A 115343-nucleotide genomic window follows, 5' to 3' on the forward strand; every position below is an offset into this window, starting at 1 on the left:
GCTCCGCTGGAGAAGTGAACGCCTAGCTTAGCCTGCAACACCGTGCGCGGGGGCAATGGGAACCTATCAGTCAAATCAATGAGCCACTGGCCGCCAGGCATTCCTTGGCGCTCTTCTTCAACTTTTTGATCAGCCGCTCCTGGCGCAGCGCGTCGCCCTTGCTCGCACATCGTTCGGTGTACACCAGCGCCACCGCCGGGCTGGAGAGGAAAAACCGCGCGCCCTTGCCGCTCTGGTGAGAGGCAAAACGGCGCACCGGGTCATTGCTGATCCCGCAATACAACGCGCCATTGGCGGCGCGTACCAGGTAGACGAACCAGGGTTTGGGTTCGGAAGGCTCAGTCACGTGTCGAGTTCTGCAGACCAGGGAAGCGCCAAGCTTATCAACGACCGCCCTGAAATGCCCTCAGGCCTTTGAGCGCCTGGGCGCGCACGGCGTTTTTCAGGGCCGGCGACCAGCCCAGCACCAGGCCTTTGAAGCCCAGGGCCTGGCGGGACCAGCGCCACAGGTCGAAGTGGTCGTGGTGCTCGCAGATCTTGCCCTCGCGAAACACGAACCGCGCGCCGATATCGTTGACCACGGTATTGCCGGTCGCGCTGAACAGGTAAGTCGCTACCCAATGCGCGCTGCCGGTGGTGTCGTCGCTGCGCACATGGTCGAAGGTCAGGGAGAAGTCCTTGGCGCGCGTGGTGAGCATGCGCCACATATCGCCAGCGTCGCGGCCGCGCAGTTCGCCGAAGGCCGGGTCGCTGAACAGCACATCCTCGGTGTAGCAGGCCGCCATGGCCTCGGCATCCAGCCGCTGGAAGGCGCTGTAGAACTCGGTGATCAGGGCATTGTGGGCGTCGCTCATGGGCAGGTTCCAAACCAGGGGTGTGAGCGGCCCAAGATAGTCCGGGCACCGGCAAAACTCTATCGGCATTTACACCGGCAATGCCGCGCCAAAAGCTAGGGCACCATGCCGCAACTGCGCGCGTAGGCGAACAGGTCGACGTCGGTGGAAATGCACAGCCGGCTCATGGCCGTGCTTTTCTGTTTGCTGATCGTGGAAATACTGCGGTTGACCCGTGCCGCGATCTGGCTGACGGTCATGCCGCTGGCCAGCATCCGCACCACTTCCCGCTCCTTGCTGGATAACTGGGGCTGTTGCAGCTGGTCGCCGGGGCCCGCGCTTACCAACTGGACCCGCAAGCACTCACTGGCAAAGGTCTCCCCCTTGATCACCGCGTTGATCGCGATGGGAAGTTCCCTGGCCGAAGCGCTTTTGGCGACGATCGCTCGCGCCCCGTGGGCAAACGAAGCGCGTAGCGTGGCCACGTTGGCGAACATAGTGACCAGGATCACCGGCAGTGCGGGGTACTGACGACGCAACAGCCCCAGCAACCCGTAACCATCCGCCTGCTGACCGCCAGGCATGGCGAAGTCGGTCACCAGCACATCACAGGCCACGGTGCTCAACAACCTGAGCAATTCATCGGGACCATCGGCCTCGCCAACGACTTTGCACTTACCGCCCGCCTCAATTACCACCCGCTGTCCGATACGCACAATGGGATGGTCGTCGGCAATAATTACACGAAGCATAAATACCCATGAATGATGGCAACTTGGATTCGCGCAAAAATACCTGTGTCCACGCGGCGCAACAACCACCCGACGCGCTCGCTTTCGAAGCGCGTCCAGTGTTTGATAGCCGGCTACTTAATGCCTACAAAACAAACAGAAATTACCTACATCCAAAACCTCTGTTGCAGAAGAACAGCTTTCTACAAGCCGCTGTATGCCGATGCTTCATAAGCGGCTCAAATAGGTGATATACACCTGCAAGTTGCGCTGAAACGCATGTAATTGCGGCGTACTTGCCACTAAGCCATAAACCTGGACTTGCGCGATCAGTTGCTCCCCATGCCGCTCCAGGTCAGCCCCACCGACGAAAGCCAGGCTGCCCACCAGACGATGCAACCGCTCCATCACCAGCGGGGCGTCGGCACTGGCCAGCGCCTGCTCCAGCAAGGCCCCGTCTTCCCGCGCTTCATTCATCAAACTGACCAACACCCGGTTCACCACCTCGTCACTGCCGAAAATCTCGAGCAGGCTGGTCCGTGTCGGCCAGGCAAACCTCGCAGGGCAAGGCGCCCGCCCCTCTATTTGCTGCAGTGAGGACGTCAGGACAGGTACTGGATTGAAAAACGCCCTTGTCACCATGGTCACCTCAATTGCGCTTACATTGATGTTTCAGTCCATGAGTTCATTAACGCCCACCTGGGTGGGTGAGAAAGACGCAACAGCCAATAAAGAACAGCGCGCACTCATATGACTGTTAATAAGTCGCAATAAATAGCCTCCAGGGCTGGATATGACGATACAACAACTACGAAAAAACCAACTTTCCTACAAATCGAATCATAAACTCCTACATCCTTATGTCTGAATAACCGCCATTCGCTATTGTCGTAATAGTTGTATTCCCCCCACCTCGTCCCCCGGCTAAATTGCCGCCACCCCACAAAGAGGGAATGGGCCCGCCATTGGCGGTGGTCCCAACCCAACATAACCAGCCGCCGTGCTCGCCGTCTTAGCCGAAAGATCGGGCGCTGCCGTGTGCGTGCTTTTATCCGCCAGCCTTGTAGTGGAAGTTCTGAAATGCGCAATTCCCTGACACTGTTGAGTACCGCCCTGTTACTCAACCTCTTTTCCACCGCCTATGCCGCCAGTGCCATCGACCTGAGCGTCAAGGGTTTGATCACCCCCAGCGCCTGTTCGCCCATCTTGTCCGGCGGAGGGGTGATCGACCATGGAAAGCTGTCGGCGGGCGACCTCAACCAGGGCAACCCCACTTACCTGCCCAAACACACCGTGCAGATGAACGTGAGCTGCGAGGCGCAAACCCTCTTCGGCCTCAAGGCCATCGATAACCGCACAGCCAGCGGCTCCAGCAGCAGTTTCGGACTGGGGTTCGTCAACGGCGACAAAAAACTGGGCTGGTTCTACCTGTACTTCAACAACCCAGTGATGGACGGCGCAACCGCGCGTTCGATCGTCTCCTACGACAACGGCAACACCTGGCGCCCTGAAGACATGTTCGAGCCCGGTCCGCTGTTCGCGATAAGCACCCCTGCGGACACCAGCCTCCCCATTGCCGGCCGCGAGCTGGCCGTGGAGCTGGAAATCGCGACTGGCATTTACGACGCCGCCGGGATGGATCTGAGCCAGGAAGTGCCGCTCGATGGCTCGGCCACGATTGAAGTGAAGTACCTGTAATCCCACGGACGCCCACCCGATTCCTGTGAACAAAGGCCCTCGCCCATGAACGCTTTCGCCTCTCGCCTCATGCTGACACTGCTGCTTGCCCCACCGGCGTTCGCCGCCAGCACCTCCGACCTCAGCGTCAAGGGCAGCATCACGCCCAGCGCCTGCGAACCGCTGATTTCCGGTGGCGGCGTGGTCGACTTCGGCAAAATTTCGGTCGGTTCGCTCAATGCCGACCAATTCACCGCACTGCCCAATCAAAGCCTGCACCTGAGCGTGCGCTGTGAAGGGTCGACTTTTTTCACCCTCAACACCGTCGATAACCGCGCCGGCACATCGGCCAACCACGATTACTGGCATGGCCTGGGTATGACGCCGAACAACGAAAAAATCGGCGGTTCCAGCTTCCACCTCTACACCCCGGTAGCGGACGGCGTTGCGGCACGCATCATCAATTCCAACGACGGTGGCGTGAGCTGGATACCGGCCAGCCAGTTGAACCATCTGTGGCTGACGGCGATTGCGCGCGGCAGCAATAACGTGCCCGCCGCAGTTCAGGAGTTTGACGCCGAGATTCGCCTGTACACCCATATCGCCCCGACCGAGCGCTTGACCTTGCTGGACGAGGTTCCCGTCGACGGGCACGCCACCGTCCAACTCACGTACTTGTAATCCCACCCTCTGGAAAGGAGTTCGTTCCCCATGAAAACCCTGCTCAACACCGTCGCCGCCAGCGTGATGCTACTGACCTGCGCCACCACCTATGCCGCCTCTACCGTGGACCTGGCGGTCAAGGGTCTGATCATTCCCAGCGCCTGCACCCCGAGCCTGTCCAGCGGCGGGATCATCGATCACGGGAAAATTTCCGCCAAGGACCTGCGCCCGGACAACCCCACCCTCATCGGCACCCACACCATGACGGTCGCGGTGCTGTGTGACGGGGCGATTCCGTTTGCCTTGAATTCGATCGATAACCGCGCCGACTCGTCGATGATGAGGGAGATCTATGGCCTGGGCTTCATCAACGGCACGCAGAAACTCGGCTGGTTTCAGTTGACGCTGCAAAACGCGGTCGCCGATGGCGTACAGATGAAAACCATTGCCTCGGCGGATGGCGGCAACACCTGGTACGACGAAAAGTCGTGGGAGCCGGGCGTGTACATGTCGGTCGCCGACACGGCTGGCGGCACGCAGCCGACGCCGGTCAAGGAACTGGTCGCGCAAATGACCGTGGATACCACGATCGCCCGCACCGACAGCCTGGACCTGAGCAACGAAGTCACCCTGGACGGCTCGGCCACGCTGGAAGTGAAGTACCTGTAATGCCGGGAAGGCCATGCTCGGTCATGGCCTTTCCTTTCAGACCGGCCCCCCTCCTTCAGCCAGTGATCCCCATGAACCTGCAGCCCATTGCATTAGCCGCTCTGCTGACGTCGTTCCTCGCGACTCCCGCCTGGTCGGCGTCCATCGTCGACGTCACGGTGACCGGCCGCCTGACCCCGGACGCCTGCCACGTCGAGCTGTCGGAAGAAGGCATTGTCGACCACGGCAAGATTCCCACACACGTCCTCAACGGCGATGAATTCACCGTGTTGCCCAGCCTGCTGCTGGAGCTGTCGGTGCAATGCACCAGGCCCATGCTGTTCGCGCTGGTGGGGATCGACAACCGCTCGGCGTCGGCGCTGGCGCCGGGGGTCTACGGGCTGGGCACCAACCTCCACGCCCCCGACGAGCGCCTGGGCAGCGTGGCGCTGTCGTATCGCAACCCCATAGGCGATGCCCAGCCCATGCAGGTACTGACGTCCCTCGACAATGGCGAAACCTGGACACCCCGGCCCAACGCCGAGCCCAAGGTCTTTGCCGGTTTCGCCCTGCCCGGCGACCGTCAGCCGGACTTCATCCGCCAACTGACCACCCAGCTTCAGGTCGAAACGACCCTCAACGTGGCGAACGACCTGACCCTGAACCAAGAGGTTCCCCTGGACGGGTCCATCGTCCTGGATCTGCGCTACCTCTGACCCTTCTTTCTGCCCACTGGAATGCCCATCATGACCACGCAACTTTTGAACATCGCGGCCCTGACGTTGCTGTTGAGCCTCAATGCCCAAGCCGACGGCATGGTCCCCGACACCTCCGTGGTGATCGTGTATGAACAGGAGGGCGAAGCCAGCGTGTCGGTGACCAACACCGACAATCAACTGGCCCTGCTGCACGTCACCCTGGAAGACATTCCCGAAGACACCGAACCGCTGCTGGTGGTCACCCCGCCCTTGTCGCGCGTGGAGCCGGGCAAATCGCAGTTGGTGCGCTTCATCTTCCAGGATCAGCAACCGCTCAAGAGCCAGCGCCTCAAGCGGGTGGTTTTCGAAGGCATGCCCAAGGGGCGCCCCGCCACCGAGGCCGGCCATGCGCGGGTCGGGGTCACCGTGCGCCAGAACCTGCCGGTGATCATTCATCCCAAGGGCCTGGCGACCAATCGCACCCCCTGGACCGGCTTGACCTGGCACCTGCAAAACAACGAACTGCAGGTGCACAACGACACCCCCTACGTGGTGCGCCTGGCCCAGGAACTGCGCCTGCTGCCCGGCGACGGCAGGGCGATGCTGCCGCGCACCTATGTGTTACCGGGCGAACGCTTGCGGGTACCGGCCAGCGGCGCGGGCGCCAGCACCGTGCGGCTGCAACCGGCCACCCTGTATGGCTTCGCGGTGGCGGCCTACGACGCACCGATCACCCTTCGCTGACGCAACGCACAGGCCCTCGCGCCGCCCAAACGAAGTGACGGCTTAACGACCGTCACCGGGACGCGCAGACGTCCGACATTCGATTGCCTTGGATAAAAACAGTCGTGAACTACCCTGACGGCAACGCCGTGCCCGCCGCTCCCTCCCTCCGTGCCTGGCCGGCCTGGCTATTGAGCTGCGCCCTGCTCCCCGACGTGGCCTGGGCCGATGACGCTGAAGGCTTTGACGCCAAGACCCTCAACCAGCGCGGTATCGACCCGCAACTGGCCAGCGTGCTGTTGGACGCGCCGCGTTTTGCCGCCGGAAAACACCCGGTGAGCCTGTGGGTCAACGGCCAGAAGCGTGGCCGCCTGGAGGTCGGTTTCGATCGACACGGCGCCTTGTGTTTCGACCGCGCCTTGCTCGACGCCGCCGAGCTGGTGATCCCGGCGGACAGCGCCCGTTGCCATGACTTTCTCGGCCAATTCCCGCAAAGCCTGGTGGAGCCCGACCCGGCCACCCTCAGCGTATCGCTGGTGGTGCCGACCGAGGCCTTGCGCCCCCGGCAGCAGGATATTTCGGGGTATCAGGCCGGCGGTGTCGCAGGCTTGCTCAACTATGACCTCACCGGGTTCTACAACCGCTTTGGCGATGACGCCAGCCGCTTCGGCTCGGCCAATACCGAAGTCGGTTTCAACGCCGGCGACTGGATCGTGCGCAGCCGCCAGGTGCAGACCTGGCAGGACGGCCTGTCGCGCAGCACCCATCTGGAAGCCTACGCCCAGCGCACCTTTGCCCAGCACCAGGCGGTGCTGCAGGCCGGACAGATCAGCCTCTATAACCCGATACTGTCCGGCGCGCAGATCAACGGCGTCCAGGTGTTCACCGAACAGGCCCTGCAAGACCAGGCGCAAGGCGCGACCATCGAGGGCATCGCCAACAGCCCGGCGCAGGTGGAAGTGCGCCAGAACGGCGCGTTGATTCACTCCACCGTGGTACCTGCCGGCCCCTTCGCCCTGACCGATGTACGGCGCTTGAACACACGTTCGGACGTCGAGGTGACGATCAAGGAAAGTGTCGGCGGCGAACGGCGCTTTACCGTGCCGGCGGCCATGCTCGGCCTGGGGCTGCCGGCGGCGGGTTACTCGCTGGCCGCCGGCCGCGTGCGCAACATCGGCAACGCCCACGGCGACGATCCGTGGGTGGTCAGTGCCGGCTGGAACGGCGCGGTGCATCCGCAACTGTCCCTCGGCGGCGCAATCATGACGGCCAGTGAATACCGCGCCGTCGGCGCCAGCCTGGCCTGGCTGCCGGGCCTGGACAGTCAGCTCCAGCTCGCCAGCCAACTCGCCGACGCACAGGCCCGGGACAACGCGCGCGGCATGCAAACCGACCTGTCATGGTCCCAGCGCTTGAGTGACCAGTGGTCGTTCAGTCTGGCCAACACCTGGCGCTCTCCAGGCTATCGCGAGCTGGAGGACGCCATCTACGACATCCAGCCCGAGCGACCGCGCAGCTCCCGTTATCGCGATCAGCAAAGCGCAACCCTGGGCTTTTCCCACCCATGGCTGGGGGCGTTCAGCGCCGGGGTGTCGCGCTCGAGCAGCTTTAACGGGGACAGCAGCAGTCGCGGGCTGGCCTCCTGGGGCACCAGTATCAACGGCGTGTCGCTGTCGGCCAGTGCCGAATGGCAGATGGGCGGGCGCCAGCAGCAAGACAACGCGGTGTACCTGAACCTGAGCCTGCCCCTTGGCGAAAGCCGCCGGGTCCGCGCCTGGGTGCGCAACTCCGGGGGTGAGCATCGCTCGGGGCTGGGCTTGAACGAACAGATCGACGATCAACTCAGTTATCGGGTCGCCGCCGAGTACGACACCCGCGACCGGCAAGTGGAGACCAGCGTGGGGGTCTCCGCCCTGCCCCGCTACAGCCAGCTCGACCTGAGCTATAGCCGCAGCGACGCCGAACGCTCGAGCTACCAGGGCGGCGCCCGAGGTGCGGTGGTGGTGCACGACAGTGGCGTCACCTTCTCCCCCTATCCGGTGCGCGACACCTTCGCCCTGGTGTCGGTAGGCGACATGAGCGGCATCAAGCTCAGCACTCCCAGCGGCCCGGTCTGGACCGACTGGCAAGGCCAGGCGGTGGTGCCCCAAGTCAACGCCTATGGCCGCAGCCCGGTGGAAGTGCAGACCCGCTCGCTGCCGCGCAATGCGGATGTGAACAATGGCCTGGCGATGATTTCGGCCGGACGCGGCGCGGTGGATCGCGTCGCGTTCGGCGTGGCCCTGACCCGCCGGCTGCTGCTGAACGCGCGTGATGATCAGGGTCAGCCGCTGCCCCGTGGCGCCATGGTGAGCACCGCCGATGGCGAGTTCGTCACCCTGGTCCAGGAGAGCGGCCAAGTGTTCCTGCCCAACGTGCTGGAGCACACGCCGTTGTGGGTCAGCGCCCCCGACAGGGACCGCTGCGAACTGCGCTACGAATTACCGGCCAAGCCCGATCCGACGGTGTATTTCGAAACCGCCACCGCCCGCTGCCACACCCCTGGAGGATGACCGATGACTGCCCTGATGCTTGCCCATCGCCTGCGCCGGCCGATCTTCATTGGCGTGATACTCGCTGCGTTCAACACGGCCCAGGCCGACGACGAATGCCAGTTGAACGTCAGCGAGTCGCGCCTGGATTTCGGCTTGATGAACCGCGCCGCCCAGCGCGACAGCGCCGCCCAGCGTCTGCTCGGCGAGCGCCACCTGCGCCTGACGTTCAACTGCCCGCGGCCCACCGATCCGAGCCTGTTTTATCGCGCCCTGGCAGCCAACGCAGAACGCTTGCAGTTCACCGCACAGGGCAGCTACGCGTTGCAAGTCAGCGAGGGTGTACTCGACGGCCAGGCGGTCAGCCTGGGGTTGCTGCCTGCCAGCGGACAGCCACCGATCGCGATCGGGACCACGCTGGACTGGCGACCGGGCCACGGCATCGCTCCGGTGCAGAACGGCACACGGCTCACCGGCAAGCACTTCGCGCTGCAACTGAGTGTCAGCGCCTGGGCCGATGCCGCCGCCACCCGTGTCAGGGAGGCCACGACCTGGGAAGCCTCCGGGAGCCTGCATAACCGCCACGCCAGCCGCGAACTGACATTGCAGGCCCACTTCGCCCCCGTGGCCTGCGTGCCGCAGTTATCCAACGGCGGGCTGGTGGATTACGGCACGCTGCTGGCCAAGGACCTCAGTGCCAGCAATGAAACGCCATTGCCCACCCGCACCTTGCAGCTCTCGGTGAGCTGCGACGCCGCCACACCTTTCGCCCTGAAGATGCACGACAACCGCAACGGTTCGGCCACCGGCGGCACCGATGAAACCGCCTACGGCCTGGACCTGGATAACAGCCACAACAAGATCGGTCGCTATTACGTCAACATCGACCCGGCAGAATTCAGCGCCGACGCCCTCGGCACGCTGTATCGCACCGACTCCACCAGTGGCGGGGCCGCCTGGAGCAGTTCCAGCTCGCGGCAGATCCCCATCGCAGCCAACAGCCTCATGGGCTTCACCAACCGCACCGCCAGCACCCTGGGCCCCGTGCCGCTGCAGAACCTCACCGGCACGCTGCGTATCAAAGCCTACCTGGCGCCGATGCAGACCCTGGACTTGCGCAGCGTGGTGCACATCAACGGCTCCGGCACGCTGGAAATCATTTACTTGTAATCCTTGGGATCAACGCATGAAAAAGCCCGGTATCGCCCTTTTCTCCCTGCTGCTCGGCGGCACATCCGCAGTGCAGGCCGCCTCGATCGTGGACCTGGCGGTCACAGGCCTCATCACGCCCACCGCCTGCACCCCGCAGTTGTCCGACGGTGCGGTGATCGACTACGGCAAGATTTCCCAACAGGACCTCAAGGTGGACCGCAGCACGCGCCTGCCGGTCAAGCCGCTGCACGTCAACATCGCCTGCAACGCGCCGAACCGCTTTGCCTTGCGCATGCACGACAATCGCGACGGTTCGGCCATGGTCAACAGCGAGATTTACTACGGCCTGGGCCTGGACCACAGCGGCAACCGCATCGGCCTGTACTCCATGACCTTCGACCCTCTGCAAACCGTGGTCGACAGCACCGCGCAGGCCTATGGCACGGAGTCCACCACCGGCGGCCTGGCCTGGCGCACGGCCAATCTCAATCCGATCAGCATCGGCGCCAACAGTTACCTGGGCTTCACCGACACCGCCGGCAGCACGGCCGGCCCCTCGGCGATCCAGACGCTGAGCAGCACGGTCAAGGTCGAAACCCTGATCAACGCCACGCAAAACCTGGACTTGAGCCGCGAGACCGCGCTTGACGGGCTCGCCACGCTGGAGGTGGTGTATCTCTAGACTTTTTCGCTGGTGACCTGCACATACAACGCCCGCCCTGCGCCCAGCCCGGCGACGATCGCGCCCAGGCCGATCACCGCGAAGATCCAGCCGATGGCCGACCAGCCGCCGGTCCAGTCGTGCACCAGGCCCACCGCGAACGGCCCGAAGGACGCCAGGGTATAACCGATGCCCTGGGCCATGCTCGACAGGTTGGCCGCCACGTGGGCATCCCGCGAGCGCAGCACGATCAGGGTCAGCGCCAGGCTGAAGGTACCGCCCTGCCCCAGGCCGAGCACGATGGCCCAACCCCACAGGCCATCGAGCGGCGCATACAGGCAACCGAACAGGCCGCCCAGGGTCAGCAGCATCACCACCACGATGGCCAGACGCTGGTCCTTGCCTCGCGTGGCCAGCCACGGCGCGGCCAGGGAACTGAACAGTTGCACGATGATCGAGCCGGACAGCGCCAACCCCGCCTCGGTAGCGCTCAGGCCCCGGCCGATGAGGATCGACGGCAGCCAGCCGAACACGATGTACGCCAGGGACGATTGCAGGCCCATGTACAAGGTCACTTGCCAGGCCAGCGGATCACGCAACAAGCCCTTCACCCGGTACGCCACCTGGTGGGCACCGTGTTTCTCGCCGACCTGGGGCCACCAGCACAACGCCGCCACCAGCGCCGGCAGCATCCAGAAGCCGAGGCCGATGGGCCAACTGTCACCGAAGGCATGACTCAGCGGCACCGTGGAACCCGCCGCCAGCGCCGCGCCCAGGCACAGGGCCATGGTGTAGACCCCGGTCATGGCCCCGGCCTGCCGGGCGAAATCACGCTTGACGATGCCCGGCAACAGCACGCCGATGATGCCGATGCTCGCGCCGGCGAGCAGGCTGCCGACGAACAACCCCACTTCGCCCAACGAACTGCGCAGGACGATGCCGGCGGCCAGGGTCAGCAAAATCCCCAGCACCACGCGCTCGGCGCCAAAGCGTCGGGCCAGGATCGGCGCCGTGGGGGCAAACAGGCCCAGGCACAACACCGGCAAGGTGGTCAGCAAACCGGCCTTGGCCGCCGACAGGCCCAGGCTGCTCGACACATCGGCCAGCAATGGCGACAGGCTCGACAGCGCCGGGCGCAGGTTCAGCGCCACCAGCACCAGCCCCAGCAACAACAGCCAGGGACGACGCACCTGCGGATGCGCCTGTTGCACAGTGTCATCGTCGGCTTCGGCGTCGATCAACAGCTCTTCGAGTTCGGTCATGCGTTGGGTTTCAGGGTTCATGGATCAACTGCCGGCAAAGGGATTTGGCGCGTTCCGGGTCTTGCTGCGCCACGGCGTCGAGCAGGTCGGTATGCAGGTCGAACACCGCCTGGCGACGCGGCGAAATGTTCAGTGTCTGGCGCAACTGCGCGCCGACGATGGCGGAGAAATACTGGTACAGCTCGCTCAACGCCGGGTTGTGCGCCGCGTCCACCAGGCGTTTGTGAAACACCAGGTCGGCGCTGATATAGGCCTCCAGCTCACCGTGGTACAGCGCGGCGCTGGCGTTGAGCGCCTGGTGCAATGCTTGAAGGTCTGCCTCGGTACGGCGCAACGCGGCCAGGCCGACCGCTTCCACTTCCAGAATCCGTCGGGTTTCCTGGGCCTGCTCCAGGGTGCAGTGGGACAGCGCATGCATCGCCCCCAGCGGGTCGGTCATTGAACGCAGGTAACTGCCATCGCCCTGGCGGATCTCGATCAAGCCGGAGAACGCCAACACACGCATGGCCTCGCGCACGGTATTGCGGCTGATCCCCAGCTCGGCGGACAACTCAGGCTCGGTGGGCAGGCGTTCGCCGATGGCCCATGCGCCCTGGGTGATGCGCTGGCGCAACTGCTCCAGCGCCTGGTCGACCAGGGAGCGTTTGATCAAGGGGGCGATGTCAGTCATGGAATATGTACTTTCGTCCAATCATAGGATGAATTTTCCTACACCCTATTCGGAGTTGCCTACAAAGGCAACGCACGAGGGTTTTCAGGCAACACGCTGACAACCTGAATAGCCGCCAAAAATAAACCCGGCACCAGGCCGGGTTTATTTTGTCAGCCATCGATCAATGCAGAATCTGGCTCAGGAACAACTTGGTCCGGTCATTCTGCGGGTTGTCGAAGAAGTCATTCGGCGCCGCCTGTTCGACGATTTCGCCCTTGTCCATGAAGATCACGCGGTTGGCCACGGTACGGGCGAAGCCCATTTCGTGGGTCACGCACAACATGGTCATGCCGTCTTCGGCCAGGCCGATCATGGTGTCCAGCACCTCTTTCACCATTTCCGGGTCGAGGGCCGAGGTCGGTTCGTCGAACAGCATGATTTTCGGCTTCATGCACAGCGCGCGGGCAATCGCCACACGCTGTTGCTGACCGCCGGACAGTTGCCCCGGAAACTTGTGGGCCTGCTCCGGAATGCGCACGCGCTCAAGATAGTGCATGGCGATTTCCTCGGCCTTGCGCTTGGGCATCTTGCGCACCCACATCGGCGCCAGCGTGCAGTTCTGCAGGATGGTCAGGTGCGGGAACAGGTTGAAGTGCTGGAACACCATGCCGACTTCGCGGCGGATCGCTTCGATCTGCTTGAGGTCGTTGGTCAGTTCCACGCCGTCGACCACGATGCGGCCCTGCTGGTGCTCTTCCAGGCGATTGAGGCAGCGGATGGTGGTGGACTTGCCCGAACCCGACGGACCGCACAGCACGATACGCTCGCCCTGCTTGACGTTGAGGTTGATGTCTTTCAATACGTGGAACTGGCCGTACCACTTGTTCACGCCCTGCATCTGGATAATGCCTTCAGGGCTCACAGGCTGTTTGATCGCTTCGCTCATAACAACAACTCCTAACGCTTGTGGCCTGTGTCGAGCTTATGTTCCAAATGAATGGAATAGCGCGACATACCAAAACAGAAAATCCAGAACACCAGGGCGGCGAACACGTAGCCTTCAGTGGCCATGCCCAACCATTTCGGGTCGGCGGCGGCTTGCTTGACACTGTTGAGCAGGTCGAACAGACCGATGATGATCACCAGGCTGGTGTCCTTGAACAGCGCAATAAACGTGTTGACGATACCGGGGATCACCAGCTTCAGGGCTTGCGGCAGAATCACCAGGCCCATGCTGCGCCAGTAACCCAGGCCCATCGCCGCGGCCGCTTCGTACTGGCCCTTGGGAATCGCCTGCAAGCCACCGCGCACCACTTCCGCCACATAGGCCGACTGGAACAGGATCACGCCGATCAAGGCCCGCAGCAGCTTGTCGATGCCCATGCCTTCAGGCAGGAACAACGGCAGCATCACCGACGACATGAACAGCACGGTGATCAACGGCACGCCGCGCCAGAATTCGATGAAGGTCACGCAGACCACCCGAATCGCCGGCATGTTCGAACGTCGCCCCAAGGCCAGCACGATCCCCAGCGGCAAGGCGCCGGCGATGCCCACGGTGGCGATCACCAGGGTCAGCATCAGGCCGCCCCATTGGCTGGTCGCCACGTTGGTCAGGCCGAAGATCCCGCCATGCAACAGGAAGTAGGCAATGATCGGGTACAGCACCAGAAAGCCCAGGCCGTAGACCGCCTTGCGGGGAAAACGCGAGATGAACAACGGCGCCACGCCGACGATGGCCAGCCACACGGTCAGGTCCACGCGCCAGCGCAGGTCGCCGGGGTAGTAGCCATACATGAACTGCCCGAAGCGCTGTTGGATGAACACCCAGCAGGCGCCTTCCTTGGTGCAATCGGCACGGGTGGTGCCCACCCAGTTCGCGTCGAGGATCGCCCAATGCAGGATCGGAGGCACCACCAGGTACACCAGGTAGAACGCCAGCAACGTCAGCAGGGTGTTGAGCCAACTGGAAAACAGGTTGGCGCGCATCCATGCCACCGGACCGAAGACTTTGCTCGGCGGCGGCATATCAGGTTTGAAAGTATGAGAACTCATGTGCGTTTCCTCACCGCTCGATCAGCGCAATGCGCTTGTTGTACCAGTTCATCAGCAGGGAAATGCTGATGCTGATCGCCAGGTACACGCTCATGGTGATGGCAATGACTTCGATGGCTTGGCCGGTCTGGTTGAGCACCGTGCCGGCAAACAGCGAAACCATTTCCGGGTAACCGATACCGGCGGCCAACGACGAGTTTTTCGCCAGGTTCAGGTACTGGCTGGTCAGCGGCGGAATGATCACCCGCAAGGCTTGCGGAATGATGACCTTACGCAGCGTCGGACCGGGGCGCAGGCCCAGGGAACGCGCGGCTTCGGTCTGGCCGTGACTGACGGACTTGATGCCCGAACGCACGATCTCGGCGATGAACGCAGCTGTGTACACCGTCAATGCCAGGGTCAGCGCCAGCAGTTCAGGGATCAACACCCAGCCGCCGACGAAGTTGAACCCTTGCAGCTTGGGCATTTCCCAGTGCAGCGGCGCGCCGAAGATCAACGCGCACAACGCCGGGATCACGAAGAACAACGCCAGGCCCGCCCAGAACTTGTGGAAAGGCACACCGGTCGCTTCAAAGCGCTTGTTGGCCCAACGCGCCATCAGCACGATCGCCACAATGGCCACCACCACACTGGCCACAAACGGCCAGAATCCATCGGCGGCCTGTGCGGCCGGCATGTTCAGGCCACGGCTGCTGACAAAGAAGGTGTCGCCGAAGTTATGGCTGTTGCGCGGCCCCGGCATGGTCAGGAACACCGCGAAGTACCAGAACAGGATTTGCAGCAGCGGCGGAATGTTGCGGAACACTTCCACATACACGGTCGCCAGTTTGTTGATCATCCAGTTCGGCGACAGACGTGCCACGCCGATGATGAAACCGAGCAGCGTCGCCAGGACCACGCCAATGACGGTCACCAGCAAGGTGTTGAGCAAGCCGATCACAAACACCCGGGCGTAACTGTCCGATTCGGTGTAGTCAATCAGGTGCTGCGCGATGCCGAAGCCGGCACTGCGCTCGAGAAAGTCGAAACCCGAGGTAATGCCCCGGTGTTGAAGGTTGGTCTGGGTATTGTTGAAGAGGTACCAGCCCAGCGAGACCACCGCCACAATCGTGATGATCTGGAAGAGCCACGCACGCACTTTGGGATCGCTGAAGCTGAGCTTCTGCTTTGGTGCGCCGATTTGATTTTGCATGAAGTGCCCCGGAAAGAATGGAACAGAACATCACCCGGCGGTTGGCCCACCGGGTGACAGAACCATCAGCGATCAGCGCACAGGCGGTGCGTATTGAATGCCGCCGTTGTTCCACAGCGCGTTCAGGCCGCGGTCGATTTCCAGTGGCGTGCTTTTGCCGAGGTTTTTCTCGAACACTTCACCGTAGTTGCCGACCTGCTTGACGATCTGTACGACCCAGTCTTTCTTCACTTTCAGGTCTTTGCCGTATTCACCGTCGGCACCGAGCAGGCGCGCGACGTCCGGGTTCTTGGTGGACTTGGCTTCAGCTTCGACGTTTTTGGAAGTGATACCGGCTTCTTCGGCGTTGAGCATGGCGTAGCCGACCCAGCGCACGATGGCCAACCACTCGTCGTCGCCATTACGCACGACCGGGCCCAGCGGCTCCTTGGAAATGGTTTCCGGCAGCACCACGTAGTCTTTCGGCGAGGCCAACTTGCTGCGCTGGGCGAACAGTTGGGACTTGTCGGAGGTCAGCACGTCGCAACGCCCGGATTCCAGCGACTTGGCGCTTTCGTCGGAGGTGTCGAAGGTGATCGGGGTGTATTTCAGACCGTTGCCACGGAAGTAGTCGGAAACGTTCAGCTCGGTGGTGGTACCGGCCTGGATGCAGATGGTTGCACCGTCCAGTTCCTTGGCGCTTTTGACCCCCAGCTTGTTGTTCACCAGGAAGCCGATGCCGTCGTAGTAAGTGATGAAGCCTGGGAATTTCAGGCCCATACCCGCATCGCGAGAGCTGGTCATGGTGGTATTGCGCGACAGGATGTCGACTTCACCGGACTGCAGCGCGGTGAAACGCTCCTTGGCATTCAACTGGCTGAATTTGACCTTGGTTGCGTCGCCGAACACGGCAGCGGCCACGGCGCGGCAAAAGTCGGCGTCGATCCCGAGGATCTTGCCGCTGGCGTCCGGCACCGAGAAACCCGGCAAGCCGTCACTTACGCCACATTGCACAAAACCCTTCTTCTGCACGGCGTCCAGGGTGGCGCCGGCTTGGGCAAAACCACTGACGCCCAGGACTGCGGCCGCGGAAACGATGGCCAGGGTGGATTTCAATACCTTCATTCAAACCTCCAGTTGCTCTTGTTGTGTCGGAGCTAGAACCTCAGCGCACCCTTATGAGGCGATATCGACCCGTTTTGGCTTTTATCAGGGTCAAGCGGCATGAGGCGGTCGCGGTAATTCCAGTGGCTATTCCACGAACGGCAGTCACTGATAGTGTTACCGTTGCGGGATAGTGCTGACATCGACCTACACTTAGCAAAGCGCGTACCAGAGTGGCTGCTGAGTCGATTCAGCCAAAGGTCAATGGGAAAAGATTCAACCTTGCGACATTCTCGTAACAGATCAAACTATTGCGCACCGTTCCGTCGCACTTAATCGGAGCGAGCGCACACTTATGGAGCAGACATGACCGAACCCTTGATTCTTCAGCCCGCCAAGCCCGCAGACGCCTGCGTTATCTGGTTGCATGGCCTGGGTGCCGATCGCTACGACTTCGAGCCGGTGGCCAAGGCGCTGCAAAAAAGCCTGCTGTCGACCCGCTTCGTTTTGCCTCAGGCACCGACGCGTGCAGTGACCATCAACGGCGGCTACGAGATGCCCAGTTGGTATGACATCAAGGCCATGAGCCCGGCCCGTTCGATCAGCATGGAAGAGCTGGAAGCCTCGTCGAAAATGGTCACGGATCTGATCAAGGAGCAAAAAAGCCACGGAATAGACGCTTCACGGATTTTCCTCGCGGGGTTTTCCCAAGGTGGAGCCGTGGTGTTCCATACCGCATTTATGAAATGGCAAGGTGCCTTGGGTGGCGTGATCGCCCTCTCCACTTATGCACCGACCTTCAGCAACGAACTGGAATTGTCGGCCAGCCAACAGCGCATTCCGGTCCTGTGCCTGCACGGCCAATACGATGACGTGGTGCAGAACGCCATGGGCCGTAGCGCCTACGAACACCTGAAAACCCGTGGTGTCACCGCGACATGGCGGGAATACCCAATGGGTCACGAAGTGTTACCTCAGGAGATACAGGACATCGGCGCCTGGTTGACCACTCGTCTGGGTTGAACATGGCGGTTTATATAGCCATATGACGGACGCACTACGCCGCGTCCGATTCTTGCATTACACTGGCCGGCGTATATTCCTTAACCAATTAATGAGATGACCGTGCTCAAAGCACTCAAGAAGATGTTCGGCAAAAGCGAGGCTGAGCCGCTCGCGCCTGTTCCCAGTGCTCCTGTCCCGACTGCCGGCAGCCGCGACGACGGTAAACAGCCCGGCCGGACCGCCCCTGTCGCCCAGCCCAAGGCGCCAAACGTGACACCGCCCGAACCGGCAAAACCGCCTGAGGTTCAAGCCGCTCCAGCTCCCGCGCCCAAGGCCCCACGTCGCGAGCGCGCTCCCAAGCCGGTGGTCATCCCCTGGAAACTCGAAGACTTCGTCGTCGAGCCCCAGGAAGGCAAGACCCGCTTCCATGATTTCAACCTGGCTCCAGAACTGATGCACGCCATCCAGGACCTGGGCTTCCCGTACTGCACACCGATCCAGGCCCAGGTGCTGGGTTTCACCCTGGCCGGCAAAGATGCCATCGGTCGCGCCCAGACCGGCACCGGCAAGACCGCCGCGTTCCTGATCTCGATCATCACCCAGCTGCTGCAGACGCCGCCGCCGAAAGAACGCTACATGGGCGAGCCCCGCGCGCTGATCATCGCCCCGACCCGCGAGCTGGTGGTGCAGATTGCCAAGGATGCCGCCGACCTGACCAAGTACACCGGCCTGAACGTCATGACGTTTGTCGGCGGCATGGATTTCGACAAGCAGCTCAAGCACCTCGAAGCCCGTCACTGCGACATCCTGGTCGCCACCCCTGGCCGCCTGCTGGACTTCAACCAGCGCGGCGACGTGCACCTAGACATGGTCGAAGTGATGGTGCTGGACGAAGCCGACCGCATGCTCGACATGGGTTTCATCCCACAAGTGCGCCAGATCATTCGCCAGACCCCGCCGAAAAGCGAACGTCAGACCCTGCTGTTCTCCGCGACCTTCACCGAAGACGTGATGAACCTCGCCAAGCAGTGGACCACCGACCCGTCCATCGTCGAGATCGAGGCGCTGAACGTCGCCAGCGAAAACGTCGAGCAACACATCTACGCCGTGGCCGGTGCCGACAAGTACAAGCTGCTCTACAACCTGATCAACGACAACGGTTGGGAACGCGTGATGGTCTTCGCCAACCGCAAGGACGAAGTGCGCCGCATCGAAGAGCGCCTGGTGCGCGATGGCGTCAACGCCGCGCAACTGTCGGGCGATGTGCCGCAGCACAAGCGCATCAAGACCCTGGAAGGCTTTCGTGAAGGCAAGATCCGCGTGCTGGTAGCCACCGACGTGGCCGGGCGCGGGATTCACATCGATGGCATCAGCCACGTGATCAACTTCACCCTGCCGGAAGTGCCAGACGACTACGTGCACCGTATCGGCCGTACCGGTCGCGCCGGCGCGGCGGGTGTGTCGATCAGCTTCGCGGGCGAAGACGACTCGTATCAGCTGCCATCGATCGAGACGCTGCTGGGTCGCAAGATCAGCTGCGAGACGCCGCCGACGCACCTGTTGCGGCCCGTGGAGCGCAAGCGTCCTTAAGCTGGATGCGGTCAAAATTGTGGGAGGGGGCTTGCTCCCGATAGCGGTGGGTCAGTCAACAGAGATGTTGAATGTGTCACTGCTATCGGGAGCAAGCCCCCTCCCACATTTACTTCCAGCGATCCGCCGCTGCGTGATCGCTGTCGCGCCCGTCCACCCAGCGTGAGCCTTCAGAGGTGCTTTCTTTTTTCCAGAACGGCGCACGGGTCTTCAGGTAGTCCATCACGAACGCACAGGCATCGAACGCCGCCTGACGGTGGGCGCTGGCCGCCGCGACGAATACGATGGGCTCGCCCGGCTCCAGGGCGCCGATGCGGTGCAGCACTTCCAGCTTGAGCAGCGGCCAGCGCTGTTCGGCTTCCACGGCGATCTTGGCCAGGGCCTTTTCGGTCATGCCGGGGTAATGCTCCAGGAACATCCCCGCCACATCGAGGCCGTCATTGAAGTCGCGCACGTAGCCGACAAAACTGACCACCGCCCCCACGCCCACATTGGCCGCGTGCATCGCATTGACTTCGGCGCCCGGATCGAACGGCCCGGCCTGTACACGGATGGCCATGCTCAGCCTCCGGTCACGGGTGGGAAAAACGCGACTTCATCGCCGGCTTGCAGCGGTTCGTCGAGGTTGCACAGTTCCTGGTTGCGGGCGCACATCAGGCTGGTTTCGTTGAGCACTGCGAACACCGGATCGCCGGCCAATGCCTGGCGCACGGCGTCGATGGTGGCGAAGTCGCCTTCCATCTCCAGGGAATCCAGGCCGATCGTTTCGCTGTAGCGCGCAAAAAACAGGACGCTAATGCTCATGCCTGGTCCGCCTTGAAATGCCCACTTTTACCGCCGAGCTTTTCCAGCAGGCGAATGTTTTCGATGGTCATGCCACGGTCCACGGCCTTGCACATGTCATAGATGGTCAACGCAGCGACACTGGCCGCGGTCAACGCTTCCATCTCCACGCCGGTCTGCCCGGACAGCTTGCAGCGCGCGACGATATGCACGGCATCGAGACCCTCGGCGCTGAGTTCGACCTTGACCCCGGTGAGCATCAGCGGATGGCACAGGGGGATCAGATCGCTGGTTTTTTTCGCTGCCTGGATCCCGGCGATGCGGGCCACGGCAAACACGTCGCCTTTGGGATGGGCGCCGTCGACAATCATTTTCAGGGTTTCGGGCAACATGCGCACCCGCGCTTCGGCCACCGCCTCACGGAAGGTCACGGACTTGTCGGTGACGTCGACCATATGGGCGCGACCTTGGGAATCGAGATGAGTCAGCACAGGGATACTCCTGATCAGGAGCGTCGATTGTAAACCCTGTGGGAGCGAGCTTGCTCGCGAAAAACCAAAGAACAACGCGGGGCTCCAGAGACCCCGCGTTATCGTAGACACTCTTCGCGAGCAAGCTCGCTCCTACATGGACCGCGTTTACAAGTGGGACTCGGCGTATTCGGCCAGGATCGACCGTGGGACACCCTGCAGCGCGATGTGCACGCCGTTGGGGAAATCCTTGAAGCGTTCCGTCAGGTAAGTCAGCCCGGAGCTGGTCGCGGACAGGTAAGGGGTGTCGATCTGTGCCAGGTTGCCCAGGCACACCACTTTGGAACCGGCACCGGCACGGGTGATGATGGTTTTCATCTGGTGCGGCGTAAGGTTCTGGCACTCATCGATCAAAATCAGGCTTTGCTGGAAGCTGCGACCCCGGATGTAGTTGAGGGATTTGAACTGCAACGGCACTTTGCTGAGGATGTAGTCGACGCTGCCATGGGTGTTTTCGTCATCCATGTGCAAGGCTTCGAGGTTGTCGGTGATCGCCCCCAGCCACGGCTCCATTTTTTCCGCTTCGGTGCCGGGCAGGAAACCGATCTCCTGGTCCAGGCCCTGCACGCTGCGGGTGGCGATGATGCGGCGATAGCGCTTGGTCACCATGGTCTGCTCGATGGCCGCCGCCAGGGCAAGGATGGTTTTCCCCGAGCCTGCGGCACCGGTCAGGTTGACCAGGTGGATGTCCGGATCGAGCAGCGCATACAGCGCCAGGCTCTGGTAGACGTCACGCGGTTTCAGGCCCCAGGCCTCCTGGTGCAACAGGGGTTCCTGATGCAAGTCGAGGATCAGCAGCTTGTCGACCTGAATCTCTTTGATCCAGCCCACGAAGCCCTGTTCGTCGATGATGAACTCGTTGATGTGCACGGCCGGCAGGTTGTCGATCAGTTGCACCTGATGCCAGGTGCGGCCATGGTCCTGACGGGTTTCAACCTTGCTGACGCGGTCCCAGAACGAACCGGTCATGGTGTGATACCCACGGGACAGCATCGACACGTCGTCGACCAGTTGGTCGGTGCTGTAGTCCTCGGCAGCGATCCCACACGCTCGTGCCTTGAGGCGCATATTGATGTCTTTGGTCACCAGCACCACGCGCAGGTCCTTGTCGCGAGCGTGCAAGTCGATCAATTGGTTGATGATTTTGTTGTCGTTCAGGTTTTCCGGCAGCAGGCTGTTGGGCTCGCTGCGCTTGCTCATCAGAATCGACAGCAAGCCCTTGGGCCCGCTCTTGCCACGCTGGATCGGCACGCCGACTTCGACGTCATCGGGCGACGCTTCACCCAGGGTCTTGTCGATCAGGCGGATGGCCTGGCGGCATTCGGCGGCCACGCTGTGGTGCCCGCTTTTGAGTTTGTCCAGCTCCTCCAGCACGATCATTGGGATGGCGACGTGGTGTTCTTCGAAGTTAAGCAGTGCGTTCGGATCGTGGATCAGTACGTTGGTATCAAGCACATAAAGGATTGGCTGGTCGGAAGAAGAGTTACGTCCATGATCATCCATACTCGGTCACCTTTGTGGGAGCCAGTCGACGCAATACCACAACAGTGCTGCGCCTCGATTCGACCACCGAATGCACCTGAGGGACGTCAAGTGCATTGCCCACATGAGGAGTCTTGGAAGACGCCACCTGTGTTGCAGGTTTCGGCGATCTGACTTCGTAATACCGCAAAACCCATGACAGGAAAAAGCACTTTGACGCTTTTTTGAAGTTTATTTTTCAGGATGACGAATAGCACTAGCCGCATGCCAGGTACGCCGTTAAAGTCGGAAGTCGGCCTGCAACGAAATGTCGCACAAAATCACCCCAGAAATGCCCAATCCCCAACAGGGCCGGGCACTTCGGTGTTTTCAGCGAAACGCCTCCCGACAGTCCTGCCAACCCAGCCCGCTTTGCGCCGTCGCCTGCAGCAGGATCGGCAATGCCACACGCGCCTTGTCCTGGGTGTCGTGAAACACAATCACCCCTTTGCGCCACAACAGCATCAGCGTCAGCACCCGTTGCGCCGACTCGTCGGCCTTGAGTTTGCCCGGATCGTCCTGGGAGTCGATGTCCCACAACGCCACTTGCAGGCCCTGGGCCTGGAAGAAGCCCTGGCTGTCGGCGCGGCGCTGGCCATAGGGCGGACGGAACAGCGGCACGTAGTTTTCCGGCATCAGGTTCTGCACCAACGCGGCGCTGCGGGTGACGGAGCTTTGCCAGTCGACCCAGTGGCTATGGGAGCGGTATTGCCAGCCCTGAGTGCCCACGCACTGGCCTTGGTAAAGCGCCTCGACGTCGCTGGCGGAACTGCGCTCAACGCGGTTTTGCAGGCTGCTGCCGAGGACGAAGAACGTGGCGTTCATCTTCTGCTTGCGCAGGTAATCGGTGAGCCAGTCCGTATTGCCGCTGACCGGCGCCGGGCCACCGTCGAAGGTCAGCAGGAACAGGCGGTCATTGAACTCATCGCCATTGCGCTCATGGTCGCCGAAACGCGCAACCTCGCTGCTGATCTGCGGGAACAGCGCGGCTTTGCGCAGCAGCTCGTCCAGGTAACGTTCGTGGAAATGGTGGCTTGGGCCTGCCCAACCTATATAGAAGGAGTTGTCGCTGACCTCGAACTGGGTGGCCTGCTCGCGCAGATCATCCATGTTTTCCACCAGGTAGCAGAACGACGCATCCTCCTCGCAGCTCTGCTGGGCGAAGGTGTAGTTCTCCAGCAGACGCTGCCAGAGCTGGCGGCGCAGATCGTCGATAGCGGCCAGGTTGATGATCTTCAAGCCCAGGCGCTGCTTGAGCGCGGCTTCGTCCAGGGCCTCGCTGGCGATGAGGCTGTGGGCGAACATCAGGATTTCGGCGCGCGAAGCCACGTCGAACAGCGCCGGGCTGCCGAGTTTCTCCGGCCAGGTGCCGCGGTCCAGGCTGGCCACATCCACGGGGGCGGCATGGGCACCCAGGCAGATAAGCCAGGCTGACAGTAAAAACGCAATTCGCACAACGGGTCTCCCTCTCCAGAGTCGTCGGGCACTATAGCCGATCAGGGTGGTGATGGATGAGCGGGGTTGGGCTCCCTGCCCGCCGCCTTGGTGCTGTCAGTGGGCCTGATCTCAAAGCGCCGACCATTCACCAGCTCCACCGCATAGACCTGCGTGCCAGGGATGTGATCAAACAGGATCACACCGTCGGCGTCCGTCAGGTCCTCCCGGATCACCACGCCATCGGCAAACAGCGTGTAGGGCTCATCTACATAGCCTGGCAGCCCGGGGAGCGGCCTTACGACCAGACTGATCGAGCGAACAGCATCCGACGCAGGCGCTCCGCCGAATGACAGGGATAGTGCAAGGGCACCAAGCAGGAGGATTCCAGCCAATACCGTTGATTGGTAAGTGCGAGTTTTCTTATTTGTCAGAGGGCTCATAGTTCTGGCCTACGGTCTGGATGTTCGGCGTCGAAGCCTTGTATAGGGTGAGGGGGAAGGGGGTGATCTTTCATCAAATTGGGGAAGCGTAGGCTGCGGTCGGCCTGAAGCTGTTTCCATAGATCTGTATAAAACCCATGGAGTTTTTCATCTGGCTGATACCCTAGTCTGTTTATAGGTCTAGGTTCAGATTCAAATACTCCGCTGAGAGCATTAAACCCCGTAGAACTACCTAATGATGCAGCCCGCTGATAATAAAAAAGTGCACGCGGCATGTTTTTCTTGGCGATCTTATAAAATGCGGCTGTTTCTATGATTGCCTCCGGCGAGTCCTGGGCTCCAGCACATCGGAAGTATGATTCCGCCATTCGGTCGTCCTGTTTTTCCCGAGGCAACTCAAACGAAAGGTGATTACCAATTCTGACTTGTGCCAAAGGACTACCCAACTGTGCCGCTTGAAACATATAAGAACTGGCCATACGATCCGATTTCAATACCCCTCGCCCATTTTCGAAAATTACAGCCCAATTGTAATAACCCAGCGGTACTTTGAGTTTTACCATGCGTTCATAGAGGTCGAGCATTTTGCTGGTGTCTTGTTCAACACCCGGTTGCCCTGGCCAGCCAGTACGATAGAGCCCCGCTAGATTGTGCATCGCTTTCCAGTGATCTTTGGCAATGGCCTTTTCGTAAAGCCAAACAATTTTCCGCCAATTTTTAACCCCGCGTACTTTCTCCAAAGCGCGGGCCTCTTGAAACCAGAGTTCGGCCTCAGCATCCAACGGAGGGTTGTGGTCTTTTTCATAGGCACAGATAAAGGTTGGATAGGCTATGGCGGGAGCGCCGCTCAATAACAGCGAAAGTGCAAGAGCACTAAGCAAGAAAATTTTCACCCATGATTTAAACCGGCAAATGCAATTATTATTAGCCAAAGTACTCATAGCTCTGGCCTACGGTCTGGATGTTCGGCGTCGAAGCCTTGTATAGGGTGAGGGGGAAGGGGGTGATTTTTCATTAGATTGGGGAAGCGTAAACTACGGTCAGCTCGCAACTGCTTCCATAATCCAGAATAAAATTCATGAAGTTTTTCATCTGGCTGATATCCAAAATTATCTATAGGTTCCGGCTGGGCTGAAAATGCTCCAGTGAGAGAACTTAACCCTATGGAACTACCCAGGGATGCAGCACGCTGGTAGTAAAATAACGAGCGGGGTTTATTTTCTTTAGCGGTATCATAAAAGCTTGCAGTTTTCTCTATGGCGTCAGGATTATCCTGAGCGCCTGCACATCGATAATAACGTTCCGCCATATCATCATCCTGCTTATGCCTTGGAAGCTCATAAGCAAAATATTGACCAATTCGAACCTGTGCTAATGGACTTCCTAACTGCGCTGCTTGAAACATATAAGAACTGGCCATTCGGTCGGATTTCAATACTCCTCGTCCATTTTCAGCAATCACAGCCCAGTTGTAATAGCCCAGCGGCACTTTGAGTTTCACCATGCGTTCATAGAGGTCGAGCATCTTGCTGGTGTCTTGTTCAACACCTGGCCGTCCAGGCCAGCCCGTGCGATACAGACCCGCTAGATTGTGCATCGCTTTCCAGTGATCTTTGGCAATGGCCTTTTCGTAAAGCCAAACAATTTTCCGCCAATTTTTAACCTCACGTACTTTCTCCAAAGCGCGGGCCTCTTGAAACCAGAGTTCGGCCTCGGCATCCAGCGGAGGGTTGTGGTCTTTTTCGTAGGCGCAGATGAAAGTTGGATAGGCCATGGCAGGCCCTCCGATCAACAACAGCGAAAGTGCAAGAGCACAAAGCGAGGAAATTCTCGCCCATGATTTAAACCGGCAAATGCGATTATTATTAGCCAAAGTACTCATAGCTCTGGTCTACGGTCTGGATGTTCGGCATCGAAGCCTTGTGTGGGGTGGGCTGGAAGTGGGTGGTCTTTCATTAAGTTGGGAAAGCGTAGATTATTGTCGGCTTGCAGCTGTTTCCATAGAGTTGTATATAGCTCATAAAGTTCAGGATTCGGTTTGTATCCAAAATCATGTATTGGGTGAGGCATAGTTTCGAAAGCTCCTCTTAAATTGCTGACACCAGTGAAATTGCCCAGTGATGCAGCGCGTTGATAATAGAATAGTGCTCGAGGTTTATTTTTTTTGGCTATCTCATAAAATGCGGCTGTTTCTATAATTGCCTCTGGTGAGTCTTGCCCCCCAGCACATCGAAAGTATGACTCGGCCATTCGATCATCTTGCCTATTTCGAGGCAATTCAAATGAAAAGTAATTTCCGATGCGAACCTGAGCCAGTGGGCTACCCAGTTGCGCCGCCTGGAACATATACGAACTGGCCATTCGATCTGACTTCAATACCCCTCGTCCGTGCTCGGCAATCACAGCCCAGTTGTAATAGCCCAGCGGCACTTTGAGTTTCACCATGCGTTCATAGAGGTCGAGCATTTTGCTGGTGTCTTGTTCAACACCTGGCTGCCCAGGCCAGCCCGTGCGATAGAGCCCCGCTAGATTGTGCATCGCTTTCCAGTGATCTTTGGCGATGGCTTTTTCATAAAGCCAAACAATTTTCCGCCAATTTTTAACGCCACGTACTTTCTCCAAAGCGCGAGCCTCTTGAAACCAGAGTTCGGCTTCAGCATCCAATGGAGGATTATGGTCTTTTTCGTAGGCGCAGATGAAAGTTGGATAGGCCATGGACGTGGCTCCGCTCAGAAAAAATGAAAGGACAAGGGCACTAATAGAGAAACTTTTAATCAATGGCTTTGGCATAAGGCGTCTCTATATCCCAGAAGCGTGTCAAATGGGCCATTAGCGGTTCATTCTTGTTCCTGCTCCTCCAATTTTTATCCATTACTTCATTCCAATGCTTAAAGTTAACCTCCGCATTACAATGCCCCTTGTCATCGTCAAACGACTTCCCCACATGCAACCCCCACAACTCCTCCCGCCACCGCTTCGCCAACTCATAATCCGGTGCGGCCAGTCCCAACTCCGAGTCCGTATGCATACTGCGGGTATTGATATTGGCGGAACTCAGCAAACTGAAAACATCGTCCACCACCAATAACTTGGAGTGCACATAGATATCGCGGAACTGGGCTGTTTCGCCTTCAAACAACGGACTTCCGGGTTCTGGTGTGCAGGCCGTCAGGGTGCCGATCACCACTTTCAGTCCCGGTATGTCCTTGAGGGTGTAGGGTTTTTCATCGTCGCTTTCACCGTCTTTCGGCTTGCCGAGTTCAGGGATGTCTTCGGGTTTGAGCCCGCCCAGGCGTTCCTCGACTTCGGGCGTGATGCCCTTTGCTTCCAGTTCTGCAATCTCGCGTTTGAGCACGTCGGCGCGGTTGAGTTGGGCCCTTTGTACGTAGGGATCACGGTGGGGATTGGCCTCCAGGTACGCCAGTTCGCTGCGCTTTCGCAGCATGTCCTCGGCCAGGGTGCGTTGGGCCTGGGGCATCAGTTGTTCCTGTCCCAGTTCCTGCAACATGGCATAGGTGGTACTGGAAAAACTCTTGTCGTTCGGGTGGTTGGTGACCACGAACAAGTACAGGTCTTGTTCTCTGCCCTTTGCGATATAGGCCGCCGCCAACTCGCGCAACTGCCGGGCAAACGCCGGATAGCGAAAATACTGATTTTCAAAATAGGCGTAGTTACGCACGTTGCCCAACGCCTTGTGGTACAGCTCCAGGATCGACGTTTCCGCGCCCTCCTGCGGTTGGGTGCGGCAGATCTGTGCCATGGTCGGGCCGGCGCTTTTGAAGTGCTCCGGGTTGATGGCGTCGCGTTGTTCGCTCAGGCCGTCGGTAAACCATTTTTTGATCCAGAAGGTTTCCCGGTCCCAGGCGCTGCTGAAGTTGTGGTTCAGGTCGTGCAGGACCGAGCCTTGCACTTTCATCGACAGGTCCTGCCAGGGGCCGAAGCCTGGGCTGCGCCCGGCGGCTTTGTCGTGGTACAGGTGCGCGCTGGTGTCCCAGTAGTTGCGGTGCATGTTGTGGCCCATGACGAAACCTACGGCGTTCGCGGTGTCTTCGTAGTCCACCAGCACCATTTTCTGGTGGTGGCTGGCGAACAGGGTCAACAGCAACATATGCGCAAAGTTCGTATCGGGGGCTTCGCCTCTGATCAATCTGTACAGGGTCGACAGACGGCCCTTTTCAGTGAGCATCTGCGGCCCGCGCAGGAGCGCGTTCAAGGGCAGTTCAGTGGAAAAATCCCGCGTGCGAAACTCCACATTCCGCATCTGCCCATCGTGGATACGGCGGAACCACTCCCGGGTGTATTCCTCATCCTGGGGCGAATATTGGGGTGCTCCCGAGCCTATGAGCAGGTTGTAGCCACCTCGCCCGTTCAGTTGGTTTTCCACCTCAACCAGAATGGCCTGCAGTTCCTTTTCGCGCTGCTGGTAGCGGTAACCACTGGTGCCGTAATAAGGCAGTTTGCCCGCGCGCAGTTTGATCAATTCCTCCTGATGAACGGTGCGCCGGAATTCCAAGACATGTCGGGCCTGGCGCTCGCGGTCTGACGCCGCGCGGCCCCTGGCGATGCCAGACCCCAGCGCCGTGCCGCCAGAACCCGCGAGGCCGTCGCCGATGAGGGTGTTTTCCACGAAGTTGGCCAGGGGGTTTTTCCAGATCAGCACGCGGGTATTGACCCGGTGACGACCGCGAACATCCAGCAGTTCGCCAATGCGGTCACTGCCGGGTTTGAAGCGCATCGCCGGGTCGAAGCCCCAACTGATGATGTCGACGCTGCGGGTCGCGGCCTCGATGGCATCGTAGACCGCACCGAAGGCCTGCTCGCCGTTGATCAACGGGGTGACCTTCACGCCGAATCGGGGTGGGTAGAAGGCTTTTTGGGCGAACCAGTCCATGGTCAGGCAAATGGATGTGTGGCGTTTGGGGTCCAGTAGGATCTCTTCCTTGGCGTAATCAGGCTTCATTCGGTGTCTCCCTTGCTGCGGTATTCATCCGCCGATCCCAATGGTTTGAGTTGTTCGGCCTGCGCCTGATAGTGGCGCCGCCCCTGGCGTGCCAACTGCTGGTTGGCGGACGCAATGGCGGCGCTGTCCGCATCGAGATTGATCTTGAAGCGATTCCCACTCACCAACCCCACCTCATAAACCTGCGCGCCAGGGACGTGTTCAAAGCGGATCACACCGTCGGCCTCCGTCACGCCCTGCTGGATGGCGACGCCATCGGCAAACAGCGTGTAAGGCTCATTGCTGTAGCCGGGTCGACCGGGTATCGGGCTTACGACCGCTGTGAGCGTGTGGATAACTTCGGGCGCCAACTGCGAAACCGCACGCTCCAGCAGTCCACCCGCCTTGGCCGTGTCCACGGGCAATGGAATAACGGGCAACAGCGCCGCGCTCCCGGTACCGGCGCCCGGCCAACCACCGCCGTTGACCTTGACCACAGGGCCGGACACGTTGATGCCATTGGCATCCAGGGTGATAAAACTGCCGCCGGCCCGCAGCGAAAGGCTGACGCCAGCCTCGATGACGATCTTCTGGCCAGCCTTGAAATGCAGCTCGCGCCCTACATTGATCAGTTGGGCATCGCCCAGCTTGACGTGCTGGTTCTGGCCAACCGCCAGGTGGTCATCGGCTCTGGCCTCGACTCTGCGGTCGGCATGCACGGTGCGATGTTCTTCGCCCTTGAGTTCGGTGTGGCTGTTCTTTTCCACGGTGTCGTGGCGTTCGTGACCGACGCGGATCGTCTGGTCGCGCTCGATGTGTTCGTCCCAATCGCGCTCGGCATGCACAAAGATCTGTTCCGCGCCTTGCTTGTCTTCGATGCGCAGTTCGTTGAAGCCGGCGCCGCCGGGTGAGCTGAGGGTCTTGAAGACGCTGCGGGTCTTGTGCGCCGGCAGCGGGTAAGGCACGACATGTTCCTTGTGGTACAGGCAACCGGTCACCAGCGGCTGGTCGGGGTCGCCTTCGAGGAACGTCACCAGCACTTCCATGCCGACGCGGGGAATGCTGATGCCGCCATAGCGCTCGCCGGCCCAACAGGACGAGACGCGCACCCAACAACTGCTCTTGTCGTCGCCCTGCCCTTCACGGTCCCAATGGAACTGCACCTTCACCCGACCGTATGGGTCGCAATGGATCTCTTCACCCTGGGGACCGGTGACCCGTGCGGTCTGACTGCCGAGTACGCGGGGCTTGGGATGTTTCAGCGGGGGGCGGTAGGAAACCTCCGCAGGCGTGGCGAGAAAGCGGTTGCGATAGCCCTGGTGAAAGTCATCCTTGGCGTCGGAGGTGTCGCTGCTCAGCGACTCTTCGAGGACTTGCGGCTGCTTGCCTTCATGAATGACTTCAGTCAGCAGCCACAGCGCATTGCACTCGCTGCGCGGGTGGCCGCACAGCGTCAGCAGGTGGCCGCTGGCGAGCGCGGGCTGGTCGCCATGCCCCCGCGCCTGACGATAATCGGCGCGATGGCGCTCGAGTGCGCGCCGGCTGAGCAACGTGCCACGGTCGCGGTCGGTGAAACGACCGGGGTAATCATAGTCTTCAAGGTCCGGCTCTTCGTGCTCGGCGTCGTCGCGCCAGCTGGCTTGCAGCGCCAGGCGTGGTTTCTCGAAGTCGTAGTCGGCACGCGCGGTGCGACAGGTGCGCGTCGCCAGACGCACGTTGAACCCCTTGATCACCGGTTCATCCGCGGCCAGGCCACTGTCCTGCACATAGGCCGTTGGTCGGCGCAGTTTCGGGAACACGGCCTGGACATCGCCAAACACCAGGGTGTGGCCCTCAGCGCGGTGTCGGAAGTGAAAGTGAATCCCCTCCTCCTCGCACAAGCGCTGAATGAAGTGCAAATCGGACTCGTCGTACTGCACGCAATACTCGCGATCCGGGCAGGGGGTGCACAGATCGAATTGGTAGGCGTTGCTCTGTATTCCATGCTCTTCGAGGATCAGTGCGATGATCCTCGGCGCCGACAACTGCTGGTAGATCCGTTGGTTGATGCGATGGCGCAGGTAGGCCAGGTGCGGCACCAATGTCAGGGTGTAGCGGGTCAGGCGTTTGCCCGAGTCGCCCTGGGCGATCCGGTAGACCTGCCCGTGAATACCGCCACCCTGGGTGTCGAAAGCCAGGAACCCCGGTTTGTGCAGGAGGGTTTCCAGATCCAGGTGAGGCCTTTCGCTGACCAGTTCCACCTCGAACGCATAAGGCGTGTTGATTGCCTCGATGCCGGTAAACGACAGCACTTGAAAGTCGTTGTTGCATCCATCAAGGCTCAGGCTGAATCGCGTTTGATTGGCAGGGTTGAACATGGGGTCGTTCCTTGAGCGCAACGCAGCCCTGCCTAAAAATCCAGCCCTGGGTGAGATGCGCCGGACCGTTCAGTAGAGCCACCGTGTTATGAGGGGAAAAATCATAACGCGCCGAAACTGTGCAAGAAGTTGCACACATCCCCGCAGAACGCCGCTGCGCAAGGGCTGAAAAAAACTGAAACTGGATATTTCATCGCCTCGCGCGGACCACAACCGCCAACCGACCCCGCTATCAGCATCATAGGTGGAGTCAAAGTGCCCAACCCCCTAGAATCCGCCCACGCTACAAGCACGACTACAGGAGCCAACTTCATGCTGATGGTGATTTCACCCGCCAAGACCCTCGACTTCGAGTCCCGGCCTGCGACCCCGCGCTACACCCAGCCGCAGTACCTGGACCATTCCCAGGAACTGGTCGAGCAACTGCGTGAGCTGAGCCCGGCGCAAATCAGTGAATTGATGCACGTCTCCGACAAGATCGGCGGTCTCAACGCCGCGCGCTTCGGTAGCTGGACACCGGCCTTTACTCCCGACAACGCCAAGCAGGCCTTGCTGGCGTTCAAGGGCGACGTGTACACCGGCCTGAATGCCGAGACCTTCAACGACGCTGACTTCAGCTACGCCCAAGACCACCTGCGCATGCTGTCGGGCCTCTACGGCCTGCTGCGCCCCCTGGACCTGATGATGCCGTACCGCCTGGAGATGGGCACCAAACTGGCCAACGCCCGTGGCAAGGACCTTTACGCCTTCTGGGGCACGCGCATCAGCGAATGGCTCAACGAAGCGCTGGCCGCGCAAGGTGACGACGTGCTGCTCAACCTGGCCTCCAACGAGTATTTCTCGGCGGTCAAGCGCCCGGCCCTGAACGCACGGATCGTCAACACCGAGTTCAAGGACCTGAAGAACGGCCAGTACAAGATCATCAGCTTCTACGCGAAAAAGGCCCGGGGCATGATGAGCCGCTTCGTGATCGAAGAGCGCATCAACGATCCGGCCCAGCTCAAGCAGTTCGACGTGCAGGGCTACCGCTTCAATGCCGAGCAGTCCAAGCCGGACAATCTGGTGTTCCTGCGCGACCACGCCCCGGAATAAAGCCTTTACTGGCCATCCCAGACGCTGAAAGGTAAATGTGGGAGGGGGCTCGCTCCCGATAGCGGTATTTCAGTCACATCTCTATCGACTGACCTATCGCTATCGGGAGCAAGTCCCCTCCCACCGTTTTGTCTGCATTTCACATCGAAAATCGTCAATTGTTTGGCGTCAAAAAATATCTTGACGCATCCCTAACAATTCTTTCACTCGACATTCGTCGTTTTTTTTCGTAGTGGCACCACTTTTTTTAAACACTAGTGGCATAAAACTATCCCTTCGCGCCAACTCCCTATAACTACTGGCCAAAATAGCAAGTGCTATCAATATAGTACTAGTGCCATCTATTCTCATATTTCAAGAAATTTCAGGAAACAGGATGAGTGGCCAGGAACTTCGCCCAGAAGCACCGCTCATACCACCGGTAACGAAATTCTCTGTTTCTGTAGGAGATGACTTACATGACAGACCAACGGAAGTAGCAAAGTTGTCGCATTGAACTTTGACTCAGTGGTCATATCACCAACCGATTAGTTAAGAGCGGCGATAAGGATGCATTGCCACGAACTATAAGGCCAAGGCTGTGCTTACCCCAATGGGTCAGTGAGACAACCCAAGGTATTGATATTTAAAGGCTTAAAGCCTCTATCAAGGCCCTGTGGCACTGGCGCCAGACCCTTCTCCCAGGAAGGCTGGCTGCATTTGAGGGCAGGCCCCAATAACAAGGCCAAGTTGCGCACAACTTGAGTGCAATCGTTAGTCACTCACTATTTAACCTGCCTGTCCGCGGTAAGTCGGCGTCTGTTCGCCTAACTTTCGCAGGATCAGCGACGCTTGCAAACATGAACTCCGGCCATCTATTGGCATGAATAACACCGTCTTCAATGACAAAGAGGTAAATGCGATGCGCATCAGCATATTTGGTTTGGGTTACGTCGGCGCAGTGTGTGCCGGTTGCCTGTCTGCCCGTGGCCACGAAGTGGTCGGCGTAGATATCTCCAAGGAAAAGATCGACCTGATCAACGCAGGCAAATCGCCCATCGTTGAACCCGGTCTGGGCGAACTGTTGAGCCAAGGCATCGCAAACGGTCGGCTGCGCGGTACGACCAACTTCGCCGAAGCGATTCGCGATACCGACCTGTCGATGATTTGCGTCGGTACGCCGAGCAAGAAAAACGGCGACCTGGAACTCAACTACATCGAATCGGTCTGCCGCGAGATCGGTTTTGTCCTGCGTGACAAGACCACCCGCCACACCATCGTGGTCCGCAGCACGGTATTGCCGGGCACCGTGGCCAACGTGGTGATCCCGATCCTCGAAGACTGCTCCGGCAAGAAAGCCGGCGTCGACTTCGGCGTTGCGGTCAACCCGGAATTCCTGCGCGAATCCACCGCCATTGCCGACTACGACCAACCGCCGATGACCGTGATCGGCGAATTCGACACCGCTTCCGGCGATGTCCTGCAGTCGCTGTACGAAGAACTCGACGCGCCGATCATCCGCAAGGACATCGCCGTGGCCGAAATGATCAAGTACACCTGCAACGTGTGGCACGCCACCAAGGTGACCTTCGCCAACGAGATCGGCAACATCGCCAAGGCCGTCGGTGTCGACGGTCGTGAAGTGATGGAAGTGGTCTGCCAGGACAAGACCCTCAACCTGTCCCAGTACTACATGCGCCCAGGCTTCGCGTTCGGCGGCTCGTGCCTGCCCAAGGACGTGCGTGCCCTGACCTACCGCGCCAGCTCTCTGGACGTGGAAGCGCCACTGCTCAACTCGCTGATGCGCAGCAACGAGTCCCAGGTGCAGAACGCCTTCGACATCGTCGCCGGCCACGACAAACGCCGCGTCGCCCTGCTGGGCCTGAGCTTCAAGGCCGGTACCGATGACCTGCGTGAAAGCCCGCTGGTGGAGCTGGCGGAAATGCTGATCGGCAAGGGTTACGACCTGAGCATCTACGACAGCAACGTCGAGTACGCCCGTGTGCACGGCGCGAACAAAGACTATATCGAAGGCAAGATCCCCCACGTGTCGTCCCTGCTCAACTCGGACTTCGATGACGTGATCAACAACTCCGACGTGATCATCCTCGGCAACCGCGACGAGAAATTCCGTGCCCTGGCGCAGAACGCACCGCACGGCAAGCAAGTGATCGACCTGGTGGGCTTCATGTCCAAGGCCACCTGTACGACCGGCCGTACCGAAGGCATTTGCTGGTAACAGCAACGGCAAGTTTCGCCCTGCAAGCGTCCTGATCCCCAGCGCTTGCAGGGCGAAGCCTCCTTCACCTGCGGATGACGCCTATGTCCAAGTTAAAACACGTACTGCTCCAATCCGCCGGCTGGCTGTTGTTCTTGAGCCTGCTGATGGGACTCGCCCTGCTGTTGCCGGCGAGTACGTTCGACTCCGAGTCGAAGAATTTTATTTTCCTGATTGGCGCCGTCGGTATCTGGCGCTACTCGATGGGTGCGACGCATTTCTTTCGCGGCATGCTGTTCCTGTACGTGGTCTACCCGCACCTGCGCCGCAAAGTGCGCAAGCTGGGCAAGGCCGCGGATCCGTCCCATGTGTTCCTGATGGTCACCAGTTTCCGCATCGATGCGCTGACCACCGCCCAGGTCTACAGCTCGGTGATCCGCGAAGCGATCGAGTGCGGCTTCCCCACCACCGTGGTCTGCTCGCTGGTGGAAATGTCCGATGAGCTGCTGGTGAAAAGCCTGTGGGAACGCATGAACCCGCCGGACCACGTCAAGCTCGACTTCGTGCGCATCGCCGGCACCGGCAAGCGCGATGGCCTGGCCTTCGGTTTCCGCGCCATCTCGCGCCACCTGCCGGACGACCGTGCCGTGGTGGCTGTGATCGATGGCGACACCGTGCTCGCCGAAGGCGTGGTGCGCAAAACCGTGCCGTGGTTCCAGTTGTTCGGCAATGTCGGCGGCCTGACCACCAACGAATTCTGCGAAGTGCGCGGCGGCTACATCATGAGCGAGTGGCACAAGCTGCGCTTCGCCCAGCGTCACATCAACATGTGCTCCATGGCCCTGTCCAAGCGCGTGCTGACCATGACCGGGCGCATGTCGGTGTTCCGTGCCAGCGTAGTCACCGACCCCGGCTTTATCGCCGATGTGGAAAGCGACTCGCTGCAACACTGGCGCCTAGGCCGCTTCAAGTTTTTGACCGGCGATGACAAGTCCAGCTGGTTCAGCCTGATGCGCCTGGGCTACGACACCTTCTACGTGCCGGACGCCGCGATCAACACCGTGGAACACCCGCCGGAAAAGAGCTTTATCAAGGCCAGCCGCAAGCTGATGTTCCGCTGGTACGGCAACAACCTGCGCCAGAACTCCCGCGCCCTGGGCCTGGGGGTTCGCCGCCTCGGCCTGTTCACCAGCGTGGTGCTGTTCGACCAGCGCGTGTCGATGTGGACCTCCCTGCTCGGCCTGACCGTAGCGATCATCGCCACCTTCAAGTACGGCGGTGCGTTCATCCTCGCCTACCTGCTGTGGATCGGCATCACCCGCCTGATCCTGACCCTGCTGTTGTCGTGCTCCGGCCACACGATCGGCCCGGCCTACCCGGTGATTCTCTATTACAACCAGATCATGGGCGCGCTGGTGAAGATCTACGTGTTCTTCCGCCTCGATCAACAGTCCTGGACTCGCCAGGACACCAAACTGACCCGCGATTTGGCCAGCTTTCAACGTTGGTTCAACACCTGGTCGTCTCGGACCATGACCTTCTCCGCCGGCAGCATCTTCGTTGCCGTGTTGCTGATGATGGTCTGACCCTGCCAAGCCTGAATTAACTAGGAACTACACACCATGAATAGCCAAGTAAACGCCAACGTTGTCCACGAATCCGAAGCCCAGCGCCAACATGCCCGGGTCAAGATCCCGGCCAAGCTGCGCTTCTTCAACACCGACCGCACCCAGACCGAAGCGCGGGTCATCGACCTGTCCGCCGGCGGCCTGGCATTCACCGCGACCCAGCCGCTGACCGTGGGCGAAGTGCACAAGGGTCGCCTGCAATTCGTCATCGATAACCTCGGCCTGGCCATGGATGTGGAACTGCAGATCCGCTCCTACGACCGCCAGACCGGTCGCACCGGCTGCCAGTTCCAGAACCTCGACGCCCAGGACATTTCCACCCTGCGCCACCTGATCACTTCGCACTTGTCCGGCGATATCGTGACCATGGGCGACGTGCTCGCCACCCTGCAACGCGACAACTTCACCAAGGCGCGCAAGGTCAAGGACGGCGGCAGCAACATGAGCGCCGCCGGCCGCCTGCGCGCCGTGGTGTTCAGCGCAGGCATCTTCATCGTCGGCCTGGCGGCGTTCGGTTTTGTCTTCAAATCGGTCTATGGCATGTACTTCGTCACCCACGCCCAGGCCGGCCTGGTGAGCGTGCCCGGCATGAACGTGACCATGCCGCGCGACGGCACCGTGCAAAGCCTGCTCAAAGGCGATGCGGTCGCGGCCAAAGGCGCGCCACTGGCCAGTTTCAGCACCAGCATGCTGGATGTACTCAAGGGCCATCTGGACGAAGAGCAGTTGCAACCGGCCAAGGTCGAAGAACTGTTCGGCAAGCAAATGACCGGCACCCTGACCTCCCCTTGCGATTGCATCGTGGCCCAGCAACTGGTCGCCGACGGTCAATACGCCAGCAAGGGCGATGTGATCTTCCAACTGGTACCGCGCGGCAGCCTGGCCAATGTGGAAGCACGCTTCACCTATCGCCAGTTCGCCGACGTTCGCCCGGGCACCCCGGTGAGCTTCCAGGTGGCCGACGAAGAACAGATCCGCACCGGCACCATCGTCAGCAGCACCAGCCTGAACAGCGCCGACTTGTCTTCCGACATCCGCGTGCAGATCAAGCCGGATGCGCCGCTGGACAGCACCTACGCCGGCCGCCCGGTGGAAGTCACCAGCGACCGTGGCCCATCGCTGAACTGGCTGATCGATAAAGCCATGGCTGCCGGACTGTAAGCGAGGACATGCCTGTGACGCATCTTTCAAAAACGCCGCAGTCCCTGTGGGAGCGGGCTTGCTCGCGATGGGATCAGCGCGGTTTGCCTGACGGACCGAGTCGCCTGTATCGGGAGCAAGCCCCCTCCCACAGGGGTCCGGTGGCGTTGCTGGCGATTGCGGTGAGCCTTGCCGGTTGTGCCGGTTTGCCCGACCAGCGCCTGGCCAACGAAGCCCTCAAGCGTGGCGATACCGTCACCGCGCAGCAGAATTACCAACAACTGGCAGACCTGGGTTACAGCGAGGCCCAGGTCGGCCTGGCGGATATCCAGGTCGGCACCCGCGATCCGGCGCAGATCAAACAGGCCGAGGCCACCTACCGGGCCGCAGCGGATACCTCGCCGCGCGCCCAGGCCCGCCTCGGGCGCCTGCTGGTGGCCAAACCCGGCGCCACCGAAGCCGAACACCATGAAGCCGAAGGCCTGCTGAAAAAAGCCTTTGCCAATGGCGAAGGCAACACCCTGATCCCGCTGGCGATGCTGTACCTGCAATACCCCCACAGCTTCCCCAACGTGAACGCCCAGCAGCAGATCAATAAATGGCAGGCCGCCGGTTACCCGGAAGCCGGTCTGGCCCAGGTGCTGCTGTATCGCACCCAGGACACCTACGACCAGCATCTGGATGACGTCGAACGCATCTGCAAGGCCGCGCTGAACAGCACCGACATCTGCTACGTCGAGCTGGCCACGGTCTATCAGAAAAAAGCCCAGCCAGAAAAGCAGGCCGAGTTGCTCAAGCAAATGGAAGCCGGTTACAGCCGTGGCACGGTCACGGCGCAGCGCGTCGACAGCGTCGCCCGTGTACTCGGCGATGCCACCCTCGGCACGCCGGACGAAAAAACCGCCCAGGCGCTGCTGGAAAAAATCGCCCCCGGCTACCCCGCGTCCTGGGTCAGCCTGGCGCAATTGCTCTACGACTTCCCGGAGCTGGGCGACGTCGACCAGATGATGAAGTACCTGGACAACGGCCGCGCCGCCGACCAACCGCGCGCCGAGCTGTTGCTGGGCAAGCTCTACTACGAAGGCAAGTGGGTGCCGGCGGACGCGAAGGCGGCCCAAGCGCATTTCGAAAAAGCCGTGGGCAAGGAAGTGGCCGCCGATTACTACCTCGGTCAGATCTACCGCCGTGGCTACTTGGGCAAGGTGTATCCGCAAAAAGCCCTGGATCACCTGCTGACCGCTGCGCGCAACGGCCAGAACAGCGCCGACTTCGCCATCGCCCAATTGTTTTCCCAAGGCAAGGGCACCAAGCCCGATCCATTGAACGCCTATGTCTTCAGCCAATTGGCTAAAGCCCAGGGCACACCAGAGGCCATTGACCTGGCCACGCAGCTCGAAGCCCCGCTGACGCCCGCACAACGCGCCGAAGGCCAACGCCTGGTGCAACAGGAACTGGCCGCGCGCGGCACCCTGGCCCAGAGCACGCAGCAACTGCACGCCCTGCAAGAAGAAGACGGCGAGGAATCCCTATGAAGCTCAATCCATTCGTGCAGGCCGGCATCGGCCTGACCTTCGCCCTGCTGTGGTCGTGCCCGACCCTGGCCGCGCTGACCGAAACCAAGAACTTCGGCCTGGAAGTCAAAGTCACCGGCCAGTCCGAGGACGACCGCGACCTGGGCACGCAAAAAGGCGGCGACGTCAACGGCATCGGCCTCGACCTGCGCCCGTGGATCTATGGCGAAAGCGGCAACTGGAGCGCCTACGCCATGGGCCAGGCCGTTGCATCGAGCGACATCATCGAGACCGACACCCTGCAGCAGTCTTCGGATGACAGCACCGAGCAGTCCAGCAACAACGACCGCAAGACCAAGAAAAACTACCTGGCCCTGCGCGAGTTCTGGATCGGCTACAGCGGTTTTACGCCCTACCCCGGCGAGATCCTCAAGCTCGGGCGCCAACGCCTGCGCAATGACGACGGCCAATGGCGCGACACCAACATCGAGGCGCTGAACTGGACCTTCGACACCACCCTGCTCAAGGCCAACGTCGGCGTCGCCGAACGCTTCAGCGAATACCGCACCGACCTCAAGGAACTGTCGCCCAAGGACAAGGACCGTCAGCACCTCTATGCCGACGCGTCCTACCAATGGATGCCGGGCCAGTGGATCGGCCTGCGCGGTCACCACACCCACGACGATGGCAAGCTCGACTACCCCGAACCGGGCGTGGCCACCGACTCGCTGGACAAGCGCGAAAACGGCGACCTGACCTGGCTCGGCATCGAGGCCAACAGCGACGCCTACAACTGGCGCAACACCAATACCGTCAACTACTGGGCAAGCCTCACCGGCATGAGCGGCGACCGCGACAAGGTCAATGCCTTGAACGCCGACGGCAGCCGCCCGACCAACGCCAAGCGTAGCGATGACGTGAATGGCTGGGCCACCGACCTGGGAATCCGCCTGCGCCTCGACCCACAGTGGCAAGTGGGCGCGGCGTATGCGCGCGCCAGTGCCGAATACGAACAGAACGGCCTGCAAAGCAACCGTTCGAACTGGACCGGCACCCAATCCCGCCTGCATCGCTTCGGCGAAGCGTTTCGCGGCGAGATGAACAACATGCAGTCCATGAGCCTGTTCGCTGCCTGGCAATTGCGCGAGGACTACGACGCCAGCCTGGTGTACCACAAGTTCTGGCGCGTCGACGGCAACAAGCCGGTGGGCAGCAACGGCATCGACGCGGTGCAGAACACCACCGACGACGTGACCGGCGCGATCCTGTCCAGCACCTCCCTGCCCCTTGAAGACGGCAAGAAAGACCTGGGCCAGGAGATGGACCTGGTGGTCACCAAGTATTTCAAGAAAGGCCTGCTGCCGGCCGCGCTGAGCCAGTCGATCGACGAACCGTCGGCCCTGGTGCGCTTGCGTGCCGGCGTGTTCAAACCGGGCGACGCCTATGGCAGCCAGGTCGACGCGTACATGCATCGCGCGTTTGTCGACGTGATCTGGAAATTCTGATGGGAGCCTGCGCAATGAATGCTCAAAGCCTACTCGTCGCGGCAATGCTGGTGGCCAGCGCCACAGCGTTCGCCGATACGGCGGCCAAGGCGCCGACCATCGCCAAGGAACTGCAACAGGCCAAGACCTACACCATTTCCAGCCCGCCCACCGCGCCGCTGGAAATGCCCAAGCCGGCCCTGCCGGATCTGTCGGGCTACACCGCCGCCGCCATCGAGAAGAAAATCGTGCGCGGCAAACCGGGCAAAATCAGCATCCGCCGCATGATGCAGGAAGACGCCCTCAAGGACTTCATCGGCGGCGACAACAAGATGGCCGAATGGGTGGTGCGCCAGCACGGTATCCCCCAGGCGATCTTTGTCGACGACGGCTACATGAACCTCAAGGACCTGCTCGGCAAAGTGCCCAAGCAGTACCTGAGCGAAACCGCGCCGGGGGTATTCCTGGCCAAATTGCCGATCGTGGTCGGGCGCAAGGGCATCCTGGACATCGACAAAAACACCCAGGAACTGCGGCTGTCCCAGGAAGCCGGGGCGTTCCTGATCAACGACGGCCAGTTGTTTGTACGCGATACCAAAGTCACCGGCTGGAACGAGAAGGCCAATGGCCCGGCGCTGTTCAAGTCGCCCAAGGAGTTCCGCCCGTTCCTGCTGGCCTGGGGCGGCACCGAGACCTACATCTCCAACACCAAGATGGCCAGTTTCGGCTACGCCAACAGCAAGTCGTATGGGGTGAGTATTTCCCAGTACACGCCGAACATGGCCAAGGTGCTCAAACGTCCTGAGCCGACCGGCTGGATCATCGACTCCGAGTTCTCGGACATGTGGTACGGCTTCTACTGCTACGAGACCACAAGCTTCGTAATCAAGGGCAACACCTACAAAGACAACATCGTCTACGGCATTGACCCCCACGACCGTTCCCACGGCCTGATCATCGCGGACAACACCGTCCATGGCACCAAGAAGAAGCACGGCATCATCATTTCCCGGGAAGTGAACGACAGCTTTATCTTCAACAACCGCAGCTACGACAACAAACTCTCGGGCCTGGTACTCGACCGTAACAGCGTCAACAACTTCGTGGCCGACAACGAGTTCTACCGCAACCACACCGACGGCATCACCCTCTATGAGAGCGGCGACAACCTGCTGTGGGGCAACAAGGTGATTGCCAACCGTCGTCACGGCATCCGGGTGCGCAACAGCGTGAACATCAAGCTGTACGAAAACACCTCGATGGCCAACGGCCTGACCGGCCTCTACGGCCACATCAAGGACTTGACCGACACCGACCGCGACATCGCCCTCGACCCGTTCGACACCAAGGTCTCGCTGATCGTGGTCGGCGGTGAACTGGCGGGCAACGGCAGCGGGCCGCTGTCCATCGACTCGCCGTTGAGCGTCGAGCTGTACCGCGTGTCGATGCTGGCGCCGACCAAATCCAGCGGCATCAGCTTCTCCGGCGTACTGGGCGATCGTCAGGAAGAAATTCTCGACCTGCTGGTGCGCCAGCGCAAAGCCGTGCTGATCGACCCTGTCGAACGCCAGACCGAAATGCAGGACTGAGGATGACCCTTATGCACCCACACATGATCAAACTGCTGAGCCTCTCGGGTCTGACCCTCGGCCTGCTCGCGGCCAGCCAGGGCGTGCGCGCCGACGCCGTCAAAGCGCCGACCTTCACCGCCGAACCGTGCTGCAGCCTGTGCCCGGCCGCCCACGACGCGAAGAACTACACCACGCGCTACCAACAGAACTTCACCACCCTGGTGCAAGCCCAGGGCGACTGGCTGTTCCGTACCCAGGAAGACCTGCGCACCGAATTCGACACCAGCCCCGCCGGCTACAAACGCATGCAACAGCTGCACGATGCGTTCAAGGCCAAGGGCGTGGAACTGGTGGTGGTCTACCAGCCGACCCGTGGCCTGGTGAACCGCAACAAGCTCAACCCCGAAGAGAAAGCCAAGTTCGATTTCGACAAGGCCCTGGGCAACTACAAAGCCATGCTCGGCCGTTTCGCCAAGATGGGCTACGTGGTGCCGGACCTGTCGCCATTGACCAACGAGCAGTTGCCGGACGAGTTGCCGGCCCACGATTTCTACTTCCGCGGCGACCAGCACTGGACCCCTTACGGCGCCCAGCGCACCGCCAAAATCGTCGGCGCCAAAGTGCGCGCGATGCCTGAGTTCGCCGATATTCCCAAGCGTGAATTCGAAACCAAGCGCTCCGGGCGCATGGGCAAGACCGGCACCCTGCACAACATGGCCGGGCAATTGTGCGGCACCAGCTATGCGATCCAGTACATGGACCAGTTCACCACCGAGCCCAAGGGCGAAGCCGGTGACGGCGACCTGTTCAGCGATTCGGGCAACCCGCAGATCACCCTGGTCGGCACCAGCCACAGCGGCAAGAACTACAACTTCGCTGGCTTCCTCGAAGAGGAAATCGGCGCCGACATCCTCAACGTCGCCTTCCCCGGCGGCGGCCTGGAAGGTTCGATGATCCAGTACCTGGGCAGCGAAGAATTCCAGAAGACGCCGCCGAAGATCCTCATCTGGGAATTCTCGCCGCTGTACCGTCTCGACCAGGAAACCATCTACCGCCAGATGATGGCGCTGCTGGACAACGGCTGCGAAGGCAAGCCCGCGCAGATGAGCGCCAGCGCTACCCTGAAACCCGGCAAGAACGAATTGCTGGTCAACAGTTCGAACAAAGACCTGCGCAACGCCAACCATCAAGTCGATATCCGCTTCGCCGACCCGTCGGTGAAAACCTTGCAAGCCACCCTCTGGTACATGAACGGGCGCCACGAGGACCTCAAGATCGATAAACCCGAGACATCCGATACAGACGGGCGTTTCGCCTTTGAACTGCGCACCGACGAAGACTGGGCCTCGCAGAACCTGCTGGCCGTGGAAGTACAGGGCCCCGAAGCGGGTGCTGCCGCGCAGAAAGTCGAAGCGAAAATTTGCACACGCAACGTGTTCCCGGCCGGTGGTCAACAGACCGCTTCGACTGGGCAATGAGGTTACTTATGCAGAAGTTATGGATTCCATCGTTGCTGGGCCTGGCGATCTTCGCCGGTTCCGTGAATGCCGCCGCACCATTGCGTCCGCCCCAGGGTTATTTCGCCCCGATCGAGGCGTTCAAGACCGGTGACTTCAAGAATGACTGCGACACCATGCCGACGCCCTATACCGGCGCGCTGCAATTTCGCAGCAAGTACGAAGGTTCGGACAAGGCCCGCTCCACGCTGAACGTGCAGTCGGAGAAAGCCTTCCGCGACAGCACCGCCGACATCACCAAGCTGGAAAAAGACACCAGCAAGCGCGTGATGCAATTCATGCGCGACGGCCGCCCCGAGCAGCTCGAATGCACGCTGAACTGGCTGGTGTCGTGGGCCAAGGCCGATGCGTTGATGTCCAAGGACTTCAACCACACCGGCAAGTCCATGCGCAAATGGGCGCTGGGCAGCATGGCGTCGGCCTATGTGCGCTTGAAGTTCTCCGACTCGCACCCGCTGGCCAACCATCAGCAGGAATCGCAATTGATCGAGGCGTGGTTCAACCGGCTGGCCGATCAAGTGGTGAGCGACTGGGACAACCTGCCCCTGGAAAAAACCAACAACCACTCCTACTGGGCCGCCTGGTCGGTGATGGCGACGTCCATCGCCACCAACCGTCGCGACCTGTTCGACTGGGCGGTGAAGGAATACAAAGTCGGCGCCAACCAGGTCGATGACCAAGGCTTCCTGCCCAACGAATTGAAGCGCCAGCAACGCGCGCTGTCGTACCACAACTACGCCCTGCCGCCGCTGTCGATGATCGCCAGTTTTGCCCTGGTCAATGGGGTGGATCTGCGCCAGGAAAACAACGGTGCCCTCAAGCGCCTGGGCGACAAGGTACTGGCCGGGGTCAAGGACCCGCAGATCTTCGAGCAGAAAAACGGCAAAGAGCAGGACATGAAGGACCTCAAAGAGGACATGAAATTCGCCTGGCTCGAACCGTTCTGCACCCTCTACACCTGCGCGCCGGATGTGCTCGAGCGCAAGCATGGGATGCAGCCGTTCAAGACCTTCCGCCTCGGCGGCGACCTGACCAAGGTCTACGACCCGACGCACGAAAAAGGCAACAAAGGCAGCTGACGAAACGCGGTTAGAAATGTGGGAGGGGGCTTGCTCCCGATAGCGGTGTGTCAGTTGATGCATCCAGTGACTGATTCACCGCAATCGGGAGCAAGCCCCCTCCCACATTTGAGCAATACAACCTCCCCCGAATTCGTGGGGGGGTTTGGGGGGGCTGCGGCCCTTGACTGTTGGTTTAAACATGGAGAGATCGGGATGGTTTTCTCGTCCAATGTGTTCCTGTTTCTGTTCTTGCCGATCTTTCTCGGCTTGTACTACCTGAGCGGGCAACGCTATCGCAATCTGCTGCTGCTGATTGCCAGCTACGTGTTCTACGCCTGGTGGCGAGTGGACTTCCTGGCCCTGTTCGCGGCGGTCACGCTGTGGAACTACTGGATCGGCCTCAAGGTCGGTGCCGCCGGCGTGCGCACCAAGCCGGCCCAACGCTGGCTGCTGCTCGGCGTGGCGCTCGACCTGTGCATCCTCGGCTACTTCAAGTACGCCAACTTCGGTGTCGACAGCATCAACGTGATGATGAAGTCGGCGGGCCTGGAGCCGTTCATCCTCACCCACGTGCTGTTGCCGATCGGGATCTCGTTCTACATCTTCGAGTCCATCAGCTACATCATCGACGTGTATCGCGGCGACACCCCAGCCACGCGCAACCTCATCGACTTCGCCGCGTTCGTGGCAATCTTCCCGCACCTGATCGCCGGCCCCGTCCTGCGCTTTCGCGACCTGGCCGACCAGTTCAACAACCGCACCCACACCCTCGACAAGTTCTCCGAGGGCTGTACGCGGTTCATGCAGGGCTTCATCAAGAAGGTCTTCATCGCCGACACCCTGGCGGTGGTGGCCGACCACTGCTTCGCCCTGCAAAACCCGACCACTGGCGATGCCTGGCTTGGCGCGCTGGCCTACACCGCGCAGCTGTACTTTGATTTTTCCGGCTACAGCGACATGGCCATCGGCCTGGGCTTGATGATGGGTTTCCGCTTCATGGAAAACTTCAAGCAGCCGTATATCAGCCAGTCGATCACCGAGTTCTGGCGGCGCTGGCACATCAGCCTGTCCACCTGGCTGCGCGACTACCTCTACATCACGTTGGGCGGCAACCGCAAAGGCACGCTGATCACCTACCGCAACCTGTTCCTGACCATGCTGCTCGGTGGCCTGTGGCACGGTGCGAACATCACCTACATCGTGTGGGGCGCCTGGCACGGCATGTGGCTGGCGATCGAGAAAGCCATCGGCCTCAACACCTCGCCGCGCAGCTTCAACCCGATCCGCTGGGCGCTGACCTTCCTGTTGGTGGTGATGGGCTGGGTGATCTTCCGCGCCGAGAACCTGCACGTCGCCGGCCGTATGTACGGTGCGATGTTCAGCTTTGGCGAGTGGTCGCTGTCGGAACTCAACCGCGCCAACCTCACCGGCCTGCAAGTGGCGACCCTGGTGGTGGCCTACGCAACCCTGGCGTTCTTCGGCCTGCGCGACTTCTACAGCAACCGCCCTGCCGAGAAAACCCAGGCGGCCGACCCGAGCCTGATCAAGGCCGTACCGGGCGACAACCCCGGCAGCATCCACGAACCCGGCTTCACCGTGGGCCGTGACGCCGCCGTGCAACCGGCCTACTGGACTGCCGACTGGCCCCGCTACGCCATGCGCGCGGCGGTGCTGCTGCTGTTCGTGGCGTCGATTCTGAAACTGTCGGCGCAGAGTTTCTCGCCGTTCCTTTACTTCCAATTCTGAGGGAGCCGACCATGACCCGATCATTACGCGTCCTCTATATCAGCCTGTTCCTGGTGCTGCTGCTCGCCCTGGGCGCCTGGTCGCTGCGCAGTTTCCTGGGCTTCAGCACCAACGCCGACGCCACCGTGCTCAACGGCCGCTGGACCAAGGCCATCGAGACCCACTACGACGAAGCGTTCCCGATCAAGCGCCTGGGCACCAATCTCTGGGCCGCGCTGGATTACAAGCTGTTCAACGAAGGCCGCCCCGGCGTGGTGCTGGGCAGCGATCACTGGCTGTACAGCGACGAGGAGTTCAACCCCGCCGTCAACGAAGACCAGAACCTGCAAGGCAACTACGCCCTGGTCGCAGGCGTGCGCCAGCAGCTCAAGGCCCAGGGCATTCAACTGGTGCTGGCCATCGTGCCGGCCAAGGTGCGCCTGTACCCGGAACACCTGAGTGAAGAGAAACCGGCGAGCATCCACGCCAACCTCTACCAGGACTTCCACGCCCGTGTCGCCGCCGACAGGATCATCGCCCCCGACCTGCTGGGCCCGCTGCAACAGGCCAAGCTCGCCGGCAAGCAAGTGTTCCTGCGCACCGACACCCACTGGACCCCGGACGGTGCCGAAATCGCCGCCAAGCAACTGGCCAAGACGATTGCCGACAAGACGCCCCTGCACGGCGAACCGCAGCGCTTTGTCACCGAGGCGGAAAAGACCGAACCGCACAACGGCGACCTGCGTCTGTTCCTGCCCCTGGACCCATTGTTCGAAAACCTGATGCCGCCCAAGGAACCGTTGGAAAAACGCGTCACGCACTTGGCGCAAACCCAAGGCGACGACGCGCTGTTCAGCGACAGCGAAACCCCAGTGGCCCTGGTGGGCACCAGCTACAGCGCCAACCCCAACTGGAACTTCGTCGGCGCGCTCAAGCAAGCCCTGGGCAGCGACGTGGTCAGCTACGCCGAAGACGGCCACGGCCCGATCCTGCCGATGCTCAGCTACCTCAAGAGCGACGACTTCAAGAACCGCCCGCCCCAGGTGCTGATCTGGGAATTCCCTGAACGCTATCTGCCCGTCAACAACGAAATCGGTGATGCCGACCCGCAGTGGGTTGCGCAACTTAAACAAGCCGGTTCGCGCCAACAGAACATGGCACTCAACACCCTTGAAAAATCCGAGACGCCCGACCGGGCGCACAACTGAAAGAGAGGTAACTCACATGACTTTCACTACTACTCCGCGTCGTCTCGCCAAGACCCTGGCCCTGGTGGCCGGCATGAGCGTTGTATCGATGTCCGCCTTCGCCGGGGGCGACGCCGCCCTGTACGGCCCGACCGCCCCGAAAGGCTCGAGCTTCGTGCGGGTGTACAACGCCAGCAACCAGGAAGTCAGCGCCACCGTCGGCGCCACCCACCTCAGCGACGTGGCCCCACTGGCCAGCAGCGACTTCAGCTTCATGCCGGGCGGCGACTACAGCGCCAAGGTCGGCAGCCAGACCGTGTCGGTCAAACTCGCGCCGGACCACTACTACACCCTGGTCAATAGCAGCAGTGGCCAGCCGCAGTTGATCGAAGAACCGCCGTTCAAGAACAAGCAGAAATCCCTGGTGCGCGTGCAGAACCTCAGCGACAAGGCCCTGACCCTGAAAACCGCCGACGGCAAGACCGACGTGGTCAAGTCCGTGGCCGCCAAAGGCCGTGGCGAGCGTGAGATCAACCCGGTGAAAGTCAGCCTGGCGCTGTATGACGGCGACAAGAAAGTCGGCGATGTGAAGCCCGTCGCCCTGGAACGCGGTGAGGCAGCGGTGCTGTACGTCACCGGTTCCGGTAGCAGCCTGTCGCCAGTGTGGGTCAAGCGCCCCGTGTCGACCCGCTGATTAATTTTCCGGATTGACCCTATCCCTGTAGGAGCGAGCTTGCTCGCGAAAATCGCCAATGACGACGCGGGCATTCTGGATGTACGCGGTGTCTGGGAGTTCTTCGCGAGCAAGCTCGCTCCTACAGAGGGAACGAGGTGTCAGTTCGGAGCGAGACAAAAACAAGAGTGAAACGACAAACCTTCGTAGCTCTGACCCAAATCGATTCAAGGAGAAACACATGATCCCAGTAATCCTTTCCGGTGGTAGCGGCTCACGTCTTTGGCCGCTTTCCCGCAAACAGTTCCCCAAACAATTCCTGGCCCTGACCGGCGAGCACACGCTGTTCCAGCAGACCCTGGAACGCCTGGTGTTCGACGGCATGGACACGCCGATCGTGGTCTGCAACAAGGACCACCGTTTCATCGTCAACGAGCAACTGAGCACCCGTAAGCTCGAATGCCAGCGCATCCTGATGGAGCCCTTCGGCCGCAACACCGCGCCGGCCGTGGCGCTGACCGCGATGATGCTGGTCAACGAAGGCCGCGACGAGCTGATGCTGGTGCTGCCCGCCGACCATGTGATCGACGACCAGAAAGCCCTGCAACGCGCCCTGGCCCTGGCCACCGTGGCCGCCGAGCGTGGCGAGATGGTGCTGTTCGGCGTGCCGGCGACCCGTCCGGAAACCGGTTACGGCTACATCAAGTCCACCAACGACTCGCTGCTGCCCGAAGGCGTGAGCCGCGTGCAACAGTTCGTGGAAAAACCCGATGAAAAACGCGCCGTCGAGTTTGTCAAAAGCGGCGGTTATTTCTGGAACAGCGGCATGTTCCTGTTCCGCGCCAGCCGCTTCCTCGAAGAGCTGAAAAAGCACGACCCGGACATCTACGACACCTGCGTACTGACCCTGGAACGCAGCGCGCAGGACGCCGACACAGTGACCTTCGACGAAGCCACCTTCGCCTGCTGCCCGGACAATTCCATCGACTACGCCGTGATGGAAAAAACCCAGCGCGCCTGCGTGGTGCCGCTCAGCGCGGGCTGGAGCGACGTGGGTTGCTGGGCGTCGCTGTGGGCGGTCAACGATAAGGACATCAACGGCAACGTCACCAAAGGCGACGTGGTGATCCAGGACAGCAAGAACTGCATGATCCACGGCAACGGCAAGCTGGTGTCGGTGATCGGCCTGGAAAACATCGTGGTGGTGGAAACCAAGGACGCGATGATGATTGCCCACAAGGACAAGGTCCAGGGCGTCAAGCAGATGGTCGCGACCCTCAACGAACAGGGGCGCAGCGAAACCCAGAACCACTGCGAGGTCTACCGTCCGTGGGGTTCCTACGACTCGGTGGACATGGGCGGGCGCTTCCAGGTCAAGCACATCTCGGTCAAGCCGGGCGCGTGCCTGTCGCTGCAAATGCACCACCACCGCGCCGAACACTGGATCGTGGTCAGCGGCACCGCCGAAGTCACCTGTGACGACAACGTGTTCCTGCTCTGCGAGAACCAGTCCACCTACATCCCGATCGCCTCGGTGCACCGCCTGCGCAACCCGGGCAAGATCCCGTTGGAGATCATTGAAGTGCAATCGGGCAGCTATTTGGGCGAAGACGATATCGAGCGCTTCGAAGATATCTACGGTCGCTCCACGCCGGTCGAACGCGGCGTGTCGGTGAAAACTATCGCGCAATAAAACAGTCGTACAAGAAGCCCTCGCCCTGCTCACTGCGTCCCCATCCGCAGTGGGTGGGGCGGGGGCTTTTTTGTTTGGGATTTGCGCTGGCTGTGAGGGCCTCATCGGGGGCAAGCCCCCTCCCACATTTGAATGTATTCACAGATCAGAGGTGGGAGGGGGCTTGCCCCCGATGAGGCCCGCCCGGCCACCGCAGCACTCAAGGTAGCCAATCCCACCTACGCTTAAGTTAGGATGCTCGCTCCCTATTCGAGGTGGTCTCCATGTTCTTCGGCGTTCTCCTGATCATCACCTGGCTGATCCTGCTGTTACGCTACCCGGCCAAAGCCTTGCCGGTTTCACTCGCCGCCGCTGCCGGCCTGGGGCTGGTCGCGGTATGGGTGGTTTGGCTGGACAATCGCGAAGCCTCGCAACTGGCGCGCCTGGAGCTGCGCATCACCTACGCCCCCCAGGACTGCCCCGCCGACCGCCCACTGAAACTGACCCTGAACAACGGCAACAACGTACCGCTGACCGAACTGCGCTGGCGCGTCGCCGCCTATGCACCGGGCGATACGGTCAACCTGGCCGACAACGTCTATGCGGCCCCCCGCTATCGCGGCCCCGGCGAACTGCAAGCCGGTGCCACTTGGGAAGATTGCCTGCCCACCCCACCGTTGCGCCCCGGCTATCGCCCGCAAACCCTGGAATTTCGCGCCGAGCATTTGCAAGGCAGTTTCTCGGACTGACAAAGGACTGATCCATGCCCAACGTACTCATCACCGGTTGCTCCAGCGGTATAGGCCGCGCTCTGGCTGACGCATTCAAAGCTGCGGGCTTCGACGTATGGGCCAGCGCCCGCCGCCCGGACGACGTCGCCGCCCTTGGCGCCGCCGGCTTCAACGCCGTGCAACTGGACGTCAACGACAGCGCCGCCCTGCAACGCCTGGCCGAGCAATGGGGTGAACTGGACGTGCTGATCAACAACGCCGGCTACGGCGCCATGGGCCCGCTGCTCGACGGCGGCACCGCAGCGATGCAGCGCCAGTTCGAGACCAATGTGTTTTCCATCGTCGGCGTGACCCAGGCGTTCTTCCCCGCACTGCGTCGCAGCAAAGGCCTGGTGGTGAATATCGGCAGCGTTTCTGGGGTGCTGGTCACGCCGTTTGCCGGCGCCTACTGCGCCTCCAAGGCGGCAGTACATGCGTTGAGTGATGCATTGCGCATGGAGCTGGCGCCGTTTGGCGTGCGGGTGATGGAAGTGCAACCCGGCGCCATCGACACACACTTTGCAAAAAACGCCGGCGCCCAGGCCGAGCTGTTGATCAACGAAAAATCGCCGTGGTGGCCGTTGCGCGAAGGCATTCGCGCACGCAGCCAGGCCTCCCAGGACAAACCAACACCCGCCAACGTATTTGCGGCCGATGTGCTTAAAGCCGTGCAACAGCAACAGCCACCGCGCCTGCTGCGCTCGGGCAACGGCAGCCGGGCATTGCCGTGGATGGCGGCGTTGTTGCCCAAGGGATTGTTGGAAACCGTGTTGAAGAAACGCTTTGGTTTGAAGGGCAATCTATAGCTGACTCAGTCAACTGTGGGAGGGGGCTTGCTCCCTCCCACCAGTCACTCCGGCGTTTGGTTGACGATCACGGTGCAGGTGATACCCGCCGCCAGTAACACGCCTTCGGGCACTTCATCGATATGAATCCGCACCGGCACGCGCTGGGCCAGGCGCACCCAGTTGAAGGTCGGGTTCACGTCGGCGACCAGCTCGCGGCTCTCCGGGTTGTCGCGGTCGTAGATGCCGCGGGAGATGCTTTCCACGTGGCCTTTTAGGGTCTCGCCGCTCATCAATTGCATATCGGCTTTGTCGCCGACTTTCACATGGGGCAGTTTGGTTTCTTCGAAGAAGCCATAGACCCAGAACGAGTTCATATCCACCACGGCCATCTTGGCTTCGCCGATGCGCGCGTAGTCGCCACGGTGCACGTTGAGGTTGGTGACGTAGCCGTCCACCGCAGCCAAGACCTGGGTGCGCTTGAGGTTGAGTTCCGCCGCTTCCAATTGCGCCTGGGCGTGCTGGTAGTCGGCCAGGGCCGAGTCGGCGATGTTGCCGGCGTCGTCGCGGTTTTCCTTGGAGATCACCAGGGCGTCGAGGTCGGCACGGCGGTGGGCGTTGTCCTTGCGCATTTCCCAAGTGGCTTTGCGCGAGGCAACCAGGGCTTGGGCCTGTTTGACGGCGAGACGGTAGTGTTCGGGGTCGATCTGCATCAGCAGGTCGCCCTTTTTCACCAATTGGTTGTCACGCACCGGCACGTCGACCACTTCGCCGGTGACGTCGGCGGCGACGTTGATGATGTCAGCCCGCACACGACCGTCGCGGGTCCAGGGCGTTTCCATGTAGTGCACCCACAACGTGCGGCCAATCCAGATTGCCAAAGCCAGTACCAGCAGGGTGGCGAGCAGGCTGAAAAACTTTTTCATCGGGGCATTCTCAACGGTAGACGGTCAGCGCCAGGGCGCCGAACAGGCAAACGAACAGGCTCAGGCGCAGCAACGCCGGGTGCCAGAAAAAACGGTACAGGTCGAACCCGGCCAGGAAGCGGTCCAGCGCCCAGGCGAGTCCCGCCGCGATCAGGAACATCAGGGTCATGGTCGGCATGTAGACGCCATGAAAGGCGATTTCACGAGGCATGCGGGGCTCCTTTGAGGGCCGCGAGTGGCGATTGCGGGTCCAGCAGCGAGGTGCGGATAAAGTGCAGGTAGCTTTTGACCCGGCGCAGGGCCGAGGTGTCGAAGTGCGGGGCGAAAGGTTCGTCGGTGGCCTGCACGCGGCTGATTGCATGGTCGACGGCGATCAACCCACGCTCCAGGTTGCTCGCGCTGGGTTGCAGGAACAGCCGCACCAGCGAGCGCCCCATCACCCGGATCGCCTGGCGCCAGGGCTGGGATTCGGCATACGCCGGGTGCACTGGCAGGATCGCCTGTTCCTTGCGCAACTCGATGATCGCGTGGCCGACTTCCAGCACCACGAACATCCAGCGCAGCAGGTCGCGTTGCACCTGCGGCTGGCCGACCGCCAGACCATAAGCCTGGTGCAGCAGGTCGCGGGTGCGGCTTTCGAAACTCGATGCCAGGCCCTTGAGCTTGCCGCTGATCGCATACACCACTTGCTCGCGCAGGTCCTGCTCCAGGCGGCGCCACAACCAGCGACTGTTGGGCGGCAGGATGATAGCCCCCGCCGCCGCGCACACCAGCATGCCGATAACCATGGCGATGTAATCGTTGATAAAAGCGTAGGGGTTATACACCGTCAGGTTGTCCGGCACCGAACCGGTACTGAAAAAGATCAGCAGGCCCACGCCGACACCGGCGTATTGCGGGCGTGAGTTGAGGAAGGCACCGAAAATGATCACCGGGGCGAGCATCACGCACAGCAGCGGGAAGCCGTCGATCCAGGGGAACACGAAGAACATTTCGACAAAGCCCACCAGTGCCCCGATAAACGTACCGCAGGCCATCTGGAACGCCATGCGTTTGGGGTTGGGCGTGGCGGCGGACAGGCCGACGGTGGCCGCCGCGATCAGGGTCATGGTGGCGCCGCTGGGCCAGGCGGTCGCCACCCAGTAACTGCCGAGCACGATCAGGATGAACGACGCCCGCAAGCCCGAGGCCAGGCAAGCCAGCCAGTTGGTTTTCGGGATGAAGGTTTCGTCCCACTGTTCCCGCGCATGGGTGTGATCGGCCAGGGAAGCGTGGGTCTGCGCGTAGTTGTGCAGGTCGTCGACAAAACGGTAGAGCAGCTCGTAGGCGGTATGAAAGTCCAGCTGTTCGTCTTCGCTCGGGTTGCCTTGCTGGAAGATCGCTCGCAGGCTGCGGACCTTGGCGGGCAAGCCGTCCTTGTAGACGCTGAGCTGGTTGACCAACCGCACCGCATCGGGGCTGGTGAGGGCGCGACCGGAGAATCCGTCGAGCACCTCGGCCAAGTCCTGCAGGCCAGGTTTGATTTCGGCGACCACGTGGTCCGCCGCATCGGCACGCAGGCGTTCGAGCAATTGGTGCAAGGCGTTGAAGCGCGTGGTGATGCTCATGAATTCGCTGTTGAGGCGACTGAGCCGGCCGTTGCGTCGACGCATGTGTGGGTCTTCGAACACGGTGAGGCTGCGCAACCCTTCCAGGCCCACGGCTTCGGCGATAAAACGCACGTTGGTGCTTTCAAAGGCTTCGCGCTTGCTGCGCCCACGCAGGCCATCGGTGACGAACAGCGCGAACACACCAAAGCGCTGGTACAGCGCGTTGCGCATGGCGGCGCTGGAGGTTTGCGGCAGGATCGCGGCGCTGACCAGCGTGGAGACGAGAATCCCCAGGGAAATTTCCAGCACCCGCCACACGGCCGCCATAAACGCGCCGTCGGGATGGGCCAGCGCCGGCAGGCCAACCATCGCCGCCGTGTAACCGGCCAACACAAACCCATAGGCACGAAAGTTACGGTTGCGCGTGGCGCCGGCGGTACAGATACCCACCCAGATCGCCAGCGAACCAAGGAACAACTCGGTGTTCTGCGCAAACAAGGCGATCAACAGCACCATCACCGCCGACCCCGTCAGGGTGCCGAGGAAACGATAGAAACTCTTGGCGAACACCTGGCCGCTCTGGGGTTGCATCACGATAAACACGGTGATCATCGCCGTGCGCGGTTGCGGCAGTTCCAGGCGCATGGCCAGCCACAGCGTGGCAAACGCGGCGATCAGCACCTTGAAGATGTACACCCAGGTCACGCCATCGCTGCGTGCCCAGTCGAAAAAACCACGGCGCCATTCAAGGGAGTGCAACCAGCGCAACGGTGCGGGCAAGGGAGTCATTCAGTCCTACTCAGTGATCAAACACGGCAAGCGCTGCCGGGGTCTTGCTCGGGACGGTCTTGGCGTCTTTGGGCACATCGTTGCCGGCCCCCAGGCCGCCACCCAGGGCGGTCACCAGTTCGGCATGGGCACTCAGCCGCGCGGCCTGCACCTGTTGCTCGATTTGCTGCTGGCGGAACAGCAGGGTCTGGGCATTCAGCACATTGAGGTAATCGGTCAGACCGCGCTGGTAGGCGATCATAGCGATGTCGTAGGTTTTTTGCGCAGAAGCCACCGATTGCGCGGCGAATAACGCCTGCTTGTCCATGGACTCGCGGCGGATCAACTGGTCGCTGATGCCCTTGAGTGCATTGACCAGCGTCTGGTTGTAGTGCGCCACGGCGATGTCATAGCCGGCGCTGGCTTCGCCCAACTCCGAACGCAGGCGACCGCCGTCGAAGATCGGCAAGGTAATGGCCGGGCCGACGCTGTAGTTGAATTTCTTGCCCGCCAGGAACTCCAGCATGCCGCCGCCGGTGGCCATGTAGCCGAGGCTGCCGACCAGGTCGACGTTAGGGTAGAAACCGGCGTGGGCGACATCGATGCCACGGGCCTGGGCCGCCACTTGCCAGCGGCTGGCGACCACGTCGGGGCGCTGGCCGAGCAGTTGCGCGGGCAAGCTCGACGGCAGCTTCAACGGCGCGGCGAGGGACAGGCTAGGACGTTGCAATTGCGCGCCCTCCCCCGGTCCCTTGCCGGCCAATGCCGCCAGTTGGTTGCGAGTCAGGGCGATTTCTTCGTCCAGCGCGTCCAATTGACGATGGGTTTCCGGCAACGGGGTTTCGGCCTGGCTCACGTCGAAGTGGGTGCCGATCCCGGCGTTCAGGCGTTTGTTGGCCAGGTCGAGGATCTGCTGTTGCTGGGCCAGGGTCGCGGCGACGATATCGCGGCTGGCGTAGTGCAACGACAGCTGAATATAGGTGCGCACCACGTTGTTCTGCAGTTCCAGCTGGGCCTGGCGTGCTTCGGCGGCGCTCATGTGCGCCAGGTCGACGGCACGCTCGGTGGCGTTGCTTTCGCGGCCCCACAGGTCGAGGGCGTAGCTGAAGCCCAGGGAGGTGTTGTTGTCCCAAGTGTTGGCACCGCTCAACGCACCCGGGCCGTAGAACTGGTCGTTCGGCCAGTTGTGGCGTTTGAGGGTGGTGTCGCTGTTGATATGCAGCGACTCGGCCGATTCGACAATCCCGGCCATGGCCCGCGCATCACGCACCCGTGCGGCGGCCATGGCCATGCTCGGGCTATCGCGGGTGGCGAGTTCGACCCAGCGGTTGAGCTGCGGGTCGCCATAGGCTTGCCACCACTGTGCGGTGGGCCAATGGGCATCCCTCGCGGCGCTCTGAATCGCCTCGTCGGTGGCCAGGGTATTGGCATTGAGGGCCTGGTCTTGGGGGGCAATCCCTCCGGTTCCGATGCAGCCGCTGATTGCTAACGATAAGGCCCAAACACTGAGAGTCTTCAGCTCTCTGCTGATGCGACGCGGCACTGCTGCGAATTCCTGAGGTGGTGTTGCGGGGAGAGTGGCGTAATTCTAGGGCGCGGGATGGAGGACGATAAGCTGGTATTCCTGTGAATCTTTGTTACCGTTCACGCGATAATCCGTTGGTAGGTATCACTGTACGACGTAACTTTCTGTCACAATTTGGCATCTCCCCTGAGAACACTCCATGGACACTCTGCAAAGCATGCGCGCCTTCAGTTGTGTGGCAGAAGCCGGCAGCTTCACTGCCGCCGCCGTGCAACTGGATACCACCACCGCCAACGTCTCGCGCGCGGTATCCAACCTTGAGGCCCATCTGCAAACACGCTTGCTCAACCGCACAACCCGTCGCATTGCGCTCACAGAGGCGGGTAAACGCTACTTGTTGCGCTGTGAACAGATCCTCGCGTATGTCGAAGAAGCCGAAGCAGAGGCCAGCGATGCCCATGCGCGTCCGGCCGGACAACTGAAAGTGCACACCATGACCGGCATCGGCCAGCATTTCGTCATCGACGCGATTGCCCGCTACCGTCGTACCCATCCAGACGTGACCTTCGACCTGACCCTGGCCAACCGCGTGCCGGACCTGCTCGACGAGGGCTACGACGTGTCCATCGTACTGGCCAGCGAACTGCCGGATTCGGGCTTCGTGTCCCAGCGCCTGGGCATTACCTACAGCATCGCCTGCGCATCGCCGGACTACGTCAAGGCCAAGGGCTGCGCCCAACGCCCCCATGACTTGCTCAACCATTCGTGCCTGCGCCTGGTCAGCCCGGTGGTCCTGCTGGACAAGTGGACCTTCAACGGTCCCGAAGGGCAGGAAAGCGTCGCGATCAATACCTCGCCGTTCCTGGTGAACTCGGCCGACGCGATGAAAACCGCGATCACCAGCGGCATGGGCGTAGGCCTATTGCCGGTGTACGCGGCCATCGAAGGCCTGCGCAACGGCACCCTGGTGCGGGTCATGCCCAACTACCGCTCCCAGGAGCTGAACCTGTACGCCATCTACCCATCGCGCCAGTACCTGGACGCGAAGATCAAGACCTGGGTGGAATACCTGCGCGGTTCGTTGCCGGAGATTCTCGCGGCGCATCAGGCGGAACTGGCGGCGTATGAGTTGAGCGGCAGCCTGGGCGGTGTACGCCTGGCGAACTGATTTATTTCAGACAACCGCCGCAAATGTGGGACGGGGCTTGCTCCCTCCCACATTTAGCCCCTGACCGCTTTGGATCTGCGGTGTCCTGACAATTGCCGGCAGGAATGTTAGCGTGCTTGGCATTCTTCCGTAGTCGATGAGCCCGCCAGCCATGAGAAAGACTGTCCTCGCCTTCAGCCGTATCACCCCGCCGATGATCGAACGCCTGCAACAGGAGTTCGAGGTGATCGTGCCGAACCCGAAGCTGGGCGATATCAACGCGCAATTCAATGAAGCCCTGCCCCACGCCCATGGCCTGATCGGCGTGGGCCGCAAGCTGGGCCGCGAGCAGTTGCAAGGCGCGAGCCAGCTGGAGGTGGTGTCGAGTGTGTCGGTGGGCTACGACAACTATGACGTGCCGTACTTCAACGAGCGCGGGATCATGCTCACCAACACCCCCGATGTGCTGACCGAAAGCACCGCCGACCTGGCGTTCGCCCTGCTGATGAGCAGCGCGCGCCGCGTGGCCGAGCTGGACGCATGGACCAAGGCCGGCCAATGGAAAGCCAGCATCGGCGCGCCGTTGTTCGGTTGCGACGTGCACGGCAAGACCTTGGGCATCGTCGGCATGGGCAATATCGGCGCGGCCGTGGCCCGGCGTGGGCGCCTGGGTTTCAATATGCCGATCCTCTATAGCGGCAACAGCCGCAAGCCGGCGCTCGAACAGGAGCTGGGCGCGCAGTTCCGCAGCCTGGACCAGTTGCTGGCCGAGGCGGATTTCGTCTGTCTGGTGGTGCCGTTGAGCGACAAGACCCGTCACCTGATCAGCACCCGAGAACTGGGCCTGATGAAGTCCAGCGCGATCCTGATCAATATTTCCCGTGGCCCGGTGGTGGACGAACCGGCGTTGATCCAAGCGCTGCAAACCCAGCGCATCCGCGGCGCAGGCCTGGATGTGTATGAGCGGGAGCCGCTGTCTGAGTCGCCGCTGTTCCAACTGAGCAATGCGGTGACCTTGCCGCACATCGGCTCGGCCACCACCGAAACCCGTGAAGCCATGGCCAACCGCGCGCTGGACAACCTGCGCAGCGCCCTGCTCGGCCAGCGCCCGCAGGACTTGGTGAACCCGCAGGTGTGGAAGGGCTGATCGATAACCCGTGTGGGGGCCAACCGCCCCCCGCACGGGCGCGACCGGAGACAAAATCCGGTTAAAGCCCGGCCCTCCCAAGTCGATAACCTGCCATAGAAGATCGTCATCCCTGATTCACAGAAGGTTCTTATGTCCACCACTAAAGCCCGCGCAGACTCACTCTCGCTTCTGCTCTTTACCTTGCGTAGCGGCAAGCTGATGGCCATCAACCTGCTGAAAGTCAGCGAAATCATCCCTTGCCCACCGTTGACCAAGCTGCCGGAGTCGCACCCCCACGTCAAAGGCATCGCCACCTTGCGCGGTAACTCACTGGCGGTGATCGACCTGAGCCGCGCCCTGGGGGAAATGCCCCTGGAAGACCCGGATGGCGGCTGCCTGATCGTCACCGACGTGAGCCGCTCCAAGCAGGGCCTGCATGTGCAGGCGGTGAGCAAGATCGTGCACTGCCTGACCACTGACATTCGCCCGCCGCCCTATGGCTCCGGCGGTAACCGCGCGTTCATCACCGGCGTCACCCAGGTGGAAGGCGTCTTGGTGCAAGTGCTGGACATCGAAAAAGTCATCCATGCCATCGCACCGGCACCAATTGAAGTGGCGCCCACCGACTTGACCATGGAAGAGGCCGAGGTACTGGGCAACGCCCGTATCCTGGTGGTCGACGACAGCCAGGTGGCCCTGCAGCAGTCGGTGCATACCCTGCGCAACCTTGGCCTGCACTGCCACACCGCGCGCAGTGCCAAGGAGGCCATCGACGTGCTGCTGGAACTGCAAGGCACGGCTGAGCAGATCAATGTGGTGGTGTCCGACATCGAAATGTCGGAAATGGACGGCTATGCCCTGACCCGCACCCTGCGCGAAACCCCGGATTTCAAGGACCTTTACGTGCTGTTGCACACCTCCCTGGACAGCGCGATGAACAGCGAGAAGGCGCGCCTGGCGGGTGCCGACGCGGTACTGACCAAATTCTCGTCGCCCGAACTGACCAAATGCCTGGTGGTGGCCGCCCAGACCGTGGCGCAAAAAGGCCTGTAGCCGGTGAGCGGGTATTACCAACTGCTGCGCCGCGACCTGAGGGGCAGCCTGCCCGCCCCGCAGTGGCCGGCGCATACGCAACTGGATCACTACCGCGAAGCACTGGCCCCGTCGATTCATGCCGTATTGCGCATGACCCAGGACCAGGGCGGCGGTCGGGTTCCCGACCTGGACACCTGGCAACACCAATTCGTCAGCGATGCCGAGTTCGACCCCACGCTGTGCCTGGTGGTCAGCAACGACCAAGGCATACTCGGCGTGGCCCAGTGCTGGACCAGCGCGTTTATCAAGCACCTCGCCGTACACCCTTGCAACCAGGGCCAGGGGCTGGGCCGCGCGTTGCTGCTGCACAGCTTCCAGGTGTTCAAGCAACGCGGCGAACCCTACGTGGACCTCAAGGTGCTGGAGAGCAACCTGCGCGCGCGACAGCTATATGAAAGCGCTGGAATGGTGTTCGTGCTGCGCGACAGGGTCAGCGACGATTGACCGTCACTGGCGCATAACTTGCTTCCAGCCTTCAGAAACGGTGCAAAGACGTCAAAACCCGTCACCGCTCCTGCGTGCCCTCTGACCTAGCCTGGTGACAGATCCGCCATGAACACTCATTTTTCCTGCGTCGGTTGCGGTAAATGCTGCACCGACCATCATGTCCCCCTGACCCTCGACGAGGCCCGTATGTGGGCCCGCGACGGCGGGAGCGTCATCGTTCTGGTGGAAGGTTTCCTGGCCGATGGCCTGGGCTTGCCGCCGGCGCAGCGCGAACATGCCGAGCGACGTTCGGTGGCAGTCCCAAGCGGCAGCACCAAAGCGTTTGTGGCCATCACCTTCGCTGCCTACAACCCCGGTCGCTGCCGGAATCTTGACGAAGACAACCTCTGCCGCATCTATGAACGTCGCCCGCTGGTGTGCCGTATCTATCCGATGGAGATCAACCCGCATATCCCGCTGAACCCGGCTGCCAAGGAATGCCCGCCGCACGCCTGGGAGCAGGGACCGGCGCTGATCGTCGGCAGCGAGTTGGTGGACCTGGAACTGGCGCAGTTGATCCAGCGCTCACGCCAGGCCGACCGCGATGATGTGCAGACCAAGGAGGCGGTGTGCGCCTTGCTCGGTATTCGCACCACTGCACTCAAGGGCGATGGGTTTACCGCCTACCTGCCGGACATGGGCGCGTTTGCCCAGGCGATCGCGTTGGCGGCGGATCAGCCACACGTCGCCAATGGGTGGGTGTTTCACGTGTCGGGGATAGACATCGCCGAACAGTTGCTCGACGCAGGGGCGCAGATTGCCACCGAAGTGCCGGCCAATTATGCGTTTATCCCGTTGAAGGCGGCCTGAGCGGAACTCACGAGGCGTCCAGAGGATAGGATGCAAGGATTCGCTGGTATTCGCCGTTTTGCATCAGCTCCTCCAGGGCACGGTTGAGCTCATGGCGCAGCGCCGTGTCGGGCTTGCGCACCGCGATCGCCACGCCGTTGCCCAACAGTTCGGCCGAAACGGCGGGCCCCAGAAAGGCGAAATCCTGGCCGGCGGCGGTGTCGAGCAGGGCTTGCCGAATCTCCACGGTGCCTTGCAGGGTCGCGTCGATGTCGCCGGCCACCAGGCTGCGGACCAGTTCGTCATTGAGCCAGAAACTCTTGACGATCACCCCGCCGGGCGCCCATTTGGAGTGCGCGAAGGCCTCGCGGTTGCTACCCAGCAATACGCCCACTCGCTTGCCCTTGAGCGAACTGACGCTGGGTGTCAGGCCCGAGTCTCGGCGAGCGACCAGACGGGTGGTGAACGGGTAGAGGTTATCGGTGAAATTGGCCCAGCGCCGCCGTTCGGAGGTGGGGGCCATGCCCATGATCGCGTCGAATTGGCGGGCATCGAGGGCCGGGAAGTTTTCGACGACCACCTGGTCGACCCAGGTGCAGCGCACATTCAACTGCTGGCACAGGGCATTGCCCAACTCGATATTCAGGCCGACCAACTGCCCTTGCGGGTTGCGGCTCTGGAAGGGGGGAAATTGCGCGGCAACGGCGAAACGGATTTCGCGCCGCGGTGAATCGAACGCCGCAACGGTATTGACCGAGAGCGACAGGGCAAGCGCTACACCGATATGTATCAGGGCCACGGGGAACGTCCTTTTCCGGAAAGACCAGCCTCACCATCCCCCTCCCCGGCAAGAACAATCGGGGCGGGAGCGGAGGCTGTGCAAGCTTTCAAGAAACGGGCGTGGGCATACAAGCAGAAATATCAGCGCGAGCCGTAGGCAATGTCCGGCACAGTTTTCGGCTGATTAATCTCAGCGTTTACCCATCGAGCGACGAGTACCCGGCGGCGCCATGCCCGGCGACTTGGTGTGGCCATTTTTGGCGCCATTCTTGTACCACGGCTGGGCGGCATGCTTGGCCCCGGCCAGTTCACCCGGCTTGAACGGAAACTTGAACGCCGGGATCTCGGCCTTTTCCACGCTTTCAGCGCTGGCCGGATCGACGAGGTCGGCCGTTTCAACAGGGGGTTGTGTCGGGGAAGTCATGGAAGCTCCGGAGCGTGCAAAAAATGATGCGGGCCCAGCTTGCGGGCCACACTGGCGCGCAGTATACCTGCGCCCCTCGGATCTTTAACCACTGCCTGTACGAATGGTCGGCCTTTACTGACAGCGCTGTCAGTTAGCCGTCACCTTGCTGACCGGGTTGACGGGCTATAAAGACCCTACATTCTTCCAACCCTTTGCCCCGGCGCCTCACTCCATGCAAATACAACGAAAAACCGCCCTGATCGTGGGTGTCCTCGTCGTGCTGGCTATTGTCGCCTGGGCCTTGACCCGCCCGACCAAGTCCAGGCTGGCGGCGCCCACGGCGATCCCGGTGCGGGTGGTCAGCGTGGCGCAGCAGGATATTGCGCGTTATGTCAGCGGGATCGGTTCGGTGTTGTCGATGCACAGTGTGGTGATTCGTCCCCAGGTCGACGGCATTCTCACCCGATTGCTGGTCAAGGAAGGCCAATGGGTCAAGACCGGCGACCTGCTGGCGACCCTCGATGATCGCTCGATCCGCGCCAGCCTCGACCAGGCCACGGCACAACTGGGGGAAAGCCAGGCACAGTTGCAAGTGGCCCTGGTCAACCTCAAGCGCTACAAGGAACTGAGCATCGACGACGGCGTATCCAAGCAGACCTACGACCAGCAGCAGGCGCTGGTCAACCAACTCAAAGCCACCGCCCAAGGCAACCAGGCGGCCATCGACTCGGCCAAGGTGCAGCTTTCCTACACACAAATTCGCTCACCGGTGACGGGCCGTGTGGGTATTCGCACCGTTGATGAAGGCAACTTCCTGCGCACCAGCGATACCCAGGGCCTGTTCTCCGTGACGCAGATTGACCCGATCACCGTCGAGTTCTCCCTGCCGCAACAGATGCTGCCGACCCTGCAAGGCCTGATCGCCGCGCCCACCCCTGCCAGCGTCGACGCCTACCTGGGCGCCGACACCGACGGCCAGACCGGCGACTTGCTCGGTGAAGGCCACTTGAGCCTGATCGACAACCAGATCAGCTCCACCACCGGCACCCTACGCGCCAAAGCCGAGTTCAAAAACGCCTCGCAACGCCTGTGGCCGGGGCAACTGGTGACGATCAAGATCCAGACCGCCCTCGACAAGAACGCCCTGGTGGTGCCGCCGACCGTGGTGCAACGCGGCCTGGACTCGCACTTCGTATACCGGGTCAACGGTGACAAGGTGGAAGTGGTGCCAGTGCAGGTGACTTACCAGAACAGCGACGTGAACATCATCAAGGGCGTGCAGGCCGGCGATGTGCTGGTCAGTGATGGCCAGTCGCGGCTCAAGGCGGGCGCTCGGGTGGAGGTGCTCAAGGAGCCGCCGCAAGTGATCCAGACCGTCGACGCCAAGGTGCAACCATGAGCGGCAGCCGTTCACCGTCGGCCTGGTGCGTCGACCACCCGGTCGCCACCCTGCTGCTGACGTTCGCCCTGGTGTTGCTCGGGCTGATTGCCTTCCCGCAACTGGCTGTCGCCCCACTGCCGGAAGCGGAATTTCCGACGATCCAAGTCACAGCGCAATTGCCCGGCGCCAGCCCGGACACCATGGCCTCGTCGGTGGCCACGCCCCTGGAAGTGCAATTCAGCGCCATCCCCGGCATGACCCAGATGACCTCCAGCAGTGCCTTGGGCTCCAGCCTCTTGACCCTGCAATTCACCCTGAACAAAAGCATCGACACTGCGGCCCAGGAAGTCCAGGCGGCGATCAACACCGCCTCCGGCAAACTGCCCAGTGATATGCCCAGCCTGCCGACCTGGAAAAAGGTCAACCCGGCGGACAGCCCGGTGCTGATCCTCAGCGTCAGTTCCGACAGCATGCCCAGCACCGAACTGAGCGACTACGTGGAAACCCTGCTGGCGCGGCAGATCAGCCAGATCGATGGCGTCGGCCAGATCAACATCACCGGCCAGCAACGCCCGGCGATTCGTGTGCAGGCATCGCCCGATAAACTCGCGGCCATCGGCCTGACCCTGGCCGACATCCGCTTGGCGATCCAACAGTCGAGCCTGAACCTGGCCAAAGGCGCGATCTATGGGGAAAACAGCGTGTCGACCCTGTCGAGCAACGACCAGCTGTTTCAGGCGGACGACTATGCCCAATTGATCGTGTCCTACAAGAATGGCGCGCCGGTTCAACTGCGCGACATCGCCAAAGTCGTCGACGGTTCGGAAAACGCCTACGTCCAGGCCTGGTCCGGCGACACACCGGGGGTCAACCTGGTGATCTCGCGCCAACCCGGCGCGAACATCGTCGAGACCGTCGACCGCATTCAAGCGGAACTGCCGCGCCTGCAGGCCATGCTGCCGGCCTCGGTGCAGGTCAGTGTGTTGAGCGACCGCACCAAGACCATCCGCGCGTCCCTGCACGAAGTAGAAGTGACCCTGCTGATCGCAGTGTTGCTGGTGGTGGCGGTGATGGCGTTGTTCCTGCGCCAGCTGTCGGCGACCTTGATTGTGTCCAGCGTGCTCGGGGTGTCGCTGATCGCCAGTTTCGCCTTGATGTACGTGATGGGCTTCAGCCTGAACAACCTGACCCTGGTGGCGATCGTCATCGCCGTGGGCTTTGTGGTGGACGATGCAATCGTGGTGGTGGAAAACATTCACCGCCACCTCGAGGCCGGACTCGGCCAGCGCGAAGCGGCGATCAAGGGCGCCGGCGAGATTGGCTTCACCGTGGTGTCCATCAGCTTCTCGCTGGTGGCGGCGTTCATTCCGCTGCTGTTCATGGGCGGCGTGGTCGGGCGTTTGTTCAAGGAATTCGCGCTGACGGCGACCTCGACCATCCTGATTTCGGTGGTGGTCTCGCTGACGCTGGCGCCGACCCTGGCCGCGCTGTTCATGCGCGCCCCGACCCATCCGGCCCACGACAAACCCAGTTTCAGCGAACGCCTGCTGGCCGGTTATGCGCGCAACCTGCGCCGCGCCCTGGCCCATCAACGCAGCATGCTGGCGATCTTCATGGTGACGCTGGCGCTGGCGGTGGTCGGCTATGTGTTTATCCCCAAGGGGTTCTTTCCGGTACAGGACACCGGTTTCGTGCTTGGCACCAGCGAAGCGGCGGCCGATGTGTCGTACCCGGACATGGTCGCCAAGCACAAGGCCCTGGCCGAGATCGTCAAGGACGACCCGGCGGTGCAGGCGTTTTCCCATTCGGTGGGGGTCACCGGCAGCAACCAGACCATCGCCAATGGCCGCTTCTGGATCGCGTTGAAAGACCGGGGCGATCGCGATGTATCCGCCAGCCAATTCATCGACCGCATCCGCCCGAAACTGGCGAAAGTACCGGGCATCGTCCTGTACCTGCGCGCCGGCCAGGACATCAACCTCAGCTCCGGCCCCAGCCGCGCCCAGTATCAATATGTGCTCAAGAGCAACGACGGCCCGACGCTGAACACCTGGACCCAGCGCCTCACCGAAAAACTGCGTGCCAACCCGGCGTTTCGCGACCTGTCCAACGACCTGCAACTGGGCGGCAGCATCACCCACATCAGCATCGACCGTCAGGCCGCCGCGCGCTTCGGCCTGACCGCCACCGATGTCGACCAGGCGCTGTACGACGCCTTCGGCCAGCGCCAGATCAATGAGTTCCAGACCGAGATCAACCAGTACCAGGTGGTGCTGGAACTGGACACCCAGCAACGCGGCAAGGTGGAAAGCCTGAATTACTTCTACCTGCGCTCGCCGCTGACCAATGAAATGGTGCCGCTGTCGGCGCTGGCCAAGGTCGATCCGCCGACCATCGGCCCCTTGTCCATCAGCCATGACGGCATGTTCCCCGCCGCCAACCTGTCGTTCAACCTGGCACCGGGGGTGGCGTTGGGCGATGCGGTGATCATGCTCGACCAGGCCAAGAACGCAATCGGCATGCCGACCACCATCATCGGCAACTTCCAGGGCGCGGCCCAGGCGTTCCAGAGTTCCCTGGCCAGTCAGCCGTGGCTGATCCTGGCGGCGCTGGTGGCGGTGTACATCATCCTCGGCGTGCTGTACGAAAGTTTCGTCCACCCGCTGACGATCATTTCCACCTTGCCGTCGGCGGGGCTGGGCGCGTTGATCATGTTGTGGCTGCTGGGCCAGGACTTTTCGATCATGGCCTTGATCGGCCTGGTGCTGCTAATCGGCATCGTCAAGAAGAACGGCATCCTGATGATCGACTTCGCCCTGGAAGCTCAAAGGGTCAGAGGCCTGCCGCCGCAGGAAGCGATCTACGAAGCCTGCGTCACGCGGTTCCGGCCGATCATCATGACCACCCTCGCCGCCCTGCTCGGCGCCGTGCCGCTGATGCTCGGCGCCGGCCCCGGCGCCGAACTGCGCCAGCCCCTGGGCATCGCGGTGGTCGGCGGTTTGCTGGTGAGTCAGGCGCTGACCTTGTTCACCACGCCGGTCATATACTTGTACCTCGAGAAGTTTTTCCACAGGCCCACACCAACGCCTGCGTTGGCGACCACACATTAAGGCGGGGTCATGCGCGTCCTGATCGTTGAAGATGAAGAAAAAACCGCGGACTACCTGCATCGCGGCCTGACGGAACAAGGCTACACCGTCGATGTGGCGCGCGAAGGCGTGGAGGGTTTGCACCTGGCGCTGGAGAACGATTACGCGGTGATCGTGCTCGACGTGATGCTGCCCGGCCTCGACGGCTTTGGTGTGCTGCGCGCCCTGCGCGCGCGCAAGCAGACGCCGGTGATCATGCTCACCGCCCGCGAGCGCGTGGAAGACCGCATTCGTGGCCTGCGCGAAGGCGCCGACGATTACCTGGGCAAGCCGTTTTCCTTCCTTGAACTGGTGGCGCGCCTGCAAGCCCTGACCCGCCGCAGCGGTGGCCACGAACCGGTGCAAGTGACGGTGGCCGACCTGTGGATCGACCTGATCAGCCGCAAGGCCAGCCGCAACGGCATGCGCCTGGACCTGACCGCCAAGGAGTTCTCGCTGCTCAGCGTATTGGCGCGGCGCCAGGGGGAAATCCTGTCCAAGACGGCAATAGCGGAAATGGTCTGGGACATCAATTTCGACAGCGACGCCAACGTGGTGGAAGTGGCGATCAAGCGCCTGCGCGCCAAGCTCGATGGGCCGTTCGACACCAAGCTGCTGCACACCATCCGTGGCATGGGCTATGTGCTGGAGAGCCGCAGTGTCGACTAATTCCATCGCCCTGCGCCTGAGCGGCATGTTCACCCTGGTGGCGCTGCTGATCTTCCTGTTGATCGGCGGCGCGCTCTATCAGCAGGTGGACCGTGGCCTGGGCCTGCTGCCGGAGGCCGAACTGGATGCGCGCTACAGCGTGCTGGAGTCATCGGTGACGCGTTTCGGCACGCCGGAACATTGGGTCAAGATCAAAGCCAAGCTCAAGTTGCTGGCGGAGGAAGACAAGCGCATCCGTTTCTGGGTGGTGAGCAGCGATCCGAACTACGAGTATGGCAACCCCGATGCACAGATCCGCGCCTTCGCCGCCGGCCCGACCGGCAAGCGCGACTTGCGCCTGGCCGGCCATGACGACCCGTTCAAAGTGCTGGTGAGCCAGTTCCCCGCCCAGGAGCAGCGCCCGCCGTTGCGCTTCATGATCGCCATCGACACCGAAAACTTCCGCGCCACCCAACACCATTTACTGGTGGCGCTGATCAGCCTGGCGTTTGTCGGCGTGGTCCTGGCCGCGCTGCTGGGGTTCTGGGTCTCGCGCATCGGCCTCAAACCCTTGGGCAGACTCTCGGACGAAGCACAAAAACTCGCACCGCCCAAGCTCTCGGGGCGCCTGCAACTGTCGCCATTGCCGCCGGAACTGCGCCAGTTCGTCAGCTCGTTCAACGCCACCCTGGATCGCGTCGAGCAAGCCTATTCACGCCTGGAGTCGTTCAACGCCGACGTGGCCCACGAACTGCGCTCGCCGCTGACCAACCTGATCGGCCAGACCCAGGTGGCGTTGACGCGCGGGCGTTCGGCCGAGCATTACTTCGAGGTCCTGCAATCGAACCTGGAAGAACTGGAGCGCCTGCGCTCGATCATCAACGACATGCTGTTCCTGGCCAGTGCCGACCAGGGCAGCAAGGCCACCAAACTGATCGAAAGCTCCCTGGCCGACGAAGTAGCGACCACCCTCGACTACCTGGATTTCATCCTCGAAGACGCCCAAGTCCAAGTGCGCGTACACGGTGACGCCGTGGTGCAGATCGAAAAAGCCCACCTGCGTCGCGCCCTGATCAACCTGTTGAGCAACGCGGTGCAACACACCGCGCCGGGACAGGTGATCGAGGTGAACATCGACGTACAGGCGCACCAAGTGGCGATCGGCGTGACCAACCCTGGCGACACCATTGCCAGCGAGCACCTGCCCCGGCTGTTCGAACGGTTTTATCGGGTGGATGCTTCGCGCAGTAACAGCGGGGCGAATCACGGGTTGGGCCTGGCAATCGTCAAGGCCATTGCGTTGATGCATGGCGGCGATGTGTTCGTGCGCAGCGAGCGCGGCGGCAACACCTTTGGCATCACCCTGCCCGTCTGAGCCCGGCAGGGGCCGGCCCCTACCCTTGCGATTTAGGTAACAGTCATTATCTTGTTACACTCTGTATCACACCGTTCACCTGCGTTAATTTGACGCATCGATGAGCGCGACGGCAAACACACCTGACCCGCTTACCCAAATTTCCCTCGACTTATTTCCAGGGCTCTACACTGGGAATCTGTCTTTAAAGCCGCTGAGTCCCAGCGGCTTTTTTTTGTCAAAAAGGCCACCTTCCGCCGCGACCTTGGCCTTACGTACAGCAGTGGTAATGGCTACTCGGCGGTGGATTGGGAGTGAATACCGGGTGATCGTGTCGTCTATCCGATCAATGTGTTGTAAGGCGCTGCGCTTTCTTTTCAACCAAACAATCAATTTTCATCGGGTACAACTAAACTGCCAGCATCTTCACCACTAAAGTCTGTCCGATGAGTCAACACCCTGCTCGTACCCCGCCTGAACGCCCAGAGCTGTTGCTGATGCTGGGCAGTGGCCTCGCCGTTGCGTTGATCGTGATCATGGTCTCGGCGTTGTTGATCCGCGAGCACACCAGCGCCCTACAGGCAGCCAAACGCTCAACCACTAACATTGCCCAACTGATCAATGCGGATGTGCTGCGTAACGTCGAGCTCTATGACCTCGCACTGCAAGGGCTGATCGCGGCCACGCAGCGCACGGATTTGTCCAAGGTATCGGCAGACATCCGACACCTGGTGCAGTTTGAACGGTCGGCGGCCGCGCCGTTCAAAGGCGAAGTGCTGTTGCTGGACGCCAATGGCAGCGTCGTCGCTGACTCCTCGACGCTCAAGCCGACCCCACGTAGCTTCGCCGATCGCGACTTCTTCCTCGCGCACAAAAATGCCACCCAGGCTGGCCTGTTCATCAGCCGTCCGTTCAAGATCCAGTGCAATTGCGAGCAGGTCTGGCGCATTGCATTCAGCCGCCGCGTCATCGGCGCCGACGGTGAATTCGCCGGAGTCGCGGTGGCCACCATGCGCCTGGCGTACTTCGATCAGTTGTTCAACAGCCTGACCATCGGCAATAGCAGCTCGGTCAACCTGCTGAACGACCACGGCATCCTCCTGGCCCAGCAACCGCTGCTGGAGCGCGACATGATCAACAAGGACCTGAGCGACTTTCCCAACTTCAAACGCATAGTGCGCGATGGAAGCGGCAGCTTTCGCGCCGTCTCAGGCATCACCGGCAAGGAGCGCTTGTACACCTTCAGCAACGTCGGCGAGCTGCCTCTGATTGTGGTGGTGGTGCTGTCCAGCGAGGATGTGTTCGCCCCCTGGAACCGCGCAGCGATGCTGACCGGCGGCGCCACCGGCATCCTGTGTATTGGCCTGTTATGGCTGACCTGGATGTTACGCCGGGAACTGCGACGCCGTTATCGCGCGGAGAAGGTGCTGTCAGAACTGGCAGCCACCGACGCACTCACCGGCCTGGCCAACCGCCGCATGCTGGACCAACGCCTGCGCCTGGAATGGGACCGCGCCCAGCGGTCCGCCGAACCGCTGACGCTGTTGATGATCGACGTCGACCATTTCAAGGCCTTCAACGACCGCCATGGTCATCACGGCGGCGATGAAGCGTTGCGCAACGTTGCCCAGGTGATCGGCAACAATATCCGGCGCCCGGCCGACCTGGCCGCACGTTATGGCGGGGAGGAATTCGCCGTGGTGTTGCCGGCCACCGACTCCAGAGGCGCATGGCTGATTGCTGAACATATCCGCAATGGCGTCGAGCACTTGCCACAGGTAGCCGGCGCCGAACGACCGATCACCGTCAGTATCGGTATGTGTACCTGGGATAAACGCAGCCGCCTGTCGCTGGAAACTTTGCTGCTCAGTGCCGACCAAGCGTTGTATGAGGCCAAGCACAGCGGACGCAATCGAATCGTGGAAGCTGAAAATCCCGCCTGATGTGCCTGTGGGTAGGAGCGAGCTTGCTCGCGAAGATCGCTAACGATGACGCAGCATAATCAGGCAACCCGCGGGGCCTATGGGTTTTTCGCGAGCAAGCTCGTTCCTACAGAATCGCATGCACATAAAAAAGGCCACCCGAAGGCAGCCCTAAAACTAAAGAAAGAGAGTTGTGACTTACACCGCCGCGACGGGACGCATGTAAGAGATCGGTGCGGTGCTGGCATCTTCGAAGGTCACGACTTCCCAAGCGTCTGTCTGCTCAATCAACTTGCGCAGCAGCTGGTTGTTAAGGGCGTGGCCCGACTTGAAGCCTTTGAACTCGCCTATCAGGCTATTGCCCAGCAGGTAGAGGTCACCGATTGCATCGAGGATCTTGTGCTTGACGAATTCGTCTTCGTAGCGAAGGCCGTCTTCGTTCAGTACACCATCCGCGTCGACCACAATGGCGTTTTCAACGCTGCCGCCGAGTGCGAGGTTGTGCTTGCGCAGGTACTCGATGTCACTCATGAAACCAAAGGTACGGGCGCGGCTGACTTCTTTTACGAACGAAGTGCTGGAAAAATCCACGCTTGCACTTTGGATGCGGTCACGGAATACCGGGTGATCGAAATCGATCTCAAAGCTCACTTTAAAGCCTTCGAACGGGACGAAGGTGGCGCGCTTGTCGCCGTCTTCTACTGTCACTTCCCGCAGAATGCGAATGAACTTCTTGGCTGCGTCCTGTTCTTCCAGGCCGGCAGATTGAATCAAGAATACGAAGGGGCCAGCGCTGCCATCCATGATCGGGACTTCGGACGCGGAGAGCTCGACGTAGGCGTTATCGATGCCCAGGCCGGCCATGGCCGAGAGCAAGTGCTCCACCGTGTCCACTTTGACGTCACCGTTGACCAGTGTGGTCGACATCGTGGTTTCGCCAACGTTTTCCGCGCGAGCAGGAATCTGCACCACAGGGTCCAGGTCGGCACGCACAAACACGATGCCGGTGTCGACAGGTGCAGGCTTGAGGGTCAGGTATACCTTCTCCCCGGAGTGCAGACCTACACCTGTGGCACGAATAATATTCTTCAGGGTGCGTTGTTTAATCATGGCTTGGACCGCTTCAGCGCAAATTGCGAACTGGTATCAACAAAGGCTGGCGATGATAGCAGACCAGACCTTTGCTGAACACCAATCACCTTCATAGCCCTGATACATTCCATTAATCGGCCTGACGACGCAGGAATGCCGGGATATCCAGGTAGTCCAGATCATCTTGCGGATTCGGGCTACGGGACGCCGCAGCACCGGCCTGAGCCTGGTTGCGCATCACGGTCGGGCGGTCCAGATCACGGTAGTTGACCGACGGCAGTTCCTGGCGCGCAGGCGCTGGAGCGGCGGCGGCTTGGCTGGACTGGCCGGTGTGCAGGGTGTTGTCGATGACCTTTACAGGCTTCTCGATCTTCGCACCCAGGCCGGTGGCAACCACGGTCACGTGCAGTTCGTCGCGCATGTCCGGATCGATAACGGTACCGACCTTGACCATGGCGTGCTCGGAAGCGAAGGCTTCGATGATGCTACCCACGTCGGAGTACTCGCCCAGGGACAGGTCAGGACCGGCGGTGATGTTCACCAGGATGCCGCGTGCGCCTTGCAGGTTCACGTCTTCGAGCAACGGGTTGCGGATGGCGGCTTCGGTGGCTTCGCGTGCACGGTTCGGACCGCTGGCGCAGCCAGTGCCCATCATCGCCATGCCCATTTCGCTCATTACGGTACGTACGTCGGCAAAGTCGACGTTGATCATGCCCGGGCGCTTGATGATGTCGGAAATACCGCGAACGGCACCAGCCAGTACATCGTCAGCCTTGGCGAATGCGGACAGCAGGCTCGCGTCCTTGCCCAGGATGGTCAGCAGCTTCTCGTTGGGGATGGTGATCAACGAGTCGACGCTTTCGGACAGCAGACGGATGCCTTCGTCGGCGATCTGCATGCGCTTGCGGCCTTCGAACGGGAACGGACGGGTCACGACGGCAACCGTCAGGATCCCCATTTCCTTGGCCACTTCGGCGATGATCGGTGCAGCACCGGTACCGGTACCGCCGCCCATGCCAGTGGTGATGAACACCATGTTGGTGCCTTGCAGCACTTCGGCAATACGCTCGCGGTCTTCCAGGGCGGCTTGACGGCCGACTTCCGGATTGGCACCAGCACCGAGGCCCTTGGTCACGGCGGTGCCCAATTGCAGGATGGTGCGCGCGCCGATGCTTTTCAGAGCCTGGGCATCTGTGTTGGCGCAGATGAATTCAACGCCTTCAATGTTGCTCTTGACCATGTGGTTGACAGCGTTGCCGCCGCCACCGCCGACACCGATCACTTTAATGACCGGGCTGGCGGGGATGTTGTCTACGAGTTCGAACATGTTCCCTCTCCTTTCAGTTCTCTAGTTTTTTCGCCTACTGCCTACATCTACAGCCGTGGAACGGTGTTGCGATAAATCTTTAGAAATTGCCTTTCACCCAAGCCTGCAACCGCTCCAACAACGGCGCCTTGGCGTCGTCGTCGCTGCGGTAGCTGTCACGGTTGCTCGGGCCCGACAGGGAAATGCCGTCGGTCTGCTTCTGCAGCCCGTACAACAGCAAGCCCACGCCGGTGGAATAAATCGGGTTGCGCACCACGTCGCCGAGGCCTTTCACGCCATGGGGCACACCAAGGCGCACGGGCATGTGGAAGATCTCTTCGGCCAATTCGACCGCGCCTTCCATCTTCGAGGTGCCACCGGTCAGCACGATGCCGGCCGGGATCAAATCTTCGTAGCCGCTGCGGCGCAGTTCAGCCTGGATCAGGGTGAACAGTTCGTCGTAGCGCGGCTCGACCACTTCGGCCAGGGCCTGGCGCGACAGTTCGCGCGGCGGACGATCGCCCACGCTTGGCACCTTGATGGTTTCACCGGCACCGGCCAGCTTGGCCAGGGCACAGGCGTAGCGGATCTTGATTTCTTCGGCGTACTGGGTCGGTGTACGCAGCGCCATGGCGATGTCGTTGGTGACCTGGTCGCCGGCGATCGGGATCACGGCGGTGTGACGGATCGCACCCTCGGTGAAGATCGCGATGTCGGTGGTGCCACCGCCAATGTCCACCAGGCACACGCCCAGTTCTTTTTCATCGTCGGTCAGTACCGAGTAGGCCGAAGCCAGTTGCTCGAGAATGATGTCGTCGATTTCCAGGCCGCAACGGCGCACGCACTTTTCAATGTTCTGTGCCGCATTGACGGCGCAGGTGACCACGTGGACCTTGGCCTCCAGACGTACGCCCGACATGCCCAGGGGCTCGCGAACGCCTTCCTGGTTATCGATCACGTAATCCTGCGGCAAGGTGTGCAGCACGCGCTGGTCCGCCGGAATCGCCACGGCCTGGGCGGCATCGAGCACACGCTCGAGGTCGGCCGCGCTGACTTCACGGTCGCGGATCGCCACGATGCCGTGGGAGTTCAGGCTGCGGATGTGGTTGCCGGCGACGCCGACGAACGCCGAGTGAATCCGGCAACCGGCCATCAGCTGCGCTTCTTCGATAGCGCGCTGGATCGATTGCACGGTGGACTCGATGTTCACCACCACGCCCTTCTTCAGGCCCCGGGACGGATGCGTGCCAATACCGACGATTTCGATCGTGCCGTCTTCCCCGACCTCGCCCACCAGCGCCACCACCTTGGAGGTGCCGATATCGAGACCGACGATCATTTTGCCGCTTTGCACGTTTGCCATGGGTCCTGCCTCTTCTTAATTCTTCGCGACAGCGGGTTGCACTGCCGTGGGCGCAGCCGGTTCACGCCAGCCGACGGCAAGGCCGTTGGCGTAACGCAGGTCGACGCTTGCAATGTTCGTAATCTGTTCTTTCAAGGTCTTGTCATAGATGGCAATGAAACGGCGCATCTTTTCCACCAAGCGGTCGCGTCCCAGCAACAACTCGATGCCCGGGCCGGAACTGCCGGCCCCGGTCGTCAAAAACCAGCTGCCCCGTTCACGCAATTCCAGGCGTGCAATGGAGAAGCCCAGTGGCCGCAGCATCTGGCTAAAGGCCTGGTACTGCTGCATCACTTGCTGCTGCGCCCGCTGCGGCCCGAACAACTGCGGCAGGTGCTCGTAGTTGGCCAGTTCACGCGGCGTGAACGCCTGGCCCTGGTTGTTCAACAGCGCTTCGTCGCCCCAACGGGCCACGGGCAGTTGCTCTTCCAGGCGGATCGTCACCTGATCCGGCCATACACGACGCACTTCCGCGTGGGCGATCCACGGCATCTGTTCCAGTTCCCGGCGCATGCCGGCCAGGTCGATGGTGAAGAAGCTCGCCGCCAGGAACGGACCGATACGCTGCTGCACCGCCTGCTGGCTGATGTAGCTCAAGTCACCCTGCACGCTGATCTTGGTGATCGGGCGATCGGCATACGGCAATAGACGCTGGGCGCCTTCGTAAGTGCCAAAACCCAACACCACCAGCAGCACCGGCCAGAACAGCGCCTTGAGGAAACCAAAATTGGCTTTCGGCAGGCGCGCCGACATCGGCTCTTTAGCCACCATCCGACTGGCACCCCGTGGCACCGGCTTGCGGCCGGGTGCTTGGGGGGGCTGATGACGAAGCGATGCGCCTTTCATGTCCTTAGCCTCGTGGCTCGATACTGGCGGCAAGAATCGCCAGCACCAACTGCTGGAAATCCAGACCGGCGGCGCGAGCGGCCATAGGTACCAGGCTGTGGTCGGTCATCCCGGGAGCGGTGTTGACTTCCAGGAACCAGAAATTCCCTTGGTCATCCTGCATCACGTCTGCCCGCGCCCAACCGGCGATACCCAGCGCCTCACAGGCTTTTGCCGTGAGGTCCATCAATTCCTGTTCTTTGGTTGCGTCAAGGCCGCACGGAATCCGGTACTGGGTATCGGAAGCCAGGTACTTGGCGTCGTAATCGTAAAAAGTGTGGGGCGTGCCCAAGGCGATGGGCGGCAATACCTGGCCACGCAGGGTGGCGATGGTGTACTCGGGACCCTGGATCCACTGTTCCACCAACACTTGCGAATCGTAGGTACTGGCCGCTTTCCATGCGTCGATCAATTCGGCGGCCGAGTTCACTTTGGCCATGCCGATACTGGAGCCTTCATGGGCTGGTTTGACGATCAAAGGCAGGCCCAGTTCCTTGGCTGCAGAAATACAATCGTCTTCGCTGCACAGAACACTGTGACGCGGGGTGGGAATACCCAGGCTGTGCCAGACCTGTTTGGTGCGCAACTTGTCCATGGCCAGCGCCGACGCGAGGATGCCGCTGCCGGTGTAGGGGATGCCGGCGCACTCGAGCAAGCCTTGCATGCTGCCGTCTTCACCGCCACGGCCGTGCAGGATGATAAAGGCGCGGTCGATTTTCTCGGCCTGCAAGCGGGCGAGAAAATCATCGCCCACGTCGATACCGAACGCGTTCACGCCAGCGCTTTGCAGGGCTTCAAGCACGGCGTTGCCGGACTTGAGCGACACTTCGCGCTCGGCACTCTTGCCGCCGAACAGCACGGCCACGCGGCCGAAGTCGGCAGGCGGGACGGTGGAGAACAGGGAGCCGTAGTTCGTGGTCATTTCGACTTCCCCTTTTCTGCGGCGAAGCCTTCTTTTACGAACAAGGGGCTCGCCAGCAATTTAGGAGCAAGGCCGCCGATGTCACCGGCACCCTGGCACAACAGGATGTCGCCGGCACGCAGCAGCGGCTTGACGATCGGAGCCAGGTCCACGCCACGTTCGATATAGATCGGGTCCAGTTGGCCACGCTGGCGGATGCTGTTGCACAGCTTGCGACTGTCGGCACCGGGGATTGGCTCTTCGCCGGCCGGATAGACTTCCATCAACAGCAATACGTTGGCATCGGCCAGTACATTGACGAAATCGTCGTACAGGTCGCGGGTACGGCTGTAGCGGTGCGGCTGGTAGACCATCACCAGGCGGCGCTCCGGCCAACCACCGCGCACGGCCTTGATCACGGCCGCGACTTCGGTCGGGTGGTGACCGTAGTCGTCCACCAGCATCACGTCGCCGCCTTCCACCGGCAACTGGCCGTAGACCTGGAAGCGACGGCCCACGCCGGCAAAGCGCGACAGGCCCTCGACGATGGCTTCATCGCTGACGCCCTCATCGGAAGCGATGCAGATGGTCGCCAGGGAATTGAGCACGTTGTGGTTGCCCGGCATGTTCACCGACACGTCCAGCGGCTCGCGGTCGGGACGCAGCACGGTGAAGAAGGTTTGCATGCCTTCCTGGCGCACATTGATCGCGCGCACGTCGGCGTCTTCGCTGAAGCCGTAGGTCACGGTCGGACGCTTGACCAGCGGCAGGATTTCGCGCACCACCGGATCATCCAGGCACACCACGGCCAAACCGTAGAACGGCAGGTTGTGCAGAAACTCGACGAAGGTTTTCTTCAACTTATTGAAGTCACCGTCGTAGGTCGCCATGTGGTCTTCATCGATGTTGGTGACCACAGCGACCAGCGGTTGCAGGTGCAGGAAGCTGGCATCGCTTTCATCGGCTTCGGCGATCAGGTAACGGCTGGTGCCGAGCTGGGCATTGGTGCCCGCGGCATTCAGACGGCCACCGATCACGAACGTCGGGTCCAGGCCACCGGCAGCGAACACCGAAGCGATCAGGCTGGTGGTGGTGGTCTTACCGTGAGTACCGGCGACAGCGATGCCGTGGCGATAGCGCATCAGCTCGGCCAGCATCTCGGCGCGGGGCACCACGGGAATGCGGCGTTCGAGGGCGGTGGCCACTTCCGGGTTGGAGGTATTCACGGCGCTCGATACCACCAGCACATCGGAATCGGCGGCGTTTTCGGCGCGGTGGCCGATAAAGATTCGCGCACCGAACGACTTCAGGCGCTCAGTGACCGGCGACTCTTTCAAGTCGGAGCCGGACACCTGGTAACCCAGGTTCAGCAACACTTCGGCAATGCCGCACATGCCCACGCCGCCGATACCGACGAAGTGGATGCGACGGATGCGGCGCATTTCCGGTTGTGGCATGGCTTTCTGATTCTCAACCATGGGCCACCTCCAGGCAGATATCGACCACGGTGCGGGTGGCATCAGGTTTGGCCAGGCGGCTTGCGGTGCTCGCCATGCTGTTGAGTCGTTCCGGTTGCATCAAAACCTCGGTCAGGCGTGCGGCCAAATCGGCGGCGCCAGTCGTTCTTTGCGGCAGCAGGAAGGCAGCGCCCTCCCCGGCCAAATATTCGGCGTTGCGGGTCTGGTGGTCGTCGATTGCGTGGGGCAAAGGCACCAGCAAGGACGGCAGACCGGCGGCGGCCAGTTCACTGACGGTCAGCGCACCAGCGCGACAGACCACCAGGTCGGCCCAGCCATAGGCATGGGCCATGTCTTTGATGAAGGGCTGCACGGTGGCTTCCACACCGGCCTCGCGATACCGCGTGGCGGTCACTTCATCGTGGTTCTTGCCGGCCTGGTGGAAGATCTCCGGGCGCAACGCCACAGGCAATTGCGCCAGCGCTTCAGGCAGCAATTTGTTCAATGGCTCGGCGCCCAGGCTTCCGCCCAGGATCAGCAGATGTGCCTTGCGCCCGGCCAGGGCCTCACGGGCAATGCCCATGAACAGCTCGGTACGCACCGGGTTGCCGGTGGTGCGACGCTTGCCCGACGCACTGAACGTGTTGGGGAACGCTTCACACACTCGCGCCGCCAGGGGCACCAGCAGGCGATTGGCGGTACCGGCCACGGCGTTCTGCTCGTGCACGATCACCGGCACGCCAGCGAGCTTGGCCGCGACGCCACCCGGACCGGTCACGTAACCGCCAAAGCCGAGCACACACACCGGTTTCACTTCACGTATGACCTTGCGTGCCTGCCAAACAGCCTTGAGCAACACGAACGGCGCCTTGAGCAGGGACAACTTGCTCTTGCCGCGCAGGCCGGCGACGTTGATCAAATGCAGCGGCAAGCCGGCGCTTGGCACCAATTCGTTTTCGATGCCGCGCGGCGTTCCCAGCCAGTGCACGCTGTAGCCACGGCTCTGGAATTCCCGCGCGCAGGCCAGGGCCGGAAACACATGGCCCCCGGTGCCGCCCGCCATGATCAGCACGTTAGCGCCCATGGGTCGGCTCCTCGGCGAAGTCGCTTTCGCTGAACTCCATCTCTTCGCTGCCCAGGTGGGTTCGACTCTCCCACTCGATGCGCAGCAACAAGCCCAGGCACGCACAGCAGATCACCAACGAACTGCCGCCGTAACTGAGGAACGGCAAGGTCAGGCCCTTGGTCGGCAGCAGGCCGACGTTCACACCGATATTGATCAGGAACTGGCCGATCCACAGGAACGACAAGCCATACGCCACATAGGCAGCGAAATACTGTTTGGCCTTCTCGGCCCACAAGCCGATGTACATGCCGCGCACACACACGAACACGAACAACGCGACGGTGCACAGCGAACCGACCACGCCAAGCTCTTCGGCCAGTACCGAGAACACGAAGTCGGTGTGCGCTTCCGGCAGGTAGAACTGTTTCTGTACGCTGTTGCCCAGGCCCACGCCCAGCCACTCGCCGCGACCGAAGGCGATCAGCGCCTGGGTCAACTGGTAGCCGGAGCCGAACTGATCGGACCAGGGGTCGGTGAAGGTAATCAGACGCGCCATCCGGTAAGGTTGCGCCTGTACCAGCACCGTCACCGCAGCCACCGCCAGCACCACCATCAAGGTGAAGCGGAACAGGCCCACGCCGCCAAGGAACAGCATCGCCGCTGCCGCACCCATCATCACTACGGTGGCGCCGAAGTCGGGTTCCATCAGCAACAGGCCGGCCATCGGCAGCAGCACGATGAACGGCTTGAAAAAACCCATCCAGCTTTCGCGCACTTCTTTCTGACGCCGCACCAGGTAGCCGGCGAGGTAGATCACCACGAACACCTTGGCGATTTCCGAAGGCTGCACGTTGAACGCACCGAAGCCGATCCAGCGCATCGAACCGTTCACCTCGCGACCGATACCCGGCAGGATCACCATGACCAGCAAGCCGAACGCACCGATCAGCATCAACCAGCCCAGGCGTTGCCAGGTGGCGATGGGGATCATCATGGTCACGACGCACGCGCCGAGGCCGAGCACCAGGTACACCAAGTGACGGATCATCATGTACAGCGTATTGCCCGACTGTACGGCGGCCACTTCGGAGGACGCCGACGTGATCATCACCAGGCCCAGGCCCAGCAGCGCCAGGCAGCCGGCGAGCATCGGGAAATCCAGATCGATACCGCGCCCGGTGATGATCGGCGATGGGTAGGGCTTGATGATGTTCCGGAAGTTGATGCTCATGCCAAGGCCTCCACGGCGCGGGCGAACAGATGGCCACGCTCTTCGTAGTTCTTGAACATGTCGAAACTGGCGCAGGCCGGCGACAGCAGCACCGCGTCACCCGGCTGGGCCAGGGCCCGGCACTGGGCAATCGCGTCATCGAGGGAACTGGCGCGTACTTGCGGCACGGCATCGCCCAAGGCGGCGGCGATCAAGTCGGCATCGCGGCCCAACAGCACCACGGCGCGGCAATGCTCGGCCACCGGCCCCTTGAGGTCCTTGAAATCGGCGCCTTTGCCGTCGCCACCGGCGATCAGTAGAAGCTTGCCGTCGATGTCGGCGCCCAGGCCCTCGATGGCGGCCAGGGCCGCACCGACATTGGTGGCCTTGGAATCGTTGTAATAGCTGACGCCATCAAGGTCGCGTACCCACTGGCAACGATGCTCGAGGCCGCCGAAGGTGCGCAGGCTCGAGAGCATGGCGTCGAACGGCAAGCCCACGGCATGCCCCAGCGCCAGTGCCGCCAAGGCGTTGGACTGGTTGTGGGCGCCACGGATTTTCAGCTCGCGCACCGGCATCAGGTTCTGGAATTCAAAGGCCAGGTATTTCTCGCCGTTTTCTTCACGGATACCGAAGGCCTTGAAATCGGGTTTGCCCAGGCCGAAGGTCCAGCACGGCAAGCCCTCGCCCATCAATGGACGGCTCAGGGCGTCCTGGCGGTTGACCACCACTTGCTTGGCGCCGCGGAAGATCCGGTGCTTGGCCAGGTGATAAGCCGGCAGGCCGCTGTAGCGGTCCATGTGGTCTTCGCTGACGTTGAGCACCGTGGCCACTTCAGCGCCCAGGTCGTGGGTGGTTTCCAGCTGGAAGCTCGACAGTTCCATCACGTACAGCTCGACGTCGTCGCTGAGCAGATCCAGTGCCGGCGTGCCGAGATTGCCGCCCACGGCCACGCGCTTGCCGGCCGCAGCCGCCATCTCGCCGACCAGGGTGGTCACGGTGCTTTTCGCGTTGGAACCGCTGATGGCCACGATCGGCGCCTTTGCGTTACGGGCAAACAGGTCGATATCGCCGGACAGCTTCACGCCACGCGCCGCTGCAGCTTGCAGGGCCGGTGTCGCCAGGGCCAGGCCGGGGCTCACATAGAGCTCGTCGGCGCGGCACAGAAACTCGACATCCAACTCGCCACAACGCACTTCCACGTGCGGGTAGTCACGGCGCAGCGTGACCAGCTCCGGTGGATTTTCCCGCGTATCGGCCACGGCAAACGACGTGCCCCGGTTCGCCAGGAAGCGAACCAGGGACATGCCGCTCTTGCCGAGGCCGACAACGATGCGGAAGTGGTCTGAAGCGATCAGGGACACTCGTTTCTACCTCAGTTTCAGGGTGGCAAGGCCGACCAGTACGAGAATCACGGTGATGATCCAGAATCGGACGATCACGCGCGGCTCAGGCCAGCCCTTGAGTTCAAAGTGGTGGTGGATCGGTGCCATGCGGAACACGCGGCGCCCGGTCAATTTGAAGGAGGCCACCTGGATGACCACCGACAGGGTTTCCATCACGAACACACCGCCCATGATGAACAACACGATTTCCTGGCGAACGATCACGGCGATGGTGCCCAGGGCCGCGCCCAGCGCCAGCGCGCCGACGTCCCCCATGAACACTTGCGCGGGATAGGTGTTGAACCATAGGAAGCCCAGGCCCGCACCGATCAGCGCGCCGCAGAACACGATCAGCTCACCGGCGCCCGGCACGTAAGGGATCAGCAGGTATTCGGCGAATTTCACGTTACCCGACAGGTAGCAGAAGATGCCGAGCGCACCGCCCACCATTACCGTCGGCATGATCGCCAGGCCGTCGAGGCCGTCGGTCAGGTTCACCGCGTTGCTGGAGCCTACGATCACGAAGTAGGTCAGAACCACGAAGCCGATGCCCAGGGGAATGCTCGCATCCTTGAGCATCGGGATGATCAAGGTGGTCTCGACGGCGCTTGGCGCGGTCGTGTAGAGGAAGATCGCGGCGGCCAGGCCGAATACCGACTGCCAGAAATACTTCCAGCGGCTTGGCAGCCCCTTGGAGTTTTTCTCGATCACTTTGCGATAGTCGTCGACCCAACCGATGGCGCCGAACAGCAAGGTCACCAACAGCACCACCCAGACGTAGCGGTTGTGCAGGTCGGCCCAGAGCAAGGTACTGATACCGATGGACGACAGGATCAGTGCGCCGCCCATGGTCGGGGTGCCGGATTTGGACAGGTGCGACTGCGGGCCGTCATTGCGAACCGATTGACCAATTTGCAGGTTCTGCAGGGTGCGGATCATCCACGGTCCCAGGAACAGCGACAGAGACAGCGCGGTCAGCACACCCAGAATCCCGCGCAGGGTCAGGTACTGGAAGACCGCGAAGCCTTTGTGGAACTGTTGCAGATACTCAGCCAGCAGCAGCAGCATTAATGTTTCTCCGTACTTGAGCCACACAAGGCTACGACGACGTTTTCCATCACCGCGCTGCGCGATCCCTTGATCAAAATGGTTGTGTGTTTGTCTTGTTCGCCCGCGCGCAGCGCCTGGATCAACTCGGCCTGGGTGGCAAAATGCCGCGCACCGGGGCCGAAAGCGTCAACGGCATGGGCCATGTTGGTGCCGACGGCGTAGAGGGCATCGACTTTGCCGGCCGCATAGGCGCCGACTTCACGGTGACCTTGTTCGGCCCAGTCGCCCAGCTCGCCGATATCCCCCAGCACCAGCACCTTGCGCCCGGCAAAACCTTTGAGCAGGTCAACGGCGGCGTTGATGGAGGACGGGTTGGCGTTGTAGGTGTCGTCGATCACGCGCATGCCGTTGCTCGCCAGTTGCGCGACGGTGCGTCCCTTGACCGGCTGCACCGCACCCAGCCCGGTTGCGATACCGAACGACGACACGCCCAGGGCGTAAGCAGCGGCGGCGGCGGCCAGGGCATTGGCGACGTTGTGGTTGCCCAGCAGATTCAGCTGTACGTGCTCGCTGCCTTGCGGAGTGTGCAAGGTGAAGGACGGGCAACCACGGGCATCGACCGCGATGTCGGATGCGTGGAAATCCGCCGCTGCATTCGACACGGCAAACGTCAGCACCTTGCGACCGGCGGCGCGTACACGCCAGGTCTCGAAGGCCTTGTCGTCAAGATTCAATACCGCAGTGCCCGAGGCATCGAGGCCTTCGAGGATTTCGCCCTTGGCTTGGACGATCTTCTCCGGGCCGCCGAACTCACCGACGTGGGCGGTCCCGGCGTTGTTGATAATTGCCACGTGGGGCTTGGTCAGCGCCACGGTGTAGGCGATTTCGCCGATACGTGAAGCGCCCAGTTCGATCACTGCTGCCGTGTGTTCCGGGGCCAGTTCGAGCAAGGTCAGCGGTGCGCCGAAATCATTGTTGAGGTTGCCACGGGTCGCGAGCACCGGCCCACGTGTGCGCAGGACACCGGCGAGCAGCTCCTTGACCGTGGTCTTGCCGCTGGAACCGGTAATGGCCACAACCGGCTTGGTGAACGCGGCACGGTTCAGCGCGCCCAACTGCCCCAGGGCCAGGCGCGTATCGGCGACCAGCAATTGCGCCAAGGTGGAGTCCGCGACTTCACGCTGCACCAAGGCACCCACGGCGCCTTTGGCGGCCACTTCGTTGAGGTAGTCGTGGCCGTCGAAACGTGGGCCGGCCAACGCGACAAAGAGTTGCCCTGGCTTGATGTTGCGACTGTCGATACTGACGCCGTCGAAGCTGCAATCACTCGACAGTACGCGGGCCGACAAGGCCTGGGTCAGTTCGCTGAACTTCATGGGCTTAAGCATGGGCGACCTCCCAGGCGGACAAGGCGCGATCGGCCTCGACCAGATCGGAGAAGGTATGCCGTTCGCCGTTGATTTCCTGGTAGTCCTCGTGGCCTTTACCGGCCAGTACCACCACATCGTCAGCGCGGGCGCTGGCAATCAACTGGGCAATGGCCACGCCGCGACCGGCCACGAAGGCGACCTTGGACACGTCTTTGAAGCCTGCACGGATGTCGTCGAAAATCTGGCTCGGGTCTTCGCTGCGCGGATTGTCGTCGGTAACGAGCACGCCATCGGCCAGGCGCTCGACAATCTCGGCCATCAACGGACGCTTGCCGCGATCGCGATCACCGCCGCAACCGAACAGGCAGAGCAATTTGCCCTTGGCGTGCGGGCGCAGGGCTGAGAGGACTTTTTCCAGCGCGTCGGGGGTATGGGCGTAATCGACCACCACCAGCGGCTGCGAACCACCGCCCAAACGCTGCATGCGACCGGCCGGGCCTTCCAGCTTCGGCAGCACACGCAGGATTTCGTCCAGGGCGTAATCCAGGCCAAGCAATGCACCGATGGCGGCGAGCACGTTGCTCAGGTTGAAACGACCGAGCAACGTGCTGCGCAGATGGTGCTCGCCCTGTGGCGTGACCAGTGTGGCGCGCACGCCTTCGTCATTGAATTGGGCTTCGCGGCAATACAGGTAAGCGCTGGCGTCTTCCAGGCTATAGCTGATCAGGCGCGCTTCGCTGTCTTCGGCAGCCAATTGACGACCAAAGGCGTCGTCCAGGTTCACCACCCGGCACTTGAGGTCGTTCCAGGCAAACAGCTTGGCCTTGGCGGCCGCGTAAGCCTCCATGGTGCCGTGGTAGTCAAGGTGATCGCGGGACAGGTTGGTCATCACCGCCACATCGAACGCCAGCGCAGTGACGCGCCCCTGGTCCAGGCCGTGGGAAGACACTTCCATGGCAACCGCCTTGGCACCGGCCTTTTTCAGGTCGGCCAGGGTCGCTTGCACGGCGATCGGGTTCGGCGTGGTGTGCAGGCCGCTTTGCAGCGCGCCATAGAAACCGGTCCCGAGGGTACCAACGATGCCGCAGTGCTGGCCCAACAGGTCGAGGGCCTGGGCGACCAATTGGGTCACGCTGGTCTTGCCGTTGGTGCCGGTCACGCCAATCAGGTTCAAGTGGCGGCTCGGGTCGCCGTAGAAACGCCCGGCGATGTCCGACAACTGCGCGGCCAGGCCTTTGACAGGAATCAACGGCACATCGGTGATCGGCAGCACGGTGGCGCCTTCCACTTCATAGGCCACTGCCGCCGCACCGCGTTGCAAGGCATCGGCAATGTGCGCACGGCCATCGAACTTGCCGCCAGGTACCGCGAGGAACAGGTCGCCGGCGCGCACATTACGGCTGTCCAGGCTCAGCTCGCGAATCAGAAGATCGCGACCGGCGTGGGCAAAAATCTTGTTCAGGCTAAGAGACATCAGCCGCGCCCTCCATTGGCTTTTACCGCTGCGGCCGGTGGTCCGGCGTTCGCTTGTTGGGTCGGCGGCAGGTTGTCCGGCGTGATGTTCATCAGGCGCAGGGTGCCGGACATCACTTTGCTGAACACCGGCGCCGATACCAGGCCACCGAAGTAACCGGCTTTGCTCGGTTCATCGATCACCACCACGATGGCGTAGCGTGGATCGCTCATCGGGCCAAAGCCGGCGAACAGCGAACGGTAGGAGTTTTCGGCGTAGCCCTTGGTGCCCACCGACGTTTTACGTGCGGTACCCGACTTGCCGGCCACGTGATAGGCCGGCACCTGGGCACGGAACACGCCCCGTGGCGCTTCGATCACTTGTTGCAGCATGCCCTGCATGGTCTTGGCGACGTTTTCCGGGATCACCTGGGTGGCTTTCGGCGCCTCGTCGACGTGGATCAGACTCAAAGGAACCATGCGACCGTTATTGGCCAATACAGAGAACGCGTGGACCAGTTGGATCGCGGTGACCGACAGGCCATAACCATACGAAAGCGTGGCGGTCTCGGCCTTTTTCCAGTCGCGGTAGTTCGGCAGGTTGCCCACGCGCTCGCCAGGGAAGTCGAGGCCAGTAGGTTGGCCCAGACCGATTTTCTGCGCCAGGTGGTAGATGGTTTCGCCGCCGATATCGAAGGCGACCTTGCTCATGCCCACGTTACTGGAGTTGATCAGGATACCTGTCAAATCCAGCACCGGGCCTTCAGTGCGGGACACGTCACGAATGGTGTATTTGCCCAACTGCAAGGTGCCTGGATACACCTCGACCTTGTCGCTAGGTTTCCAGCGCCCGGTTTCGAGGGCGGCGCTCATGGAGATGGCTTTCATGGTCGAACCCGGCTCGAACACGTCGATCATGGCGCGGTTGCGCATCATCGCCGGTTGCAGGTTGCGACGGTTGTTCGGGTTGTAGGTCGGCTGGTTGACCATGGCGAGGATCTCGCCGGTCTTCACGTCCATGATCACCAGACTGCCGGCCTTGGCGCCGTTCTCGATGATCGCGTTACGCAACTCGCGGTTGGCCAGGTACTGCAGACGCAGGTCAATCGACAACGCCAAGGGCTTACCGGCCTTGGCGTTCTTGGTGACTTGGACATCCTTGATCAGCCTGCCGCGCCGATCCTTGATGACTTGTCGTTTGCCTGGAACCCCGGCCAGCCATTCATCGTAGGCCAGCTCCACGCCTTCGCGACCGTGGTCGTCGATGTCGGTAAAGCCCACCATATGGGCGGTGGTTTCACCGGCCGGGTAGAAACGACGGAATTCCTCGATGCCGTAGACACCGGGGACTTTAAGATCGAGCACCTGCTGGCCTTGCTCGGGGGTGAGGCCACGGACCAGGTAGATGAATTCTTTGTTGGCCTGGGCTTCCAGGCGTTCGGACAGGGCTTTCGGGTCCTGGCCCAGAGCGACGGCGAGTGACGGCCAGCGATCCTTGGCCACCTGCAATTCCTTGGCGTTGGCCCACAGGGTCGTCACCGGGGTACTGACGGCCAAAGGCTCGCCATTACGGTCGGTAATCAGGCCGCGGTGCGCGGGAATTGGAATATGACGCAGGCTACGGGCATCGCCCTGGCCGATCAGGAAGTCGCGGTCGACCACCTGCAGGTCGATGATACGCCAGGCGATCGCGCCCACCATCAATGCCAGCAAGCCGAGCATCAGGCGGAAGCGCCAGGGGTAGAGTGCACCCTCGAGTTTCATCATGGCGCCACCATGCGGACTTCGGATGCGCTTGGGATATGCATCTTCAGCTGTTCGGTGGCCAGCACTTCAATGCGGCTGTGGGCGGTCCAGGTACTCTGCTCCAGGATCAGCCGCCCCCACTCCGCCTGCGCCTTATCGCGCACGCTCAGCTCACCGTACAGGGTGTTGAGCAGTTGACGGTTGTAGTGGGCGCTGTAAGACACCGCAATAGCGGAGACCAGCACACCGATAAACAGCAGCAACATAACGAAGCTGCCGCCCGGGAGCGGCTTGGCATAAAGCCTGCTCACCGCAGCTTCTCCGCAACACGCATGACAGCACTGCGGGCACGCGGGTTGGCCTTGAGTTCGGCTTCGGAAGCGAACTGCGCTTTGCCATGGATTTTGATTTTCGGCACAAAAGCTTCGAAACGCACCGGCAGGTTACGCGGCAGGTTATCGGACTCACCCTTGACCAGGCGACGCATGAACAATTTGACGATACGGTCTTCCAGGGAGTGGAAGCTGATCACCACCAGGCGACCGCCCACTTCCAGCGCCTCGAGAGCGGCCTCGAGACCGGCCTCCAGGTCGCCCAATTCGTTATTGACGTGAATGCGCAGGCCCTGAAACGCACGAGTGGCAGGGTTTTTGCCTTTTTCCCATGCAGGGTTGGCGACTTTCAGCACTTCGGCCAGGTCGGCGGTGCGTTCGAACGGCTGGATTTCACGGCGCTCGACCACGGCACGGGCCATGCGTCCGGCGAAACGTTCTTCACCGTACTCCTTGAACACACGGGCGATTTCTTCCACCGGCGCGGTGGCGATGAACTGCGCGGCACTGACGCCACGGGTCGGGTCCATACGCATGTCGAGCGGGCCATCGTTCATGAAACTGAAGCCGCGCTCCGGGTCGTCAAGCTGCGGCGAAGACACGCCCAGGTCGAGCAAAACCCCGGCCACCTTGCCTGCCATGCCGCGCTCGGCGACTTCGGCACCCAGCTCGGCAAAGCTGCGCTGTACAACGACAAAGCGGCCGTCTTCGGCCGCTAGCGCTTGCCCGGTGGCAATCGCTTGGGGGTCTTTGTCGAACCCGAGGAGCCTGCCGTCGGACCCAAGCTGGCTGAGTATCAACCGACTATGCCCGCCCCTGCCGAACGTCCCATCCAGATAGCAGCCATCCGCGCGTACGGCGAGAGCCTCAACGGCTTCGTCAAGCAGTACGGTGATGTGGTTAAAGCCGCTATCAATAGTCACAGGATCAAATCACGCAGTTCGTCAGGCATGGCGCCCGGTTGTTGAATAGCAGCCAGGTCAGCTGCGGAAACAGCATCCCAGGCATCTTCGTCCCACAATTGGAACTTGTTCAGTTGGCCCACCAGCATTGCGCGCTTATCCAGCTTGGCGTACTCGCGCAAACGCGGCGGCACCAGGAAACGACCACTGCCATCGAGCTCGAGGTCGACGGCATTACCGATCAGCAAACGCTGCAGCCGGCGGTTTTCTTCACGCAATGAAGGCAGAGCGCGCAACTTGGTTTCGATCAACTCCCACTCGTCGAGCGGGTAAACACATAAACAAGGGTCAACGGCATCGATGGTGATGATTAACTGCCCGGAACTTCGCGAAATCAGCTCGTCACGATACCGGCTCGGCATGGCGAGACGGCCTTTTGCATCGAGACTGATAGCGTTAGCTCCGCGAAACACAGATGCGTTTCTCCAAATTTTAGCGTTCCAGGTTCAAAAAACCCACTTTGCACCACTTTTCGCCACTTGCGCACACTATAGGAATGCGCCCACCACACCGTCAAGGCGCGGATTCAAGGAAAAGCCTTACAGAACGGAGATTTAGGAGCGCAAAAGGAGGAGAAACCCGAGTTCGGCGATATTTTTGGCCCAACAAGCACAAATAGCTCAGAGAGCTATGGCTTAAAGTTAAAGTGATTTATTAAGAGTAAGATTTTTTTGGTATTACGAAGACGCATCCGCCAATGATTTGGCAGGGAGGGATTCTTGCGTTATTACCGGTTTTCTGCCCGAGATTCGGACAAAAGGAAAAAGGTGGAGAGTCGATCTGTAAGCCGGGTTCTGTCTTGAACAGTCATTCGTCTACGATGGCCATCACTGGACATCTTTAGCAACCTACCCGGTCCCAGCGCGGGCCACGCCTTGGGACCCTATTTGGTCTTGCTCCAAGTGGGGTTTACCTAGCCACGAACTGTTGCCAGTCGTGCGGTGCGCTCTTACCGCACCTTTTCACCCTTACCGGCACCGAAGTGCTTAGGCGGTTATTTTCTGTGGCACTTTCCGTAGGCTCACGCCTCCCAGGCATTACCTGGCACTTCGCCCTATGGAGCCCGGACTTTCCTCCCCCCCCTAATTTTCATAGAGGGCAGCGACTGTCCAATCGACTCTCCGTCGCGCAGGTTAACGGCACGACGGGCTTAGGACAAGTATTAAAAGAACAACAGTGCCATCACGTTCAGACGCAATACCGGTTTAACCCCGGAACTATTCAGCTTTTTGTTTATCCAGCGCAACTTGATACAACACATTCTTGCGCACACCGGTAATTTCCGCCGCCAGGGCCGCCGCGCGCTTAAGGGGCATCTCCTTGAGCAGCAGATCCAGGATGCGCATGGCTTCGGCACCCACCGCGTCTTCGGCCTCTGGCGCGGTCCAGCCCGCCACCAGCACCACGCATTCGCCGCGCTGCTGATTGCTGTCGCCTTCGACAAAGGCGCGCAGCTCTTCCAAGGGCAGGCCCTTGAGGGTTTCGAAGGTTTTGGTGATCTCCCGCGCCAGCAGCGCCAGGCGCTCGCCGCCGAACACCAGTTCCATATCTTGCAGACATTCAAGGATACGGTGGGGGGCTTCGTAGAAGATCAGGGTCCGCGGCTCTTCCTTCAGTGCCTGAAGCCGCGCGCGGCGCCCCACAGCCTTGGCAGGCAGGAAACCTTCGAAAATGAAACGGTCTGACGGCAGGCCAGCGGCGGACAAGGCGGCGATCAGCGCACATGCCCCCGGGACCGGCACCACATTGATGCCCGCAGCACGCGCCTGGCGCACCAGATGGTAGCCTGGGTCGGAGATCAGCGGCGTGCCCGCGTCGGAGATCAGCGCCACATCGTCGCCGGCCAGCAAACGGACGATGAAACGACTGCCTTCTTCGCGCTCGTTGTGCTCGTGGCACGCCGCCAATGGCGTGCTGATACCGAAATGCTGCATCAAGCGCTGGGAGTGCCGCGTGTCTTCGGCCGCGATCAATTTAACCTCGCGCAGCACTTTCAGCGCCCTTGCACTGATGTCGTCCAGGTTGCCAATGGGCGTCGCCACGACAAAAAGCGAGCCTGCAGTGGAATTCAAAGGACCTGGAGCAGTCAAAACGCACACCTCGATGATTGGCAAAAGCCACATTGTAGCGCGTAGGCGCCTTGAAAATATGCCATCGAGGCCGATGCCTTTTCAGCCGTCCATGGTAAACAGCAACATTTACACGACCTAAATTGACGGTTTCACGCCAGTAACATCGCGCCTGAGCCAGTGCTTGGGTACAATTCCACGCTAATTTGATCGGTATCAGGAACACTTACATGATCGCTTGCCTGCGGCTGCTCTCCGCCCTCTGCCTCGCTGCCTTGCTGGCCGCTTGCGCCAGCTCGCCCTCGTCCAGCCTTGGCGAACTTCCACGAACCCCGGACGCCAGTATCGAGCAGTTGCTCGAACAGGCCACTACGGCCAAGACGCCAGAAAAGGCCGCATTGCTGCGCCTGAGTGCGGCGGACATGGCCTACCACCAGAACAACCCTGGCCGCTCGTCGCAAATTCTTGCCCAAGTGCCCCTGGATGCCCTCAAGCCGGCCGCGCAAGTATTTGCCAGCACGCTGGCCGCCGAACTGGCCATGACGCGCAACCAGCCCAAGGCCGCCTTGACCGCCTTGAACCACCCAAGCCTGCAAAGCCTCAAGGACCTGCCGACCGAACAGCAGATCCGCACTGGCACCGTGCATGCCCGCGCCTACGAAGCCGATGGCCAGACGATGGCCGCCGCGCGCGAACGCGTGGCCATGGCCCCTCTGCTCAGTGGCGACGCGGCCCACAGCAACCATGAAGCCATCTGGGCGCTGATTGCCGCCCTGCCGGCAGAGCAGTTGCAAGCCAGCGGCAACCCGGTGCTTGACGGCTGGATCACCCTGGCCCAATCGGTCAAAGGCGCCGGTACGCTTGAGCAACAACAAGCCGCTATCGACACCTGGCGCGCACAGAATCCCGGCCATCCGGCCGCTGTGCAACTGCCAATGCCGCTGACCAAGCTCAAAGACCTGGCCAGCCAGCCGCTGAACAAAATTGCCCTGTTGCTCCCGCAGGAAGGCGCGCTGGCTTCGGTCAGCAAAGCATTGCGCGAAGGCTTCATGGCCGCACACTACCAGGCCGAACAGGCCGGGCAGCATCCGCCGGCCATCGAGTTCTATGACAGCTCGCGCATGGCCTCCCTCGACGATTTCTACGCCAAGGCCAAGGCCGCCGGCGTGCAACTGGTCGTCGGCCCACTGGAGAAACCGCTGGTCAAACAGCTCAGCGCCCGCCCGCAACTGCCGATCACCACCCTGGCGCTGAACTACAGCGAGACAGATCAGAGCCCGCCGCAGCTGTTCCAATTCGGCCTCGCCGCTGAAGACGAAGCCCGTGAAGTGTCGCGCCGCGCGCGCGCCGATGGCCTGCATCGCGCCGCGGCCATGGTGCCGCGTGGCGAATGGGGCGAGCGTGTGTACAAAGCGTTCCGCCAGGATTGGGAAGCCCACGGCGGCACCATGGTCGGTGTCGAGTACGTCGACCAGCCTGTCGCCCTGGCCCAGCAAATCGCCGACCTGTTCCAACTGCGTAAAAGCGAAGGTCGCGCCAAGAGCCTGCAAAACACTGTCGGGACTGACGTAGCGGCACAACCGTCGCGCCGCCAGGACATCGAGTTCATCTTCCTGGCCGTTACCCCCCAACTGGCCCAGCAGATCAAGCCGACCCTGAACTTCCAGTACGCCGGTGATGTGCCGGTGTACGCAACGTCCCATGTATTCAGCGCCAGCGGCGACAAGAACCAGTACCTGGACATGACCAACGTGATGTTCTGCGAAACCCCGTGGCTGCTGAACACCACTGACCCGCTGCGCAACCAGGTTGCCGCGCAATGGCCGCAAGCCAATGGCAGCCTCGGTCGCCTGTACGCGATGGGCGTCGATGCCTACCGCCTGGCACCGCGCCTGGGCCAGCTCAAGGCATTGCCGGATACCCGCGTCGACGGCCTCTCGGGCAACCTGGGCATCAGCGCCAACCAGCGCGTTGACCGCCAGATGCCATGGGCCAAGTTCGTCGGCGGCGAGATCCAGCGCCTGCCGGACACCCCGCGCTGATGCCAGAGCGGTCTAGCGCACAAAGCGGCAAGGATGCCGAACTTCACGCTTTACAGTACTTGCAGCAACAGGGCCTGCGCCTGCTGGCGCAGAACTGGTTGTGTAAGCGCGGCGAGCTTGATCTGGTCATGCTTGACGGCGATACAGTAGTATTCGTCGAAGTCCGCTACAGAAAACACGCACAATGGGGTGGCGCTCTGGCCAGTATCGACGGGCGCAAGCGTCAGAAGCTGATACTCGCCGCGCAGTTTTTCCTGCAAAAAGAGCATCGCTGGGCCGACGCCCCCTGCCGTTTCGATGTGGTTGCCATGGAAAGCACACCGGCAGGCCTTGTTGATCTCAACTGGCTCAAAGATGCCTTCGACAGCTGATTCGCCGGACATATTCACCACACACTTTTGCTCTTTGCTTTGCGGGCTGCACATTCCTGTGCCAAACAGCCGCGCTACTTAAGGTCACACAGATGGACATGCAATCCCGAATTCGCCAGCTTTTCCAGGCCAGCATCGACACCAAGCAACAGGCGATGGACGTACTTGCACCGCACATCGAGCAAGCCAGTCAGGTCATGGTCAATGCCTTGCTCAACGAAGGCAAAATGCTTTCGTGTGGCAACGGCGGTTCGGCCGGCGACGCCCAGCATTTCTCGTCCGAGCTGCTCAACCGCTTCGAACGTGAGCGCCCGAGTCTGCCAGCCATCGCCCTGACCACCGATTCGTCGACAATCACCTCGATCGCCAACGACTACAGCTACAACGAAATCTTCTCCAAGCAGATCCGCGCGCTGGGCCAGCCGGGCGATGTGCTGCTGGCGATCTCCACCAGCGGCAACTCGGCGAATATTATTCAAGCGATCCAGGCCGCACATGATCGCGAAATGATTGTCGTAGCATTGACCGGACGCGACGGCGGCGGCATGGCCTCGCTGCTGCTGCCAGAAGATGTGGAGATTCGCGTTCCGGCCAATGTCACCGCACGTATTCAGGAAGTCCACCTGCTGGCGATCCACTGCCTGTGCGATCTGATCGACAGCCAACTGTTCGGGAGTGAAGAATGATCGTTAAACGCCTCAGCCTATTGGCGATTGCGCTGTGCCTTGGCATCAGCGGCTGCAGCACGGCCATCACCGCGACACGAGACACCCCCATCCAGGACGACAAGGGTACCCGCACCTTCGGTAGCAAGATTGACGACTCGTTGATCGAAACCAAGGTCGAGGTGAACATCGCCAAGGCCGCCACGGACCTGGGCAATGGTGCCTCGCGCATCGTCGTGACCAGCTTCAATGGCGTAGTACTGCTCGCCGGCCAGACGCCACGGCCTGAGCTCAAGGCCCAGGCAGAACAAGCCGCCTCGACCGTGCAGCGGGTCAAGAAGGTCCACAACGAATTGCAAGTGATGGACCCGATCACCCTGCTGGCCATCAGCAACGACGCCCTGCTGACCACCAAAATCAAGGCGCAGATGCTGACCGATAATGCAATTCCCGGCTCGCGCATCAAAGTCGTCACCGACAACGGTATCGTTTACCTGATGGGCCTGCTCACCCAGGCGGAAGCGACCCGTGCGGCAAACCTGGTACAGGGTGTGTCCGGGGTACAGAAAGTCGTGAAGGTGTTCGAGTACATCGACTGATGTAGCCAACAGCCACAAAAAAGGGCGCCGTGCATTGATTGCACGGCGCCCTTTTTATTGGCGGTGGATTACTGGTATTGCGAGTACGGGTTGCCCTGGAACTGGTTGTTCTGCTGTGGCGCCTGTTGCTGGGCGCCCGGCTGGCCGTACTGCTGGCCTGGGATCGGGCCGAGGTTCACTTCTACGCGACGGTTCTGGGCGCGACCGTTGACGTCAGCATTGCTGGCAATCGGATTATCCGGACCGGCACCACGGGCACTCAGGTTGGCCGCGCTCACGCCTTGGGAGGTCAGGTAGTTGGCCACGCTCTGTGCACGACGCTGGGACAGGTCCATGTTCAGTTGGCGACTGCCGGTGCTGTCGGTGTAGCCGACGATCTGGATGGTGTTCTGGCTGAACTGCTTGAGGGAATTGGCCAGGTTGTTCAGCGGCGTGTAGAAGCTGCTGGAGATCGCATCCGAGTTGGTTGCGAAGGTGATGTTACCCGGCATGATCAGCTTGATCTGGTCGCCCTGGCGCTGAACTTCAACACCGGTATTGGCCATGCTTTCGCGCAGTTTCTTTTCCTGCTGGTCGGCGTAGTAGCCGTAACCCGCTGCGCCCGCGCCCGCAACCACGGCACCGATCAATGCGCCCTTGCCACGGTTGTTATGGTCGATGGCGGCACCGGCCAAAGCGCCTGCCAGGGCACCCAGGCCACCGTACTTGGCGGTTTTGCTCATACCGCCGGATTCATTACTCGCCTGTCCCTGGCTGCTGCCGTCATAAGGATTAGGTGAAGCGCAGCCGGACAACAAGGCTACGACGGTAGCGACAACAAGCAGACGACGCGAAGTGAACATGAAGGAAGCTCCTACTTTTGCATTCTGTGGTGCGAGGGACATTGGCAATGGACCTGTGCCGGGGTTTGAACGCGACAAACGGTAAAAATTCCGTGACCGCCTCCTGAGCTGTAACAAAAGATTGGCCACGATTCCCGCTCCTTAAACCCTAGCAGACCCAGGCTGAACACGACCTGAGTACTTGCTACAGCAATTGTCCGCGAGAACGTCCCATGTTACGCCCGCACAAACGGGTTCTCACGCATCTCTTCCCCCAGACGCGTATCCGGCCCGTGACCGGTCACCACCGTCGCGCCCTCATCCAGGGTATACAAGCGCTGCTTGATCGAACGCACAAGGGTCGCCTGATCCCCGCCCCACAGATCGGTACGCCCCACGCCGCGCCGAAACAGGGTGTCGCCGGCGATCAACAGCTTGGCATCGGATGTCAATGTAGTGTGAGCAAATGAGCAGAGTGGCAAGCATCCTGCTATACCTAGGCAAGCTCAGGAGTTTGTACCTTGTTCAAGCAAAGTGAAAATTCGATATGTATAAAGTCAATTGGTCGCGGTAGGAATGGTGGTCACCCGCCCCCCCCCGCACAGATCCGTACGTGCAGAATTACCGCATACGGCTCCTGCCTTGGGTTTTAACGCCGAAGCGAGTTATAGGATGAGGATGCATTGGTAGCTCTCGTGGATAGGGTATGAACAAACGGGCCAAGGCAGTCATGCGTTCCCAGTTCAGGCGGTGTCGCTGACTCCGCCGTTTAAGGGCATGCCTCCACGCATCGATGATTTCACGACGAAAGCCATCCAGTCGTCGTGTATTACCGGGTACGTGGTAGTAGTTGCAGTAACCTTTAAACAGCCGGCTCAACCAATGTCCAATCACCGGAACTGGCTCGTGCCTGCGCTTATGTAACTGCGCCCGTATCTCCTTGATGGTCGCTCTCATACGCTTGGCGATGGTCACGCGTCCAACCACGAACATACCGTTCTTGGTTTGATTACAGATATGCGTGAACCCGAGAAAGTCGAAAGTTTCCGGTTTTCCTTCTCCATTCTTCCTGCGATCTTCGATTGCAAACCAGCCAAACCGTAACAGACGTGTTTTCTCTGGATGTAGCTTCAGGTTGAACTGAGCCAGTCGGGCTTCCAATGCATGGCGAAAACTCCATGCTTCTTCATGCTTTTCAAACCCAAGCACACTGTCGTCTGCATATCGCACGGCGATCATCTGACCCCATGCAGTACGCTCGCGCCATTGCCTGATCCACAAATCCATCACGTAGTGCAGGTAGATGTTGGCGAGCAACGGCGAAATGGGCGCCCCTTGCGGCGTGCCCTGCTTCGCAGGAATCCGCTTTCCATTTTTGAGAACGCCTGTACGTAGCCATCGAGCGATCAGCGCTAGCATTCGCCTATCTGCGATTCGGTGTTGCAGGAAACACATCATCCAGTCGTGATCGATGGTGTCAAAGAACGCCTGAATATCAACGTCCAGTACCCACCGCACGCGCGAGTTTTGTATACCTACCGATAACGCATCCAATGCATCGTGTTGCCCTCGACCAGGGCGAAACCCATACGAGAGTCCGAGAAAGTTCTGCTCGTATATTGCGTTGAGCACTTGCACGGTCGCCGTCTGGACGATCTTGTCTTCCAAAGCGGTTACGCCCAGCGGACGCTCGCTACCATCTGCCTTCGGGATAAATACCCGCCGAACAGGTCTGGCTCGATAGCGCCCACTGTGCACTTTGTCATGCAATGCTTTCAGCTTCTCATGAAGGTCTTGCTCGTACTCTCGCCACGATATTCCATCCACGCCGCAAGCCGCGTCTCGCTTGAGATTGTAGAAACTCTCGCGCAGTAATTCGACCGTTACGTGGTGCAATAGACTCGTGAACTTGACCCGGCGATCCCGCCGGGCTGCTTGACGTACAGCGAGCAACCCTGACAACGCACTTGTCCGGCTCTGCGTCCGGGATGCGGAAGGCTGTTCACTGTTCCCCTTGGCTAACTCCCTTTCCTCCATCACCTCCGCCGGGGCAAGCCCTTTGTTCGGCAACTTCTCAGGTACTACGGAGTTATCCGACTTCTCATTCGCGTAGACGGCAGACTTTTGGCTTGTGGCCTTACCTGCCCCATCTGGCTTGTCACGACCAGACACGAATGAGATCTCCCAGCTTCTGTACAATTGACTTCCCAGCATGCTCAGGGTCTACGACCGCGCAGGGCGTGTAGCATGACTTGCGATTATCGTCATACACACTATGGCCTTCCGCTTCACATAACAGCGTCGGCGCCCCGGACTCATGATTTCGCGGCTCAATGGCTGGCCTGCTGATTTCCCCTGCCAACGCTTCGCCATACACCTCACGATGTATCACGCATGACTCGAGGTCGAGGTGTTTCGCCATAACTTCTCTCGTAGGGACTTTCACCCTTTATCAACTGCCAGCTTGGCTGGCGCTCTATGCGATCCATAAACCCCACCTACCGTATGGCCGTGGTATGAAGTCAGGTATCCAAGTCGGATTCATGCTCCACTTGAGTTCTTACCCCAAATAACCGGTCGGCTAACTGCCGACCTCGCTCCAACCCTTCAGCCGTCAACCAAATCGATTTGTTCTTGTTCACCGGATTACTGATGAAACCATGTTCATGCAATCGGTTCATGGTCTCGAAGTCGAACCCTTTCCAAGCATTGCCGTTATCAAAACTGAAGGTTGCCAACAGGGCAAGCACGGCTTCTTCAATCAGTTTATCGTCGTATTCCATGATCGTTGCTCCGCTCGTATTCTTTGAACTCACCGTAAACCCCACCAGCCATCAAGATGAATAGCGCGCTTAACTATGCATCATCGGCGAGCAGTTCCAGGGCAGTAAAGCTTCGTAATCCTCAACCGAAGAAGCCGTCGGCAGGCGTTCAAGTGCGTGGCGCAGCCACGCATAGGGCACTTGGCCGTTGGCTTTAGCCGTCTCGATCAAACTGTAAAGTTGAGCGCTGGCCGTCGCGCCTTTGGGCGTGTCGCTGAACAGCCAATTCTTACGCCCGATCACGAAGGGCCGGATCGCACGCTCGGCGGCGTTGTTGTCGATCTGCAAGTAACCGGCTTCGGTGTAGCGCACCAACTTGCTCCAGTTGTTGCTCAGATAACTGATCGCCTTACCCAGCGCGTTCTGCGCGGTTACTTGAGGCTGGTTTTTTTCCAGCCAAGCGTACAACTGCGCCAACACCGGCAGACTGTGGTGCTGCCGACTTTCGTGGCGATGTTCATCGTCGACTTCTTTTAAATCTCGCTCGATACCGTACAGCTTGTTAATCAGATTCAGGGCGATATCCGCACGCCCGGTTTTGCCCTTAGGCTGCACCTTTTGCGCCTCGACGAACTTGCGTCGCGCATGTGCCCAACAGCCTAAACGCTCGACACCGGATTGCGCACCCAAGGCGTTATAACCGGCGTAATCGTCGGTCATCAGGTAACCGCGATAACCTTCGAGCAAGCGCGACGGAACCTCCTGCGCCCGGCTGGTCGAGTAGTCAAAAAGGATCACCGGCTGATTCGGCGGCCCGCCAGTTTGCACCCACAGCCAGGATTGGCTGGTCGGCTCTCGATCCGGTTCTTTCATCACCTGGACCCGCGTTTCGTCGCAGTAGATGACGCGACTTTCCAGCAATCGATCCCGCATCAAGTTGAGCAAGGGTTGCAGGTGTTAGCTGCACTGGATCACCCAGCGCGCCAAGGTCTGGCGTGGGATATCGATACCGTGGCGGCCCAGCACTTTTTCGAAGCGGTGCAGTGGCAGGCCATCGACGTATTTGGTCGTCAGCAACATCGCCAACACACTAGGGCTGGCCATGCTCTTTTCGATCAGTTGCGCAGGCTTGTCTGCGGTAACCGGTGCGGTTTCGCAATCGCGGCAACCGTAGACCTTGCGCACATGTTTGATCACGCGGATTTGCATCGGCACGATCTCCAGCTGCTCGCTGATTTCCTCGCCAATGGCGTGCTTGCGGCAACCGCAGGCGCAGGTCAGCTCGTGCTCGGGCAGTTCGTGAATGACTTCGATACGCGGAAGATCTGCAGGCAGAGGCTTGCGTTTGCCCCGTCGCCTGGTCGGCACTACGACCTCTTCTTCAACCGCTTCGTCGACTAACTCGGCGACGCTTTCAGCTTCGTTGAACAAGGCCATTTGCGGGGTCGCAGGATCGGCAGTCTGCTCTGACTTGCGCCCGAAAAGACGCTGACGCAACAGCGCGTTTTCTTCTTCGAGATGAACGATCTTGCCCTTATCCGACTCGCGCTCACTCAGCATTTGCTCAAGCAGTTGCTTGAGCAAAACAGGGTCGTCAGGAAGGTCTTTGGGCATGGAAATCATGCCCTGGATTATACCGAATCAGGCGACAAATCGAGGCGTCAAAACTTGATGCGGACGGTTGCGCAGTTGCGCCACAAATCAAAACCGTCTAGTAACCAGTTGAGCTCTTGAACCGTCAGCACGATGGCTTCATCCGAACAATCCGGCGACGTTTTGAAGCGCTCAGACTCCAGCCGTTTGAGCCAAAGGCAAAAGCCGTTGCGCTCCCAGTAGAGGATTTTCACGCGATTACGTGGGCGATTCAGGAAAACGAAAAGCACGGGATCGAACACCGCGACTTTAATATCCAACTCAACCAGAGCGGCCAGGCCGTCAATGGATTTTCGAAAGTCCACGGGTTTGGGGTAGAGATAGACTTTTTCGACTTTGGCGTCGGGTCGCATCATGAGGGGCTGGCTCCAGAAAGAGATCGAGAGCGCAGCATCGAACATCAAATTGCGGCTTGGAATGTGGGGTTCATGGAGCGGTTACGAAGGAAGGCTCTCACACAACAACCCTACCGCTTTACTTTCGGCAGCTTCTGCCCAGGTACGAAATCGGGAAACTCTATCCCCTGATTGTGCTATCTGATTCTGAATGCTACTGCGGCTTTGCATAGCTTCCCCTGATGCATACGGTGCATGACAAGACCTGAGAAGGCAACTATGAAATCAATAAAAAGGACATGTTTTACATTTGCGGGGCTTCATATGGAGTTTCTTCAACGCCAAACTCAATACCTATAGCCATGATTTACCTGGCGAAGGGCGATTGATAAATATCTCGCTACGGCGCAGCAGACAATCACTTAAATAGTGCCACCACCACTAGCTGTTCCACGTCTGGAAAAACTTGCTCTTAATTTTATAAAGTCATGCAGCGCGCCTGACAATCAATGTATTGGAATAGGTTCCAAAACAAACTACCCCCCTTTTACATCACTTTCGTAGAAAGGATATTTATGCAAAAACATCATACACAATAGCTCAACTCGAGAGTTGTGGTTATCTCCAAACAGCCTAACCTCCAACTCCTCTATATCTGCCTGAGGCATTTTTCCTAAAAAATGCACGAGATCAAGCATTGAAAATCCGTACTCTTCATTTTTTATTGTTATGCCTCCAATGGTTTTCTTGGCCAGTTGATCAATCTCATCAGCGCCACTTTGAAAAAGTTTTTTATAAAGTTCTGGATCGGCCGCTCCTTTAAAAACAATATCTATTTCAGGCTCCAGCCATAACTTGGTCCCCGCCGGCAGATTAAGGTGTCGACTGATTTTTTTTGGAGGAAGCTCTCTTGGATCAGCCAGATTTGCACTAGCCGTTGCCTCATGCACTAGCTTAAGCGCGGCGCTAGATTTAGCCTGTGTATTGGGATTAATAATAAATAGCGACGAGAATCGAGTAAATATTTGAGGTGGCTGTTCTATTAGGCCAGGAATATGAACCTGGAGCCAGCACTGTATAATTGCAGGCTTTTTAGAAAAGAAATTTATACGACCAATCTTATCAGATATACTCCTGAGAGCATCCTGAACAACGTCTCTAGCATGTTCATTCGTGATACCCATAGTCAGCCCGTTATGACTGCAGGCAACCTTCGTAACATCAGCAGCAATCACTCCGTAATACTTATTCAGCAGATGCCTTTTTGTTGGCATTCTAGCTAAAAGCTGCTGTTTGGCCTTTAAGAGATTTTCCTCTAATTGCTTACTATTTGAAACCCTTTTGCATTCAATATAGAAGTGGTATCGCCCCTTGGACGCGATGATATCGGTATCGGTCGTAAGGTCTACCAAAAAACCCGCCAAACAAAAATAGCTGGCAACCCTAAGTTCAAATTGAATGTTTCGCGATTCTGTATTCTTGTCTAAAGCGGCAAAATCAGAGCCACCCACTATTTTTGTTAGTCTTTCATCGACACCATTCGGCACGTATTGCTTTAATCCTTTGAGGATAAGCATAAGCTCATCAACCTCTCTCAGGACATATAAATACCAGTCCAGACCATGTTGAAAACGATCATCTGTAACATTTTTGAATATACTTCTTGGATCAAAATTCTCCAATCCTGTCTCCGAAGCAAGCTTCAGATACTTCTGGTAGCGGTCGAGGCGAGTATTTTTAGTTTGTATACCCCGACCTTCCAGAAAAGATCTAAGCTCCTCTAAATCAGAAAATCTATCATCAATCGAAAGACTCGGAAGCGAGTGAGTTGGCTTTGAATAATTGGCCTGTTGGTCCGTCATAAAACTGCTAGCCCCTCACATTAAAAAATAAATACTCGCCTGTAAATAATCACAAAAAAAATGACAGAGCACACGTACTTTCTCTGCTTTCCGCCCGAAGCATCAATTGCTTAAAATGCTTATATCATAGTCATCCCTGACTCTAAAATCCTGCCAATTCCGAAATCTCAGACTGATTAAAGATATCTCAGCTAACGCACCCCGAGCCCCGTCAGATGACGGGATTAGATTATTGAATAAGATAACATCATTCAGAAACTAAAAATTCTTTTAGCCTTGTGGCACAGCTAACTGGAGATTCGGCAATATCTTTGCCTGAAACCCTGAAAGAGCGGATACCAATCGCTTGAAGCTTTTCATCAATCGCAGCATCCTTCGCTATCGCTGCTTCTGATGTGTGATGAGCCAATGAATCACAGAATACAGCGACTTTCTCACTTTCGAAAAAGAAGTCAGCTTCAGTTATATTAGTATGCTGCTTACCCGTACGCACCCCACCCTCCCACATTGATTGTAAGGATGGAAACGTAGAGCCATCAGGGAAAATATACATCTGAATTTTTGGGTGCAGCCCTATTTGACTCATTGCCTGCAAGAGGAAAAGTTCTATCGGAGAGTCACAACCCCATATTTTCACTGGCTCAACCTTCACGAATTTCTTAAAATAATTTTTGAGCCTGTACTTGCGATAATCACCAATCACCCCCTTATTACCTTCAAGCAGTGTAGTGCACATACCTGGATAAGAAGTTTCCTTAGACTGATATTTAGAAGCAATAAAATAAGTCCTGTAAACAATCCCTATCACATCGGAGCAGACATTATCACTCCGAGGAATGTCACCAATAGCATACAGGCCAAAGGCATTAGAGAACGGGTTAAACCCCCTGTAATGAGGTTCCCCCTCCAGAATCCTTTCCAAATCAATTTTTTCGATCCAACTTGCGCTAACCTCCGAAGGAAAACCATTCTTCTGAGCAGGGCGCAACGAAACATGATAGGGCAGCCCATAAAGCGCTCCATCACGTCTTTCAAATGAGTGACAGCAGACGACTACATTTATCATTTGAAATGTATCACCGCGATCTTTATAAAAAGCGATAGCCTCTTCCGAAGGGTTCACTCGAACGACGGGAACCCCGTCTAAGAACTCATTAGATAGGCCATAAATAGCTGACTCTGACGGTTGAACGCCGTCCAAATCAAAAATATCGTTTGCCAAAAATTCTCCGACTGCACCTGCCAAATCTATTTTGAAAGGCTCATCTGGAAGCTGGGTATAATTCGGAAATGTAAAAAGCTCTTTTGGCCTATTTTCAATATCGCCAGTTTCGTTTGGCATACCCCTCCCCAAGACTTTTAGAACATCAATGATTAATCGCGCCGGAGCAGTTTCTTACGAGCATCGCTGAACTCTTGCTCAGAAATATGTCCATATTCTTTCAGCTTTGCCCATTTAATCAACTCATCAGCATGATAAACAAGATGTCATTTAGTCTCTCGTCAGTCCGTCTTTTCTTTCACTGACGGGAAACGTGCTGAGGCATACCGCACGACGAGAATCGAAACGGAAAGCAGCACCACACCACCTGTGAGGTAGAGAATCCCCTCATCTGGAGATTTGTGATGCGACACATCGCTAATCAGCAGTCGGATCAGAGCCGTTACGCCGATGTAGAGAAGAAAGCGCAAAGGCATATGATTCGTGCGGAAATATATTCCGCTCATCGCCAGAAGCTCTAGATAAATGAACAGCAGCAGAATGTCATCGACGCTGATTTTCTCCTGGTGGAGCATGTCGATGAATGTCGTGATACCTGCGTAGACTGTGATCGCTCCGATCCCGAAAAGCGCAACGTAATGGAATAACTCAACCCCAAGGTTGCCAATACTGTTAGCCCCTGCGTGCAGTCTTTCCCGCATACGATCCGCCCATTTCATACCTTCCCCCTCCCCTTACACGCCAAATCCGGCAAAAAAACATCCGTGCAGCAAATCATAGCCGTGAAAACCACAAACTACGCCATAACCCAATGATTTTGTTTGGATTTTAAGAGCACCGAGAATTGAGAAAAAATGTTAGTAAAAGGATACTTGGTCTTGAAGTAAATCCCGACCATGGCGCCCAATTCCAGGTAGATGAACAGCAGCAAAAAGGGGACACAGCAAAAAGGGGACAGATTTATTTTCCCAAATTCCCGCTCGGCCGGCCCTGTCCTCGTTGCTCTATCCGTACACCAACAATCCGCTCCACCTCATCCACGAAACGGCTCGTCCCCGTCAACTGACCTCGCTGCAAAGCATCGCGTATTAACCTGATCTCATCCGCTGGAACGGCTTGGCGTACGAACTCCTCATACCGATGACAACGCTCCGTAGCTGTATCACCCAGAGCAACAAAGCATGGATCAGCGTCCAGCCAATGGCCGTCTGGCACATCACCTACCCGGATTCGATAGCTTGACCACGGGTAATCCGCAGCATCCGACACCATACGAGCTCGTACAGGATTCAATTCGATGTAACGACAACAGGCAAGCAAGTAAGAGTCCGACTGCACCACACTGGATTTGTAACGGCTTTCCCATAACGTGCCTGAACGTCCCTCCAATCGATTGCGGTAGCGCGTCGCACGTGCAGCTAGAGCCTTCATCAACTGCCCCAACCCAGCGACCGACTCCCCCGGAGCCAGCAACAGATGAACATGATTGGTCATCAGACAGTAGGCGTAGACTTTTACGCCAAATGCATCCTTAAGCTCGTGCAGATCTGCGAGGTAGCGTTGATAATCCTCTGAAACGGCAAACACCACCTGACGGTTATGACCGCGTTGTACGATATGGTGTGGGTAATTCGGTAAAACAATACGTCCCATCCTGGGCATATTTGACTTCTCCTCCGTGGAAGCTTTCAGCTTAGCAAAAAATCAAAAAATAAATCTGTCCCCTTTTCCTTTAAAAATCACACAAACATCTAATCCATTGCTACGCTTAAAGCGATCAATTTGATATTAGCGTCGCTTTCCACAAGCGTCCATCTTCCGAAAATTCCATGCGTAGAGCGTACGTCTTAAACTCATACTTCAGCCACTGCTGTACATAGCCGATTAACATATCGACTCTACCTGGCGCCTCTTTGCTAGGCGAGCCTAGCTCTGCAATAACATCTTCAACACGCCATGCTTGAGCTATACGACCAAGCACATCTTCCTTATATGCCGAATAACCTTCGTGAGGCTGCACCGAAAAATGAATGTGATTTAATTTTCCCGAACGAAACCCAATCTCTATGCCAGATTTAATAAACTTATAGAATCTTGTCTTACCTTCCGGGTCATTATAGTTATCCGGGGTTTCCGAAACGACTGGCAACTCTCCGACTCTTCGACATAAGTCGGTAACTATTCCCCCGCTTTCATCTTGACCAAGAGCCCGAACAAAATCCGACCAAGTGTTCATTATTTAATGACCCCCGCATTGCGATTTCTTTCCACTATTTTTTGAACAGTTTCATCTACTAACTTCGAATCATAACCTCTACTGTTCAGATTTGCCCGCAAAGCTTCTGTGTCACGACAAACTGCACCGCACAGATCCGCAGCATCTTGCTGAATCTGAGCAGGAGTATTTTTCCCGCCATACGTCGGACCTGCAATATGTACATCTCGTGGAACCTCTACAGCAGTAGAGTTTTGGTAGAGAGTCTTGGTCTCCAACTCAGTAAGGGGGCGGCCCAACTCTGCTTCCTTTGCTGTGCGCAACGCAGCAAATGAAGGGATATGGTCGTGTTCTAGACCATCTCCAACAACCTCTCTTGCCTTAAGGTTTTTATAGGCGTCGACCTCAAGTTCTTGAACCGCCGTTTTTGAAGGCGCGGATTCTTTTGCACCAACTAATCAGTAATAACCGCTTCTACCTCTCCGCCCCGAATTATGACCCGCCCCCAATCGCCAGACAGAGTATAAGCACCAGCAACTCTAACAAAACTGTCTATATTTCCATAGTCCAAATCACCTGTACTATCTACAAACCCTATGCGTCTTCTATCAAACCATTCGATAGAGTCCGCATTAAAAAACCGCAACAGAACCTTGCGATAGCAATACTGTTCTCCGTTTTTCGGCTCCTCATATTGCGGGTGATTCTTAGTAAGAACAGCATCTAATTCAAATATAAGTGATCCTGCCACCTCATCAATCGACAAAACGTAGCTATCTTCGAAATAAAAATTTGAGAGTGATAGAATTTCATAATAGTTCATGTCGATTCTCACAGATCGAAGTCAATTGAGGTGTGATTGCCTGGGCTTTTCCTAGTTACAGGATTACCAAAGGCATCGGTTCTTTGACCTGTAGCATCCTTAAATTCAACATGTGGATCAGAACTTCCTGGCGCGCGCGAGCTACCTTGTTTGATTGTCACACGAGGAATGCCATTCTCGTCAACGTATTTGAGGGGGCCACCATCGGTCTGAGAGGGCTTCCAGCCTTGAGCCTCCGCGTATTCCTTTAACTCACTTGCTTTTGTCGCGCGACCGGTTTCAAAAATTTTATCAATGCCTTTTGCACCCGACGCTCCGGCAGTCGATGCACCATCAGAAACTGCTGCCGCCCCACCTTCTGCTGTGCTCGAACTTAAGCCCGCCGCCCCCTCACTAACCTCACTAAACAACCCACCAAAGGATGGTAGCGAAGCAAGAGCACCCTCCATGGCTTCAGCGCCCAAGGCACCAAACCTACCCGCCATGCCGCCCATGAGGGTCGCTGCCATCAGGGCTGTCTGATTAGGAGGGTTTGTCGGTGACGATCCAACGATCGGCATCCCCATGCTGTCGGTCTGGTTGGTGGGGTCTTGCGCAGCGATATCACCCTCAGGATTACCGCTAGCCATCTTGGCGAACATTCTGCGGAATGCAGCCGCCCCTTCCATCAGTTCCTTCAGGTGAAACTCAAGGTTGTACTTCTCCCCAGCCCCACCAATCATGCTGCCCGTTGCAGGATCACCGCCGGCCGCTGCTGCGGCAAGCAAGCCAATGATCTGGGCCGTGGCGATCTTGCTCTGGCTTCCCTGATCACTCAGGTCACTCTGGGCAAACTGATCACTGACATACTCAGCCAACAGTCCGTTGGCAATCGGCGTCAGGCCTTCGGCCACACCACCGGCAATGGCGCCACTGGTGAAGTCCTGTCCCTTGGCGACCGAGATCAGGCCGCCCAAGGTCGCATGCAGCAGCATGGTGGTCGCAGTTCCGGGATCAACGCCCAACTTCTGGGCTAGGTCACCAACGCCCCGGTTACCGGCAGCAGCTGCCAGATCCAGCCCCTCGTTGACTAGCGCGCTGCCCAGGTTGCTACTGAAGCTGCCACCCTTGATGGCAGTGGAAATGCCACTGCTGATCACGGCATGCGCACCACTGCGCACAAGAGTGTCCGTTGCATTGCCCCAGGAGAGCATGCCGCTGGAGTATCCAGGGTTCTGCACAGGTCCTGCGGTAATAACCTGCGAACCACCATTTGGGGCGCCTTCAGCAGGTTTGAACCAGGTACTGTCGGCGTAACTGATAGCACCTGCCGTCAGCCCACTGATCGCCGCATTCTTGAGACTGTCGGCACTGAAGGTGTCGCCTAGCGCAGCCCCCAGGTTGCCCTTGTTGTTGATGACGCTGACAGCACCGGTGCCCGCCATGGACGTCAGTACTGCCGTGCCGATGATGTTGCCCAAGCCTGCCGAGGTCGCCGCCGTGGTCGCAGTGGCAGTGGTCGCCGCCGCCATGGTGCTGCCCATGCCCAGCGATTCACCCGCCGATGCAACCAACGTGCTGGCAGTACCAGCAGTCAACACCGTCACAATGATAATGATCGCCAGCATCGCCCCCCGCCCCAAGGCTGGAGTTGCTGTACTTGTAGGAGTCGTGAAGCTCCTTGATCTGCCGCCAGTCGACGTCGCCGCGTTTCTCGGCGTCCTTGAGCCAGGCCAGTTGCGGGTCGGCCTGGACCATGGCGTCGATAGCCTGACTCACGGTCTGTTCGTTGACCTGCTTAACATCGATGTGCAGGCCATCGACCGCCTTGATCACCACCTGCCCCTTGGCCGCCATTTCGGTCTGCTTGAGGGTCTCGTCGGTGCTGCCCTTGCCCTTCATGGTGTTCCAGGCCAGGTTGGTGTTGCTCTTGGCGTGGTCTTCCTTGTGCAGGTCCTTCACCCCTTCGAAGGTGATGGCGCCGCCGCTTTGCAGGGTCAGGTCATTGCCACTGTCGAGCTTGGCCGCCTGGTAGCGCTGGTCGCCCGTGCTGATCAGGCCGATATCGCCACCGGCCTTGATCTGGCTGCCCACGTTGGTGACCTGGGTGACTTCGTCGTGCTGGGTCTTCTTGCTGCCCCAGGCCCCGCGCTTCGTCATGTCGTACAGCGAGAAGTCGCTGTCCTGGGCAGCCAGCAGGTCCAGCTCGCCGCCCGACACCAGGTAGGCTTCATGGCCGGCATCGACCTGGCTCGACACCAGGGTCATGTCGGTGCCGGAACTGAGCCTCACGTCACCGCCAGCACTGACGCGGGTGGCGACCTGGCTGACGTGGTCATGCTGGGAGGTGACCTTCTTGGTCTTGCTGTAGTCGTGCTCCTCGTTCGCGGCCGAGGCCAGGATCAGGTTTCCTGCCGCGGCCATCGACAAATCGCCCTTGGCGTCGATCTGGCTGGCGACTGCGGTGAGGTCGCGTCCGGCATTGACCGTGAGGTTGCCACCGGAAGAGACGTTGGAACGGTCCTGGGTAATGCTCTGGTCGCGGTTACGATCGCCACGGGTGTTGCTGTTGATCTCTTCGGCCGAGGTTATGTTGACGTCGCGACCGGCCTTGAGCGTGGTGTCGGTGCCACTCTTGAGGCTGCTGCCGACGTTATCGATATCGCGGCCTGCCGTGACGGTCAGGCTCTGCGTCGCTTCGATCGCCGCCGCGTTGTCAGCAAAGGTGCGTTGTTCGGTCTTGCTGTCCGTACCGCTCTGGTGAGTGGTCAGGGTGCGCTCGTTGATCACATCGCCCTGCACCGCCGTCACACCGACATCGCGGCCGGCGATGATCCCGCCCGCCTTGTTGGTCAGGTCGTTGCCGGCCAGGGCATCCAGGCGATTGTCCGCCTCGAGCAGGCCTCTGTTGACCAGGTCATTGCTGGCGGCGGCCGTCAGGTTGCTGCTGGCACGCAGGGTTCCGGCGTTGCTCAGGTCCTTGCCGGCGATCAGGTTCACATCGCTGCCCTGGACCAGGGCACCATTGGCGGCCAGGCGGTTGTTGGCATTGGCGAGGTAGAGCACCGGCACCAGCACCTGCTCACCGTTAACCGTCTCGTTTTCCATCCAGACGATGTCATGGGTCAGGGCTGCGACCTGCTCGGAAGTCAGGCTGACGCCCAGTTGCAGATTAAGCGCCTGCTTACTCTCCAAGGCGTTGTTCATCAGGTACTTGAACATGCCGTCGTCGGAGGTCTGGCCATCGATGAAGCGCTGCCCGGTACGCGCCACGACCGCCTGATCAATCAGTTTTTCCTCGTAGAGCCCATCGCCCAGGCGCTTGGCGCTGGTGTCCGGGTCATAGCCGAGGTTGGACAGCAGGTAGTCCGAGCTCATGAACTGCTTGAGATCGGTCAGGACCGGGTTGGTCTCAATCAGGTATTTCTGCGGATTGCTCCTGGCCGAGGTGTCCGGCAAACCGGCCACGTGCGCGAGGCTTGCAGCCGGCGCACTGTTATCCGCTTGCCCACTCAGGCGGAACAGTCCGTTGCTGCCCGTCGGCAGACTGAAGCCCGGCAGGCTGACCGGATTGACCTGCTGCTGTGCCAGGTCCGGCGGCAGTTGCTGGTTGACCGTGACGAAGGTGGAGAACTTGCTGGATGCGGCCTGGGTGTCGGTGCGTGGTCCACTGCCGACGTAGGTGTAGCCCGGACGCACGACGCTGCTGTCGATGTTGCCTTGCGCCGTGACATTGACCGCGCCACCGGCCTGGATCACTGCGGCATAGCTCTGGTCGCCGGCATCGATCTTGCGGGTAGTGCGGAACTGCCCCAGTTCGGTCTCGGTGATACCGATGAAGGCGCTCATGGCCGCTTGCAGGCCACCCAGGTTGTTCGGGTTGTAGTCGGCGGCGCCCAGCGAGTAGTGATCATTGAACGACGCGGCGCTGTCGTACCACATCCCCGCATCCCGAGTACGCTCGGACAGGAATGTACGCGAGGTCTCGGTCTCGCCGGTCTCTAGCCCGCTGTTGGTCAGGTTCGAGAGTGTCGAGCTCAGCGCGCCACCAGCGGCAATGGTACTGCTCTGGTTGAGCAGGTCACCGCCCAGGAGGGTCAGGTTGCCGCCGGAAGTGATACTGGAAGCCGCGCTGGCCTCGGTGACCTCGAACCTATCGCGTTGGACGATCTGCCAGACGTGGTTCTGCTTACCGCTGCAGTCGCCGGCGTTGTAGTCCTCGATGCACTGGACTTCGGAAATCGACGCGGTGTAGATGCCCTGATCGGTGGTGTTGAGCACCGCCCGCACGTTCTTGATCGTGCTGGCCGCCAGGCTCATGGTCCCATCGCTTTGCAGCGAGCCGGAGCTGTTGAGGATGCTGCTGGCCACCGCGCCCTGCCCGTCCCGATCGACCGTCAGGTTGCCCAGACTGTAGACACTGGCATAACTGTTGGTCAGTGAATCGACCCGCAGCCCCATGTCACCACCGCTGAAGATCAGGCCATGGTCATTGAGCAAGGCACCAGTGGTGGCGGTGAGTTTCTGGGCGCTGCCCAGGGTGCCGTAGTTGTTGAGGCTGGCAGCGGTGACCGTCATGTCGGCCGCAGAAGTCAGGCGCCCGCTGTTGTTCAGGATCCCGTCGATGTTGATCGTGGTGTTGCCACCACCGGCCACGCTCGCAGCCGAGTCCAGGTCAAGCTGCGCCGCGTGCAGCCCCAGGATGCCCAGGCTGCTCAGGCGTCCCTTGCCGGCATAGCCGCCACTCAGCACCACGCTGGCCGTGCCATCACTGCCGATCAGGCCATCGTTGGTCCAGGCGGCTCCACTGCCGGTCAGGCTGCTGGAGGCCAGGAGCTGGCCACCGGCGGTCTGGCTCAGGTGGTTGACGTTGACGGTCAGGTGATCGGCCTGGATCGAGCTGCTGTTGGTCCAGCTATCGGCCGTGAGTGTCAGGTCGCCATAGGTGACCAGTTGACCACCCACATTACTGAGGTTAGCCATGCTGATGGCGAACAGGCCGCTACCGGCATGCAGCAAGCTACCGCCCTGGTTCTGGAAACTGCCGGCATCGAGCCCGAGGTCGGTGTTGGCCGTTTCCAGGCGCCCGTTGCTGTTGTCGAGCAGGCCGCCAATGTTGAACACGGTCTTGCTGATCTTGCCCAGCGCCCGTAACTGGCCGTTCCGGTTGTTCAGGCTCGCCGCGCTGATCGTCAGCGTGCTCTGGCTCTCGACAATACCGCCGGTGTTGTTCAGTGCGCCCTTGAGGTCGAGATTGATCTGGTTGCCACTGATCTGACCGTCGTTGCTGCCGCTGTTGTCGAAGTCCGTGCCGCTGACCTGTACGAGATTGCTGGCATAGACGCCGCCATTGCGATTGTCGATATTGCCGCTGCGGACATCGAGTACCGCATCACCCGACTGAGCGGCGATGCGGCCACCGTTGTTGTCGATACCGCCAAAGGCATCGAGCGCCAGGCGCTGGGCCTGGATGGTGCCGCCCTGATTGTTGTTGCTCAGGTCGTAGCCGTTCTTCAACACGCCGACGATGTGGCTTTCGAATGCGCCCTTGACGCTGGACAGCAGGCCGCCGCGACTGTCGAGGTTGGCCGCGGTGATGCTCAGGTCACCGTCCTGGGCGATGACCTTGCCGCTCTGGTTGTCGATGTCGCCGGTGACATTGAGAGTGACCGCGCCCTTGCCTTGCAGGGAGCCCTTGCTGTTGCCCAGGCTGTCAGCATCGAGTTGCAGGTCGGCATTGCGGCTGGCGATCAGGCCGCCGGTGCTGTTGTCGACTTTACCGCTGGCCGTGACCAGCAAGGTTTCGCTAGCCCCGATGGTGCCATTCTGGCTGTTGTCCAGGCTGCCGGTGAGCAGAGTCAGCAGGTCCTGGCTGTTGATCCCGCCGTTCTGGTTGTTGATCTGCGTGCTGCGCTGGAGCAGCAGCGGGTCTGCGCTGGACAGCTTGCCGTAGTTATTGGTCAGGGTCCCGAGCAGGTCGAGGGTGACACCGGCATTGCCGGTGAAGGTGCCGTGACTGTTGTCCAGGTCGGTACCGGTGAAGCTCAGCGCGTCATCGGCGCTGATGGTGCCGGCGTTGTTCAGGGCCATCGCCTGAAGGGTCAAGGTGGCCGAGCTGGTGATGGAGCCGCCCAAGGTGTTGTCGAGCAGGCCGGTGAAAGTCAGCTTCTGGGCAGCGCCGCTGGAAAGGACGCTCTGGTCACTGTTGTCGAGGCTGTCGGCGGTGATGGTCAGGGCCTTTTGGCTGACCACCGCGCCGGCGTGGCTGTTGAGCAGCGCACCACTGAGGGTGACGGCGACATCACCGCTGCGACTGGAGACGGTGCCGCTGTTGCTGTTGTCCAGACTGGTGCCGTTGACGGTCAGGCCCTGCCAACCGGAGATGACGCCGTTCTGGTTGTTGATCGCGCCGGTAGCGGTGAGGCCCAGGGTGTTCTCGGCCATCACCAGGCCGGTGAGGTTGTCCATCGTGCCAAGGATCAGCGTGCTGCTGGCCTTGGTGGAAACTTCGCCTGCATTGTTGTTCAAGTGACCGAGGGTGACAGTCAGTTGGCCGACGCTGTTGATCAGGCCGCCCTGCCCGTTCAGTACGGTGTCGGCGCTCAGGTTCAGGCTGTCGGCGCTCAGGACCCGACCCTGGTTCTGGTTGTCGACGGTACCGGCGGTAACGGTGGTCTGGCGTTTGCCGCTCAGGGTGCCGCCCTGGTTGTTCAGGATCTGGGCGGTGGTGACGGTCAGGTCGCGGCTAGCGATAACGCTCTTACCGGCGTTGCTAAAACTTTGTGCGGTGACGCTGACGTCGCCTGCGGTGTTGCGGCTGTTATCAGCATTGACCCCGGCTTCGATGATGCCGTTGTTGGTCAGTTGGCCGCCGCTGTTGAGGGTGATGCGGTCCTTGGCGACTAGGTTGTTTTGACTGGTCAGGTCGCCCTGGGTGTTCACGTCCAGGGTGGTGCCAGCATAAACCGGGCCCTTGGCTTCCAGGCTCAGCGCCTTGACGTTGACAGCGCCGGTCGCCGCCGCGTCGACCATGCTCAGATGGCCATTGGCATCGAGCTGGATATCGCCGCCGCTGGCGACCATCTTGCCGTCGAGCTTTACCCCGACACCGGCCTCGGTACCCACCAACTTGATCGCTCCGGCATACATGCCGCCCAGGGCCGAGGAGTCGATGGCCAACTGTGGGGCATTGTTCGGATTGGCGGTACGAGGTGTGGCTTGCAACGTCTTGGCGTCGACGTCATTGGCCCCCGCGATGATCGCCAGCTTGTTCGCGTTGATCTGTGCGTTGATGGTCGCCGCACGGGTGATGATTTCGAACTGGTCAATGTTGTTGGCGTTCAGGCCTGCTCCATCGACGGACACGCTGCCCTGGTCGACCTGATAACCCGAAACCTGCCCATTGGTGATCACCGGCTTGCCGGTAGTCAGTGTCGCCTGCGGCGTGTTGATGAAGCCGCAGCCGTTGCAGGTGATGCCATAGGGGTTGGTGACGATCACATGGGCCGACTGCCCCGCCACTTCGGTGTAGCCGCGCAGTTGGCTCGGGCTGCCGCCGTTGACCTCGTTGAGGATGGTGGGCAGCGCGTCCATTGAGATTGCTGTTGCCCAGGATGATCCCACCCAACTGAGTCGACTGGGTACGGCCAGTGACGTTGTTGAGGATCAGCCCGTTGCTGCCAACGTTGTAGTTCTGGAACTGGTTGTGCGACAGGCCGCTGGCATTGGGGGCGGCAATGTTGACGATGGGTACGCCGTTGCCCGCCTGGCCGAGCGTCGTGCCCGGTGCGCTGACCACGATGCCATCCGCCTGCGCCCATAGCGGCTGCCAGAACATGACGTTCGCCAGCAGGAAAGCGATCCCGCGTTTGGGCAACCCGAGGAAATGGTCACGGTTTTTCAGGGCTGCAGAAGGCTGGCGCACGAGGAAGGCGAACTGGCGAACGTCCATGTCAGGCATCTCGGATCAGTTGAAGCGAAAAATTAGAGAAAGAAATCCAGGCGGAAATAGACCGGCGCTTCACGCTCGGTAATGGGCGTCGGCCGTTCCAGGGAATGGGCGAAGGTCACCGTCGCCGCCAAATGCTGGCCGCGGGCGAACACTTCCAGCGAGTCGCTGGTCATGCGTCCATGCTGCTCGGCGTTGTAGCGGTCGTGACGGATCACGCCCTGGTCATAACCGACACTGGTGCCGTACTCCGAGAGCAATGGTTTGAGCCAATCCAGGGTGACCGGACGGCTCCAACGCAGGTCGTTACGCCAGTAACCACCGCTGTCACCGGACAGGGTCTGGTCCTGATAACCACGAATCGACGACTGCCCACCCAGGCTCATGCGCTGTGGGCTGAACAGCACGTCCTCGCTGCGCTGGCCGGTCATCAGGCTGCTGAAGCTGAAGGACTCGCCCCACAGTTTGAACGGCTGCAGGTAGCTGACGGTGGCGGTGTACTTGCGATAGCGGGCATCGGCCTGACCCGGGCCCGGGTCATGATCACCCTGGGCGTCGAAGGCACCGATGCCATCCTGCAGGCCCAGGTCAACGTTGAGGAAAGCCCCGCCGATTCGACGCCCGTGGTTGATACCAAAGCCCGACTCGCTGAGGCGATTGCTGCTGACCGCCAGCTTGCTGTCTTCGATGAAGTTGTTGGTACGCAGGTAGGTCAACGTGGTGTTGAGCGAGGTCTTGCTCACCGCGTCCCGGTAGACGACGCGCTCCAGTTTCAACTGGTGGTTCTGGCTATCGCCACTCTGCCTGAAGGCAAAGCCGCTGGCCTGGGCCTGTGAACGGTATTCGCTTTCGCTGTAGGTGTAGCTCAGGTTCCACCAGCCGAATGGCAGGTTGTAATAGAGCATTGCGTTGCGCGAGTTTTTCCTCGTATCGCCGACCACATCATGACCAGCCCTCAGTGAAAACTGGTCGGCCAACCCCAGCGGGTTGTCCCAATCGAAGTTCGTACCCGCCTGCTGCAGACCAGTACCGCGCTGGCCCTCGTTGCTGTACGACAGGCCAGCCCGCCAGGGTTTCTGCGGATTGTTCTTGACCAGTACTTCGCTGCCGCCCACTTCCTTGCCCGGCGCCAGCTCCATCTGGGCCTGGTTCGACGGCAGGCGATTGAGCTGATCGACCATTTGCTCGATTTCCCGCAGATTGAGCAGGTCGCCCGGCTTGCCAGGGAAGCTCATTTTCAGCTCACGATCGGAAATGCCGCTCCCCTCGGCGCCCTTCAGGCCTTCGAGCTTGCCTTCGACCACCAGCACTTTGAGGTTGCCGCTGGACAGGTGCTGCTGCGGCAGGTAGGCGCGGCTGGTTACCAGGCCCTTCTCTATGTAGGCATCAGTGATGACCTTGAGCAGCTCGTTGAGCTGCGGCACGCCCAGGCACTGGCCGACGTAGGGCTTGAGCAGGCGCTCGCGCTCGCCGGTCGAGAGCGAGTTCGCACCCTGCAGGTCGATGGTCTTGATCGGGAAGCAGCGGGTGTCGACCGGTGCCTGCTGCGCCATTGGCGTTACGGCCTTGCCGGGCAATTCCTTGAGCTCTTCGAGGCGGCGGCGCTGTTCTTCGAGGAGGCGATCCTGACGATCGCGGATCAGGTCTGTATCGCCAGGGGTCGGAGCCGCATGAGTGCTGAACGAGAAGCTGCTAATGATGACGGTCAGCGCAGCAACGATGCTCGTCCTGAGAAATGAGGTGTCCATACGCGCCCTACAGAGATGGCTCTATGCCATCAGTCGGCGGCAATACTATGGCGCCAATTTTATGGCGTCAATTTGTCAAAGATGAATTTTTTTCTAAATGTTTCACGTGACATTACTGCCTACTCATGGGCCTGAAAATCGATAACTCCCCCCCTCATTTCTAAACTCATCAGCGACGGCTGGCCAAATTTTCATCTCAAGGGCCGCCGGTCACGGGATAGGTGCGCTTGCACCAAGCAAAAAACCTCAAATTAACCCAATAACAGAGCAGCAAAGGTCACCGAAGGGCCGAAAAACCACTCAATGTGGTGAGTAGGTTATCCGGTGGTGGTAGCGCCTGAGTTCAGGCGACCTGAAATCCGAC

Annotated in this window: 97 protein-coding genes, 1 other RNA gene and 3 pseudogenes; 39 read left to right on the forward strand and 62 right to left on the reverse strand. The window is 60.2% G+C overall.

The window, feature by feature from the left end:
* Positions 1-70: 70 nt before the first annotated feature.
* The 4 genes from BLR63_RS17255 to BLR63_RS31255 form a co-directional block, all read right to left on the reverse strand.
* Positions 71-346: a GIY-YIG nuclease family protein gene (locus BLR63_RS17255; protein WP_010564034.1), complete on the reverse strand. Its 276-nt coding sequence runs from the start codon at positions 344-346 to the stop codon at positions 71-73.
* A 37-nt stretch (positions 347-383) separates the two neighbouring features.
* On the reverse strand, positions 384-854 hold the full coding sequence (locus tag BLR63_RS17260) for a nuclear transport factor 2 family protein (protein ID WP_010564033.1): 471 nt from the start codon (positions 852-854) through the stop codon (positions 384-386).
* Positions 855-949: 95 nt separating this feature from the next.
* Positions 950-1585 carry a response regulator transcription factor gene (locus BLR63_RS17265; RefSeq protein WP_010564032.1) on the reverse strand — a complete coding sequence of 212 codons (636 nt, stop codon included), beginning with the start codon at positions 1583-1585 and terminating at the stop codon, positions 950-952.
* Positions 1586-1792: 207 nt separating this feature from the next.
* Positions 1793-2056 carry an Hpt domain-containing protein gene (locus BLR63_RS31255; protein WP_130926079.1) on the reverse strand — a complete coding sequence of 88 codons (264 nt, stop codon included), beginning with the start codon at positions 2054-2056 and terminating at the stop codon, positions 1793-1795.
* A 588-nt stretch (positions 2057-2644) separates the two neighbouring features.
* Here BLR63_RS31255 and BLR63_RS17275 point away from each other — a divergent pair.
* The 8 genes from BLR63_RS17275 to BLR63_RS17310 all read left to right on the forward strand — a co-directional run bounded on the left by BLR63_RS17275 (position 2645) and on the right by BLR63_RS17310 (position 10338).
* The gene (locus BLR63_RS17275; RefSeq protein ID WP_010564030.1) at positions 2645-3262 is read left to right on the forward strand and encodes a DUF1120 domain-containing protein; all 618 of its coding nucleotides are present in this window, start codon (positions 2645-2647) and stop codon (positions 3260-3262) included.
* Between the two features lie 45 nt (positions 3263-3307).
* Entirely contained in the window at positions 3308-3922 is a 615-nt protein-coding gene (locus BLR63_RS17280) for a DUF1120 domain-containing protein (RefSeq protein ID WP_010564029.1), read from the forward strand.
* Between the two features lie 30 nt (positions 3923-3952).
* Positions 3953-4573 carry a DUF1120 domain-containing protein gene (locus tag BLR63_RS17285; RefSeq protein ID WP_010564028.1) on the forward strand — a complete coding sequence of 207 codons (621 nt, stop codon included), beginning with the start codon at positions 3953-3955 and terminating at the stop codon, positions 4571-4573.
* A 71-nt stretch (positions 4574-4644) separates the two neighbouring features.
* Positions 4645-5268 (forward strand): DUF1120 domain-containing protein, encoded by a 624-nt coding sequence (locus BLR63_RS17290; RefSeq protein WP_010564027.1) that lies wholly within the window; start codon positions 4645-4647, stop codon positions 5266-5268.
* A 30-nt stretch (positions 5269-5298) separates the two neighbouring features.
* Positions 5299-5994, forward strand: a complete 696-nt coding sequence (locus tag BLR63_RS17295) for a fimbria/pilus chaperone family protein (RefSeq protein ID WP_010564026.1) — start codon at positions 5299-5301, stop codon at positions 5992-5994.
* Between the two features lie 104 nt (positions 5995-6098).
* On the forward strand, positions 6099-8525 hold the full coding sequence (locus BLR63_RS17300) for a fimbria/pilus outer membrane usher protein (RefSeq protein WP_010564025.1): 2427 nt from the start codon (positions 6099-6101) through the stop codon (positions 8523-8525).
* Between the two features lie 3 nt (positions 8526-8528).
* Positions 8529-9674 carry a DUF1120 domain-containing protein gene (locus BLR63_RS17305; protein ID WP_010564024.1) on the forward strand — a complete coding sequence of 382 codons (1146 nt, stop codon included), beginning with the start codon at positions 8529-8531 and terminating at the stop codon, positions 9672-9674.
* Between the two features lie 16 nt (positions 9675-9690).
* On the forward strand, positions 9691-10338 hold the full coding sequence (locus BLR63_RS17310; protein ID WP_010564023.1) for a DUF1120 domain-containing protein: 648 nt from the start codon (positions 9691-9693) through the stop codon (positions 10336-10338).
* On the opposite strand, the gene BLR63_RS17315 is transcribed toward BLR63_RS17310, so the two are convergent.
* The 6 genes from BLR63_RS17315 to BLR63_RS17340 form a co-directional block, all read right to left on the reverse strand.
* A complete protein-coding gene (locus BLR63_RS17315) occupies positions 10335-11600 on the reverse strand; it encodes a CynX/NimT family MFS transporter (RefSeq protein ID WP_010564022.1) in 1266 nt (421 codons plus the stop codon). The two genes, BLR63_RS17310 and BLR63_RS17315, sit on opposite strands and share 4 nt — an antisense overlap.
* Entirely contained in the window at positions 11590-12249 is a 660-nt protein-coding gene (locus tag BLR63_RS17320) for a FadR/GntR family transcriptional regulator (RefSeq protein ID WP_010564021.1), read from the reverse strand. The genes BLR63_RS17315 and BLR63_RS17320 overlap by 11 nt, the downstream gene beginning before the upstream one ends.
* Positions 12250-12412: 163 nt before the next feature.
* Positions 12413-13177, reverse strand: coding sequence for an amino acid ABC transporter ATP-binding protein (locus tag BLR63_RS17325; protein WP_003171943.1), 765 nt, complete (start codon positions 13175-13177; stop codon positions 12413-12415).
* A gap of 11 nt (positions 13178-13188) precedes the next feature.
* The gene (locus tag BLR63_RS17330; protein WP_010564020.1) at positions 13189-14286 is read right to left on the reverse strand and encodes an amino acid ABC transporter permease; all 1098 of its coding nucleotides are present in this window, start codon (positions 14284-14286) and stop codon (positions 13189-13191) included.
* A gap of 10 nt (positions 14287-14296) precedes the next feature.
* Positions 14297-15478, reverse strand: a complete 1182-nt coding sequence (locus BLR63_RS17335) for an amino acid ABC transporter permease (protein ID WP_010564019.1) — start codon at positions 15476-15478, stop codon at positions 14297-14299.
* A 72-nt stretch (positions 15479-15550) separates the two neighbouring features.
* Positions 15551-16582, reverse strand: coding sequence for an amino acid ABC transporter substrate-binding protein (locus BLR63_RS17340; protein WP_010564018.1), 1032 nt, complete (start codon positions 16580-16582; stop codon positions 15551-15553).
* Positions 16583-16927: 345 nt separating this feature from the next.
* On the opposite strand from BLR63_RS17340, the gene BLR63_RS17345 reads away from it, so the two are divergent.
* Both BLR63_RS17345 and rhlB read left to right on the forward strand, forming a co-directional pair.
* Complete coding sequence (locus tag BLR63_RS17345; protein WP_010564017.1) at positions 16928-17584, forward strand: alpha/beta hydrolase; 657 nt, start codon at positions 16928-16930, stop codon at positions 17582-17584.
* Positions 17585-17680: 96 nt separating this feature from the next.
* Complete coding sequence (gene rhlB, locus BLR63_RS17350) at positions 17681-19156, forward strand: ATP-dependent RNA helicase RhlB (RefSeq protein WP_042946584.1); 1476 nt, start codon at positions 17681-17683, stop codon at positions 19154-19156.
* Between the two features lie 109 nt (positions 19157-19265).
* On the opposite strand, the gene moaE is transcribed toward rhlB, so the two are convergent.
* The 11 genes from moaE to BLR63_RS17405 all read right to left on the reverse strand — a co-directional run bounded on the left by moaE (position 19266) and on the right by BLR63_RS17405 (position 31163).
* Positions 19266-19715, reverse strand: coding sequence for a molybdopterin synthase catalytic subunit MoaE (moaE, locus tag BLR63_RS17355; RefSeq protein WP_010564015.1), 450 nt, complete (start codon positions 19713-19715; stop codon positions 19266-19268).
* 2 nt (positions 19716-19717) lie between these two features.
* A complete protein-coding gene (moaD, locus tag BLR63_RS17360) occupies positions 19718-19960 on the reverse strand; it encodes a molybdopterin converting factor subunit 1 (RefSeq protein WP_010564014.1) in 243 nt (80 codons plus the stop codon).
* Positions 19957-20430 carry a cyclic pyranopterin monophosphate synthase MoaC gene (gene moaC / locus BLR63_RS17365; protein ID WP_010564013.1) on the reverse strand — a complete coding sequence of 158 codons (474 nt, stop codon included), beginning with the start codon at positions 20428-20430 and terminating at the stop codon, positions 19957-19959. The genes moaD and moaC overlap by 4 nt, the downstream gene beginning before the upstream one ends.
* 147 nt (positions 20431-20577) lie before the next feature.
* Positions 20578-21972, reverse strand: coding sequence for a PhoH family protein (locus tag BLR63_RS17370; protein WP_010564012.1), 1395 nt, complete (start codon positions 21970-21972; stop codon positions 20578-20580).
* Between the two features lie 348 nt (positions 21973-22320).
* Positions 22321-23445, reverse strand: a complete 1125-nt coding sequence (locus BLR63_RS17375) for a polysaccharide deacetylase family protein (RefSeq protein WP_010564011.1) — start codon at positions 23443-23445, stop codon at positions 22321-22323.
* A 41-nt stretch (positions 23446-23486) separates the two neighbouring features.
* Positions 23487-23867 (reverse strand): hypothetical protein, encoded by a 381-nt coding sequence (locus BLR63_RS17380; protein ID WP_042946583.1) that lies wholly within the window; start codon positions 23865-23867, stop codon positions 23487-23489.
* The gene (locus BLR63_RS17385) at positions 23864-24808 is read right to left on the reverse strand and encodes a tetratricopeptide repeat protein (RefSeq protein WP_130926077.1); all 945 of its coding nucleotides are present in this window, start codon (positions 24806-24808) and stop codon (positions 23864-23866) included. The genes BLR63_RS17380 and BLR63_RS17385 overlap by 4 nt, the downstream gene beginning before the upstream one ends.
* Positions 24805-25641 carry a tetratricopeptide repeat protein gene (locus BLR63_RS17390; RefSeq protein WP_010564009.1) on the reverse strand — a complete coding sequence of 279 codons (837 nt, stop codon included), beginning with the start codon at positions 25639-25641 and terminating at the stop codon, positions 24805-24807. Before BLR63_RS17390 ends, BLR63_RS17385 begins: the two co-directional genes overlap by 4 nt.
* A gap of 104 nt (positions 25642-25745) precedes the next feature.
* On the reverse strand, positions 25746-26657 hold the full coding sequence (locus BLR63_RS17395) for a tetratricopeptide repeat protein (protein ID WP_130926076.1): 912 nt from the start codon (positions 26655-26657) through the stop codon (positions 25746-25748).
* Positions 26638-28827: a hypothetical protein gene (locus BLR63_RS17400; protein ID WP_083365957.1), complete on the reverse strand. Its 2190-nt coding sequence runs from the start codon at positions 28825-28827 to the stop codon at positions 26638-26640. Before BLR63_RS17400 ends, BLR63_RS17395 begins: the two co-directional genes overlap by 20 nt.
* Positions 28824-31163, reverse strand: a complete 2340-nt coding sequence (locus BLR63_RS17405) for a type VI secretion system Vgr family protein (protein WP_010565641.1) — start codon at positions 31161-31163, stop codon at positions 28824-28826. Before BLR63_RS17405 ends, BLR63_RS17400 begins: the two co-directional genes overlap by 4 nt.
* A gap of 312 nt (positions 31164-31475) precedes the next feature.
* Here BLR63_RS17405 and yaaA point away from each other — a divergent pair, with 312 nt between their 5' ends.
* From yaaA to BLR63_RS17485, 15 genes are all read left to right on the forward strand, one after another.
* The gene (gene yaaA / locus BLR63_RS17410; RefSeq protein ID WP_010565642.1) at positions 31476-32255 is read left to right on the forward strand and encodes a peroxide stress protein YaaA; all 780 of its coding nucleotides are present in this window, start codon (positions 31476-31478) and stop codon (positions 32253-32255) included.
* Positions 32256-33156: 901 nt separating this feature from the next.
* Positions 33157-34473, forward strand: a complete 1317-nt coding sequence (locus tag BLR63_RS17415; RefSeq protein ID WP_010565643.1) for a nucleotide sugar dehydrogenase — start codon at positions 33157-33159, stop codon at positions 34471-34473.
* Positions 34474-34556: 83 nt separating this feature from the next.
* A complete protein-coding gene (alg8, locus tag BLR63_RS17420) occupies positions 34557-36038 on the forward strand; it encodes a mannuronan synthase (RefSeq protein ID WP_162097534.1) in 1482 nt (493 codons plus the stop codon).
* Positions 36039-36074: 36 nt separating this feature from the next.
* The gene (locus BLR63_RS17430) at positions 36075-37241 is read left to right on the forward strand and encodes an alginate biosynthesis protein Alg44 (protein WP_010565645.1); all 1167 of its coding nucleotides are present in this window, start codon (positions 36075-36077) and stop codon (positions 37239-37241) included.
* 8 nt (positions 37242-37249) lie between these two features.
* Positions 37250-38752 (forward strand): alginate biosynthesis TPR repeat lipoprotein AlgK, encoded by a 1503-nt coding sequence (gene algK, locus BLR63_RS17435; protein ID WP_231998082.1) that lies wholly within the window; start codon positions 37250-37252, stop codon positions 38750-38752.
* The gene (locus BLR63_RS17440) at positions 38749-40236 is read left to right on the forward strand and encodes an alginate export family protein (protein WP_010565647.1); all 1488 of its coding nucleotides are present in this window, start codon (positions 38749-38751) and stop codon (positions 40234-40236) included. The genes algK and BLR63_RS17440 overlap by 4 nt, the downstream gene beginning before the upstream one ends.
* Entirely contained in the window at positions 40236-41804 is a 1569-nt protein-coding gene (gene algG, locus BLR63_RS17445) for a mannuronan 5-epimerase AlgG (RefSeq protein WP_042947007.1), read from the forward strand. The genes BLR63_RS17440 and algG overlap by 1 nt, the downstream gene beginning before the upstream one ends.
* A gap of 11 nt (positions 41805-41815) precedes the next feature.
* A complete protein-coding gene (locus BLR63_RS17450; protein ID WP_010565649.1) occupies positions 41816-43264 on the forward strand; it encodes an alginate O-acetyltransferase in 1449 nt (482 codons plus the stop codon).
* An 8-nt stretch (positions 43265-43272) separates the two neighbouring features.
* The gene (locus BLR63_RS17455) at positions 43273-44382 is read left to right on the forward strand and encodes a mannuronate-specific alginate lyase (RefSeq protein ID WP_010565650.1); all 1110 of its coding nucleotides are present in this window, start codon (positions 43273-43275) and stop codon (positions 44380-44382) included.
* A gap of 195 nt (positions 44383-44577) precedes the next feature.
* Positions 44578-46110 (forward strand): MBOAT family O-acyltransferase, encoded by a 1533-nt coding sequence (locus tag BLR63_RS17460; protein WP_010565651.1) that lies wholly within the window; start codon positions 44578-44580, stop codon positions 46108-46110.
* Between the two features lie 11 nt (positions 46111-46121).
* A complete protein-coding gene (locus tag BLR63_RS17465; protein ID WP_010565652.1) occupies positions 46122-47297 on the forward strand; it encodes an alginate O-acetyltransferase in 1176 nt (391 codons plus the stop codon).
* Positions 47298-47313: 16 nt separating this feature from the next.
* Entirely contained in the window at positions 47314-47970 is a 657-nt protein-coding gene (locus BLR63_RS17470) for an alginate O-acetyltransferase AlgF (protein WP_010565653.1), read from the forward strand.
* Between the two features lie 220 nt (positions 47971-48190).
* Positions 48191-49642: a mannose-1-phosphate guanylyltransferase/mannose-6-phosphate isomerase gene (locus BLR63_RS17475; protein WP_010565654.1), complete on the forward strand. Its 1452-nt coding sequence runs from the start codon at positions 48191-48193 to the stop codon at positions 49640-49642.
* Positions 49643-49905: 263 nt separating this feature from the next.
* Positions 49906-50370, forward strand: coding sequence for a hypothetical protein (locus tag BLR63_RS17480; protein ID WP_010565655.1), 465 nt, complete (start codon positions 49906-49908; stop codon positions 50368-50370).
* A gap of 14 nt (positions 50371-50384) precedes the next feature.
* Entirely contained in the window at positions 50385-51197 is an 813-nt protein-coding gene (locus BLR63_RS17485) for an SDR family oxidoreductase (RefSeq protein WP_010565656.1), read from the forward strand.
* 44 nt (positions 51198-51241) lie between these two features.
* Here the strand turns inward: BLR63_RS17485 and BLR63_RS17490 are convergent, their stop codons facing one another.
* Genes BLR63_RS17490 through BLR63_RS17505 form a run of 4 tightly spaced genes read right to left on the reverse strand, consistent with a single transcriptional unit; the run spans position 51242 to position 56002 of the window.
* The gene (locus BLR63_RS17490; protein WP_010565657.1) at positions 51242-52102 is read right to left on the reverse strand and encodes an efflux RND transporter periplasmic adaptor subunit; all 861 of its coding nucleotides are present in this window, start codon (positions 52100-52102) and stop codon (positions 51242-51244) included.
* A gap of 10 nt (positions 52103-52112) precedes the next feature.
* On the reverse strand, positions 52113-52313 hold the full coding sequence (locus BLR63_RS17495) for a DUF1656 domain-containing protein (protein WP_010565658.1): 201 nt from the start codon (positions 52311-52313) through the stop codon (positions 52113-52115).
* On the reverse strand, positions 52303-54480 hold the full coding sequence (locus BLR63_RS17500) for an FUSC family protein (RefSeq protein WP_010565659.1): 2178 nt from the start codon (positions 54478-54480) through the stop codon (positions 52303-52305). Before BLR63_RS17500 ends, BLR63_RS17495 begins: the two co-directional genes overlap by 11 nt.
* A 10-nt stretch (positions 54481-54490) precedes the next feature.
* Positions 54491-56002: an efflux transporter outer membrane subunit gene (locus tag BLR63_RS17505; protein WP_010565660.1), complete on the reverse strand. Its 1512-nt coding sequence runs from the start codon at positions 56000-56002 to the stop codon at positions 54491-54493.
* Positions 56003-56183: 181 nt separating this feature from the next.
* On the opposite strand from BLR63_RS17505, the gene BLR63_RS17510 reads away from it, so the two are divergent.
* From BLR63_RS17510 to BLR63_RS17530, 5 genes are all read left to right on the forward strand, one after another.
* Positions 56184-57152 carry a LysR family transcriptional regulator gene (locus tag BLR63_RS17510; RefSeq protein WP_010565661.1) on the forward strand — a complete coding sequence of 323 codons (969 nt, stop codon included), beginning with the start codon at positions 56184-56186 and terminating at the stop codon, positions 57150-57152.
* Positions 57153-57303: 151 nt separating this feature from the next.
* Positions 57304-58278, forward strand: a complete 975-nt coding sequence (locus BLR63_RS17515) for a 2-hydroxyacid dehydrogenase (protein ID WP_010565662.1) — start codon at positions 57304-57306, stop codon at positions 58276-58278.
* A gap of 132 nt (positions 58279-58410) precedes the next feature.
* Entirely contained in the window at positions 58411-59313 is a 903-nt protein-coding gene (locus BLR63_RS17520; RefSeq protein WP_010565663.1) for a chemotaxis protein CheV, read from the forward strand.
* A gap of 3 nt (positions 59314-59316) precedes the next feature.
* Positions 59317-59799 carry a GNAT family N-acetyltransferase gene (locus BLR63_RS17525; protein WP_010565664.1) on the forward strand — a complete coding sequence of 161 codons (483 nt, stop codon included), beginning with the start codon at positions 59317-59319 and terminating at the stop codon, positions 59797-59799.
* 108 nt (positions 59800-59907) lie between these two features.
* Positions 59908-60651 carry a YkgJ family cysteine cluster protein gene (locus BLR63_RS17530; RefSeq protein ID WP_042947011.1) on the forward strand — a complete coding sequence of 248 codons (744 nt, stop codon included), beginning with the start codon at positions 59908-59910 and terminating at the stop codon, positions 60649-60651.
* 7 nt (positions 60652-60658) lie between these two features.
* On the opposite strand, the gene BLR63_RS17535 is transcribed toward BLR63_RS17530, so the two are convergent.
* Entirely contained in the window at positions 60659-61429 is a 771-nt protein-coding gene (locus BLR63_RS17535; protein ID WP_010565666.1) for a transporter substrate-binding domain-containing protein, read from the reverse strand.
* 171 nt (positions 61430-61600) lie between these two features.
* Positions 61601-61834: a hypothetical protein gene (locus tag BLR63_RS17540; protein ID WP_010565667.1), complete on the reverse strand. Its 234-nt coding sequence runs from the start codon at positions 61832-61834 to the stop codon at positions 61601-61603.
* 214 nt (positions 61835-62048) lie between these two features.
* Here BLR63_RS17540 and BLR63_RS17545 point away from each other — a divergent pair, with 214 nt between their 5' ends.
* The 5 genes from BLR63_RS17545 to BLR63_RS17565 all read left to right on the forward strand — a co-directional run bounded on the left by BLR63_RS17545 (position 62049) and on the right by BLR63_RS17565 (position 70270).
* Positions 62049-63215 (forward strand): efflux RND transporter periplasmic adaptor subunit, encoded by a 1167-nt coding sequence (locus BLR63_RS17545; RefSeq protein ID WP_010565668.1) that lies wholly within the window; start codon positions 62049-62051, stop codon positions 63213-63215.
* Positions 63212-66307: a multidrug efflux RND transporter permease subunit gene (locus tag BLR63_RS17550; RefSeq protein WP_010565669.1), complete on the forward strand. Its 3096-nt coding sequence runs from the start codon at positions 63212-63214 to the stop codon at positions 66305-66307. The genes BLR63_RS17545 and BLR63_RS17550 overlap by 4 nt, the downstream gene beginning before the upstream one ends.
* Before the next feature lie 9 nt (positions 66308-66316).
* The gene (locus tag BLR63_RS17555; protein WP_010565670.1) at positions 66317-66994 is read left to right on the forward strand and encodes a heavy metal response regulator transcription factor; all 678 of its coding nucleotides are present in this window, start codon (positions 66317-66319) and stop codon (positions 66992-66994) included.
* Positions 66984-68348 carry a heavy metal sensor histidine kinase gene (locus BLR63_RS17560; RefSeq protein ID WP_010565671.1) on the forward strand — a complete coding sequence of 455 codons (1365 nt, stop codon included), beginning with the start codon at positions 66984-66986 and terminating at the stop codon, positions 68346-68348. Before BLR63_RS17555 ends, BLR63_RS17560 begins: the two co-directional genes overlap by 11 nt.
* A 425-nt stretch (positions 68349-68773) precedes the next feature.
* Positions 68774-70270, forward strand: coding sequence for a diguanylate cyclase (locus BLR63_RS17565; RefSeq protein ID WP_042947012.1), 1497 nt, complete (start codon positions 68774-68776; stop codon positions 70268-70270).
* A gap of 177 nt (positions 70271-70447) precedes the next feature.
* Here BLR63_RS17565 and lpxC read toward each other — a convergent pair whose 3' ends face one another.
* From lpxC to rsmI, 18 genes are all read right to left on the reverse strand, one after another.
* Positions 70448-71359, reverse strand: coding sequence for a UDP-3-O-acyl-N-acetylglucosamine deacetylase (gene lpxC, locus BLR63_RS17570; RefSeq protein ID WP_010565673.1), 912 nt, complete (start codon positions 71357-71359; stop codon positions 70448-70450).
* Positions 71360-71471: 112 nt separating this feature from the next.
* Positions 71472-72668: a cell division protein FtsZ gene (ftsZ, locus tag BLR63_RS17575; protein WP_010565674.1), complete on the reverse strand. Its 1197-nt coding sequence runs from the start codon at positions 72666-72668 to the stop codon at positions 71472-71474.
* Positions 72669-72747: 79 nt separating this feature from the next.
* Positions 72748-74010 (reverse strand): cell division protein FtsA, encoded by a 1263-nt coding sequence (ftsA, locus tag BLR63_RS17580; protein ID WP_010565675.1) that lies wholly within the window; start codon positions 74008-74010, stop codon positions 72748-72750.
* 15 nt (positions 74011-74025) lie between these two features.
* The gene (locus BLR63_RS17585; protein ID WP_010565676.1) at positions 74026-74895 is read right to left on the reverse strand and encodes a cell division protein FtsQ/DivIB; all 870 of its coding nucleotides are present in this window, start codon (positions 74893-74895) and stop codon (positions 74026-74028) included.
* A gap of 4 nt (positions 74896-74899) precedes the next feature.
* On the reverse strand, positions 74900-75856 hold the full coding sequence (locus BLR63_RS17590; RefSeq protein WP_010565677.1) for a D-alanine--D-alanine ligase: 957 nt from the start codon (positions 75854-75856) through the stop codon (positions 74900-74902).
* Positions 75853-77313 (reverse strand): UDP-N-acetylmuramate--L-alanine ligase, encoded by a 1461-nt coding sequence (gene murC / locus BLR63_RS17595; RefSeq protein ID WP_010565678.1) that lies wholly within the window; start codon positions 77311-77313, stop codon positions 75853-75855. Before murC ends, BLR63_RS17590 begins: the two co-directional genes overlap by 4 nt.
* On the reverse strand, positions 77306-78376 hold the full coding sequence (murG, locus tag BLR63_RS17600; RefSeq protein WP_010565679.1) for an undecaprenyldiphospho-muramoylpentapeptide beta-N-acetylglucosaminyltransferase: 1071 nt from the start codon (positions 78374-78376) through the stop codon (positions 77306-77308). The genes murC and murG overlap by 8 nt, the downstream gene beginning before the upstream one ends.
* On the reverse strand, positions 78366-79589 hold the full coding sequence (ftsW, locus tag BLR63_RS17605; protein ID WP_010565680.1) for a putative lipid II flippase FtsW: 1224 nt from the start codon (positions 79587-79589) through the stop codon (positions 78366-78368). The genes murG and ftsW overlap by 11 nt, the downstream gene beginning before the upstream one ends.
* A complete protein-coding gene (gene murD / locus BLR63_RS17610) occupies positions 79586-80932 on the reverse strand; it encodes a UDP-N-acetylmuramoyl-L-alanine--D-glutamate ligase (protein ID WP_010565681.1) in 1347 nt (448 codons plus the stop codon). The genes ftsW and murD overlap by 4 nt, the downstream gene beginning before the upstream one ends.
* Before the next feature lie 6 nt (positions 80933-80938).
* The gene (gene mraY, locus BLR63_RS17615) at positions 80939-82021 is read right to left on the reverse strand and encodes a phospho-N-acetylmuramoyl-pentapeptide-transferase (RefSeq protein WP_003171875.1); all 1083 of its coding nucleotides are present in this window, start codon (positions 82019-82021) and stop codon (positions 80939-80941) included.
* Positions 82021-83391 (reverse strand): UDP-N-acetylmuramoyl-tripeptide--D-alanyl-D-alanine ligase, encoded by a 1371-nt coding sequence (locus tag BLR63_RS17620; RefSeq protein ID WP_010565682.1) that lies wholly within the window; start codon positions 83389-83391, stop codon positions 82021-82023. Before BLR63_RS17620 ends, mraY begins: the two co-directional genes overlap by 1 nt.
* Complete coding sequence (locus BLR63_RS17625; protein WP_010565683.1) at positions 83384-84847, reverse strand: UDP-N-acetylmuramoyl-L-alanyl-D-glutamate--2,6-diaminopimelate ligase; 1464 nt, start codon at positions 84845-84847, stop codon at positions 83384-83386. The genes BLR63_RS17620 and BLR63_RS17625 overlap by 8 nt, the downstream gene beginning before the upstream one ends.
* Entirely contained in the window at positions 84847-86589 is a 1743-nt protein-coding gene (locus BLR63_RS17630; protein ID WP_162830769.1) for a peptidoglycan D,D-transpeptidase FtsI family protein, read from the reverse strand. The genes BLR63_RS17625 and BLR63_RS17630 overlap by 1 nt, the downstream gene beginning before the upstream one ends.
* Positions 86589-86882 carry a cell division protein FtsL gene (gene ftsL, locus BLR63_RS17635; RefSeq protein ID WP_010565685.1) on the reverse strand — a complete coding sequence of 98 codons (294 nt, stop codon included), beginning with the start codon at positions 86880-86882 and terminating at the stop codon, positions 86589-86591. Before ftsL ends, BLR63_RS17630 begins: the two co-directional genes overlap by 1 nt.
* On the reverse strand, positions 86879-87826 hold the full coding sequence (gene rsmH / locus BLR63_RS17640) for a 16S rRNA (cytosine(1402)-N(4))-methyltransferase RsmH (protein WP_010565686.1): 948 nt from the start codon (positions 87824-87826) through the stop codon (positions 86879-86881). The genes ftsL and rsmH overlap by 4 nt, the downstream gene beginning before the upstream one ends.
* On the reverse strand, positions 87823-88278 hold the full coding sequence (mraZ, locus tag BLR63_RS17645) for a division/cell wall cluster transcriptional repressor MraZ (protein WP_003171868.1): 456 nt from the start codon (positions 88276-88278) through the stop codon (positions 87823-87825). The genes rsmH and mraZ overlap by 4 nt, the downstream gene beginning before the upstream one ends.
* A gap of 354 nt (positions 88279-88632) precedes the next feature.
* Positions 88633-88986: RNase P RNA component class A (rnpB, locus tag BLR63_RS17650), an RNA gene on the reverse strand.
* Between the two features lie 96 nt (positions 88987-89082).
* A complete protein-coding gene (gene rsmI, locus BLR63_RS17655) occupies positions 89083-89988 on the reverse strand; it encodes a 16S rRNA (cytidine(1402)-2'-O)-methyltransferase (protein ID WP_162097535.1) in 906 nt (301 codons plus the stop codon).
* Between the two features lie 176 nt (positions 89989-90164).
* On the opposite strand from rsmI, the gene BLR63_RS17660 reads away from it, so the two are divergent.
* The 4 genes from BLR63_RS17660 to BLR63_RS17675 all read left to right on the forward strand — a co-directional run bounded on the left by BLR63_RS17660 (position 90165) and on the right by BLR63_RS17675 (position 93611).
* Positions 90165-91976, forward strand: a complete 1812-nt coding sequence (locus tag BLR63_RS17660; protein WP_010565688.1) for a penicillin-binding protein activator — start codon at positions 90165-90167, stop codon at positions 91974-91976.
* Entirely contained in the window at positions 91976-92347 is a 372-nt protein-coding gene (locus tag BLR63_RS17665) for a YraN family protein (protein WP_010565689.1), read from the forward strand. Before BLR63_RS17660 ends, BLR63_RS17665 begins: the two co-directional genes overlap by 1 nt.
* 92 nt (positions 92348-92439) lie before the next feature.
* The gene (locus BLR63_RS17670; protein WP_007904374.1) at positions 92440-93033 is read left to right on the forward strand and encodes a phosphoheptose isomerase; all 594 of its coding nucleotides are present in this window, start codon (positions 92440-92442) and stop codon (positions 93031-93033) included.
* Positions 93030-93611: a BON domain-containing protein gene (locus tag BLR63_RS17675; RefSeq protein WP_010565690.1), complete on the forward strand. Its 582-nt coding sequence runs from the start codon at positions 93030-93032 to the stop codon at positions 93609-93611. Before BLR63_RS17670 ends, BLR63_RS17675 begins: the two co-directional genes overlap by 4 nt.
* A gap of 68 nt (positions 93612-93679) precedes the next feature.
* Here BLR63_RS17675 and BLR63_RS17680 read toward each other — a convergent pair whose 3' ends face one another.
* From BLR63_RS17680 to BLR63_RS17750, 17 genes and pseudogenes are all read right to left on the reverse strand, one after another.
* Positions 93680-94453: an OmpA family protein gene (locus BLR63_RS17680; protein ID WP_042947014.1), complete on the reverse strand. Its 774-nt coding sequence runs from the start codon at positions 94451-94453 to the stop codon at positions 93680-93682.
* Between the two features lie 215 nt (positions 94454-94668).
* Positions 94669-94872: pseudogene (locus BLR63_RS17685) on the reverse strand (MBL fold metallo-hydrolase); the annotation flags it as partial.
* Between the two features lie 181 nt (positions 94873-95053).
* Positions 95054-96604, reverse strand: a complete 1551-nt coding sequence (ltrA, locus tag BLR63_RS17690) for a group II intron reverse transcriptase/maturase (RefSeq protein WP_373419550.1) — start codon at positions 96602-96604, stop codon at positions 95054-95056.
* Between the two features lie 350 nt (positions 96605-96954).
* Positions 96955-97215 carry a DUF6429 family protein gene (locus tag BLR63_RS17695; protein WP_010565694.1) on the reverse strand — a complete coding sequence of 87 codons (261 nt, stop codon included), beginning with the start codon at positions 97213-97215 and terminating at the stop codon, positions 96955-96957.
* Positions 97216-97284: 69 nt separating this feature from the next.
* Positions 97285-98817 (reverse strand): annotated as a pseudogene (gene tnpC / locus BLR63_RS17700) (IS66 family transposase).
* Between the two features lie 38 nt (positions 98818-98855).
* Positions 98856-99203 (reverse strand): IS66 family insertion sequence element accessory protein TnpB, encoded by a 348-nt coding sequence (tnpB, locus tag BLR63_RS17705; protein ID WP_010565695.1) that lies wholly within the window; start codon positions 99201-99203, stop codon positions 98856-98858.
* 515 nt (positions 99204-99718) lie between these two features.
* The gene (locus BLR63_RS17710) at positions 99719-101044 is read right to left on the reverse strand and encodes a hypothetical protein (protein WP_010565696.1); all 1326 of its coding nucleotides are present in this window, start codon (positions 101042-101044) and stop codon (positions 99719-99721) included.
* A 247-nt stretch (positions 101045-101291) separates the two neighbouring features.
* A complete protein-coding gene (locus BLR63_RS17715; protein WP_042947016.1) occupies positions 101292-102386 on the reverse strand; it encodes a hypothetical protein in 1095 nt (364 codons plus the stop codon).
* A gap of 161 nt (positions 102387-102547) precedes the next feature.
* A complete protein-coding gene (locus BLR63_RS17720) occupies positions 102548-102985 on the reverse strand; it encodes a phosphate-starvation-inducible protein PsiE (protein WP_010565698.1) in 438 nt (145 codons plus the stop codon).
* A 241-nt stretch (positions 102986-103226) separates the two neighbouring features.
* The gene (locus BLR63_RS17730) at positions 103227-103928 is read right to left on the reverse strand and encodes a transposase (protein WP_010565699.1); all 702 of its coding nucleotides are present in this window, start codon (positions 103926-103928) and stop codon (positions 103227-103229) included.
* Between the two features lie 115 nt (positions 103929-104043).
* A complete protein-coding gene (locus BLR63_RS17735) occupies positions 104044-104502 on the reverse strand; it encodes a hypothetical protein (protein ID WP_010565700.1) in 459 nt (152 codons plus the stop codon).
* Positions 104502-104780 (reverse strand): hypothetical protein, encoded by a 279-nt coding sequence (locus tag BLR63_RS31260; RefSeq protein ID WP_130926155.1) that lies wholly within the window; start codon positions 104778-104780, stop codon positions 104502-104504. The genes BLR63_RS17735 and BLR63_RS31260 overlap by 1 nt, the downstream gene beginning before the upstream one ends.
* A 155-nt stretch (positions 104781-104935) precedes the next feature.
* Entirely contained in the window at positions 104936-105304 is a 369-nt protein-coding gene (locus BLR63_RS17740) for a hypothetical protein (RefSeq protein ID WP_010565701.1), read from the reverse strand.
* Positions 105305-105312: 8 nt separating this feature from the next.
* A complete protein-coding gene (locus BLR63_RS32385; RefSeq protein ID WP_231998083.1) occupies positions 105313-106911 on the reverse strand; it encodes a DUF637 domain-containing protein in 1599 nt (532 codons plus the stop codon).
* On the reverse strand, positions 106838-112876 hold the full coding sequence (locus BLR63_RS17745) for a two-partner secretion domain-containing protein (RefSeq protein ID WP_010565703.1): 6039 nt from the start codon (positions 112874-112876) through the stop codon (positions 106838-106840). Before BLR63_RS17745 ends, BLR63_RS32385 begins: the two co-directional genes overlap by 74 nt.
* Before the next feature lie 55 nt (positions 112877-112931).
* Positions 112932-113243, reverse strand: a pseudogene (locus tag BLR63_RS32390) (two-partner secretion domain-containing protein); the annotation flags it as partial.
* Positions 113244-113266: 23 nt separating this feature from the next.
* The gene (locus BLR63_RS17750; RefSeq protein ID WP_010565704.1) at positions 113267-114979 is read right to left on the reverse strand and encodes a ShlB/FhaC/HecB family hemolysin secretion/activation protein; all 1713 of its coding nucleotides are present in this window, start codon (positions 114977-114979) and stop codon (positions 113267-113269) included.
* Positions 114980-115343 lie beyond the last annotated feature (364 nt).

It is taken from the genome of Pseudomonas extremaustralis (assembly GCF_900102035.1).
In the GTDB taxonomy this organism is placed as follows: Bacteria; Pseudomonadota; Gammaproteobacteria; order Pseudomonadales; family Pseudomonadaceae; genus Aquipseudomonas; species Aquipseudomonas extremaustralis.

Excerpts from the sequence above, each read along its gene's own strand:
- BLR63_RS17260 (WP_010564033.1), bottom strand. The coding sequence starts at position 854 with ATGAGCGACGCCCACAATGCCCTGATCACCGAGTTCTACAGCGCCTTC.
- BLR63_RS17265 (WP_010564032.1), bottom strand. The coding sequence starts at position 1,585 with ATGCTTCGTGTAATTATTGCCGACGACCATCCCATTGTGCGTATCGGA.
- BLR63_RS17275 (WP_010564030.1), top strand. The coding sequence starts at position 2,645 with ATGCGCAATTCCCTGACACTGTTGAGTACCGCCCTGTTACTCAACCTC.
- BLR63_RS17280 (WP_010564029.1), top strand. The coding sequence starts at position 3,308 with ATGAACGCTTTCGCCTCTCGCCTCATGCTGACACTGCTGCTTGCCCCA.
- BLR63_RS17285 (WP_010564028.1), top strand. The coding sequence starts at position 3,953 with ATGAAAACCCTGCTCAACACCGTCGCCGCCAGCGTGATGCTACTGACC.
- BLR63_RS17290 (WP_010564027.1), top strand. The coding sequence starts at position 4,645 with ATGAACCTGCAGCCCATTGCATTAGCCGCTCTGCTGACGTCGTTCCTC.
- BLR63_RS17295 (WP_010564026.1), top strand. The coding sequence starts at position 5,299 with ATGACCACGCAACTTTTGAACATCGCGGCCCTGACGTTGCTGTTGAGC.
- BLR63_RS17305 (WP_010564024.1), top strand. The coding sequence starts at position 8,529 with ATGACTGCCCTGATGCTTGCCCATCGCCTGCGCCGGCCGATCTTCATT.
- BLR63_RS17310 (WP_010564023.1), top strand. The coding sequence starts at position 9,691 with ATGAAAAAGCCCGGTATCGCCCTTTTCTCCCTGCTGCTCGGCGGCACA.
- BLR63_RS17315 (WP_010564022.1), bottom strand. The coding sequence starts at position 11,600 with ATGAACCCTGAAACCCAACGCATGACCGAACTCGAAGAGCTGTTGATC.
- BLR63_RS17320 (WP_010564021.1), bottom strand. The coding sequence starts at position 12,249 with ATGACTGACATCGCCCCCTTGATCAAACGCTCCCTGGTCGACCAGGCG.
- BLR63_RS17325 (WP_003171943.1), bottom strand. The coding sequence starts at position 13,177 with ATGAGCGAAGCGATCAAACAGCCTGTGAGCCCTGAAGGCATTATCCAG.
- BLR63_RS17330 (WP_010564020.1), bottom strand. The coding sequence starts at position 14,286 with ATGAGTTCTCATACTTTCAAACCTGATATGCCGCCGCCGAGCAAAGTC.
- BLR63_RS17335 (WP_010564019.1), bottom strand. The coding sequence starts at position 15,478 with ATGCAAAATCAAATCGGCGCACCAAAGCAGAAGCTCAGCTTCAGCGAT.
- BLR63_RS17340 (WP_010564018.1), bottom strand. The coding sequence starts at position 16,582 with ATGAAGGTATTGAAATCCACCCTGGCCATCGTTTCCGCGGCCGCAGTC.
- BLR63_RS17345 (WP_010564017.1), top strand. The coding sequence starts at position 16,928 with ATGACCGAACCCTTGATTCTTCAGCCCGCCAAGCCCGCAGACGCCTGC.
- rhlB (WP_042946584.1), top strand. The coding sequence starts at position 17,681 with ATGACCGTGCTCAAAGCACTCAAGAAGATGTTCGGCAAAAGCGAGGCT.
- moaE (WP_010564015.1), bottom strand. The coding sequence starts at position 19,715 with ATGGCCATCCGTGTACAGGCCGGGCCGTTCGATCCGGGCGCCGAAGTC.
- moaD (WP_010564014.1), bottom strand. The coding sequence starts at position 19,960 with ATGAGCATTAGCGTCCTGTTTTTTGCGCGCTACAGCGAAACGATCGGC.
- BLR63_RS17370 (WP_010564012.1), bottom strand. The coding sequence starts at position 21,972 with ATGGATGATCATGGACGTAACTCTTCTTCCGACCAGCCAATCCTTTAT.
- BLR63_RS17380 (WP_042946583.1), bottom strand. The coding sequence starts at position 23,867 with ATGAGCCCTCTGACAAATAAGAAAACTCGCACTTACCAATCAACGGTA.
- BLR63_RS17385 (WP_130926077.1), bottom strand. The coding sequence starts at position 24,808 with ATGAGTACTTTGGCTAATAATAATTGCATTTGCCGGTTTAAATCATGG.
- BLR63_RS17390 (WP_010564009.1), bottom strand. The coding sequence starts at position 25,641 with ATGGCCTATCCAACTTTCATCTGCGCCTACGAAAAAGACCACAACCCT.
- BLR63_RS17395 (WP_130926076.1), bottom strand. The coding sequence starts at position 26,657 with ATGCCAAAGCCATTGATTAAAAGTTTCTCTATTAGTGCCCTTGTCCTT.
- BLR63_RS17400 (WP_083365957.1), bottom strand. The coding sequence starts at position 28,827 with ATGAAGCCTGATTACGCCAAGGAAGAGATCCTACTGGACCCCAAACGC.
- BLR63_RS17405 (WP_010565641.1), bottom strand. The coding sequence starts at position 31,163 with ATGTTCAACCCTGCCAATCAAACGCGATTCAGCCTGAGCCTTGATGGA.
- yaaA (WP_010565642.1), top strand. The coding sequence starts at position 31,476 with ATGCTGATGGTGATTTCACCCGCCAAGACCCTCGACTTCGAGTCCCGG.
- BLR63_RS17415 (WP_010565643.1), top strand. The coding sequence starts at position 33,157 with ATGCGCATCAGCATATTTGGTTTGGGTTACGTCGGCGCAGTGTGTGCC.
- alg8 (WP_162097534.1), top strand. The coding sequence starts at position 34,557 with ATGTCCAAGTTAAAACACGTACTGCTCCAATCCGCCGGCTGGCTGTTG.
- BLR63_RS17430 (WP_010565645.1), top strand. The coding sequence starts at position 36,075 with ATGAATAGCCAAGTAAACGCCAACGTTGTCCACGAATCCGAAGCCCAG.
- algK (WP_231998082.1), top strand. The coding sequence starts at position 37,250 with ATGCCTGTGACGCATCTTTCAAAAACGCCGCAGTCCCTGTGGGAGCGG.
- BLR63_RS17440 (WP_010565647.1), top strand. The coding sequence starts at position 38,749 with ATGAAGCTCAATCCATTCGTGCAGGCCGGCATCGGCCTGACCTTCGCC.
- algG (WP_042947007.1), top strand. The coding sequence starts at position 40,236 with ATGGGAGCCTGCGCAATGAATGCTCAAAGCCTACTCGTCGCGGCAATG.
- BLR63_RS17450 (WP_010565649.1), top strand. The coding sequence starts at position 41,816 with ATGCACCCACACATGATCAAACTGCTGAGCCTCTCGGGTCTGACCCTC.
- BLR63_RS17455 (WP_010565650.1), top strand. The coding sequence starts at position 43,273 with ATGCAGAAGTTATGGATTCCATCGTTGCTGGGCCTGGCGATCTTCGCC.
- BLR63_RS17460 (WP_010565651.1), top strand. The coding sequence starts at position 44,578 with ATGGTTTTCTCGTCCAATGTGTTCCTGTTTCTGTTCTTGCCGATCTTT.
- BLR63_RS17465 (WP_010565652.1), top strand. The coding sequence starts at position 46,122 with ATGACCCGATCATTACGCGTCCTCTATATCAGCCTGTTCCTGGTGCTG.
- BLR63_RS17470 (WP_010565653.1), top strand. The coding sequence starts at position 47,314 with ATGACTTTCACTACTACTCCGCGTCGTCTCGCCAAGACCCTGGCCCTG.
- BLR63_RS17475 (WP_010565654.1), top strand. The coding sequence starts at position 48,191 with ATGATCCCAGTAATCCTTTCCGGTGGTAGCGGCTCACGTCTTTGGCCG.
- BLR63_RS17480 (WP_010565655.1), top strand. The coding sequence starts at position 49,906 with ATGTTCTTCGGCGTTCTCCTGATCATCACCTGGCTGATCCTGCTGTTA.
- BLR63_RS17485 (WP_010565656.1), top strand. The coding sequence starts at position 50,385 with ATGCCCAACGTACTCATCACCGGTTGCTCCAGCGGTATAGGCCGCGCT.
- BLR63_RS17490 (WP_010565657.1), bottom strand. The coding sequence starts at position 52,102 with ATGAAAAAGTTTTTCAGCCTGCTCGCCACCCTGCTGGTACTGGCTTTG.
- BLR63_RS17495 (WP_010565658.1), bottom strand. The coding sequence starts at position 52,313 with ATGCCTCGTGAAATCGCCTTTCATGGCGTCTACATGCCGACCATGACC.
- BLR63_RS17500 (WP_010565659.1), bottom strand. The coding sequence starts at position 54,480 with ATGACTCCCTTGCCCGCACCGTTGCGCTGGTTGCACTCCCTTGAATGG.
- BLR63_RS17510 (WP_010565661.1), top strand. The coding sequence starts at position 56,184 with ATGGACACTCTGCAAAGCATGCGCGCCTTCAGTTGTGTGGCAGAAGCC.
- BLR63_RS17515 (WP_010565662.1), top strand. The coding sequence starts at position 57,304 with ATGAGAAAGACTGTCCTCGCCTTCAGCCGTATCACCCCGCCGATGATC.
- BLR63_RS17520 (WP_010565663.1), top strand. The coding sequence starts at position 58,411 with ATGTCCACCACTAAAGCCCGCGCAGACTCACTCTCGCTTCTGCTCTTT.
- BLR63_RS17530 (WP_042947011.1), top strand. The coding sequence starts at position 59,908 with ATGAACACTCATTTTTCCTGCGTCGGTTGCGGTAAATGCTGCACCGAC.
- BLR63_RS17540 (WP_010565667.1), bottom strand. The coding sequence starts at position 61,834 with ATGACTTCCCCGACACAACCCCCTGTTGAAACGGCCGACCTCGTCGAT.
- BLR63_RS17545 (WP_010565668.1), top strand. The coding sequence starts at position 62,049 with ATGCAAATACAACGAAAAACCGCCCTGATCGTGGGTGTCCTCGTCGTG.
- BLR63_RS17550 (WP_010565669.1), top strand. The coding sequence starts at position 63,212 with ATGAGCGGCAGCCGTTCACCGTCGGCCTGGTGCGTCGACCACCCGGTC.
- BLR63_RS17555 (WP_010565670.1), top strand. The coding sequence starts at position 66,317 with ATGCGCGTCCTGATCGTTGAAGATGAAGAAAAAACCGCGGACTACCTG.
- BLR63_RS17565 (WP_042947012.1), top strand. The coding sequence starts at position 68,774 with ATGAGTCAACACCCTGCTCGTACCCCGCCTGAACGCCCAGAGCTGTTG.
- lpxC (WP_010565673.1), bottom strand. The coding sequence starts at position 71,359 with ATGATTAAACAACGCACCCTGAAGAATATTATTCGTGCCACAGGTGTA.
- ftsZ (WP_010565674.1), bottom strand. The coding sequence starts at position 72,668 with ATGTTCGAACTCGTAGACAACATCCCCGCCAGCCCGGTCATTAAAGTG.
- ftsA (WP_010565675.1), bottom strand. The coding sequence starts at position 74,010 with ATGGCAAACGTGCAAAGCGGCAAAATGATCGTCGGTCTCGATATCGGC.
- BLR63_RS17585 (WP_010565676.1), bottom strand. The coding sequence starts at position 74,895 with ATGAAAGGCGCATCGCTTCGTCATCAGCCCCCCCAAGCACCCGGCCGC.
- BLR63_RS17590 (WP_010565677.1), bottom strand. The coding sequence starts at position 75,856 with ATGACCACGAACTACGGCTCCCTGTTCTCCACCGTCCCGCCTGCCGAC.
- murC (WP_010565678.1), bottom strand. The coding sequence starts at position 77,313 with ATGGTTGAGAATCAGAAAGCCATGCCACAACCGGAAATGCGCCGCATC.
- murG (WP_010565679.1), bottom strand. The coding sequence starts at position 78,376 with ATGGGCGCTAACGTGCTGATCATGGCGGGCGGCACCGGGGGCCATGTG.
- ftsW (WP_010565680.1), bottom strand. The coding sequence starts at position 79,589 with ATGAGCATCAACTTCCGGAACATCATCAAGCCCTACCCATCGCCGATC.
- mraY (WP_003171875.1), bottom strand. The coding sequence starts at position 82,021 with ATGCTGCTGCTGCTGGCTGAGTATCTGCAACAGTTCCACAAAGGCTTC.
- BLR63_RS17620 (WP_010565682.1), bottom strand. The coding sequence starts at position 83,391 with ATGCTTAAGCCCATGAAGTTCAGCGAACTGACCCAGGCCTTGTCGGCC.
- BLR63_RS17625 (WP_010565683.1), bottom strand. The coding sequence starts at position 84,847 with ATGTCTCTTAGCCTGAACAAGATTTTTGCCCACGCCGGTCGCGATCTT.
- BLR63_RS17630 (WP_162830769.1), bottom strand. The coding sequence starts at position 86,589 with ATGAAACTCGAGGGTGCACTCTACCCCTGGCGCTTCCGCCTGATGCTC.
- rsmI (WP_162097535.1), bottom strand. The coding sequence starts at position 89,988 with ATGTGGCTTTTGCCAATCATCGAGGTGTGCGTTTTGACTGCTCCAGGT.
- BLR63_RS17660 (WP_010565688.1), top strand. The coding sequence starts at position 90,165 with ATGATCGCTTGCCTGCGGCTGCTCTCCGCCCTCTGCCTCGCTGCCTTG.
- BLR63_RS17665 (WP_010565689.1), top strand. The coding sequence starts at position 91,976 with ATGCCAGAGCGGTCTAGCGCACAAAGCGGCAAGGATGCCGAACTTCAC.
- BLR63_RS17670 (WP_007904374.1), top strand. The coding sequence starts at position 92,440 with ATGGACATGCAATCCCGAATTCGCCAGCTTTTCCAGGCCAGCATCGAC.
- BLR63_RS17675 (WP_010565690.1), top strand. The coding sequence starts at position 93,030 with ATGATCGTTAAACGCCTCAGCCTATTGGCGATTGCGCTGTGCCTTGGC.
- BLR63_RS17680 (WP_042947014.1), bottom strand. The coding sequence starts at position 94,453 with ATGTTCACTTCGCGTCGTCTGCTTGTTGTCGCTACCGTCGTAGCCTTG.
- BLR63_RS17695 (WP_010565694.1), bottom strand. The coding sequence starts at position 97,215 with ATGGAATACGACGATAAACTGATTGAAGAAGCCGTGCTTGCCCTGTTG.
- tnpB (WP_010565695.1), bottom strand. The coding sequence starts at position 99,203 with ATGATGCGACCCGACGCCAAAGTCGAAAAAGTCTATCTCTACCCCAAA.
- BLR63_RS17710 (WP_010565696.1), bottom strand. The coding sequence starts at position 101,044 with ATGACGGACCAACAGGCCAATTATTCAAAGCCAACTCACTCGCTTCCG.
- BLR63_RS17715 (WP_042947016.1), bottom strand. The coding sequence starts at position 102,386 with ATGCCAAACGAAACTGGCGATATTGAAAATAGGCCAAAAGAGCTTTTT.
- BLR63_RS17720 (WP_010565698.1), bottom strand. The coding sequence starts at position 102,985 with ATGAAATGGGCGGATCGTATGCGGGAAAGACTGCACGCAGGGGCTAAC.
- BLR63_RS17730 (WP_010565699.1), bottom strand. The coding sequence starts at position 103,928 with ATGCCCAGGATGGGACGTATTGTTTTACCGAATTACCCACACCATATC.
- BLR63_RS17735 (WP_010565700.1), bottom strand. The coding sequence starts at position 104,502 with ATGAACACTTGGTCGGATTTTGTTCGGGCTCTTGGTCAAGATGAAAGC.
- BLR63_RS17740 (WP_010565701.1), bottom strand. The coding sequence starts at position 105,304 with ATGAACTATTATGAAATTCTATCACTCTCAAATTTTTATTTCGAAGAT.
- BLR63_RS32385 (WP_231998083.1), bottom strand. The coding sequence starts at position 106,911 with ATGCTGGCGATCATTATCATTGTGACGGTGTTGACTGCTGGTACTGCC.
- BLR63_RS17745 (WP_010565703.1), bottom strand. The coding sequence starts at position 112,876 with ATGGACGCGCTGCCCACCATCCTCAACGAGGTCAACGGCGGCAGCCCG.
- BLR63_RS17750 (WP_010565704.1), bottom strand. The coding sequence starts at position 114,979 with ATGGACACCTCATTTCTCAGGACGAGCATCGTTGCTGCGCTGACCGTC.